The organism is Methylosinus sp. RM1 (assembly GCF_011378635.1).
Lineage (GTDB): Bacteria > Pseudomonadota > Alphaproteobacteria > Rhizobiales > Beijerinckiaceae > Methylosinus > Methylosinus sporium.
The window spans coordinates 1-109,282 of record NZ_WOVC01000012.1 but is presented as its reverse complement, the minus strand read 5'-3'; the positions used below and the strand labels follow the sequence as shown (position 1 = coordinate 109,282).

Annotated in this window: 109 protein-coding genes, 2 tRNA genes and 1 other RNA gene (1 of these 112 cut by a window edge); 55 read left to right on the top strand and 57 right to left on the bottom strand. The window is 66.0% G+C overall.

Annotated features, from left to right (window positions below):
- From rbfA to FMZ75_RS10860, 8 genes are all read right to left on the bottom strand, one after another.
- Nucleotides 1-294, bottom strand: partial view of a 30S ribosome-binding factor RbfA gene (rbfA, locus tag FMZ75_RS10895; protein ID WP_142864007.1) — the 5' portion only. Its footprint begins 135 nt before the window's first position; only the first 294 of its 429 coding nucleotides appear in the window; its start codon is at nucleotides 292-294; the stop codon falls past the left edge of the window.
- A gap of 16 nt (nucleotides 295-310) precedes the next feature.
- Entirely contained in the window at nucleotides 311-652 is a 342-nt protein-coding gene (locus FMZ75_RS10890; protein ID WP_166142762.1) for a hypothetical protein, read from the bottom strand.
- Nucleotides 649-1,065, bottom strand: coding sequence for a hypothetical protein (locus tag FMZ75_RS10885; RefSeq protein ID WP_166142760.1), 417 nt, complete (start codon nucleotides 1,063-1,065; stop codon nucleotides 649-651). The genes FMZ75_RS10890 and FMZ75_RS10885 overlap by 4 nt, the downstream gene beginning before the upstream one ends.
- A gap of 157 nt (nucleotides 1,066-1,222) precedes the next feature.
- A complete protein-coding gene (infB, locus tag FMZ75_RS10880; protein WP_166142758.1) occupies nucleotides 1,223-3,889 on the bottom strand; it encodes a translation initiation factor IF-2 in 2,667 nt (888 codons plus the stop codon).
- On the bottom strand, nucleotides 3,882-4,622 hold the full coding sequence (locus FMZ75_RS10875; RefSeq protein WP_370464698.1) for an RNA-binding protein: 741 nt from the start codon (nucleotides 4,620-4,622) through the stop codon (nucleotides 3,882-3,884). Before FMZ75_RS10875 ends, infB begins: the two co-directional genes overlap by 8 nt.
- Nucleotides 4,619-6,253, bottom strand: coding sequence for a transcription termination factor NusA (gene nusA, locus FMZ75_RS10870; protein ID WP_166142754.1), 1,635 nt, complete (start codon nucleotides 6,251-6,253; stop codon nucleotides 4,619-4,621). Before nusA ends, FMZ75_RS10875 begins: the two co-directional genes overlap by 4 nt.
- Before the next feature lie 24 nt (nucleotides 6,254-6,277).
- Nucleotides 6,278-7,057 (bottom strand): ribosome maturation factor RimP, encoded by a 780-nt coding sequence (gene rimP, locus FMZ75_RS10865; protein ID WP_166142752.1) that lies wholly within the window; start codon nucleotides 7,055-7,057, stop codon nucleotides 6,278-6,280.
- A gap of 223 nt (nucleotides 7,058-7,280) precedes the next feature.
- Nucleotides 7,281-8,189 carry a class I SAM-dependent methyltransferase gene (locus FMZ75_RS10860; protein ID WP_108917569.1) on the bottom strand — a complete coding sequence of 303 codons (909 nt, stop codon included), beginning with the start codon at nucleotides 8,187-8,189 and terminating at the stop codon, nucleotides 7,281-7,283.
- A gap of 294 nt (nucleotides 8,190-8,483) precedes the next feature.
- Between FMZ75_RS10860 and FMZ75_RS10855 the strand changes: the two genes are divergently transcribed.
- Complete coding sequence (locus FMZ75_RS10855) at nucleotides 8,484-9,806, top strand: DUF1835 domain-containing protein (RefSeq protein ID WP_108917570.1); 1,323 nt, start codon at nucleotides 8,484-8,486, stop codon at nucleotides 9,804-9,806.
- On the opposite strand, the gene mutT is transcribed toward FMZ75_RS10855, so the two are convergent.
- The 12 genes from mutT to FMZ75_RS10795 all read right to left on the bottom strand — a co-directional run bounded on the left by mutT (nucleotide 9,775) and on the right by FMZ75_RS10795 (nucleotide 21,589).
- Nucleotides 9,775-10,176: an 8-oxo-dGTP diphosphatase MutT gene (gene mutT / locus FMZ75_RS10850; protein ID WP_108917571.1), complete on the bottom strand. Its 402-nt coding sequence runs from the start codon at nucleotides 10,174-10,176 to the stop codon at nucleotides 9,775-9,777. The genes FMZ75_RS10855 and mutT overlap by 32 nt on opposite strands.
- 12 nt (nucleotides 10,177-10,188) lie before the next feature.
- On the bottom strand, nucleotides 10,189-10,701 hold the full coding sequence (locus tag FMZ75_RS10845) for a carboxypeptidase regulatory-like domain-containing protein (protein ID WP_142864015.1): 513 nt from the start codon (nucleotides 10,699-10,701) through the stop codon (nucleotides 10,189-10,191).
- A 77-nt stretch (nucleotides 10,702-10,778) separates the two neighbouring features.
- Nucleotides 10,779-11,201, bottom strand: a complete 423-nt coding sequence (locus FMZ75_RS10840; RefSeq protein ID WP_146188381.1) for a hypothetical protein — start codon at nucleotides 11,199-11,201, stop codon at nucleotides 10,779-10,781.
- 61 nt (nucleotides 11,202-11,262) lie between these two features.
- Complete coding sequence (locus tag FMZ75_RS10835; RefSeq protein WP_108917574.1) at nucleotides 11,263-11,958, bottom strand: HAD family phosphatase; 696 nt, start codon at nucleotides 11,956-11,958, stop codon at nucleotides 11,263-11,265.
- Between the two features lie 144 nt (nucleotides 11,959-12,102).
- Nucleotides 12,103-13,350: a bifunctional glutamate N-acetyltransferase/amino-acid acetyltransferase ArgJ gene (gene argJ, locus FMZ75_RS10830; protein WP_166142750.1), complete on the bottom strand. Its 1,248-nt coding sequence runs from the start codon at nucleotides 13,348-13,350 to the stop codon at nucleotides 12,103-12,105.
- 139 nt (nucleotides 13,351-13,489) lie between these two features.
- The gene (locus tag FMZ75_RS10825; RefSeq protein WP_166142748.1) at nucleotides 13,490-14,404 is read right to left on the bottom strand and encodes a peptidylprolyl isomerase; all 915 of its coding nucleotides are present in this window, start codon (nucleotides 14,402-14,404) and stop codon (nucleotides 13,490-13,492) included.
- A 292-nt stretch (nucleotides 14,405-14,696) separates the two neighbouring features.
- On the bottom strand, nucleotides 14,697-17,624 hold the full coding sequence (locus FMZ75_RS10820) for a bifunctional [glutamine synthetase] adenylyltransferase/[glutamine synthetase]-adenylyl-L-tyrosine phosphorylase (protein WP_166142746.1): 2,928 nt from the start codon (nucleotides 17,622-17,624) through the stop codon (nucleotides 14,697-14,699).
- A 289-nt stretch (nucleotides 17,625-17,913) separates the two neighbouring features.
- The gene (locus tag FMZ75_RS10815) at nucleotides 17,914-18,504 is read right to left on the bottom strand and encodes a 5-formyltetrahydrofolate cyclo-ligase (RefSeq protein ID WP_142864020.1); all 591 of its coding nucleotides are present in this window, start codon (nucleotides 18,502-18,504) and stop codon (nucleotides 17,914-17,916) included.
- Between the two features lie 30 nt (nucleotides 18,505-18,534).
- A non-coding RNA gene (ssrS, locus tag FMZ75_RS10810) (6S RNA) lies at nucleotides 18,535-18,690 on the bottom strand.
- A 93-nt stretch (nucleotides 18,691-18,783) separates the two neighbouring features.
- The gene (locus tag FMZ75_RS10805) at nucleotides 18,784-19,524 is read right to left on the bottom strand and encodes a class I SAM-dependent methyltransferase (RefSeq protein WP_166142744.1); all 741 of its coding nucleotides are present in this window, start codon (nucleotides 19,522-19,524) and stop codon (nucleotides 18,784-18,786) included.
- Nucleotides 19,524-20,744: a tRNA 2-thiouridine(34) synthase MnmA gene (gene mnmA, locus FMZ75_RS10800; protein ID WP_166142742.1), complete on the bottom strand. Its 1,221-nt coding sequence runs from the start codon at nucleotides 20,742-20,744 to the stop codon at nucleotides 19,524-19,526. Before mnmA ends, FMZ75_RS10805 begins: the two co-directional genes overlap by 1 nt.
- A 140-nt stretch (nucleotides 20,745-20,884) precedes the next feature.
- On the bottom strand, nucleotides 20,885-21,589 hold the full coding sequence (locus FMZ75_RS10795) for a GNAT family N-acetyltransferase (protein WP_166142740.1): 705 nt from the start codon (nucleotides 21,587-21,589) through the stop codon (nucleotides 20,885-20,887).
- A 174-nt stretch (nucleotides 21,590-21,763) separates the two neighbouring features.
- Between FMZ75_RS10795 and FMZ75_RS10790 the strand changes: the two genes are divergently transcribed.
- From FMZ75_RS10790 to FMZ75_RS10780, 3 genes are all read left to right on the top strand, one after another.
- Nucleotides 21,764-21,976, top strand: coding sequence for a hypothetical protein (locus FMZ75_RS10790; RefSeq protein ID WP_142864024.1), 213 nt, complete (start codon nucleotides 21,764-21,766; stop codon nucleotides 21,974-21,976).
- 92 nt (nucleotides 21,977-22,068) lie between these two features.
- Nucleotides 22,069-23,010, top strand: a complete 942-nt coding sequence (locus tag FMZ75_RS10785; RefSeq protein WP_108917582.1) for a ribose-phosphate pyrophosphokinase — start codon at nucleotides 22,069-22,071, stop codon at nucleotides 23,008-23,010.
- A 65-nt stretch (nucleotides 23,011-23,075) separates the two neighbouring features.
- Nucleotides 23,076-24,584 carry an acyl-CoA synthetase gene (locus tag FMZ75_RS10780; protein ID WP_166142738.1) on the top strand — a complete coding sequence of 503 codons (1,509 nt, stop codon included), beginning with the start codon at nucleotides 23,076-23,078 and terminating at the stop codon, nucleotides 24,582-24,584.
- A 3-nt stretch (nucleotides 24,585-24,587) separates the two neighbouring features.
- Here the strand turns inward: FMZ75_RS10780 and FMZ75_RS10775 are convergent, their stop codons facing one another.
- From FMZ75_RS10775 to hemN, 3 genes are all read right to left on the bottom strand, one after another.
- Nucleotides 24,588-25,082, bottom strand: coding sequence for a polymer-forming cytoskeletal protein (locus tag FMZ75_RS10775; protein ID WP_108917624.1), 495 nt, complete (start codon nucleotides 25,080-25,082; stop codon nucleotides 24,588-24,590).
- A gap of 43 nt (nucleotides 25,083-25,125) precedes the next feature.
- On the bottom strand, nucleotides 25,126-25,866 hold the full coding sequence (locus FMZ75_RS10770; protein ID WP_166142736.1) for an ATP-binding protein: 741 nt from the start codon (nucleotides 25,864-25,866) through the stop codon (nucleotides 25,126-25,128).
- A 278-nt stretch (nucleotides 25,867-26,144) separates the two neighbouring features.
- On the bottom strand, nucleotides 26,145-27,491 hold the full coding sequence (gene hemN, locus FMZ75_RS10765; protein ID WP_142864025.1) for an oxygen-independent coproporphyrinogen III oxidase: 1,347 nt from the start codon (nucleotides 27,489-27,491) through the stop codon (nucleotides 26,145-26,147).
- A gap of 204 nt (nucleotides 27,492-27,695) precedes the next feature.
- Here hemN and FMZ75_RS10760 point away from each other — a divergent pair, with 204 nt between their 5' ends.
- Nucleotides 27,696-28,088 (top strand): AprI/Inh family metalloprotease inhibitor, encoded by a 393-nt coding sequence (locus FMZ75_RS10760; RefSeq protein WP_108917586.1) that lies wholly within the window; start codon nucleotides 27,696-27,698, stop codon nucleotides 28,086-28,088.
- 145 nt (nucleotides 28,089-28,233) lie between these two features.
- Here the strand turns inward: FMZ75_RS10760 and FMZ75_RS10755 are convergent, their stop codons facing one another.
- The 3 genes from FMZ75_RS10755 to FMZ75_RS10745 form a co-directional block, all read right to left on the bottom strand.
- A complete protein-coding gene (locus FMZ75_RS10755) occupies nucleotides 28,234-28,638 on the bottom strand; it encodes a hypothetical protein (protein ID WP_142864026.1) in 405 nt (134 codons plus the stop codon).
- A gap of 137 nt (nucleotides 28,639-28,775) precedes the next feature.
- Complete coding sequence (locus tag FMZ75_RS10750; RefSeq protein ID WP_108917588.1) at nucleotides 28,776-29,507, bottom strand: arginyltransferase; 732 nt, start codon at nucleotides 29,505-29,507, stop codon at nucleotides 28,776-28,778.
- Nucleotides 29,508-29,627: 120 nt separating this feature from the next.
- Nucleotides 29,628-30,089, bottom strand: a complete 462-nt coding sequence (locus tag FMZ75_RS10745; protein ID WP_166142734.1) for an RDD family protein — start codon at nucleotides 30,087-30,089, stop codon at nucleotides 29,628-29,630.
- A 242-nt stretch (nucleotides 30,090-30,331) separates the two neighbouring features.
- Between FMZ75_RS10745 and FMZ75_RS10740 the strand changes: the two genes are divergently transcribed.
- Nucleotides 30,332-30,592 carry a DUF2312 domain-containing protein gene (locus FMZ75_RS10740; protein ID WP_166142781.1) on the top strand — a complete coding sequence of 87 codons (261 nt, stop codon included), beginning with the start codon at nucleotides 30,332-30,334 and terminating at the stop codon, nucleotides 30,590-30,592.
- A gap of 104 nt (nucleotides 30,593-30,696) precedes the next feature.
- Nucleotides 30,697-32,382, top strand: a complete 1,686-nt coding sequence (locus FMZ75_RS10735; RefSeq protein WP_166142732.1) for an outer membrane beta-barrel protein — start codon at nucleotides 30,697-30,699, stop codon at nucleotides 32,380-32,382.
- Here the strand turns inward: FMZ75_RS10735 and FMZ75_RS10730 are convergent.
- Entirely contained in the window at nucleotides 32,354-33,619 is a 1,266-nt protein-coding gene (locus FMZ75_RS10730) for an O-antigen ligase (protein WP_246728895.1), read from the bottom strand. The two genes, FMZ75_RS10735 and FMZ75_RS10730, sit on opposite strands and share 29 nt — an antisense overlap.
- Before the next feature lie 203 nt (nucleotides 33,620-33,822).
- On the opposite strand from FMZ75_RS10730, the gene mgtA reads away from it, so the two are divergent.
- Nucleotides 33,823-36,432 carry a magnesium-translocating P-type ATPase gene (mgtA, locus tag FMZ75_RS10725; protein ID WP_246728894.1) on the top strand — a complete coding sequence of 870 codons (2,610 nt, stop codon included), beginning with the start codon at nucleotides 33,823-33,825 and terminating at the stop codon, nucleotides 36,430-36,432.
- 262 nt (nucleotides 36,433-36,694) lie between these two features.
- Nucleotides 36,695-38,200 (top strand): AAA family ATPase, encoded by a 1,506-nt coding sequence (locus FMZ75_RS10720; protein WP_166142728.1) that lies wholly within the window; start codon nucleotides 36,695-36,697, stop codon nucleotides 38,198-38,200.
- Between the two features lie 10 nt (nucleotides 38,201-38,210).
- On the opposite strand, the gene FMZ75_RS10715 is transcribed toward FMZ75_RS10720, so the two are convergent.
- Genes FMZ75_RS10715 through FMZ75_RS10705 form a run of 3 tightly spaced genes read right to left on the bottom strand, consistent with a single transcriptional unit; the run spans nucleotide 38,211 to nucleotide 40,053 of the window.
- Nucleotides 38,211-38,591, bottom strand: a complete 381-nt coding sequence (locus FMZ75_RS10715) for an acyl carrier protein (RefSeq protein WP_166142726.1) — start codon at nucleotides 38,589-38,591, stop codon at nucleotides 38,211-38,213.
- A complete protein-coding gene (locus FMZ75_RS10710; protein WP_166142779.1) occupies nucleotides 38,588-39,571 on the bottom strand; it encodes a zinc-dependent alcohol dehydrogenase family protein in 984 nt (327 codons plus the stop codon). The genes FMZ75_RS10715 and FMZ75_RS10710 overlap by 4 nt, the downstream gene beginning before the upstream one ends.
- A 5-nt stretch (nucleotides 39,572-39,576) precedes the next feature.
- Nucleotides 39,577-40,053, bottom strand: a complete 477-nt coding sequence (locus FMZ75_RS10705; RefSeq protein ID WP_166142723.1) for a GNAT family N-acetyltransferase — start codon at nucleotides 40,051-40,053, stop codon at nucleotides 39,577-39,579.
- Between FMZ75_RS10705 and FMZ75_RS10700 the strand changes: the two genes are divergently transcribed.
- Nucleotides 40,052-41,029 (top strand): polysaccharide deacetylase, encoded by a 978-nt coding sequence (locus tag FMZ75_RS10700; protein WP_166142721.1) that lies wholly within the window; start codon nucleotides 40,052-40,054, stop codon nucleotides 41,027-41,029. The two genes, FMZ75_RS10705 and FMZ75_RS10700, sit on opposite strands and share 2 nt — an antisense overlap.
- A 16-nt stretch (nucleotides 41,030-41,045) precedes the next feature.
- Here the strand turns inward: FMZ75_RS10700 and FMZ75_RS10695 are convergent, their stop codons facing one another.
- Both FMZ75_RS10695 and FMZ75_RS10690 read right to left on the bottom strand, forming a co-directional pair.
- Nucleotides 41,046-41,345: a type II toxin-antitoxin system RelE/ParE family toxin gene (locus FMZ75_RS10695; protein ID WP_166142719.1), complete on the bottom strand. Its 300-nt coding sequence runs from the start codon at nucleotides 41,343-41,345 to the stop codon at nucleotides 41,046-41,048.
- Between the two features lie 6 nt (nucleotides 41,346-41,351).
- Nucleotides 41,352-41,612 (bottom strand): type II toxin-antitoxin system ParD family antitoxin, encoded by a 261-nt coding sequence (locus FMZ75_RS10690; protein WP_166142717.1) that lies wholly within the window; start codon nucleotides 41,610-41,612, stop codon nucleotides 41,352-41,354.
- A gap of 296 nt (nucleotides 41,613-41,908) precedes the next feature.
- On the opposite strand from FMZ75_RS10690, the gene secA reads away from it, so the two are divergent.
- The 10 genes from secA to FMZ75_RS10640 all read left to right on the top strand — a co-directional run bounded on the left by secA (nucleotide 41,909) and on the right by FMZ75_RS10640 (nucleotide 54,784).
- Entirely contained in the window at nucleotides 41,909-44,734 is a 2,826-nt protein-coding gene (gene secA / locus FMZ75_RS10685; protein WP_166142715.1) for a preprotein translocase subunit SecA, read from the top strand.
- Between the two features lie 97 nt (nucleotides 44,735-44,831).
- Nucleotides 44,832-46,052: a 6-phosphofructokinase gene (locus FMZ75_RS10680; RefSeq protein ID WP_142864039.1), complete on the top strand. Its 1,221-nt coding sequence runs from the start codon at nucleotides 44,832-44,834 to the stop codon at nucleotides 46,050-46,052.
- 323 nt (nucleotides 46,053-46,375) lie between these two features.
- Entirely contained in the window at nucleotides 46,376-47,641 is a 1,266-nt protein-coding gene (gene clpX / locus FMZ75_RS10675; RefSeq protein ID WP_018266556.1) for an ATP-dependent Clp protease ATP-binding subunit ClpX, read from the top strand.
- 289 nt (nucleotides 47,642-47,930) lie between these two features.
- On the top strand, nucleotides 47,931-50,357 hold the full coding sequence (lon, locus tag FMZ75_RS10670) for an endopeptidase La (protein WP_166142713.1): 2,427 nt from the start codon (nucleotides 47,931-47,933) through the stop codon (nucleotides 50,355-50,357).
- Nucleotides 50,358-50,642: 285 nt separating this feature from the next.
- A complete protein-coding gene (locus tag FMZ75_RS10665) occupies nucleotides 50,643-50,927 on the top strand; it encodes an HU family DNA-binding protein (RefSeq protein ID WP_108917602.1) in 285 nt (94 codons plus the stop codon).
- A 186-nt stretch (nucleotides 50,928-51,113) separates the two neighbouring features.
- Nucleotides 51,114-51,189: transfer RNA gene (locus FMZ75_RS10660), tRNA-Val, on the top strand.
- A 116-nt stretch (nucleotides 51,190-51,305) separates the two neighbouring features.
- Nucleotides 51,306-51,962, top strand: coding sequence for a hypothetical protein (locus tag FMZ75_RS10655; protein WP_108917603.1), 657 nt, complete (start codon nucleotides 51,306-51,308; stop codon nucleotides 51,960-51,962).
- Nucleotides 51,963-52,023: 61 nt separating this feature from the next.
- Nucleotides 52,024-53,559, top strand: coding sequence for an acyl-CoA carboxylase subunit beta (locus tag FMZ75_RS10650; protein ID WP_108917604.1), 1,536 nt, complete (start codon nucleotides 52,024-52,026; stop codon nucleotides 53,557-53,559).
- Between the two features lie 473 nt (nucleotides 53,560-54,032).
- Nucleotides 54,033-54,383 carry a RidA family protein gene (locus FMZ75_RS10645; protein WP_024880932.1) on the top strand — a complete coding sequence of 117 codons (351 nt, stop codon included), beginning with the start codon at nucleotides 54,033-54,035 and terminating at the stop codon, nucleotides 54,381-54,383.
- Between the two features lie 107 nt (nucleotides 54,384-54,490).
- Nucleotides 54,491-54,784, top strand: a complete 294-nt coding sequence (locus tag FMZ75_RS10640; protein WP_166142711.1) for a hypothetical protein — start codon at nucleotides 54,491-54,493, stop codon at nucleotides 54,782-54,784.
- Nucleotides 54,785-54,822: 38 nt separating this feature from the next.
- Here the strand turns inward: FMZ75_RS10640 and FMZ75_RS10635 are convergent, their stop codons facing one another.
- Nucleotides 54,823-55,605, bottom strand: a complete 783-nt coding sequence (locus FMZ75_RS10635; RefSeq protein ID WP_166142709.1) for a molybdopterin-synthase adenylyltransferase MoeB — start codon at nucleotides 55,603-55,605, stop codon at nucleotides 54,823-54,825.
- A gap of 89 nt (nucleotides 55,606-55,694) precedes the next feature.
- Here FMZ75_RS10635 and FMZ75_RS10630 point away from each other — a divergent pair, with 89 nt between their 5' ends.
- A complete protein-coding gene (locus tag FMZ75_RS10630; RefSeq protein WP_166142707.1) occupies nucleotides 55,695-56,294 on the top strand; it encodes a nucleotidyltransferase family protein in 600 nt (199 codons plus the stop codon).
- A gap of 96 nt (nucleotides 56,295-56,390) precedes the next feature.
- On the top strand, nucleotides 56,391-57,275 hold the full coding sequence (locus tag FMZ75_RS10625; RefSeq protein ID WP_166142705.1) for an RES family NAD+ phosphorylase: 885 nt from the start codon (nucleotides 56,391-56,393) through the stop codon (nucleotides 57,273-57,275).
- On the opposite strand, the gene FMZ75_RS10620 is transcribed toward FMZ75_RS10625, so the two are convergent.
- Both FMZ75_RS10620 and FMZ75_RS10615 read right to left on the bottom strand, forming a co-directional pair.
- On the bottom strand, nucleotides 57,225-58,316 hold the full coding sequence (locus FMZ75_RS10620; protein WP_166142703.1) for a glycosyltransferase family 1 protein: 1,092 nt from the start codon (nucleotides 58,314-58,316) through the stop codon (nucleotides 57,225-57,227). The two genes, FMZ75_RS10625 and FMZ75_RS10620, sit on opposite strands and share 51 nt — an antisense overlap.
- The gene (locus FMZ75_RS10615) at nucleotides 58,316-59,161 is read right to left on the bottom strand and encodes a UDP-2,3-diacylglucosamine diphosphatase (protein ID WP_108917609.1); all 846 of its coding nucleotides are present in this window, start codon (nucleotides 59,159-59,161) and stop codon (nucleotides 58,316-58,318) included. Before FMZ75_RS10615 ends, FMZ75_RS10620 begins: the two co-directional genes overlap by 1 nt.
- A gap of 165 nt (nucleotides 59,162-59,326) precedes the next feature.
- Between FMZ75_RS10615 and FMZ75_RS10610 the strand changes: the two genes are divergently transcribed.
- Both FMZ75_RS10610 and FMZ75_RS10605 read left to right on the top strand, forming a co-directional pair.
- Nucleotides 59,327-59,944, top strand: coding sequence for a helix-turn-helix domain-containing protein (locus tag FMZ75_RS10610; protein WP_108917610.1), 618 nt, complete (start codon nucleotides 59,327-59,329; stop codon nucleotides 59,942-59,944).
- A gap of 4 nt (nucleotides 59,945-59,948) precedes the next feature.
- A complete protein-coding gene (locus FMZ75_RS10605; RefSeq protein WP_166142701.1) occupies nucleotides 59,949-61,199 on the top strand; it encodes an MFS transporter in 1,251 nt (416 codons plus the stop codon).
- A gap of 8 nt (nucleotides 61,200-61,207) precedes the next feature.
- On the opposite strand, the gene bfr is transcribed toward FMZ75_RS10605, so the two are convergent.
- A complete protein-coding gene (gene bfr, locus FMZ75_RS10600) occupies nucleotides 61,208-61,684 on the bottom strand; it encodes a bacterioferritin (protein WP_018264261.1) in 477 nt (158 codons plus the stop codon).
- A 36-nt stretch (nucleotides 61,685-61,720) separates the two neighbouring features.
- Nucleotides 61,721-61,957, bottom strand: a complete 237-nt coding sequence (locus FMZ75_RS10595) for a bacterioferritin-associated ferredoxin (RefSeq protein ID WP_108917613.1) — start codon at nucleotides 61,955-61,957, stop codon at nucleotides 61,721-61,723.
- Between the two features lie 301 nt (nucleotides 61,958-62,258).
- On the opposite strand from FMZ75_RS10595, the gene FMZ75_RS10590 reads away from it, so the two are divergent.
- Both FMZ75_RS10590 and FMZ75_RS10585 read left to right on the top strand, forming a co-directional pair.
- The gene (locus tag FMZ75_RS10590; protein ID WP_166142699.1) at nucleotides 62,259-63,143 is read left to right on the top strand and encodes an alpha/beta fold hydrolase; all 885 of its coding nucleotides are present in this window, start codon (nucleotides 62,259-62,261) and stop codon (nucleotides 63,141-63,143) included.
- Nucleotides 63,140-63,997, top strand: a complete 858-nt coding sequence (locus FMZ75_RS10585; RefSeq protein ID WP_166142697.1) for a patatin-like phospholipase family protein — start codon at nucleotides 63,140-63,142, stop codon at nucleotides 63,995-63,997. Before FMZ75_RS10590 ends, FMZ75_RS10585 begins: the two co-directional genes overlap by 4 nt.
- Here the strand turns inward: FMZ75_RS10585 and FMZ75_RS10580 are convergent.
- Nucleotides 63,982-64,422, bottom strand: coding sequence for a nucleoside deaminase (locus FMZ75_RS10580; protein ID WP_207783379.1), 441 nt, complete (start codon nucleotides 64,420-64,422; stop codon nucleotides 63,982-63,984). The genes FMZ75_RS10585 and FMZ75_RS10580 overlap by 16 nt on opposite strands.
- A 175-nt stretch (nucleotides 64,423-64,597) precedes the next feature.
- On the opposite strand from FMZ75_RS10580, the gene FMZ75_RS10575 reads away from it, so the two are divergent.
- Nucleotides 64,598-64,984 carry a type II toxin-antitoxin system RelE/ParE family toxin gene (locus FMZ75_RS10575; RefSeq protein WP_142864078.1) on the top strand — a complete coding sequence of 129 codons (387 nt, stop codon included), beginning with the start codon at nucleotides 64,598-64,600 and terminating at the stop codon, nucleotides 64,982-64,984.
- Nucleotides 64,962-65,309, top strand: a complete 348-nt coding sequence (locus FMZ75_RS10570) for a DNA-binding transcriptional regulator (protein ID WP_166142693.1) — start codon at nucleotides 64,962-64,964, stop codon at nucleotides 65,307-65,309. Before FMZ75_RS10575 ends, FMZ75_RS10570 begins: the two co-directional genes overlap by 23 nt.
- A gap of 12 nt (nucleotides 65,310-65,321) precedes the next feature.
- Here the strand turns inward: FMZ75_RS10570 and FMZ75_RS10565 are convergent, their stop codons facing one another.
- Nucleotides 65,322-66,623 (bottom strand): UDP-N-acetylglucosamine 1-carboxyvinyltransferase, encoded by a 1,302-nt coding sequence (locus tag FMZ75_RS10565; protein ID WP_018264256.1) that lies wholly within the window; start codon nucleotides 66,621-66,623, stop codon nucleotides 65,322-65,324.
- A 182-nt stretch (nucleotides 66,624-66,805) separates the two neighbouring features.
- Between FMZ75_RS10565 and FMZ75_RS10560 the strand changes: the two genes are divergently transcribed.
- Together FMZ75_RS10560 and rsmD are read left to right on the top strand one after the other, a co-directional pair.
- Nucleotides 66,806-69,010, top strand: coding sequence for a pseudouridine synthase (locus FMZ75_RS10560; protein WP_166142690.1), 2,205 nt, complete (start codon nucleotides 66,806-66,808; stop codon nucleotides 69,008-69,010).
- Nucleotides 69,011-69,013: 3 nt separating this feature from the next.
- Complete coding sequence (gene rsmD, locus FMZ75_RS10555; RefSeq protein WP_166142688.1) at nucleotides 69,014-69,595, top strand: 16S rRNA (guanine(966)-N(2))-methyltransferase RsmD; 582 nt, start codon at nucleotides 69,014-69,016, stop codon at nucleotides 69,593-69,595.
- Here the strand turns inward: rsmD and FMZ75_RS10550 are convergent.
- The 5 genes from FMZ75_RS10550 to FMZ75_RS10530 form a co-directional block, all read right to left on the bottom strand.
- Nucleotides 69,564-70,157, bottom strand: a complete 594-nt coding sequence (locus FMZ75_RS10550) for a DUF1134 domain-containing protein (RefSeq protein WP_246659962.1) — start codon at nucleotides 70,155-70,157, stop codon at nucleotides 69,564-69,566. The genes rsmD and FMZ75_RS10550 overlap by 32 nt on opposite strands.
- Nucleotides 70,158-70,275: 118 nt before the next feature.
- Nucleotides 70,276-71,118: a 3'(2'),5'-bisphosphate nucleotidase CysQ gene (gene cysQ / locus FMZ75_RS10545; RefSeq protein ID WP_142864051.1), complete on the bottom strand. Its 843-nt coding sequence runs from the start codon at nucleotides 71,116-71,118 to the stop codon at nucleotides 70,276-70,278.
- On the bottom strand, nucleotides 71,105-71,392 hold the full coding sequence (locus tag FMZ75_RS10540) for an acylphosphatase (RefSeq protein WP_166142686.1): 288 nt from the start codon (nucleotides 71,390-71,392) through the stop codon (nucleotides 71,105-71,107). Before FMZ75_RS10540 ends, cysQ begins: the two co-directional genes overlap by 14 nt.
- Nucleotides 71,389-72,255: a pantoate--beta-alanine ligase gene (gene panC / locus FMZ75_RS10535; protein ID WP_166142684.1), complete on the bottom strand. Its 867-nt coding sequence runs from the start codon at nucleotides 72,253-72,255 to the stop codon at nucleotides 71,389-71,391. The genes FMZ75_RS10540 and panC overlap by 4 nt, the downstream gene beginning before the upstream one ends.
- On the bottom strand, nucleotides 72,252-72,701 hold the full coding sequence (locus FMZ75_RS10530) for a gamma-glutamylcyclotransferase family protein (RefSeq protein WP_166142682.1): 450 nt from the start codon (nucleotides 72,699-72,701) through the stop codon (nucleotides 72,252-72,254). Before FMZ75_RS10530 ends, panC begins: the two co-directional genes overlap by 4 nt.
- 383 nt (nucleotides 72,702-73,084) lie before the next feature.
- Here FMZ75_RS10530 and FMZ75_RS10525 point away from each other — a divergent pair.
- Nucleotides 73,085-73,174 (top strand) — tRNA-Ser (locus tag FMZ75_RS10525).
- A gap of 84 nt (nucleotides 73,175-73,258) precedes the next feature.
- Here the strand turns inward: FMZ75_RS10525 and FMZ75_RS10520 are convergent.
- Together FMZ75_RS10520 and FMZ75_RS10515 are read right to left on the bottom strand one after the other, a co-directional pair.
- Nucleotides 73,259-73,948: a hypothetical protein gene (locus FMZ75_RS10520; protein ID WP_157516583.1), complete on the bottom strand. Its 690-nt coding sequence runs from the start codon at nucleotides 73,946-73,948 to the stop codon at nucleotides 73,259-73,261.
- The gene (locus FMZ75_RS10515) at nucleotides 73,945-74,886 is read right to left on the bottom strand and encodes a GlxA family transcriptional regulator (RefSeq protein WP_370464701.1); all 942 of its coding nucleotides are present in this window, start codon (nucleotides 74,884-74,886) and stop codon (nucleotides 73,945-73,947) included. Before FMZ75_RS10515 ends, FMZ75_RS10520 begins: the two co-directional genes overlap by 4 nt.
- Before the next feature lie 99 nt (nucleotides 74,887-74,985).
- On the opposite strand from FMZ75_RS10515, the gene FMZ75_RS10510 reads away from it, so the two are divergent.
- From FMZ75_RS10510 to FMZ75_RS10495, 4 genes are all read left to right on the top strand, one after another.
- Nucleotides 74,986-75,654, top strand: coding sequence for a DJ-1/PfpI family protein (locus FMZ75_RS10510; protein ID WP_166142678.1), 669 nt, complete (start codon nucleotides 74,986-74,988; stop codon nucleotides 75,652-75,654).
- A gap of 72 nt (nucleotides 75,655-75,726) precedes the next feature.
- Nucleotides 75,727-76,347 carry a 2OG-Fe(II) oxygenase gene (locus FMZ75_RS10505; RefSeq protein WP_166142676.1) on the top strand — a complete coding sequence of 207 codons (621 nt, stop codon included), beginning with the start codon at nucleotides 75,727-75,729 and terminating at the stop codon, nucleotides 76,345-76,347.
- 266 nt (nucleotides 76,348-76,613) lie between these two features.
- Complete coding sequence (gene parE, locus FMZ75_RS10500) at nucleotides 76,614-78,629, top strand: DNA topoisomerase IV subunit B (RefSeq protein WP_166142674.1); 2,016 nt, start codon at nucleotides 76,614-76,616, stop codon at nucleotides 78,627-78,629.
- A gap of 156 nt (nucleotides 78,630-78,785) precedes the next feature.
- A complete protein-coding gene (locus FMZ75_RS10495; RefSeq protein WP_166142672.1) occupies nucleotides 78,786-79,829 on the top strand; it encodes a sensor histidine kinase in 1,044 nt (347 codons plus the stop codon).
- Nucleotides 79,830-80,023: 194 nt separating this feature from the next.
- Here the strand turns inward: FMZ75_RS10495 and dapE are convergent, their stop codons facing one another.
- Together dapE and FMZ75_RS10485 are read right to left on the bottom strand one after the other, a co-directional pair.
- Entirely contained in the window at nucleotides 80,024-81,181 is a 1,158-nt protein-coding gene (dapE, locus tag FMZ75_RS10490) for a succinyl-diaminopimelate desuccinylase (protein WP_166142670.1), read from the bottom strand.
- A gap of 55 nt (nucleotides 81,182-81,236) precedes the next feature.
- Nucleotides 81,237-82,139, bottom strand: coding sequence for a methyltransferase domain-containing protein (locus tag FMZ75_RS10485; protein ID WP_166142668.1), 903 nt, complete (start codon nucleotides 82,137-82,139; stop codon nucleotides 81,237-81,239).
- A 148-nt stretch (nucleotides 82,140-82,287) separates the two neighbouring features.
- On the opposite strand from FMZ75_RS10485, the gene FMZ75_RS10480 reads away from it, so the two are divergent.
- A complete protein-coding gene (locus FMZ75_RS10480) occupies nucleotides 82,288-82,533 on the top strand; it encodes a hypothetical protein (RefSeq protein ID WP_018266465.1) in 246 nt (81 codons plus the stop codon).
- Between the two features lie 70 nt (nucleotides 82,534-82,603).
- Here the strand turns inward: FMZ75_RS10480 and FMZ75_RS10475 are convergent, their stop codons facing one another.
- Entirely contained in the window at nucleotides 82,604-83,239 is a 636-nt protein-coding gene (locus FMZ75_RS10475) for an HdeD family acid-resistance protein (RefSeq protein WP_108918252.1), read from the bottom strand.
- A 308-nt stretch (nucleotides 83,240-83,547) separates the two neighbouring features.
- On the opposite strand from FMZ75_RS10475, the gene FMZ75_RS10470 reads away from it, so the two are divergent.
- The gene (locus FMZ75_RS10470) at nucleotides 83,548-83,733 is read left to right on the top strand and encodes a hypothetical protein (RefSeq protein ID WP_166142666.1); all 186 of its coding nucleotides are present in this window, start codon (nucleotides 83,548-83,550) and stop codon (nucleotides 83,731-83,733) included.
- Here FMZ75_RS10470 and FMZ75_RS10465 read toward each other — a convergent pair.
- On the bottom strand, nucleotides 83,718-84,044 hold the full coding sequence (locus FMZ75_RS10465; RefSeq protein ID WP_108918276.1) for a hypothetical protein: 327 nt from the start codon (nucleotides 84,042-84,044) through the stop codon (nucleotides 83,718-83,720). The two genes, FMZ75_RS10470 and FMZ75_RS10465, sit on opposite strands and share 16 nt — an antisense overlap.
- A gap of 136 nt (nucleotides 84,045-84,180) precedes the next feature.
- Between FMZ75_RS10465 and FMZ75_RS10460 the strand changes: the two genes are divergently transcribed.
- Both FMZ75_RS10460 and thiD read left to right on the top strand, forming a co-directional pair.
- Nucleotides 84,181-85,194: a WD40 repeat domain-containing protein gene (locus FMZ75_RS10460; protein ID WP_166142664.1), complete on the top strand. Its 1,014-nt coding sequence runs from the start codon at nucleotides 84,181-84,183 to the stop codon at nucleotides 85,192-85,194.
- Between the two features lie 21 nt (nucleotides 85,195-85,215).
- Nucleotides 85,216-86,025: a bifunctional hydroxymethylpyrimidine kinase/phosphomethylpyrimidine kinase gene (thiD, locus tag FMZ75_RS10455; protein ID WP_166142662.1), complete on the top strand. Its 810-nt coding sequence runs from the start codon at nucleotides 85,216-85,218 to the stop codon at nucleotides 86,023-86,025.
- Between the two features lie 2 nt (nucleotides 86,026-86,027).
- Here the strand turns inward: thiD and FMZ75_RS10450 are convergent, their stop codons facing one another.
- Nucleotides 86,028-86,462, bottom strand: a complete 435-nt coding sequence (locus tag FMZ75_RS10450; protein WP_108918256.1) for an Rrf2 family transcriptional regulator — start codon at nucleotides 86,460-86,462, stop codon at nucleotides 86,028-86,030.
- 422 nt (nucleotides 86,463-86,884) lie between these two features.
- Here FMZ75_RS10450 and FMZ75_RS10445 point away from each other — a divergent pair, with 422 nt between their 5' ends.
- Entirely contained in the window at nucleotides 86,885-87,979 is a 1,095-nt protein-coding gene (locus FMZ75_RS10445; RefSeq protein WP_166142660.1) for a histidine phosphatase family protein, read from the top strand.
- A 77-nt stretch (nucleotides 87,980-88,056) separates the two neighbouring features.
- On the opposite strand, the gene FMZ75_RS10440 is transcribed toward FMZ75_RS10445, so the two are convergent.
- Nucleotides 88,057-88,671, bottom strand: a complete 615-nt coding sequence (locus FMZ75_RS10440) for a glutathione S-transferase family protein (RefSeq protein WP_142864079.1) — start codon at nucleotides 88,669-88,671, stop codon at nucleotides 88,057-88,059.
- Nucleotides 88,672-88,821: 150 nt separating this feature from the next.
- Between FMZ75_RS10440 and FMZ75_RS10435 the strand changes: the two genes are divergently transcribed.
- Nucleotides 88,822-89,676 carry a GyrI-like domain-containing protein gene (locus FMZ75_RS10435; protein WP_108918259.1) on the top strand — a complete coding sequence of 285 codons (855 nt, stop codon included), beginning with the start codon at nucleotides 88,822-88,824 and terminating at the stop codon, nucleotides 89,674-89,676.
- Nucleotides 89,677-89,689: 13 nt separating this feature from the next.
- Here the strand turns inward: FMZ75_RS10435 and FMZ75_RS10430 are convergent, their stop codons facing one another.
- The 3 genes from FMZ75_RS10430 to FMZ75_RS10420 are packed head-to-tail and all read right to left on the bottom strand — an operon-like array spanning nucleotide 89,690 to nucleotide 94,712.
- Nucleotides 89,690-90,157 carry a GNAT family N-acetyltransferase gene (locus tag FMZ75_RS10430; RefSeq protein ID WP_108918260.1) on the bottom strand — a complete coding sequence of 156 codons (468 nt, stop codon included), beginning with the start codon at nucleotides 90,155-90,157 and terminating at the stop codon, nucleotides 89,690-89,692.
- A 21-nt stretch (nucleotides 90,158-90,178) separates the two neighbouring features.
- The gene (locus tag FMZ75_RS10425; RefSeq protein ID WP_166142658.1) at nucleotides 90,179-91,228 is read right to left on the bottom strand and encodes an NADP(H)-dependent aldo-keto reductase; all 1,050 of its coding nucleotides are present in this window, start codon (nucleotides 91,226-91,228) and stop codon (nucleotides 90,179-90,181) included.
- Between the two features lie 19 nt (nucleotides 91,229-91,247).
- A complete protein-coding gene (locus tag FMZ75_RS10420; protein ID WP_166142656.1) occupies nucleotides 91,248-94,712 on the bottom strand; it encodes an acyl-[ACP]--phospholipid O-acyltransferase in 3,465 nt (1,154 codons plus the stop codon).
- A gap of 296 nt (nucleotides 94,713-95,008) precedes the next feature.
- On the opposite strand from FMZ75_RS10420, the gene FMZ75_RS10415 reads away from it, so the two are divergent.
- From FMZ75_RS10415 to FMZ75_RS10375, 9 genes are all read left to right on the top strand, one after another.
- Nucleotides 95,009-95,662 (top strand): TetR/AcrR family transcriptional regulator, encoded by a 654-nt coding sequence (locus FMZ75_RS10415; protein ID WP_185966564.1) that lies wholly within the window; start codon nucleotides 95,009-95,011, stop codon nucleotides 95,660-95,662.
- A gap of 85 nt (nucleotides 95,663-95,747) precedes the next feature.
- Nucleotides 95,748-96,488 carry a sulfite exporter TauE/SafE family protein gene (locus FMZ75_RS10410; protein ID WP_142864081.1) on the top strand — a complete coding sequence of 247 codons (741 nt, stop codon included), beginning with the start codon at nucleotides 95,748-95,750 and terminating at the stop codon, nucleotides 96,486-96,488.
- A gap of 105 nt (nucleotides 96,489-96,593) precedes the next feature.
- Nucleotides 96,594-97,265 carry a hypothetical protein gene (locus tag FMZ75_RS10405; protein ID WP_246659961.1) on the top strand — a complete coding sequence of 224 codons (672 nt, stop codon included), beginning with the start codon at nucleotides 96,594-96,596 and terminating at the stop codon, nucleotides 97,263-97,265.
- A 76-nt stretch (nucleotides 97,266-97,341) separates the two neighbouring features.
- Nucleotides 97,342-97,716 carry a hypothetical protein gene (locus tag FMZ75_RS10400; RefSeq protein ID WP_142864074.1) on the top strand — a complete coding sequence of 125 codons (375 nt, stop codon included), beginning with the start codon at nucleotides 97,342-97,344 and terminating at the stop codon, nucleotides 97,714-97,716.
- Nucleotides 97,717-97,829: 113 nt separating this feature from the next.
- On the top strand, nucleotides 97,830-99,524 hold the full coding sequence (locus FMZ75_RS10395) for a BON domain-containing protein (RefSeq protein ID WP_166142654.1): 1,695 nt from the start codon (nucleotides 97,830-97,832) through the stop codon (nucleotides 99,522-99,524).
- A 27-nt stretch (nucleotides 99,525-99,551) separates the two neighbouring features.
- Entirely contained in the window at nucleotides 99,552-100,352 is an 801-nt protein-coding gene (locus FMZ75_RS10390) for a hypothetical protein (RefSeq protein ID WP_166142652.1), read from the top strand.
- On the top strand, nucleotides 100,349-101,134 hold the full coding sequence (locus FMZ75_RS10385; protein ID WP_166142650.1) for a pentapeptide repeat-containing protein: 786 nt from the start codon (nucleotides 100,349-100,351) through the stop codon (nucleotides 101,132-101,134). Before FMZ75_RS10390 ends, FMZ75_RS10385 begins: the two co-directional genes overlap by 4 nt.
- A gap of 86 nt (nucleotides 101,135-101,220) precedes the next feature.
- Entirely contained in the window at nucleotides 101,221-102,147 is a 927-nt protein-coding gene (locus tag FMZ75_RS10380; protein ID WP_166142648.1) for an ROK family protein, read from the top strand.
- A 50-nt stretch (nucleotides 102,148-102,197) separates the two neighbouring features.
- The gene (locus FMZ75_RS10375; RefSeq protein ID WP_166142646.1) at nucleotides 102,198-102,566 is read left to right on the top strand and encodes a VOC family protein; all 369 of its coding nucleotides are present in this window, start codon (nucleotides 102,198-102,200) and stop codon (nucleotides 102,564-102,566) included.
- 13 nt (nucleotides 102,567-102,579) lie between these two features.
- On the opposite strand, the gene FMZ75_RS10370 is transcribed toward FMZ75_RS10375, so the two are convergent.
- Together FMZ75_RS10370 and FMZ75_RS10365 are read right to left on the bottom strand one after the other, a co-directional pair.
- Nucleotides 102,580-102,879 (bottom strand): DUF1640 domain-containing protein, encoded by a 300-nt coding sequence (locus FMZ75_RS10370; RefSeq protein WP_142864747.1) that lies wholly within the window; start codon nucleotides 102,877-102,879, stop codon nucleotides 102,580-102,582.
- Nucleotides 102,880-102,952: 73 nt separating this feature from the next.
- Nucleotides 102,953-104,803: a M3 family oligoendopeptidase gene (locus tag FMZ75_RS10365; protein WP_166142644.1), complete on the bottom strand. Its 1,851-nt coding sequence runs from the start codon at nucleotides 104,801-104,803 to the stop codon at nucleotides 102,953-102,955.
- A gap of 285 nt (nucleotides 104,804-105,088) precedes the next feature.
- Here FMZ75_RS10365 and FMZ75_RS10360 point away from each other — a divergent pair, with 285 nt between their 5' ends.
- The 5 genes from FMZ75_RS10360 to FMZ75_RS10340 form a co-directional block, all read left to right on the top strand.
- Nucleotides 105,089-106,573, top strand: a complete 1,485-nt coding sequence (locus FMZ75_RS10360) for a sigma-54 dependent transcriptional regulator (protein WP_166142642.1) — start codon at nucleotides 105,089-105,091, stop codon at nucleotides 106,571-106,573.
- 127 nt (nucleotides 106,574-106,700) lie between these two features.
- Nucleotides 106,701-107,183, top strand: coding sequence for a glutathione peroxidase (locus FMZ75_RS10355; RefSeq protein ID WP_108918271.1), 483 nt, complete (start codon nucleotides 106,701-106,703; stop codon nucleotides 107,181-107,183).
- Nucleotides 107,184-107,362: 179 nt separating this feature from the next.
- Complete coding sequence (locus FMZ75_RS10350; protein WP_142864750.1) at nucleotides 107,363-107,854, top strand: glutathione peroxidase; 492 nt, start codon at nucleotides 107,363-107,365, stop codon at nucleotides 107,852-107,854.
- Complete coding sequence (locus FMZ75_RS10345) at nucleotides 107,851-108,141, top strand: hypothetical protein (RefSeq protein WP_142864751.1); 291 nt, start codon at nucleotides 107,851-107,853, stop codon at nucleotides 108,139-108,141. The genes FMZ75_RS10350 and FMZ75_RS10345 overlap by 4 nt, the downstream gene beginning before the upstream one ends.
- 220 nt (nucleotides 108,142-108,361) lie before the next feature.
- On the top strand, nucleotides 108,362-109,282 hold a 921-nt coding region (locus FMZ75_RS10340), incomplete at its 3' end, for an ATP-dependent metallopeptidase FtsH/Yme1/Tma family protein (RefSeq protein WP_166142640.1).

The following is a 109,282-nucleotide window of genomic DNA, read 5'->3' as shown; positions in this document are numbered from 1 at the left end:
GAATTTGAGATTGACGCTATGGGCGATCTCGCCGCGCAGATATTTTTTATGGCGGTCGAAAGCGCGCAGCACCTCCGGCTCGTCCTTGCCGCCGAGCGGCATGACATAGACGGTGGCGAGCTTCAAATCCGGGCTCATCGTCACGCGCGAGACGGTGACGACATGCTGCTCGAGCACGGGATCATTGATCTCCCCGCGCGAGAGCAGCTGGGCGATCTGATGGCGGACGAGCTCGGCGACGCGCAACATGCGCTGCGACGGCTCCGCCCCATGGGCGTGATGGGCTCTGGACATTTGGCTCTTGGGGTGGCTATTCGATTTCGCGCTGCGACCCACGGATCATGGAGAGCAGCCGTTCGAACGCGCGAATTTCGGCCTTTTCCACACGCGCGTCGATCTTGTCCTCGATCGCTCCGGCGACGAACTCGGAAACGCCTTCCAGCTTTCCCGCGATCCGATCCACTTGGCGTTGAAGCTCATGCAAATCTTTGCGAAGCTCTTTGTTCTCGGCCTTCAGAGACGCCACCGACCGTTCCAGGTCGAGGATGTTTTTTCCAAACTCTAGAAAGCGCCCCCAAGACAATTTCCATCCGCCCGATTCGGGCTCTGTCGGCGGCGGAGGCGGGTGTTGCAGGTCGCTTTCTCCGGTCATTGCGATAGTCCGAGCCGACTATCGAAGATTCTGTCGATTCGTGCGAGCGTGCGGTCGATTTCCTGCCGGCGTATCTCGAAATCGATACGATCGCGACGTGTGTCTTCGACGATATCTCGCATCATCTCGGCGCTGCGCTCCAACGACGCCAGAGCCGCGCCCATTGCGAGGCTCGGGTCGTCGGACGGCGTATCGCCGAAAAAGGCCTGCGCTGAAAAGGCGGATTCGCCACCCACCCTATCCAACGGCGCATCTTTGTCATCCCCCTCGACCTTTCTTGCGCGAGAGAGCGATTCCAATTCTCTCAAGAAACTCTCGCCACCTTCCGCGGAAAGGAGCTTCGCCAAGATGGCGTCGGTTTGCAGCCTCGGGCCATTCGCGATCGAACCATCGTCATGCTCGTAAAACGCCAAAGCGCTTCTGGCCTGCCAACGACGAAGCTCCTGTAGAAGCTCGACCAAATCCGAGGCGGCGCGAGGGAGAGCCGCGATCAGCTCTATGACCCCTTCGGCTTTGAACGGAAATGATTGGCTCATCATTCGCTCCTTACGAGGCTAGCCGCATTCGATCTCACAGCGTCCGCTTGATCTCCTCGACGCGATAGCACTCGATGACGTCGCCGGCGCGCATGTCCTGATAATTCTCGAAAGCCATGCCGCACTCCTGTCCGGCCTGCACTTCCTTGACCTCGTCCTTGAAGCGCTTGAGCGTCGATAGCTTGCCCTCGTGGACGACGACATTGTCGCGGATGAGACGCACATTGGCGCCGCGCTCCACCGAGCCGTCGGTCACGCGGCAGCCCGCCACCTTGCCGACCTTGGAAATGTCGAACACTTCGAGAATCTGCGCATTGCCCAGCATGGTCTCGCGCAGCGTCGGCGCGAGGAGGCCGGACATCGCCGCTTTCACATCATCGACGAGATTGTAGATGATGTTATAGTAGCGGATTTCAATGCCGCCGCGCTCAGAGGCCTCGCGCGCTTCCTTATGGGCGCGCACGTTGAAGCCGATGACGACGGCGTTGGACGCTTCGGCGAGCGCTATGTCGGACTCGGAGATGCCGCCGACGCCCGCATGAACGACGCGCGCGCCCACCTCGTCGGTGCCGAGCTTGTCGAGCGCTGCGACGATCGCCTCCACAGAGCCCTGCACATCGCCCTTGATGACGAGCGGGAACTCCTTGCGGCCGGCGGTCTTCAACTGGCTCATCATATCGGTGAGCGAGGTGCGGGCGCCGCCGCCGCGCGCGGCCAGCTTGTCGCGACGCTGACGCTCGCGATATTCGGTGATCTCTCGCGCGCGGGCTTCCGTCTCCACCACGGCGACGCGGTCGCCGGCTTCCGGCGTCCCGGAGAAGCCGAGGATCTCGACCGGGAAGGACGGGCCGGCGGTCTGCACCACGACGCCCTTGTCGTCGAGCAGCGCGCGCACGCGGCCCCATTGCGAGCCGGCGACGATGATGTCGCCGACCTCTAGCGTGCCGCGCTGCACCAGCACGGTGGCGACCGGACCGCGACCCTTGTCGAGCCGCGCCTCGATCACCGTGCCCTCGGCCGAGCGCTCGGGATTGGCCTTGAGGTCGAGCACTTCCGACTGCAGGGTGATGGCGTCGAGCAGCTTGTCGAGATTGAGCTTCTCCTTGGCGGAGACCTCCACCTCGAGCGTGTCGCCGCCGAAGGTCTCCGTCTGCACCTCGTGCTGCAGCAGCTCGGTGCGCACGCGCTCGGGCTTGGCGTCGGGCTTGTCGATCTTGTTGATCGCGACGATGATCGGAACCTCCGCCGCCTTGGCGTGATGGATCGCCTCGATCGTCTGCGGCATCACGCCGTCATCCGCCGCCACCACCAGGATCACAATGTCCGTGACCTTGGCGCCGCGGGCGCGCATGGCGGTGAAGGCCGCGTGGCCGGGGGTGTCGATGAAGGTGATCGGCGCGCCGTTCGGCGCCCGCACCTGATAGGCGCCGATATGCTGCGTGATGCCGCCCGCTTCGCCGGCCACCACATTGGCGTGGCGGATCGCGTCGAGCAGCGAGGTCTTGCCGTGGTCGACATGGCCCATGATGGTGACGACCGGCGGACGCTGCTCGAGCTCGCTGTCGGCGTCGGGCGAGTCGAACAGGCCTTCCTCGACATCCGATTCGGCGACGCGCTTGACCGTATGGCCGAGCTCCTCGGCGACGAGCTGCGCCGTGTCGGCGTCGATCACATCGGTGATCTTGTGCAGCGCGCCCTGCTTCATCAGCAGGCGAATCACATCGACGCCGCGCTCCGACATGCGGTTGGCGAGCTCCTGAATGGTGATCGTCTCCGGGAGGATGACCTCGCGGGCGATCTTCTCCTTCTGCTCGGCCTGGCCGAAGGATTTCAGGCGCTGTGTGCGGCGGCGGAAGGCGGCGACCGAACGCGTGCGCTCTTCTTCCTCGGACGTCGCGGTGGAGACGGTGAGGCGGCCGCGGTCCTTCTGCGCGCCGCCGCGCGAGGGCGTCGGGCGGGGCGGCGGCGGCGCCTTGACGGCGATGACGCCGACGGGACGGCGGACGACGCGCTTCTCGGCGTCTTCCGTGGTCGCGGCCGGGCGTGGCGCTTCGCCGCCGGCGGTCGGGGCCGGGCGCGGTTGCGCCGGGCGAGCGGCGGCGGGCGTCGCTGCGTGCGGCTCGGGCGCGCCGCCTCCGGCGAGGCGACGGCGCGCCTCTTCCTCGGAGCGGCGTTTCGACTCGGCGTCGCGGGCGAGGCGTTCCTCCTCCTCGCGCTTGCGGGCTTCGGCGGCGGCGCGCTCCTCGCGCTCGCGGGTCTCGCGCTCGGCGCGCGCCTTGGCTTCCACCTCGGCGCGGCGACGGTCTTCCTCTTCGCGGGTGCGGGCGTCGACCAGAGCGCGGGCGCGGGCCTCGCGCTCTTCGTCGGTCAGCGCGCGCAGCACCATGCCGGCGCCGCGCTTGGGCGCAGGCTGCGGGCGCGGCGTCTCGGCGCGCGGCGGCGGAGGGGGCGGCGCGGCGGCGGCGGGCGCCGCAGGCGCGGGGGGAGCCGGCGTCGGAGGCGGAGCCGCCGGCTTGGTCTCGACATGGCCCGGGGCGCGACGCTTCACCTTCTCGACCACGACCACCTTGGAGCGGCCGTGGGAGAAGCTCTGGCGCACCATTCCGCCATGCTCGGTCGGACGCTGCTTCAAATGCAACGTCTTCGACGGCGTGACGGTCAGCGTCTTGTCGCCGCTGTTCTCGGTCTCGGTCTCACTCATCCAGTTTCCGATCCTCGGGCTGCGCCTGTTCGGTTGCGTCTTTCAGCGGGCCGAGCTCGTCGGTCCGCTCGCTGTCGTGGTTCTGCGCGTCGCCGGATGCGCTCCCGCCTCTATAGGCGGCGAGGCGGCGGCAGCGCGCCAAAAAGGCTTGCGTCGGTCCGCCCGGCGCGAGGGCTGCATGTATCACATTTGTGCGGCCCAAAGCCAAATCCAATTGAAGAGAATCGAACAGAGAGATCGTCTCTGTGACCCTCTCGCCGCATCCGCGCGCCGTGGCCGCGCGCCGCGCCGCCTGGGCGAGCTTGCGCCGTCCATCCGCGGAGCCATCGCGCGCCTCCAGCACAGCGGCGACGGCGCCTTTCTCCAGCGCCTCGCACACCTTGCCGAAGCCGGCGACCACCGCGCCCGCCTTATTGGCCATCGCCAGCGATTGCACGCAATCGGCCTCCAGCAGCCGATCGACATCCTCGGGAAGCGATGACGACGCCGAGACCTCGGCCTTCAATTGGCGCGCGAAGGCGCGCTTCTTCAACGCTTCGGCCACGACATCGGCGCGCGCCGTAACCCAGGCGCCGCGGCCGGGCAGGCGCGACCTTATGTCCGGCGTGAGAACGCCGTCCGGCGCGCGCACGAAACGGATCATCCCCTCCGGCGCGTCGCGCCGGCGGGTGACGATGCAGGTCCGTTCGCTCGCCTCGGCTTCTCTCATTCGCTCGCCGTCTCGTTTCGTCACTGCGCCTCGGTCTGCTGCGCCTCTGCCTGCTGCGCGTCTGTCGGCTCAGCGGCCTCGGCCTCCTCGGCTTCCGCCTCGGGCTCCGGGGCCTCGATCCAGCCGGCGCGCACGCGCGCATCCATGATCAGCGCCTCCGCCTCCTCGCGGGAAAGGTCGATCCCGTCGAGGAAGCCGGTCTGCTTGACCGTCTCGCCATCCTTCTTCTCGGTCCAGCCGACGAGATCGTCCGGCACGCAGCCGGCGAGATCCTCGATCGACTTCACGTCATTCTCGCCGAGCTTGACCAGCATCGCCGTGGTGACGCCGTCGAGCTCCTTCAGCTCGTCGAGCACGCCGAGCTCGAGGCGACGCGCCTCGTTCTCCGCCTCGACTCTCTCGAGATAATTGCGGGCGCGATTTTGAATCTCGGCCGCCGTGTCCTCGTCGAAGCCCTCGATCGTCGCCAGCTCGCCGAGATCGACGAAGGCCAGCTCCTCGACCGATTGGAAGCCTTCCGAAGCGAGCAGCCGGCCGACCACCTCGTCGACGTCGATCGCGTTCATGAACACTTTGGTGCGCTCGACGAACTCGCGCTGGCGGCGCTCGGATTCCTCGGCCTCGGTCAGAATGTCGATGTCCCAGCCGGTGAGCTGCGAGGCGAGGCGCACATTTTGGCCGCGGCGGCCGATGGCCAGCGACAGCTGATCGTCCGGCACCACCACCTCGATGCGCGCGGAATCCTCGTCGAGAACGACCTTCACCACCTCGGCCGGCTGCAGCGCATTGACGATGAAGGTCGCCGCGTCCGCCGACCAGGGAATGATGTCGATGCGCTCGCCCTGCAATTCGCCGACCACGGCCTGCACGCGCGAGCCGCGCATACCGACGCAGGCGCCGACCGGATCGATGGAGGAATCGCGCGAAATGACGGCAATCTTGGCGCGCGAGCCCGGATCGCGCGCCACCGATTTCACCTCGATCACGCCGTCGTAGATCTCCGGCACTTCCTGGCGGAACAGCTTGGCCATGAATTGCGGATGCGTGCGCGACAGGAAAATCTGCGGTCCGCGCTGCTCGCGGCGCACGTCATAGACATAGGCGCGCACGCGATCACCGGGACGGAAGGTCTCGCGCGGGATCATCTCGTCGCGGCGGATGATCGCCTCGCCGCGGCCGAGATCGACGATCACATTGCCATATTCGACGCGCTTCACCACGCCGTTGACGATCTCGCCGATGCGGTCCTTGAACTCTTCGTATTGGCGGTCGCGCTCGGCCTCGCGCACCTTCTGCACGATGATCTGCTTGGCCGATTGCGCGGCGATGCGGCCGAAATCGAAAGGCGGCAGCGTCTCGGAAATCCAGTCGCCGACCTGCGCCGCCGGATTGCGCTTGCGCGCGTCCTCGATGGAAATCTGCGTCGCGTCATTATCGATGAGATCGACGACCAGCAGCAGACGCGAGAAGCGCACCTCGCCGCTCTTCGGATTGATCTCGGCGCGGACCTCGGTCTCCTGCCCATAGCGCGAGCGCGCGGCCTTTTGCAGCGCGTCCTCCATGGAGGCGATGACGATCGAACGGTCGATCGATTTCTCGCGCGCGACCGCATCGGCGATCTGCAGGATTTCCAACCTGTTGGCGCTGACGGCCATATCTTGCTCCCAAAAACGTCGGCCCTACGCGTCGCCGCGACGGCCGGGTCCGCTGCCTTTTTTCTTGAATCCCGTCTGCACGCCGGCCGGAACCAGCGGCTTGGCCTTATCGGCGCGCGCCGCGGCGAAACGGCCGGGCCCGCGACGAGGCCGCGCATCCTCTTGCGGCGCTTCCTCCTCGCTCGGGCCGTCGTCCTCGAGCTGCGCCTTGCCGGCGCGTAGCGCCTCGCGGATCAGCGCGTCGGTCAGCATCAGCTTGGCCTCGTCGAGATCGCGCAGCGGCATTCGCACGGTTTTTTCTTCGTCCGGCGGGGCGTCGTCGCGCTCCAGCGTCACCACGGCGTCGCGGCCGTCTCCCTCGACGGAGACAATATTGCCCCGAAAGCGCTTGCGGCCAGAGGCGAGCGCCTGCGTCAGCTCGATCTTCGCCTCATGGCCGATCGCGCGACGAAAATCCGAGACTCGCACCAAGGGGCGATCTATGCCGGGCGAGGACAGCTCCAGCCGATAGGCGTCCGAGATGACGTCCTCGACGTCCAGCTCCGGCGAGAGCGCCTGGCTCGCGGCCTCGCAATCGTCGATGGTCATGGTTCCGTCGGGCCGCTCGGCCATGATCTGCAGAACCATGCCGTTCTGCGAGAGAATGCGCGCACGCACGAGACGAAAGCCGAGCTGCGCCAGCACGGGCTCGGCGATATGGGCAATGCGCGCCGCGACTCCCGTCTCGCCGCAGAGGCGCGGCTCGTCGATGAGGGAGGGCGCCTCCACGGCGCCGGCGGCGGGCGTTTCTGCCAAGCGGCTCATCCTATCTTGCGAGAATTTCCGGCCGGTGCAAACAAAAAAGAGCGGGTCCCGGCCGGGCCCCACTCTCAAGCAGCGACCATCCGAGAATGATCGTTATGAGATAGAACGGAACGGCTTATACACCTGCTGCGGGATGGAGGCAAGGAAAAGACGGGCCGCCGGGCCGCGCCGCAGTTTTCGCGAGATCGCGTGCGCTTTTTCAACGCGCGCGATCTTTTCGCCGTCACGCCCTCGGACGTCTGCCCGCGACCACATAGAGCAAAACGCCGCCCGCGGCGCTCCAGCCTCGCTCGTCGCCTGCCGCCGCCCCATCCACGAAGTCGCGCCATGCGGAGTCGAAGAACTCTTCTGAGCCGCCGCTGGCGAGGACATTGGTGCGCATTTCGTTCCGATCATAGGGACCGACGCCTTCGGCGCGCCAGCGCTCCCAGGCCTGCGCATTGGCGATCTCGCCCGGGCTGGAATGGGGTGGGATGCTCGGATGGGTCTTGTCCGAGAGCCAGACGCGCACATCCTGCAAGCCGAGCCCGGCGAACAGGCCGGGGAGCCGCTCTCCGACGAACTCCTCGCCTTTGCCGAGGCGGGCGCGGCCGAGCGCTTGCCGCCAAGCCAGCTCCGATAGCCGCAGCAGCCGCTCGACGGCCTCTTCGCCCATCTGCCCGCTGAAGGGAAGGCGCGCGACGAGATTATTCGGCTCCGCGCAGAGCACCAGTCCGCCGGGCTCGACGATTCGGATCATTTCCGCGAGAGCCGCTGCGGGATCTCGCAGATGCAGAAGCAGCGTCTGGCACGTCGCCAGATCGAATGATCTGTCGGCGAAGGGCAGGCGATTCGCATCGCAGGCGATCGCCTCCATTCGCGTATCGGCGATGGCGCGCATACGATCGACATAGCCGACGAGGTGGCGCGGCTCACGATCGACGCCGACGATTTGGGCCTCGGCCGCGAGACGCGGATAGAGCAGGGCGCTCCAGTGACCGACGCCGCATCCTATGTCGGCGGCGCGCTCGACAGCGCGCAGATCGAGGCGACGCGCGAGTAGATCGAGAAAGTCGGCGTTCCACAAATAATCGCGCTCCGCGCCGAAATATTCGGCGGAGTGCGGACGGGTCTTATCATTTTCGGCAGACATGTGAATCCCCGTGGCAAAATGCGCCCGCGAGCGAGCGTTTCATGTGCTTTCGAATGGGGATGGATCTCACATGCGCTTTATGTAGCACGCCGCGCCAAGCGGGTCGAGGATAGGCGTTTTCCGTGCGTCCGTTCCTTGACCTGCTCGTGGCGATTTGTTTGACTGCCGGCACGGCTCGATCGGAGCCCCCGTGTCCGCGGAAAGGGCTGCGCCCGCGCTCGCTTTCGAGAGTGGCGCACGAAAATACGCCCTTTCCTGTCTGATCAGCGGACGCAGACACGAGGAGGGGGTTCCATGTCCCGTGATCCACGGGCCGCGAGCGCGGCCGCCGTCCGTCTCGCTTCGCCTTTTCGTTTGAATCTCGAGCAACAGGGCAAGCGCGCCAAAGAGCTGCTGAAGAGCCTGCGCGCCGGGGACGACGAAGCGCTCTCCCGATTTCGCCGTCATCATCCGAGGTCCGCGGACGCGCCGGAGCGGCTGAGCGAGGCGCAGCTCGTCGTCGCGCGCGAGCTCGGATTGCCGAGCTGGCCGAAGCTCAAAGCGCACATAGCGGCGATGGAACGCAGCTGGCGCGGCATAGTGCGTGGCGAGGCCGCGCCGGATCGCGGCATGACGACGCTGCATCTGCGTTGCGGTCACGACATAGAGGCGAGCTTGCGCGACGCCGGGTTCATCGGCGATTTTCTCGAATATTCCGATCCGCTTTGTCAGGGTCCAGTGCTCGACCGGGCGGACTGGCTCGCAGAGCGCGCCGCTTTTCTCGCGGAGAGCTACGGCGCCGGCGTCGACCGGAGCGAAGCGCAAATCGCGGAAGAGCTCGCCGTCGCGGAGGCGCGCTTGCAGGCGGCCGCGTCTCGCTATGAGCGAGTCGTGCTCTGGCTGGAGCATGATCCCTATGATCAGCTCATTCTCGCCCGCTGTCTCGCGCAATTCGCAGAGACGCCTCCGCCGCGGCTCGAGCTGATCTCGCTCGAGCGTTACCCCGGCGCCACGCGCTTTCTCGGACTGGGGCAGTTGCCGCCAGAGGCGCTGCGCCTGCTCTGGGAGGAGCGCGCGCCCGTCGCCGAGGCGGCGCTGCTCGCCGGCCGCGAGGTCTGGTCCATGCTGCGCGCTCCCGACCCGCGCCCGCTCGCCGGAGTCGCCCGCGCGGGCGCCCCGGCGCTGCCGCAGCTCGCGCGCGCGGTCCGGCGCCATTGTCAGGAATTTCCTGGGACCGAAGACGGCCTGAGCCTGACGGAGCGTCTCATCCTCGAGCTTCTCGCGGAGCGTCCGCATAAAGCGGTCGATGCCTATTCGCGGCTGTTGATGGAGCGCGAGCCGCTCCCCTGGCTCACCGATTTGATGATTCATTCCATCGTCGAGGACATGAAGCGCGTCGCGGAGCCGGTCTTCACGGGCGCTTTCGATAGCGACGATCGCAGCTGGCCGAAGGAGCGGCTCACGATCACCCCGCTCGGGCGCGCCATTCTGGCGGGGGAGACGGATTGGATGTCGCTTCGTCCGCCGCCGCGCTGGCTCGGCGGCGTCTCCATCTCCGGCGACGCGCCTTGCTGGCGCTGGGACGAGGCCCGCTCGGAATTCGCGTTCAGCCAAGCAGCGCGACGAGCGGAGCGATGAGCGGCGCGTCGGCCGGCGGCATTTGCGCCGCATCGAGTTCGCTCGGCCGCATCCAGGCCAGCGCCTGGCCTTCGCGGGCGTGCGGCTCGCCGCGCCAGCGCCGGCAGAGATAGAGCGGCATCAAAAGATGAAACGCCTCATAGGCATGGCTGGCGAAGGTCAGCGGCGCGAGATCGGCGGTCGCCACCTCTATGCCCAGCTCTTCGGCCAGCTCGCGCACGAGCGCTTGCTCCGGCCGCTCGCCGGGGTCGAGCTTGCCGCCGGGGAACTCCCACAGGCCGGCGAGCTGCTTGCCTTGCGGACGCTGGGCGATCAGCACGCGGCCTTGCGGATCGACGAGCGCGGCGGCGACCACGAGAAGCAGAGACAAGGCGCGTTTCCCTCAATTGCCGGAGAGCACGACCTCGATCGGATCGGTCTCCTTGCCGGTGACGACGACTTCGTCGTACATCGCGCCGCCCTCGCTGAGCAAGCCGCCCTTGGGAACCCAGGTGAGCTGCGTCGCCACGAAATAGCGGCCCGGCGCGACCTTGTCGAAGGTGAAGCGGCCGGTCGCGCCCGCCTTGGTCGTGCGCGTATAGGCGGCGTATTCGGCCTCCTGCGTCGGCGTCGGCATGAAGAGGGCGGCGATGAACTTGCGCTTGCCGTAGAAATGCGAGAATCGCGCCTGCGCATAGGCGGTCGCGGGAATGAGCCGCACCACCTCGCCGGCGGCGTAGCGCACATTCATCTTGCCCTGCTGATCGCGCAGAAAGGCCTGGCCCTCTATCGTCGCCTTGCCCTCCTGCCTGATGAAGGCGGCCTCGGCGGGATCGAAGCGCATCTCGGGCGCGGCGCTGTTGCAGGCGGAAAGAGCGAGCGGCGCGAGCGCGACGCAGAGGGCGGCGGAACGCATGGGGAGAGGCCTCGATAGGGCGAAATTGCGCGGCCAATGTCGCCGCTCCGCCGGGCCGAGGCAAGGCTATAGCTGTTTTAAGGTTTCCGCTCGGGCGGCGACAGGAAGGCGGCGGCGCAGCTCGTCTCCTTGCGCCAGTCGACGACATTGGTGCGCTTGTCGTAGCAATCGCGCTTGGTGATCGCTTCCTCGCAATCGGCGCCGCCCATGAATTGATAGGTGACGCAGGCGCCGACGGCCGGCGGCGCGTTCTTGTCGTCCTTGGCGGCGGCCTCTTTCTTCTCGGCGCCTTTCTTTTTTCCCTCGTTCTTTTTTCCCGCCTTTTTTTTTCCGCCCTTCTTCTTGTCGGGCTTTTCGGCTCCGCTGTCGGCGCTCTTTTCCACGACGACGCCGGAGAGGGCGGCATATTCGCGCGCCTCCTCATAAGCGCCGGCGCAGGCGGCGAGGGGCAGAAAAAGCGCAACAAGAGAGACCGCAAAAAGCGGGCGGCGCGGCGTCATCTTCGTCTCCATCGGGCAGGGGGCGAATCGCTGCGGAGTCTAGAAATCGAGTCGACTTTCGTCAGCGCGCAATGGCGCCTAAGGGCTGCCGGTCGGCTTGCGCGCGCAGCAGCTCGAGCACGTCGCGCAGGCTGGCGACGACGGTGAGGCAGAGCGCGCGCTCCTCGGCGGAGGGCTGCAAAATGTCCGGCGTGAGAATCGTCATCGCGCCGGCGGCGGCGGCCGAGCGCAGGCCGGTCGGCGAATCCTCGAGCGCGAGGCAGCGCCGCGGCTCCTTGCCGAGCGCGCGCGCGGCGCGCAGATAGGATTCGGGATGCGGCTTGCCGCGGGCGACATCGTCGCGCGTCACCAGAATGGAGAAATGCGAGAGCAAGCCGCAGCGGCTCAGATGATGCTCCGCGGTCGGCCGTCGCGAGGAGGTGGCGATGGCGAGCGGAATATTCATCGCCGTGAGGTAGTCGACCAGTTCGCGCGCGCCCTCCTTCAGCGGCACGCCGGAGCGCGAGGCGCGGGCGACGAAGGCGCCGCAGGCCTCGATGCAGGCGTCGAGCGGGAAGTCGGCGCCGAAGCGCTCGATCATCATCGTCTCGCAATCCTGCATCGGCTTGCCGATCATGCGATGGCAGAACGCCTCGGTGATCTCGTGGCCGACGGCGCGTCCGGCCGCGATCCAGGCGTCGACATAGAGCCGCTCCGTATCGAGGAGCGTGCCGTCCATGTCGAAGAGGACCGCTTCTACAGCATGGGGGAAAACCATAAGTCCGCTTCCTCGCCGCCCGAGCCGAGGCGAGTAGAAGCCGATTCGCGACACGCTGCGATGACGAAGACATCACGAGCGTATGTCATGCGCGCGCTTCCTTCTCCCGCGGGCGGGAGAAGGAAGCGCTCACGAAGGAGAGGATCAGCTGCGATAGTCGCCGTTGATGGCGACATATTCCTTCGTCAGATCGCAGGTCCACACGCGCGCGGCGCCGGAGCCGATGCCGAGATCGACATGGATGGCGATCTCGTCGCGCTTCATGATCTGCGAGACTTCCGCCTCGTCGTAATCGGGATCGCGCAGGCCCTTGTGGGCGACGCGAATGTCGCCGAACCATATGGCCAGCTTGTCGCGATCCGCCGCCTCGCCGGATTTGCCGACCGCCATCACCACCCGGCCCCAATTGGCGTCCTCGCCGGCCACCGCCGTTTTCACCAGCGGCGAATTGGCGATGGAGAGGGCGATGCGCTTGGCGGCCTTGGGGCTCTCGGCGCCCATCACCGTCACCTCGACGAATTTGCGCGCGCCTTCGCCATCCTTCACCACCTGATGCGCGAGGTCGAGCAGAACTTCGTCCAGCGCGCGGCGGAAATCCTCGAGGCGGCGATCGCTCGCCTTCTCGATGTGAGGCGCGCCGCGCTCGGCCGCCGCGCCCGTGGCGAAGAGCAATAGCGTGTCCGATGTCGAAGTGTCGCTGTCGACGGTGATGGCGTTGAACGAATTCTGCACCGATTTCGACAAGAGGCTCTGCAGAACCTCGGCGTCGATCGGCGCGTCGGTGAAGACGAAGGAGAGCATGGTCGCCATGTCGGGCGCGATCATGCCCGCGCCCTTGGCGATTCCGGCGATGCGCACCTCGACGTCGCCGAGCTTGGCGACGCGGGTCGCGAGCTTGGGATAGGTGTCCGTGGTCATGATCGCCGAGGCGGCCTCGCGCCAGGCGTCGCCGCGCGTATCGGCGACGAGCTTGCCGAGCACGGGCTCGAATTTCGTCGCGTCCAGCGGCTCGCCGATGACGCCGGTGGAGGCGAGGAACACCTGCTTCTCGGGCACGCCCGCCGCCGCGGCGACGAGCTTGGCGGAAAGCTTCGCCGCCTCCTTGCCGGCCTTGCCGGTGAAGGCGTTGGCGTTGCCGGAATTGACGAGCAGCGCCCGCGCCTTGCCGCCCTCGAGCCGGGCGCGGCACCAGTCGACGGGAGCGGAGGGGCATTTGGAGCGCGTGAAGACGCCGGCGACCTGCGTCCCTTCGTCGAAAAGGGCGAGCATCGCGTCGGTGCGCCCGGCGTAGCGTATGCCGGCCTGCGCCACGGCGAAACGGACGCCTTCGATCGGCGGAATGTCCGGGTAGGTCTTGGGAGCGAGCGGCGAAACGGGTGCGGCCTTGGCCATGCGCGGTATGGGTCCTGAAAAAAGCGAGAGCGACAGGGGAGGGGTGAGCCGTGAGCAGGGCGTAGCGAGCGGGACGGGATGCGGCGGGCCGCGCTTCCCCACTCCCTGCTCCTACGCCCCACTCACTACCGCCTCATGACTATTTCTTCTTCTCGGCCGGCTTCTCGGCCGGCTTGGTCTCGGCGGGCTTCGCCTCGCCCGGCTTCGTCTCGCTCGGCTTGGCGTCGGGCGCCGGCGCTTCGGTGCGCTCGATCTTCGCGCCCTGGCGCAGCTCGACGATGAGGTCCGACTGCGCCTTCTGCGCCACATAGCGGGAGACCTGGTCGCGCACCTGATCCAGCGGCGGGAACACCTTCGGGCGCTTTTCGTCCAGCTTGATGATATGCCAGCCGAATTGCGTCTTCACCGGATCGGAGATCTGGCCTGGCTCCATCTTGAAGGCCGCGTCGCCGAATTCCGGCACCATGCGGTCCTTGGTGAACCAGCCGAGATCGCCGCCCTGCGCGCCCGTGTCCTTGGAGAGCTCCTTGGCGACCTTGCCGAAATCCTCGCCGGCCTTGACGCGCTTTTGCGCCGCCTTGGCCTCGTCCTCGGTGGTCACCAGAATGTGGTGAGCGTGGATCTCGGTCTCGGGCTTCTGATTCTTGGCGGCCTCGTCATAGGTCTTCTTGACGGCGGCCTCGGTGGTCGCGTCCTTGGCGACCTTGCCGAGCAGCGCCTCCATCAGCGCCTTGTCGCGTAAATAGGCGAGCTTCTTGGCGAAATCGGGCGTCTCGCCGAGCTTGTCGCGCTGCGCCTTCTGCACGACGAGCTGCTCGTCGATCAGGAAATCGAGAATGTAATTCTCCCGCGCCTTGCCCTCCAGCTGCCGCGGCAGGCCGGCGCCGAGATCGTCGAGCGCGATTTTCACGTCGTCGTCGGTGATGTCGACGCCATTGACCTTGGCGAGGACCTTGGCCTGCGCCGGGGCCGCGCCCATCGTCAGCAGAGCGAAGACGCCGATCGCGGCGAGGACGCCCCGGCTGCCGAGACGCGTGGTCTTGAGGTGAGGCATGATAGTCTCCAACAAAAGAGCGACAGGCGGGGGAGGCCTGTCGCGAACAGCGTTCCACTAGAGCAAGTCCAGGCAAAGGGGAACACGGAAATTAGGGCGCGGCGAGGGCCGGCGGCGACGTCTCGAAGGAATTGGTCGAGATTATATTGCAAGGGTCGAGGGTCGCGCAACGCCGCTCGCGCTCTGGTCGGGAGGTTCTTCCGGTTCCGGTCGGGAAATCTCCACGATCGAGCCGCCGCTTCGAGCCCAGGGACGTGACTCTCGTTTCGCCGCGGGCGCCGGCGCGGGGCTTTCACGCGCCGACGATGCGCGTGAAAATCTCTCGCGTCGCGCGCTGCGCCTCGGCGATCTGCGCTTCGAGACGGGCGATATCCACCGCCTCGCCGCCGCGCAGCAGCAGCTCGACGAGGCCGCGCGGCGCCTGCGCCGGATCGAAATCAGCGTCGATGGAAAGCCGCAGCAATTGCGTGAGGCTCTGATAGAGGCGGGCGGCTTCGATCAGCGTCGCCGCCTCATTCGCGTCCATCAGCCCGAGGCCGGCGAGACGCTCCAGCGCTGTCGACGTCATCGTCGAAAGACAGGCCGGATGCGCGCTCGCATGGCGGAGCTGCAAATATTGCGCGACGAACTCCACATCGATCAGCCCGCCCGGAGCCTGCTTCAAATCCCAAAGGCTCTTCGCCGGCTTGTCGCGCGCGAGGCGGCGGCGCATGTCGGCGACGTCATCGCGCGTTTTCGCTTCGTCGCGCGGGCGTGTCAGCGCGGCGCGGATCGCGGCTTCCACCGTCGCCGCGAAATCGCGCGCGCCGGCGACGATGCGCGCGCGCGTCAGCGCCATATGCTCCCATGTCCAGGCTTCATGCGCGTGATAATCCTCGAAGGCCGTCAGGCTCACCGCCAGCGGTCCCTTGCCGCCCGACGGCCGCAAGCGAAAATCGGCCTCGTAGAGCAGGCCCTGCGCCATCGGCGCGGAGAGCGCGGCGATGAGCCGCTGCGTGAGGCGCGCATAATAGGCCGCGGCGGCGAGCGGGCGCTCGCCATCCGACTCGGCGTGTGGGTCTGCGTCATAGAGCAGCATGAGATCGAGATCGGAAGCGGCGGTCATCTCGCGGCCGCCGAGCTTGCCGAGCGCGACGACGCATACGCGCCCCTCCATGCGCCCATGCGCGCGCGCGAATTCCGCTTCGACGCGCGGCAGCAGAGCGGCGATGACGCATTCGGCGAGCCGCGCATAGGCGAGGCCGGCCTCCGCCACAGAGAGCGCGCCGGTCAATATGCGCACGCCGATGAGGAATTTCTGCTCCTGTCCGAAGACGCGCGCCGCGTCGAGCGCTTCTTCATAGGAGCGCGTTTCGGCGAGGCTGCGAGCGAGCGCGGCGGCGAGCTCCGATTCATCGGGCAGATGTTCGAAAAAGGCCGGCTCCAGCACCGCGTCGAGCACGCGCGGGCGCCGCGCAATCGTCGCCGCGAGCTTGGGCGCGGCGCCTGTGATCGCCGTCAGCAGGCTCAACAAGCGCGGATTGGAGACGAGCACGGAAAACAATTGCACGCCGGCGGGAAGCCCGGCGAGCAATTTGTCGAATGCGAGAAAGGCCTGATCGGCGTTCTGCGTCACGGCGAGCGCTTCGAGCAGAGCCGGCGTCAGCTCGGTCAGGCGCTCGCGCGCCTTGGTGGAGCGCGTCGCCGCATAGCGGCCGAAATGCCAGCCGCGGATCGTTTCCGTCACTGTCTTGGGATGCGCGAAGCCGAGACGCGACAAGGTTTCGAGCGTGCCGGGATCGTCCTCGCCGCCGGTGAAGACGAGATTGCCGGTTTGCGAGGAGAGCTGCGGCGCGCTTTCGAAGAGATGCGAATAATGGCTCTGCACCGTCTCGAGATGCGCGACCAGCGCTCGCGTGAAATCCTCGAGCGTGGCGAAGCCGGCCATGCGCGCGATGCGCAGCGCCTCCTTCTCGTCGCGTGGCAGAATATGAGTCTGCTTGTCGGCGACCATTTGGATTCGGTGCTCGACATCGCGTAGAAAGAGATAGGCCTCGGCGAGATCGTCGCGCACGCGCGGCTCGATCCAGCCATTGGCGACGAGCGCGTCCAGCGTCTCCAATGTCGCGCGGCCGCGCAGAGCGGGATTGCGCCCGCCGGTGATGAGCTGCTGCGTCTGCGCGAAAAATTCGATCTCGCGAATGCCGCCGCGGCCGAGCTTGAGATCATGCCCCAGCGCGGCGATCTCGCCATGGCCTTTGAAAGCGTGAATCTGCCGCTTGATCGAATGCACGTCGGCGATGGCGGCGAAATCGAAATTTTTGCGCCAGACGAAGGGCGAGAGCTCTTTCAGAAACGCCTCGCCGGCGGGAATGTCGCCGGCCGCGGCGCGCGCCTTGATGAAGGCGGCGCGCTCCCAATTCTGGCCCATGCTTTCGTAGTAAGAGAAGGCGGCCTCGAGCGGTATGGCGATGGGCGTCGCGCCGGGGTCTGGACGCAGGCGCAGATCGACGCGGAACACATAGCCGTCGGGCGTGATCTCTGAGAGAATGCGCACGATTCGCTTCGTCATTTTGACGAAGAGATCGACATCCTCGCTCGGCTGCGCGACGCGCGCGCGGGCGCGATCGAAGAGAACGATGATGTCTATGTCGGAAGAGTAGTTGAGCTCATAGGCGCCTTCCTTGCCCATGGCGAGGAAGATCCAGCCGCAGCCGCGCTCCGGCATTCGCTGATCATAGAGCTCGAGCTTGCCGGCGGCGGCTGCCTCGCGCAGCGTGAAGGCGATGGAAGCGGCGAGCGCGGCGTCGGCGAGGCGCGTGAGCGCATCGGTCGCCTGCATCGTATCCCAGGCTTTGGAAAGATCGGCGAGCGCGATCAGCAGCGCGCCCTCCTGCTTGGCGCGGCGCAGAGCGCGCATCAGCTCCGCTTCGTCCGTGACGCCTTTGGCGGCGTTGCGCGTGGCCTCGACGAGCCGGGCGAGGCTGGCGTCGGGATCGTCCGTGAGCAGGCGCGCGAGCCGGGCAGGATCGCGCGCGGAAAGCTCGGTGAGAAAAGGCGAAGAGCCGAGGGCGCCCTCGAGCAGCGGCCGCGCATTTCCCTGCGCGGCGATGACGGCGCCGAGCGCGCCAGTGTCGCGCTCCAGCACGCGCCAGAGCGCCGCCTCGGCTTGCGCACGGTCGATCGGCTCGATGATGAGGAGGGCGCGGGAGAGCAGCGAGCGGGAATTCGTCTGCGTCATTTTTTATCTGTTGCCTGTGGGCAGCGCTTCCTTCTCCCGCCTGCGGGAGAAGGTGGCCCTCGCGTCAGCGAGGGTCGGATGAGGGTCCGAGCCGTGGCGATAGTCTCGAAATCCAACGCCACGCCCCATAGCTGTCGCCAACCGCCGCGCCCCTCATCCGATCCCGCCAAAGCCCGTCGCTCGCGACGGGCGTCCTCACGGACGCCCTATGGCGGGGCCACCTTCTCCCACGAGTGGGAGAAGGAGTCGCGCGGCGAGATTCGGCCGAACGCGGCGACGCGAACGCGCGTCACGAAAACGCGATCAGCTCTCGTTCGGTCAGCAGAAAATCCAGCTTCTGATCGTGCGGCTCGGTCGGCACGGAGTCGGTCTCCTGGCAGGCGTAGGCGACGCCGACGGCGACGATGCGCTTCTTGGCGCGCAGCTGCGAGAGCGTCGCGTCATAAATGCCGCCGCCATAGCCCAGCCGATAGCCCTTGCGGTCGAAGGCGGCGAGCGGCGAGAAGACGATGTCGGGATCGAAGGAGGGCCGGGTCTCGGCCGGCTCGGAGAGGCCGAAGGGGCCTTTCACCAAATCATCGCCGGGCGTGAAGCCGCGGAAGATCAGCGGGCGCTTGACCGCCGTCATCACCGGCAGGGCGGTGGCGATTTTCTCCGCCGCCAGAATCTCCAGCAGCGGGCGCGTGTTCAGCTCGCTGCGGATCGGCCAATAGACGGAGACCACCTCGCCGGTCTCGGCGCCGCGCGGCGCGAATCGGCGCACCAGCGCCAGAGCGCGCTCGGCGACGGCGATCGAGGCGGCGTGCGCCTCCTCATGGGAGACGAGGTCGCGGCGGGAGAGCGTCCGCCGGCGCAGTTCGGTCTTGGCGTCGACGGTCATTGGGGCGATTTATCGTCCGATGTGTAAAAGCGCGGGCCGCGTGAGCCGTGGGACATCGATCCCGGGAACCTACAACGTAGGTGGGCGCCGTAGTGACCGAGCCCACGGGCAAGGCCAGGGACAGCTCCCTTAGAGATCGATAAGGCCCCGGGGAATTAAAGTCCGTCACGCACCCCGCAGCGCCGCGAGAGCAATGTAATCCCACGCGGGCGGGAACGCCAGAGGCTGGCGCGAAGGTGAGTGGAATCGGGGCGCTTTCCTCGCCTTTGCCCGGTTCGATTAGGCGTGCTCGAACGGCCGACGATGCTCGTCATAGGGCCGGCGGGAATGCTCGCCCCAGCGGGCGAGGCGTTCGATGCGCGTCAGCGTGAACAGGCCGAAGGGCGGCAGCACGCGGCGCTCGGTGAGGCGCATGTCGGTGCGCTGGTCGATCCAGTCGCCGATGATCGACCACGGAAATTGCGGTCGCCAGCCGAGAGTGACGGAAAAGCTCTCGCCGATGAATTCCTCCAGCGCCGACATCGGCCAATCCGGCGAGCTGACATGATTGACCAGCACGATCTCGCCGCCCGGCCGCACCACGCGGGCGAGCTCGTCCAGCGTCTCCTCGGGATCGGGCACAACGGTCAACAGATAGGGCGCCACCACGCAGGCGAAGCTGGCGTCGCAGAAGGCGAGGCGGCTCGCGTCCATGCGGGCGAGGCCGGCGATGTTCTTCAGCCCCTCGCGGGCGACGCGGGCGGAGGCGCGTTGCAACATAGGCTCGGAGAGATCGACGCCGACGACCCGCGCTCTGTCGCGGAACATCGGCAGCTCGAGGCCGGTGCCGACCCCGACGTCCAATATGCGCCCATCGGCGCGCGAGGCGATCGTCGCCACGGCGCGCCGGCCGGGGCCGAGCATATGGGAGAAGACGAGATCATAGACGGGCGCCCAGCGGGCGTAGGCGGCCTCTATCGCCTGGCGATCGAGGCCGTGCTCGAAGAAATTGAAGCCGGAAACGCCACGCGCATCGCTCATCACGCACTCCGATCGAGCTCGAGCGCCGGCTCTGGCGCGGGGGGCTCCACTTCGGCGTGCGCGATGAAGCCGCCGCCGAGCACACGGCCGCGCGTGTCGTCGCGCTCATAGAAGACGCAAGCCTGGCCCGGCGAGACGCCGAACTCGCCGGTTTCGAACACGACCTCCGCCCCGCCGCCCGGCAGCGGCCGCAGCAGCGCCGGCGTCGGCGGACGGGTGGAGCGCACGCGCGCGGAAATCGGCAGGCCCTCGGCAGGCAGATCGGAAAGATCGCCCGCGCCGATCCAATTCACGTCGCGCAGGGCGACGCGGCGGGTCTCCAGCGCCTCGCGTGGGCCGACGACGACCTGCGCCTTGGCGGCGTCGAGCCGCACGACGAAGAGCGGCTCGGCCGCGCGGCCGGAGACGGCGGCGCCGAGGCCGAGGCCGCGCCTTTGGCCGATGGTGTAATGGATGACCCCGGCATGATGGCCGAGCACGCGCCCGTCGACATGGACGATGTCGCCGGGCACGGCGGCGCCGGGCGACAGGCGCTCGACGAGGTCGGTGTAATGGCCGCTGGGGACGAAGCATATGTCCTGGCTGTCCGGCTTCTCGGCGACGTCGAGATCGAAGCGGCGGGCCAGCTCGCGCACCTCGGATTTTGCGTATTCGCCGAGCGGAAAGCGCAGCATGTCGAGCTGCGCGCGCGTCGTGGCGAAGAGGAAATAGCTCTGGTCGCGGGAGGCGTCGAAGGCGCGATAGAGCGCCCGGCCGCCGAAGCCGTCCTCGCGCGAGGCGATGTAATGGCCGGTGGCGAGAGCGTCGGCGCCGAGATCCTTGGCGGTCTCGAAGAGATCGACGAATTTCACGAATTGATTGCAGGCGACGCAGGGAACCGGCGTCTCGCCGCTGGCGTAGCTCTGCGCGAAAGTGTCGATGACGGTCTCGCGGAAGCGGCTCTCATAGTCGAGCACGTAATGCGGAATGCCGAGCCGCGCCGCCACCAGGCGGGCGTCTTGAATATCCTGGCCGGCGCAGCAGGCGCCCTTGCGATGCGTGGCCTCGCCATGGTCGTAGAGCTGCAGCGTGACGCCGACGACGTCATAGCCTTCCTCGCGCAGCAGAGCGGCGACGACGCTGGAGTCGACGCCGCCGGACATGGCCACGACGACCCGCGTCTCGCCCGGCGGCTTGGGCAGATCGAGGCTGTTGAGAATTCTGGCGCCGGCCGTCGTCATCGTCTTTGGACCGTCCGAAGAGCGTTGCGCGAGAACCGCCGGCGGAAGCGTCAAATCCGCGCCAACGTCTCGCAATTTATTGTAAACCATCATCCGTTCGGCGAGGCAATCCGTCCGAGCCGGTCTCTGACGCGCCGCCGTCAGCCCCTATTTGCCGCGCGGGCCTGCCCGTTCAAGGCCGAGAGCGGCGTTTTCTGGCGGCCCGAGGCGTCGAAATTGCCGGGATCGAGAAAGGCCTCGAAGGCGGCCTTGCGCGCCGGCCATTCGCTGTCCAGCATCGAGAACCAGGCCGTGTCGCGATTGCGGCCCTTGACGATCATATGCTGGCGGAAGAGCCCCTCCGGCGAAAATCCGAGCCGCAGCGCCGCCGCCTTGGACTTCTCATTGGCGTTGTCGCATTTCCAGACATAGCGGCGGCAGCCGAGCGTCTCGAAGGCGTGGGCCGCGAAAAGATATTGGGCCTCCGTCGCCGCCGCGCTGCGCTGGAGAGCCGGAGAATAGAGCACGCCGCCCACTTCGACGGCGCGATTGGCCGGCTCTATGTTCAGATAGGCCTGGAAGCCGAGGGCGCGGCCGTTTTCATTGGCGAGCGCGGCGAAATAGACCATGGCGGCGGATTCCGCCATTTCGGCGAGGGCGGCGCGAAAGGCGGCGAGATCAGGAAACGGGCCGATGAAGAGATAGCGCCACAGCGCCTCGCGCTCTTGTCCATGCGTCGCCTCATAGAGATCCTCGGCATGTTCCGGAGCCAGCGGGACGAGCGTCGTCAGCCGGCCGGAGAGGCGCGTTCGCGTGGGAGCGACGAAGGGAGCCGAGAGCGGAGCGGGCGGCGGCAGTTGTGACATTTTTGTCTCAGGGGTCCGAAGAATTTGTCTCAGGGTCCGAACAAGGCGGCGGTCCTGCTTTTAACCCATCGCAGTGGCACGGAACATGCCCTAGCTTCGTCATCGAAGAGGCCGCGAAGGGGCGCCGGCGAGACAGCGGCGATCGAGGTTCGCGCTCTGCGGGGGAGAAAGCCGATGCTCTATTCCGTTGTGATCCTGGTCTGCTCGCTTTCGGTCTCGCCGAGCGAGTGCCGGCCCGAGACGGCGATCGACGTCGTTCAGGGCCCCAAAGTGCCGAGCCAGTCGCAGTGCGGCTTCCAAGGACAGGCGACCATCGCCCGCACGACGCTCGCGCCGCGCGAGGGTTTGGAATATCTGAAGATCGTCTGCCGGCGCGGCGAGGCGTGACGAGAGCGGGTGTCATATTCCTGCCGTATTGTCCGACGGCCGCATCGCTGCTAAGAGGCCGCCGTGTCACGTGTTGAGGGTCGAGGCGTTCTATGGCGGCGATGAAAATTCTCGCAGGCAACTCCAACCGCGCGCTCGCCGAGACGATCGCCGCCTATGTCGGCGTGCCTTTGTGTCGGGCGCAGGTGCGGCGCTTCGCCGATATGGAGGTGTTCGTCGAGATACAGGAGAATGTGCGCGGGCAGGACACTTTCGTCGTGCAGTCGACCTCGGCGCCGTCGAACGACCATCTGATGGAGCTGCTCATCATGATCGACGCGCTGCGCCGCGCGTCGGCGCGTCGCATCACTGCGGTCATTCCCTATTTCGGCTATGCGCGGCAGGACCGCAAAGGCACGTCGCGCACGCCGATCTCGGCCAAGCTCGTGGCCAATCTCATCACCCGCGCGGGCGCCGACCGCGTGCTGACCGTCGATCTCCACGCCGGGCAGATTCAGGGCTTCTTCGACATTCCGACCGACAATCTCTTCGCGGCGCCGGTCATGGTGGCGGACATAAAGTCGCACGCCAAGCTGCCCAATGCGATGGTGGTCTCGCCGGACACCGGCGGCGTGGTGCGCGCCCGGGCGCTCGCCAAGCGCATCGACGCGCCGCTCGCCATCGTCGACAAGCGCCGCGAGCGCGCCGGCGAATCGGAGGTGATGAACATCATCGGCGACGTCTCCGGGCGCAATTGCATTCTCGTGGACGATATCGTCGATTCGGGCGGCACTCTGTGCAACGCCGCCGAGGCGCTGCTGGCGCAGGGCGCGACCTCGGTCTCCGCCTATATCACCCATGGCGTGCTCTCGGGCGCGGCCGCCGAGCGCGTCGCCGCCTCCAAGCTGAAAGAGCTGGTGCTCACCGACACGATCGCGGCGACGCCCGCGGTGCAGGAGGCGCGCAATATTCGCTTCATTCCGATCGGCCCGCTGATCGGCGAGGCCATCGCCCGCACGGCGCGCGAAGAGAGCGTGTCGAGCCTCTTCGACTGACGGGGAGCGCTCCTTCCCCCGCGAGGCGGGAGAAGGAGCGCGCGCTCTCGAGAGCTTGTGAGCATATGATCGAGCCCGTTCCCGCACGTTTCAATCTCGCCCGCTATTGCATCGCCGATCACGCGCGCGTTCACCCGAACAAGACGGCGATCGTCATCGTCGGCGACCAGAGCGAGACGAGCTGGACTTACGGCGCGCTCGATCGCGACGTGCGCGCGCTCGCCGCGGGCTTTCGCGATCTCGGCCTTTCGCCCGGCGCGCGGGTGATGATCCGCATGGGAAACGAGGCCGGCGCGGTCCTCTCCTATTTCGGGGCAATTGCGGCGGGCTATGTCGCGCTGCTCGCCTCCTCGCAGCTCACTTTCGAGGAGGCGTCCTTCCTGCTCGAGGATTGCGGCGCTTCGGCGCTCGTGCTCGGCCGCGATTTCGAGAGCGAAAATCATTCGCGCGACGGCGTTTCGGTTCTGCGCGGCGAGGATCTCGCGCGGCTCGTCGCCGGCGCGCCGCTGGACGAATATGCCGATACGGCGGCCGACGATCCCGCCTATCTCGTCTATACGTCCGGCACGACGAGCCGGCCCAAGGGCGTTCTGCACGCGCATCGCGCCGCCTGGGCGCGGCGGCCCATGTATGCGTATTGGCAGGGGCTGACATCCGCCGATGTGATGTTGCACGCGGGCGCGATGAATTGGACCTACACGCTCGGCGTCGGCGTCGTCGATCCGCTCGCCAATGGCGCTTCCGCCGTGCTCTACAATGGCCGTCCCGATCCGCAAGTCTGGCCGCGCCTCATCGCGCGCCATCGCGCGACCATTTTCGCCGCCGTGCCCGGCGTCTATCGCCAGATTCTCAAATATGCGGCGCTCGAGACGCATGATCTCTCGAGCCTGCGGCATGGCCTGACCGCCGGCGCCGCTCTGTCGCCGAGCCTGCTCGAGGAATGGCGCGCGCGCGCCAAGACCGAGCTCTACGAGGCCTTCGGCATGAGCGAGATCTCGACCTTCATTTCCAGCGCGCCGAGCGTGCCGGCGCGGCCGGGCTCGCCGGGGCGCCCGCAGCCGGGACGCATCGTCGCGGCTCTGCCGCGCGACGGCGGAACCGAGCCGCTCGGCGTCGGCGAGACCGGCGTGCTCGCCGTGCGTCGCGACGAGCCGGGCTTGATGTTGCGCTATTGGAACCGGCCGGACGAAGAAAGAGAAGCCTTTCGCGGCGACTGGTTCGTCTCCGGCGATCTCGTCGAATTCGACGGCGACGGCTATATGTGGCACCACGGCCGCGCCGATGAGGTGATGAACGCGCTCGGCTATCGCGTCTCGCCGGCGGAAGTGGAGAAATGCCTGCTGGCGCATCCGCTCATCGCCGACGCCGCTGTCGCGGAGCGTCCGGGCCGCGACGATCAGACGATCATCAAAGCCTATGTGATCTTGCGCGATGGCGCGTCGCTGGGCGAGGAGGACATCCTCGCCCATTGCGCGGATCATCTCGCGGCCTATAAGCGGCCGCGACAGATCGTTTTTCTCGACGGGCTGCCGCGCAATCGCAATGGCAAGCTGATGCGCGCGGCTCTGCCTTGATCGTCAGGCCTTGCGGCGATCGCGCAGCGCGCGCGACGAAATGCTGGTGACGGGCGCAGCTTCCGCATCGGCCTCATTGGAAGAAACGAGCTCGGGCTTCTCGAAACGCTTGAAAGAGCCGGCCTTCTCGTCCTTCGGCCCCGCGGGCTTGCGTTCGGAGCGGATTTCCGTCGACTCCGCCGTGCCGAACAGCACGCCGCCCTTCTCGACCTCGATCTCGCCATAGATCCACTTGCCCTCGACACGGCCGGTGGAGCGCACGATCAGCAATTGCTTGATGGTGATGTCGGTGCCGATGCGGCCATAGATATCCGCGTCGGAAACGGAGATCATGCCATTGACGACGCCGGACGGGCCGACGATCAGCTGGCTGCAGGAAATCTCGCCATCGATGGCGCCGTCGACGACGATCGTGTCCTGCGCCTTCACCGAACCCGTCAGCGACACGCCTTCGCCGATATAAACGACATTCTTCTCTTCAGGGCGAAAGTCTTTCATCACGATGGTCTCCTTGGTTGCGCCGTTTGCCGGCTTCTTAAAATTAGATTTGCTCGGAGGGCGAAGCGACATAGCTGCGTAGCCCCGCGGCTTCGAAATTGGTCCATGAACGCTCGAGCCATGTGCGCACATAGCCGCGCAGCACGAAAGAGCGCGGCCGAGTTTCCGCGGCGCGCGCAGGCTCGTCGAACACGAAAGACGAGAACGGCAATCCGGTGAGCTCGACGGCCTCATAGGCGAGTGGATCGAGCCGCGGCACGATGATCTCGCGGCTGGCGTCGCTCTCGCCGAGATAACGCTCGGAGAAGCCGGCGTTCTCTCGAAAGAAATTGGAGGCGTTGACGCAGTTCTTGACGACGCGATATTCGCATTTGTTTTTATAGGGTCCGACCTCTTCGAGCTCGGACAGAGAGGCGACCGAGGCGCCGATGAGATGCAGCACCATCACGCGCGCTTCGCCGTGCTCCGCAGCGTCGAGCAGGCCGACATCCTCCATGAAACGCAGCGTGCGCATCAGCTGTCCGGCTTTTAAATCGACGATGGTGACGGCGGCGTGCCCGGTCAGGCTCTCGACCAGACGCGCCTGGTGGCGCACGTCGCGTATGTCGATGATCTGCGCGATGTCGGGATAGAAGCGTTTCAACGCGCCGGTCGGCGCCTGCGTGTCATAGGCGCGCACCGCGCGGTTCGACATCTGTAGAAAATCGATCAGGAGTCTCGTCACGGTCGTCTTGCCGACTCCGCCCTTGTCGGCTCCGACCAGAACGAGCGGCGATGCGAGCATTATCCTTATTCCTCGGAATGATGTGCACGACGCCGCTCGGCGAACGAACGCAAGCTGATGCGATGCTGCGCGACGAAAGCTGCGGGAGTCGCCTAGACGATAGTACTAGTACATAACGAGACAATTCGAGGTTGTGATCGCTTTGTCAATGCCGACGCACGGCCTGACGAAATTGAGCCGGGGATAAGAAACAAGCCAGTAATATCACTGTGGCGGCGACGAGTCGATCGCTTCGCTCGCCGCGCGTCGGCATTTCGCAAATGGTCGATCCGCGCGGCTCACACCGCGACGGAGTGTCGTGCGGCCTTGGCTTCGAGATAGGCGTCGAATGCGGCCGCGGCCAGACGCGCGAACGGACGGCCGCGTGGCGCGATGGTGAGACGGCGTCCGTCGAGCGCGACGAGGCCTTCGTCGAGCAGAGTCGAAAGACGCGGCACGGCGTCGTCGAACGCATCCTCGCGGAAATCATGCGCTGCGGCGATCGCGCCGAAATCGACTGAAAAATCACACATCAATCGCTCGATGACGGCGCCGCGCGCTCTGTCTTCCGCGCTGAAGGCGAGGCCGCGCGAAATGGGCAGGCGCTCCGCCTCGACGGAGCGGCGCCAGTTTCCCGTGTCGCCGATATTGCCGATATAGCCTTGCGGCAGACGGCCGATGGAGGAGACGCCGAGTCCGATGAGCGCATCCGCCTCATCGGTCGTGTAGCCTTGGAAATTGCGGCGCAGCCGGCCTTCGCGCGCGGCCTGCGCCATCGTGTCCTGCGGCCGCGCGAAATGATCGAGGCCGATCGCCTCGAAGCCTTCCGCCTCCAGCGTCGCACGCACGGCCTCCGCCTGGGCGAGGCGCTCATTGGCGCCGGCCAGCGCGGCCTGGTCGATCAGCTTTTGATGCACCGCGAACCAAGGCACATGGGCGTAGCCGAAAACGGCGAGGCGACTCGGCGCGAGGCCGGCGGCGAGCTTTGCGGTGCGGATCACATCGTCGACGCTCTGTTCCGGCAGACCGTACATGAGATCGAAATTGATCGCCTCGAGTCCCGCGGCGCGCAGAATGGCGACACAGCGCTCCACCACTTCATAAGGCTGCTCGCGGCCGGCGGCCTTCTGCACATGGGGATTGAAATCCTGCACGCCGAGCGAGACGCGATTGACGCCGGAGACGACCAGCGCGTCGGCGAGCGCGGCGTCGACGAGGCGCGGGTCGAGCTCGATCGCGTGCTCGACGTCGCGGGCGATGTCGAATTGCTCGCCGAGCACATGCGCGACCTCGCGAAAGCGCGAGGGGCCGAGCATACTCGGCGTGCCGCCGCCCCAATGGATCGCGCGCACATGGCGCGCCGGCGTCGAGGCGGCGACCAGCTCGATCTCGCGCAGCAGCGTCTCCTTATAGGAGGTGAGCGGCGCGTCCTGGCGCAGCGCCTTGGTGTGGCAGCCGCAATAGGTGCAGATCGCCGGGCAGAAGGGGACGTGCAGATAGAGCGACAGATCGGCCTGCGGCGAGAGCTCGGCGAGCCAGCGCGCGGCCTGATCCGGCCCGACATCCGCGGAAAAATGCGGGGCGGTGGGATAGCTCGTGTAACGCGGCGCCGAGCGTTCGGCGAGAGCGAGAGAGGCGCTGGTCATATTTGTCGGCTCCGATGGCGAGGGGCGTCGCGGGGCTCCTGGCGCTGTCATTTAGACCTTGCCGGCCGGCTTCGCAAAAGGCTCCTCGCATTCCGTCCCGCTCCGCGCGCCGGCGCGCCGAAATTTCTTCCGTCAGGCTTTGTCTTCGCGCAGGGTGAGCGCAATATCTTTTCACGATTCGCAGACGATTTCCCGGAGCCTTCCATGTCGAAATTTTCCGCAGCCCTCGCCCTGGCCGCGAGCCTCGGCCTCGCTGTCGCGGTCGGACTGCCGACCTTCGCGGCGCCAGCGCTCGCGGCGTCGCAGCCCGGCGCCGCCGGCCGCTACGCGATCCTGCGGGCCGGCGACAAGGACACGGGCTGCATGTTGACGCTCGACGACCGCGCGCGCGGGCCGGGCGGCTTCCGGGCGCAGCTGGCGCCGGCCTGCCGCGACCAGGGCGTGGTGATTTTCGATCCGGTGGGCTGGGCGCTGGAGCGGGGGCGTCTCTCGCTCACCGCCCGCAAGGGCCACAAGGCGCATTTCGAGCTGGAGGCCGATGGGCTCTGGCGCCGCGACTCCAAAGAAGGCAAGCCGCTGTCGCTGCGCCGTCTCTGACGAAAAAGGCCTCCCGGAGGGGAAGTCCGGGAGGCCTGTCCTCGCCGTCGCGCGAGAGGGGGCGGGGAGGCGGCGGCGGGCTTCGGCGCCCCTGGCTACCGGGCGCCGAACTCTTCGAAATCGATCAGTCGCGGAGACCTGTGCGTCAGTTGCAGACCTGCACGCGACGATAGGCGACGACATTGCCCCAATCGTCGAGGACGGGCTGATTGGCCGGATAGCAGCTCGCATAGCCGTAGCCGTAGCCGTAGTGGGGCTGCGAGGCGGCGGCCGCGACCGCTCCGACCGCCAGCGCGCCGAGCACGCCCGCCGCGACCGGGGCGCCCCAGCCATATCCACGATGGCCGCGCCAGCCATAGCCGGCATAGCCATAGCCCGGACGCGCCCAGCCGCCATGGCCCCAGCCGCCGTGATGACCCCATCCGCCGTGGCCCCATCCGCCGTGATGGCCCCAGCCGTCGGCGCGAGCCGGCGTGGCGGCGCCCACAGTCGTCGCGGCGATGACGCCCGCGACCGCGATTGCGGCGATTTTCGTGATATTCGCGCCCATGGACGCTCTCCTTCGCTCGATCGGCCGCGCCGAATGGCGGCCGGCAATTCCCGATGACGAAGGAAAAATTAACGTCCCGAAGCTGAACGGCGCATGGCCGCTTCGTTCATCTGGCCTTCAGGAAAGCGGGAGCCGCATCAGCCGATGCGTTTCCAGCCGTCCATGCCGAGCCGCTCCTGCGGCAGGAAGCGGGCCTTATAGGCCATTTTGCGGGAGCCATCGACCCAATAGCCGAGATAGAGATGCGGCAGGCCGGCGCGCCGCACCCGCTCCACATGGTCGAGAATCATGAAGGCGCCGAGCGAGCGCTCGTCCATCGTCGGATCGTAGAAGGAATAGACCATCGACAATCCATCGGCGAGATAATCGGTGAGGCAGCAGGCGACGAGCCGGTCCGGGCCGCCATTGTCGGCCGGCGTCCGATATTCGATCAGCCGCGTCTCCACATGGCTGTCCTCGACCATCATCTGATAGTCGATCATGCTCATATCGGCCATGCCGCCGTCATTGTGCCTCGCGCCGACATAGGCGCGGAACAGCGCATATTGCTCGGTCACGGCATGGGGGCGGCGCGCCTCGGCGAAGAGATCGGCGTTGCGCCGCGCCACCCGGCGCAAGCCCTTGGATTGCTGGAACTCCTCGACCTTCACGCGCACCGAGACGCAGGCCCGGCAGGTCTCGCAGGCCGGCCGGTAGGCGATGGTCTGCGAGCGGCGGAAGCCCGATTGCGTCAGAGTGTCGTTGAGCGCCGGCGCGCGGCGGCCGATCAAATGGGTAAACACCTTCCGCTCGTCGCGCCCCGGCAGATAGGGGCACGGCGCCGGCGAGGTGAGATAGAATTGCGGCGCGTCGCGGGGCTCTCTCGTCACGCTGGTCTGGTCCTGTCGCGAAATCCGATATACCGCAGGCTCCGACGCCTTCCAGCGCGGACAGACGCGGATATTAGAATCGACGTCCGCCGAGCGCCAAGAAGTTTTCGCTCGTCCGCCTCAATCGGCGCGCCGCAGCACGATCACATCGGCCAAAATGTCGTGCAGGCAACGCTTGTCCGGCGTGACGAAGGTGACGAGCAGCAGCGGCGGGAACAGCCAGCTGACATAAAAGAGCACGCCCTGGACGGCGGCGTTGAGAAAGGGCGTCGGCGCTCCATTGGCGAGGCGCACCTCGAGGTCCATGGCGCGCATTCCGGGAGTCGCCCGCCGCCAGCCGGAGACGGTGAGGCCATTGTAGAAGAAGGCGACGAGCGGAAACAGCGGCGGCAGCAGCAGGGCCGAGAGGCCGAAGCTGAGCACCAGCAGAGCGAGCCACAGCGCCGCCGAGAGCAGCGCCACGGCGAAGAAATCGAGGCAGACGGCGAAAACGCGCCGCGTGCGCACGCCGGCGAGCGCCTCCCGCGGCGGCAGGCCGGGCGCGACCGGATAGATGCGGCCGTCGCCGCCCGCTTCGTACATCTGCGTATCCTCTCCTCTCGAGCGATCCGCCGATGATGTCGGGGGCGCGCGGATGGGCGTCAAGCTCGAACGGGAGGAAAGCGGGGATTATTTCGCGGCGCGCTTGACGGCGCCGGCCGCGGCTTGGCATGGCTCGCCTTCGCCCTGGACGCGGGAGCCGCGGGTCCTGCGCCCGGGAGTCCGAAAGTCCTCGCAGCCTTCAGGAGAAGATCATGGCCAGCAACAGGGTCGCCGCCCGAGAGATGGAGGCCAGCGCCGGGATCGATCCGACCGGCGAGGTCAATGGCGGGCATTTGCGCTCCTTCATCGAGCGCATCGAGCGGCTCGAGGAGGAAAAGCGCGCCATCGCCGACGATATCAAGGACGTCTATGGCGAGGCCAAGAGCACCGGCTTCGACCCCAAGATCATGCGCAAAATCATTTCCCTGCGCCGTCAGGACAAGCATAAGCGCGCGGAAGAAGAAGAGATTCTCGAGCTCTATATGGCGGCCCTCGGCGAGTGAGCCGCCGGCCTGAGCCTTTGCCGGTAAGCCTTTGTTAACCATAACTCCTTAACGCTCGATTCCATCGCGCCTGCTTCGAACAGGGCGTCCGCGCGAGGGAAAGAGTGGCTTCCGCCAAGTCTCAGAGCCGCGTTGCGGCAACGACGCTGATCGCCTTGTCGCTGGCTGCGCCGGCGGCGCTGGCGCCTTTGCGTCCGGCCGAGGGGCAGACGCTCTCGCCCTCTTCGCTCGACATCGCCCCGCTGCGCGATCTTCCGGCCGTTCCGCCCATACCGGGGGCGGAGGCGGCGCCGCCTTACGTCTCGCAGCCCAATGTTTCGCAGCAGGAGCGGCGGGCGGCCCCGGAGATTTCTCCGGGCGCGCCCAATTATGGATTGCCGCGCGTGCGGGCGCGTCTGCCGAGGCCAAATCCGCCGCCGCCGCCCTTGAAGCCGCCACCGCTCTCTCCGGCGCATCCGCTGCCGCCGCTCGAGCCCTATAAGACCTCGTTCCAGGCCAAGGAGAAGATAAAGCGACAGGCCAAGCTGCGTATGCGCGGCTTCCGCGGCTCGCTGGACCTTCCCGCCGAGCGGCCGCCGCCGCCCAATGTCGCTCTGCCCGCACAAATTCCGGCGCGGCCCAAGCCCAGAATCGAGCCCAACCCTTATGCGCCGCTCGGCCTGGGGATCGGGGCGCTTCGGCTCTACCCCTATGCCGAGCCGAGCTATGGCTATGACACCAATCCCAATCGCGTGACCTCCGACGTCCAGGGCTCGAAATTCTTCCGAGTCGACGCCGGACTGCGGCTGCGCTCGGAATGGATGCGCGACGAGATTCAAGGAAATCTGCGCCTCGGCTATGTCGATTACGCCAGCGTCCAGAACGCCGATCGGCCGGACGGCGCCGGCGACGTCTTCTATCGCTGGGACGTCGCGCGCGACACGAAGGTGAAATTCGAAGGAAAGTTCACGCTCGACACGCAGCGGCCGGGCGCGCCCGGCCTCGTCACCAGCCTGCCCAATGTCGTGGTCGTCAATCGGCCGCTCATCGTGTCGCTGGGCGCGGCGGCGGGCGTGACGCAGAGCTTCGGTCGGCTCGACGCGACGCTGCGCGGCGTCTACGATCGCTGGATCTATCAGAACGCCTATTACAACGACGGCTCGGTGCTCAATCTGATGAGCACGAGCTACAACGCCTATGGACTCAATCCGCGCCTCGCCTATGAGCTCAATCCGTCGATGAAGCCCTATGTCGAGGCGATGATCGACAAGCGCGTCCACGACAGCTGGCTCGATCCTTACGGCTATGCGCGGGACAGCGCGGGCGTTTCCGGCCGCATCGGCAGCACCTTCAAGATCACCGATCTGGTGACGGGCGAGGCCTCCGGCGGCTATGCGCAGCGCGACTACGCCGATCCGCGCCTGCCGCGCCTGCGCGGGCCGATCATCGACGCCGCCATCATCTATACGGCGACGCCGCTCACCACTCTCACGCTGCGCACCGGAACGATGCTCTCGGAGACGACGCTGCAAGGCGCCGCGGGCGTGCTCTCGCGCAATGTCACCTTCGATGTGACCCATGCGATGTTCCGCAATTTCACCATCACCGCGACCGGCAGCTATCAGACCAATAATTATCAGGGCGCGGACACGTTCGAGCAGGTCGGCACGGCGGGCGTGAAGCTCGAATACAAGCTCACCCGCTCCATCGCCGTCAGGGGCAGCTATTTCTGGCAGCGTCTCGTCAGCTCGACGGCCAATTCCAATTTTACCGCCAATGTCATCATGGGCGGGCTTCGCTTCGAGCCGTAGCCGCGTTGCGCTCGGCCCATTTCACGCGGCCGACCTCGAGGCCCCAGACGGCGCCGAGATAGATGAAGAAATAGCGCCAATGGTCGATGTCGATCTGCAGCGCCTGCAAAAAGAACACGAACATCGCCGACCAGATGAGCTGCCCCTGCCGCAGATAGGGCGAGCGCGTCAGCGACAGGCGGAAGCCGATGAAAGTCGTCGTCAGCACGAGCCCCAGAAAGGCGAAGCCGCCGAGCCAGCCATTGGAGGCGAAGGCGTTGATGTAGCTATTGTGCGGCTCGAGCCCGAAGGTGAGGCGAAATCTGAGCGGCCCCATGCCGTTGGGACGCTCGACCAGCATGGGCAGCGAGCGCTTCTGATTGCCGAAGCGGCCCGTCGGTCCTTCGTCATAGTCCTGCGTCGCCGAAGCGCGCTTGAAGAAGAACTCGCGCACAGAGGGCTCGGTGAGCGCCGCGCCGACCCCCACCGCCACCACGCCGACGACGGCGAGCGCCATGAAGCCGATGCGCAGCCGCATCTTGCGCGAATCCGCCGTCGCCACCGACATGATCGTCATCAGCGCGATCGACACCACCGCCGCGCCCCAGGAGCCGCGCGAGAAAGAGGTGAACAGCGCCGCGCCCGAGAGCGCGAGGCCGGCGAGCGTCACCGGCCAATAGGCCCAGCGGCCGAGCAGCAGGCGCTGCACGAAATAGAGCACGCCCGGCACCATATAGGAGCCGAGAACATTCGGGTCCTTGAAGGGCGCCATGGCGCGGCCGTCGAGCGTCATCGTCAACGGATTGCCGAACAGGCCCGCCCAGGAGCCGACGGCGATGACGGCCGCGAGCATGCAGCTCGCCGCATAGCCGCTCATGCAGAGATCGAAGCGCCGCGACGTGTTCTCCGAGAAGAACAGCATATAGAAGACGCCGGTCGTCGAGATGAACAGCGTATGCGTCATGAACTCGACGGGATCGGGCTCGTTCCAATAGGGAATGAGCGAGATGTAGCCGCCGAGCGTCCATAGAACGAGCAGGGCGACGCCCGGCAGAACGGCGCGATGAATGCGCACGCCGCCCAGCACCCAGACGATGAGCGTCAGCAGGATGAGCCCGTCATAGGGCGAAGGCTCGATGAACACCACCGAGCCGGAAAAGGCGGTGATCCAGAACAGCGCATTGAGCAGCCGTGGATAGTTCAATGTCCAACGAGGCTGTGGCGCCGCCGCCGCGGCCTCGGTCATCGCTTGTCCCATATCGGAACGATCCAGGAGGTCGCGCGCCTTGGGGCGCGACGCGCGCGAGGTGAGGACGGCGCCTTGTGAATTTGCTAGCCTCGTCATGGTTAAGAAAGCGTGACCTGAACTTGATAGCGAAGCGACATCATGCGCCCTTGCCGGCCCGCGATGAAACAGCTTCGCTTCTTCCGCTCCCCGCCCGAATCGGGAATTTGCAAGAGATGAACCATCGATTTTCGGCGACGCGCCTCCTGCATGAGAAGCGGCTCGACGGCGCGCTGCTGCGCGCCGCGCAGGCCGAGGGCGAGGCGGTTCTCGCCTCCCTGCACAGCTCACGCGCGGGGCTCAGCGTGCGCGAGGCGGCGCATCGGCTGCGAAGCGTCGGGCTCAATCGCATCGCCCATGAGCGGCGCCCCAGCCTGCTGCGCGAGCTCGCCGGCAGGGCGAAAAATCCGCTCAACGCGCTGCTGCTCGCTCTCGCCGTCGCCTCTTATGCGCTCGGCGATCTGCGCGCTTCGGTCGTCATCGCCGCAATGGTGGTGCTGAGCGTCGGCCTCGCCTTCTTCCAGGAGCACCGCTCCAACGAGGCCGCCGCGCGCTTGCAGGCCATGGTGCGCACGCACGCCTCCGTGCGCCGGCCAGGCGCGCATACGGCGGATAATTTCGTCGAGGAGCCGATCGAGCGGCTGGCGCCGGGCGATATCGTTCGCCTCTCGGCCGGCGACATGATCCCCGCCGATCTGCGCCTGCTGGAGGCCAAGGACCTGTTCGTCAATCAATCGGCGCTGACCGGCGAATCCATGCCGGTGGAGAAATTCGCGCATGCCGCGCCGGCGAGCGACCCTTTCGCCGCGCAAAATCTCGCGCTGATGGGCGCGAATGTGGTCAGCGGCTATGCGACGGCTATCGTCATCGAGACGGGACGGCGCACATGCCTCGGCGCGCTCGCCGACAAAATGGCCGGCGCGCGCGTCGAGACGAGCTTCGACAAGGGGCTGACGCGCTTCACGCTGCTGATGGTCTTCTTCATGGCGGTGATGGCGCCTGCGGTGTTCGTCATCAATGGCGTCACCAAGGGCGACTGGCTGGAGGCGCTGCTCTTCGCCGTCTCCGTCGCCGTGGGCCTCACGCCCGAAATGCTGCCGATGATCGTGACGGTCAATCTCGCCAAAGGCGCGATCGCCATCGCCAGCAAGAAAGTGATCGTGAAGCGGCTCAACTCTATCCAGAATTTCGGCGCGATGGATGTGCTCTGCACCGACAAGACCGGCACGCTGACGCAGGACCGCATCATATTGAAGCGCCATCTCGACATATTCGGCGAGGAGTCGGACCGCGTTCTCGAATTCGCTTTCCTCAACAGCCATTTTCAATCGGGCTTGAAGAATTTGCTCGATCGCGCCGTGCTCGACCATCACGAATTGGCGACAGCGCTGCGACCCGATCATGAATTCGAGAAGATCGACGAAATTCCTTTCGATTTCGAGCGGCGCCGCCTCTCCGTCGTCGTGCGCCGCGACGACGGCCCGCATCTGCTCATTTGCAAAGGCGCTGTGGAGGAGCTCTTCGCCATTTCTGCGCGCTATGAGACGGAGAAAGATTGCGGCGCGCTCGATCCTTCGCATCTCGAGGCGGCGCAGCGCGAGACCGAGGAGCTGAACGCGGATGGTTTCCGCGTCGTCGCCGTCGCCTATAAGGAGCTGCCGCCGGAGCAGATGAGCTTTTCCGTCGCCGATGAGAGCGCGCTGACGCTGCTCGGCTATATCGCCTTTCTCGATCCGCCCAAGGAGAGCGCGGCGCCGGCCATAGCGGCGCTCGCCAAAGCCGGGGTCGCGGTGAAGATATTGACCGGCGACAATGACATTGTGACGCGCAAGATCTGCAAGGATGTGGGGCTAGAGGTCGGGCGCATCGCGCTCGGGTCGCAGATAGAGTCGATGAGCGAGGAGGATTTGTCGGCTCTCGCTTCGGAGACGAGCGTTTTCGCCAAGCTCTCGCCGCCGCAGAAAGCGCGTGTCATCGATGCGCTGCATCGCAAGGGCCATGTCGTCGGCTATCTCGGCGACGGCATCAATGACGGGCCGGCGCTGAAGGCGGCCGATGTCGGAATTTCGGTCGACACGGCCGTCGACGTCGCCAAGGAGACGGCCGATATCATCTTGCTCGAGAAGAGCCTCGCCGTGCTCGGCGACGGCGTGCTCGAGGGTCGCAAAGTGTTCGCCAACATCACCAAATATATCAAGATGGGCGCGAGCTCGAACTTCGGAAATATGTTCAGCGTGCTCGGCGCGAGCATGTTCCTGCCCTTTCTGCCGATGACGCCCATACAGGTGCTCACCAATAATCTTCTCTATGATTTTTCGCAGACGGCGATCCCTACCGACAATGTCGACGCCGAATATCTCGAGCGGCCGCGCCGCTGGGACATAGACAATATCGCAAAATTCGTGCTCTGCGTCGGGCCGATCAGCTCGATCTTCGATTATGCGACTTTCGCGCTGATGATCTACGGCTTCGGCGCCTTGGCCGATCCGGCTCTGTTCCAGAGCGGCTGGTTCGTCGAATCGCTGCTGACGCAGACGCTCATCATCCATATCATCCGCACGGCGCGGATTCCCTTCATCGAGAGCCGCGCGAGCAATGCGCTGCTGCTGACGACTCTCGTCGTCTGCCTCATCGGCGCGGCGCTGCCCTTTTCGCCCATCGCCGGCGTCGTCGGCTTCACGCCGCTGCCGTCGCTCTATTGGCCGGCGATTTTCTCGTTCCTGATCTGCTATTTGGTGCTGGCGCATTTGGTGAAGAGCTGGTTCGTGAAGAAATGGGGAATGTGATGGAGGCGGCAACTTCGTGTTCTATTCCTTCTCCCGCTTGCGGGAGAAGGTGGCCCGACGAAGTCGGGTCGGATGAGGGCTCGCTGCGAATGGGGGCGCGGACGACGAATGACTCGAATGCGATCGTGAGCCCTCATCCGACCCCGCCGATAGCCCGGCGCTTGCGACGGGCGTCCTTTCGGACGCCCTATGGCGGGGCCACCTTCTCCCACAAGTGGGAGAAGGGGCGCGCGTTCTGCAAGGATTTTGGAGGCGTCATCGCATGACATTCGGCGCGCAGGACGAGACCGTCCGCTTTCTCATGGCGCGGGGCGAAGACGCGCAGACGATCGTCACGCACATCTCGATCGTCGTGCTGACGAAGGAGCGTGTCTATAAGCTCAAGCGCGATGTCGTCTTTCCCTATCTCGATTTCCATACGCCGCAGATTCGCCTCGCAATGTGCGAGCGCGAATATGCGCTCAACCGCCGCACGGCGCCGCAGCTCTATCTCGCCGTGCGCCGCATCACCCGCGGGAACGATGGCGCTCTCTCATTCGACGGCGACGGCGCGCTCATCGACGCTGTCGTCGAGATGCGGCGCTTCGAGGAAGAAAATCTCCTCGATAATCTCGCCGTCGCCGGCCGTCTCTCTGCGCCGCTCGTCGAGCGTCTCGCCGAGCGCATCGCGCTGTTCCACGATGGCGCGGAAGTGATCGAAGGGCGCGGCGGCGCTTTGGTCATGGCCTCGCTGCTCGATCTCGGCGAGGCGAGCTCGCTCGCCAAATCGGCCGTCGTCTCGGCGCAGGAGCGCCGTGCGCTCGACGATGAGCTGCGCGCGGCGGCGCAGACGCATGGCGCGCTGCTCGATCGCAGGCGCGACGCCGGCAAGGTGCGGCGTTGTCATGGCGATCTCACGCTACGCAACATCTGCCTCGTCGACGGCGAGCCGACGCCATTCGATTGCATCGAATTCTCCGACGAGCTGGCGACGATCGATGTGCTCTACGACCTGGCTTTTCTGCTGATGGATCTGCGCCGGCGCGGGCTGGAGGCGCTCGCCGCTTTCGCGCTCAATCGCTATCTGGATCATCGCGACGAGGCGGAGGGGTTGCCGCTGCTGCCCTTCTTCATGGCGCTGCGCGCCGCGATCCGCGCCGATGTCGCTGCCGCGCGCGCGCTGGACGCGGACGCAGATCACGCCGCGCTGAATATGGAGACGCGCGATTATTTCGATCTCGCTCGCGCGCTGCTGTGGCCCGCGACGCCACGCATCGTCGCGATCGGCGGGCTCAGCGGCTCCGGCAAGTCCAGCGTCGCGGCGGCGCTGGCTCCGCTCGTCGGCGCGGCGCCCGGCGCGCGAACGCTCAACAGCGATCGATTGCGCAAGAAGCTGTTCGGCGTCGCGCCCACATCGCCGCTGCCGCAGGAGGCCTATACGGCGGCGGTCTCCGCTAAGGTCTATGAGGCGATGCAGAATGAGGCGTTGCGCGTCGCCTCTTTCGGCTGGTGCGTCATCGTCGACGCCGTTTATGCGCGCGAGAGCGAGCGTGATGCGCTCGAGGAGGCGGCGCGGCGCGCGGGCGTTCCTTTTGCTGGCTTTTGGCTAGAGGCGGATGGGCCGCTTCGCGTGTCCCGCGTCGGCGCGCGCAAGGGCGATGTATCGGATGCGACGCAGGAGATCGCCGCGCGGCAGCGCAATTATGATCTCGGCGAGATGCGATGGACGTGTGTCGATGCTTCCGAAGGGGTGGAGACGATCGCTCGCCGCATTGCGGCGCTGCTTTGAGCGGAAGGCCTCATCGTGGCGGCGTCCATTTTCCGGCCATCGCCCAGTCCGTGACGTCTCGAATGCGCACGCCGCCGGTTCGGTCCTGCAGCGCCTGGCCGAAAATGAGTCGCGTGAAAATCGATTTGAGCAGTCTGAGAAGCAATAGCGGCGGCTGCCACGGCCAGAAGCCTTCCGAGCCGAAGCGCTCGGGGAGATCGCTCCCGGAAAAATCAATCGGGTAGAGCTTCGTAATTTCGCGGAACAAGTCATCTGCGTCGTCTCCGGCGACGCCGAGATCGAACACGAGGTCGGTGTCGGGGCCGATATCCTCCTCGCGACAGCTGGTCTCTCGGCTCACAACGGCGATGATCCGACGTTGCGCCTCGGCTCTATTCCAAGGAGCGCTCATGGAATCAGCACCGCCGCGCCTTGCAGACGTCCGTCGCGCAAATCCGCGAGCGCTTCATTGGCCGCAGTCAGCGGATAGCGCGCGACATGCGTGTCGATTCCGACCTGCGGCGCGAGCGCCAGAAATTCGCGCGCGTCCTCGCGCGTGAGATTGGCGACCGAGACGAGCCGGCGCTCCTCCCACAGCAGAGCATAGGGAAATGAGGGAATGTCGCTCATGTGAATGCCGCCGCAGACGACGGTCCCACCCTTGCGCACAGCGGCGAGCGCGCGCGGAACCAGCGCGCCGACGGGCGCGAAGATGATCGCGGCGTCGAGCTTCTCCGGCGGCGCCTCGTCGGAGCCGCCGGCCCAGACGGCGCCGAGCGAGAGCGCGAAATCGCGCGCCGCGGCGTCGCCTGGCCGCACGAAGGCGAAGATGCGCCGTCCTCGCGCGATCGCGACTTGCGCGACGATATGCGCCGCGGCGCCGAAACCGTAAATGCCGATGTCGCGCGCGTCGCCCGCCATCTTCAGCGAGCGCCAGCCGATGAGCCCGGCGCAGAGCAGCGGCGCCAGAGCCGCCGCATCGCCATCGGACGGCAGCGGGAAGCAATAGGAAGCGTCGGCGACCGTATGCGTGGCGTAGCCGCCGTCGCGCGTGTAGCCGGTGAAGAGCGGATCGTCGCAGAGATTCTCGCGGCCGCTGGAGCAATAGGGGCAGCAGCCGCAAGTGTGGCCGAGCCAGGGGACGCCGACTCGCTCTCCAACTGCGAAATCCGTGACGCCGGCGCTGATCGCCGCCACGCGGCCGACGATCTCATGGCCGGGGACGATCGGCAGCTTCGGATGCTCGAGCTCGCCATCGACGACATGGAGATCGGTGCGGCAGACGCCGCAGGCCTCGACAGCGAGCAGCAATTCGCCGGGGCCGGGGCTGGGCAGGGGACGGCGCTCTGCTTCCAGCGGCGTTTTCGGCCGCCGCAGGACCATGGCGGTCATTTCCGTCATGCGTCGGCGATCCGCTTGGAGAAGAACATGCGGCTATGGCCGGGCGGGAAATCGGCGATCTCGCCGAAGCGCGTGAAGCCGAAGCGCTCATAGAGCGCCGCAGCGCGCGGATCGAAACTGTCGATATAGAGGCCGAGGCAGGCCCGCGTGCGGGCCTCTCCCTCCGCGCGGCGCAGCAGAGCGGTTCCGAGGCCCATGCCCCGACGCTCCGGCGCGACCCATAAATGCCTTATATAGAGCCAGCGCCAGTGGGAGACGCCGTTGAGCCCGCCGATCAGCGCGCCCTTCTCGTCATGGGCGATGGTGGAGAAGGGCGCCTCGTCGCGGGGGCGGAATCTCGCGGCGATCTCGCCGCCGAGCGCCGCCGCGACGGCCGGGCTCTCGCGCGCGAGATCGTGGAAGACGACGGCGAGCGTCTCCGCGGCCGGGGGTGTTTCGGCTAGCGCTTTGTCGGGAGGAGCTTTTTCGATCATGGACCATCTCCCGCAAAGGCGCGCCGCGGCTTTATTCTGGGCGCTCGCCGTTCTTCTCGCAATCGTCCCGTCGGCTCGGGGACGGGAGGCGGCGCGCCGTCTCGTGGATTATCGGCCTGTCTTTCTCGAATGCCATGGGCCGGCGGGCGAGAAGCGCCTCGCCATTCGCCGCATGAGGCTCGACGGCGAGACGGTCGCGCTGACGGTGGATCCGGCGACGCTGGAGACGAGTCTCGAGGCGGAGAGCGTCTGGCGCTGCCGGGAGACGACAGAGGCGGAGCAGAAGGACACGCGCTTTTTGCGCGCCTTGCGGCCGCGGCCGGGCGATCCAGACGAGCCGCGACTCGCCGCCGCAGGCCGCAGCCTGTCGATCAGCGCGGGGCTCGGCCATGGGGCGGGGGAGGGCTCTTTTCTCACCGGCGACCTCTGCCCGAGCCGGCGGCCGCTCGACCGCGACTTTCTGCGCCGCTTGGCCGAGCTCGCCCCCGGCGCGCCGGTCGCGCTGTCGGTGTCGGGGCTATGGATCGAGCGCCATGGGGCGGATTTCGACTGGCTGATGGCCGAGGCGGCGAGCGGGACGCTGCGAATCGACTGGGTCGGCCATTCCTACAGCCACCCTTATGTTCCCCGCCTCGCGGATGGGCAAAATTATCTGCTGCGGCGGGGCGTCGATCTCGACGCGGAGATTTTCCGGGTGGAGCGGATGCTGATCGAGCGCGGCGCGACTCCTTCCGTGTTTTTCCGCTTCCCCGGCCTCGTCGCCGATGCGCGGCTGATGGAGGAGCTGCGTCGCCGCCATCTGATCGCGCTCGGCGCGGACGCCTGGCTGGTGCTGTCGCCACCGCCGCGGGACGGCTCCATCGTGCTGGTGCATCCCAATGGCAATGAGCCGGCCGGGCTGCGGCTGTTCTCGAGACTATTGGAGCAGGGCCGGCTGCCGCAGCCGTTCCGGCGGATCGAGGAGGCGCCGGAGTGACGGATCAGCGATCCCGTCACCCTTCGGGAAACAAAAGCGGCTCATAATCCATGGCGCCGTGCAGCACATGGACCACCTCGACGGTCTCTAGCCCGATCCGGTAGAAGATCAGATAGTTGCCATGCACTCGGCGGCGGATTCCGGCGTGCTCGAAGCGTGGCGCGAGGGGAAATCGCTTCGGCATGTCGCCGAGGCCCTCGCATTTCTCCCGCAGCTCCCGCAGGAATGAGACAGCCCTATCGGGGCTTTCCTCGGCAATATGCTCGCCGATCCGCTCGATGTCGGCCTCCGCACGAGCGGTAATGACGACGATCATCGGCCGTCAGCTTCGACGCTCGGCCTTGGCCCTGAACTTGGCCTCCAGCCGGTCGAAGACTGCGCTCGCGGGCTCGACGCGCCCAGCCTCCGCATCGGCAATGCCGCGGGCGATCGCGAGGTCCAGCGCGGCGAGGCGGGCTTCGCGCTCCTGGATGAGGCGCACCCCTTCCCGCAGAACCTCGCTCTTTGAATTGTAGCGGCCGGACGCCACCAGCTCGGCGACGAACGTCTCCAGCTGGCTTCCCAAGTCCGCGCTGATGGCCATGACATCACCCTTCGAGACATCACCCTTGGACGTCGCAAGTCGGTTAGAGAAGTTATGTCATGCGCCGATAACTGTTATCAAGCGAATCCGACGCCGCCGAGCCGGCCTTCCCCTTACATTGACAAGGGTTCGGCGGCCTCTTATCTCTCGCCCGTCGTCGCGCCACAGCCGTGAGCGCGAGCGCGCGGCCGCGCCCGCCGACCTTTCGAAAAGAAATTGGCAAATCGAAAGGAACATGTGCGAAAAGGCGGCCTCCGCCGGCTCATCGCCGGAGGCTCATCTAGAAAGGTTTGCGCATGCTCGGCGCTCTCGCCAAGAAGATTTTCGGCTCGGCCAACGACCGCCGGCTCAAGACCTATCAGCCGAAGGTCAAGGCGATCAACGCTTTGGAGCCCGAGCTCGCTGCTTTGTCCGACGAGGCGCTGCGTGGGCGCACCGAAGAGTTCCGCGAACAGCTCGCGAACGGCGCGCGACTCGATGACCTGCTCGTCCCGGCCTTCGCCACCGTCCGCGAGGCGGCCAAGCGCGTGCTCGGCCAGAGGCATTTCGATGTGCAGCTGATCGGCGGCATGGTCCTGCACGAGGGCGCCATCGCCGAGATGCGCACCGGCGAGGGCAAGACGCTGGTGGCGACGCTCGCGGTTTATCTCAATGCTCTGGCCGGCCGCGGCGTTCATGTCGTCACCGTCAACGACTATCTCGCCCGCCGCGACGCCGAATGGATGGGCCGGGTCTATCGCTTCCTCGGCCTCAGCGTCGGCGTCATCGTCCATGATATTTCGGACGAGGAGCGCGCCGACGCCTACGCCAGCGACATCACCTATGGCACCAATAACGAGTTCGGCTTCGACTATCTGCGCGACAATATGAAATATGAGCTGGCGCAAATGGTGCAGCGCCCGCATGTCTACGCCATCGTCGACGAAGTGGATTCGATCCTCATCGACGAGGCGCGCACGCCGCTCATCATTTCCGGCCATTCCGACGACAAATCCGATCTCTACAACGCCATCGACAGACTGATCCCCAAGCTCGACAAGGAAGATTACGAGCTCGACGAGAAGCAGCGCACCGTCAATCTGACGGAGGCCGGCAATGAGCATATGGAGGAGCTGCTGGCCGAGGCCGGCGTGCTCGCCGACGGCGCGCTCTACGAGGCGCAGAACGTCACGCTCGTTCACCATGTCAATCAGGGCTTGCGCGCGCACAAGCTGTTCCAGCGCGACAAGGATTACATCGTCCGCAAGGGCGAGGTCGTCATCATCGACGAGTTCACCGGCCGCATGATGCCGGGCCGGCGCTATTCGGAAGGGCTGCATCAGGCGCTCGAGGCCAAGGAGCGGCAGACGGTCCAGCCGGAGAACGTCACCCTCGCCTCCATCACCTTCCAGAATTATTTCCGCCTCTATGAGAAGCTCGCCGGCATGACCGGCACGGCCTCGACGGAAGCCGACGAATTCGCCGAGATCTACAAGCTCGACGTGATCGAAATCCCGACCAACCGCCCGGTGCAGCGCATCGACGAGGACGACGAGGTCTATCGCACCGGCCGCGAGAAGCTCGACGCCATCGCGAGCGAGATCGAGGCGGCGAACGCCAAGATGCAGCCGCTGCTCGTCGGCACGACGTCGATCGAGAAGTCCGAGCAGCTCGCCGAATTCCTGCTCTCCAAGGGCTATAAGCAGATCGACTTCTCCGAGCCGACAAAGGCGCTCGCCAAGCTCTATGAGGCGGCGCGCAGCGGCCAGCCGTCGCGGCAGTTCGCCGTGCTCAACGCGCGCTTCCACGAGCAGGAAGCCTATATCGTCGCCGAGGCCGGCGTGCCGGGCGCGATCACCATCGCCACCAACATGGCCGGCCGCGGCACCGACATTCAGCTCGGCGGCAACATAGAAATGCGCGTCGCGCAGGAATGCGCCGGGCTCGAGGGCGCCGCCCGCGAGGCGAAGGAGGCCGAGATTCGCGCGGAGATCGCCGAATTCAAGGAGAAGGCGCTCGCCGCCGGCGGCCTCTACATCATCGGCACGGAGCGTCACGAGAGCCGCCGCATCGACAATCAGCTGCGCGGCCGCTCGGGCCGTCAGGGCGATCCCGGCCGCTCGAAATTCTTCCTGTCGCTGCAGGATGATCTCATGCGCATCTTCGGCTCCGAGCGCATGGAGTCGATGCTGGTGAAGCTCGGCCTGCAGGAGGGCGAGGCGATCGTCCATCCCTGGATCAACAAGGCGCTCGAAAAAGCGCAGCACAAGGTCGAGGCGCGCAACTTCGACATCCGCAAGAACATTCTCAAGTTCGACAATGTCATGAACGACCAGCGCAAGGTGATCTTCGAGCGCCGGCGCGAGATCATGGCGGAGGAGAGCGTCGCGGAGGCGGTGAACGAGATGCGCGAGGATGTCGTCGCCGAGCTCGTCGCCAAGCATATTCCGCATGACGCCTATGCCGAGGCCTGGGACGCCGAGGGCCTCGCCGAGGCGGCGCGCGCGCAGCTCAATCTCGATCTGCCGATCGAGGATTGGGCGAAGGAAGAAGGCATAGCCGACGAGGAGATCAAGGAGCGCCTGCTCGCCGCGGCGAACCAGTCCTACGCCGAGCGCGTCGAGCGCAACACCGAGCAGCTCTCGCGCATGATCGAGAAGCAGGTGGTGCTGCAGGCGCTCGATCATTTGTGGCGCGACCATCTCGTCGTGCTCGATCATCTCCGCCAGGTGATCGGCTGGCGCGGCATGGCGCAGCGCGATCCGCTCAACGAATACAAGTCCGAGGCGCTGGAGCTGTTCCGCAGCCTGATGACGCATTGGGACGAGACCGTCACTTCGCAGCTGATGCGGGTCGAGGTCTCCTTCGAGGCGCCGCCGGCTCTGGTCGAATTGCCGCCCATGGAATATGTCCATCCAGATCCGAACGCCGCCGGCGGCGGCGAGAGCGCGCTCGCCGAGCTCAACGCCCGGCTCGCGGCCGCCGATTTCTCGTCGTCGGCGATGGTCGGCGGCGCGGTGGCGGAGGCCGATGCCGTGCGCGATCCCGCCAATCCCGCGACATGGGGCAAGGTCGGCCGCAACGAGGCCTGCCCCTGCGGCTCGGGCAAGAAGTTCAAGCACTGCCACGGCGCATTGGTGTGAAGAGAGGCAGGGGGCAATAGGCAGTCGGCAGTCGGACGAACGACCGCTCCACCGCCGCCCGATCGCCCACTGCTATTGCCTTTCCATAGGAGCCCTCGTGTCGAAGATCGATTTCTCCAAGGTCCTCATCGCGCAAGGCGGCGGACCGACCGCCGTCATCAATCAGTCTCTCGTCGGCGCCGTGCTGGAGTCGCGCAAGTTCCGCACGGTCGAGCGCGTCTATGGCGCCTATCATGGCGTGCGCGGAATCGTGAATGAGGATTTCGTCGATCTGACGCAGGAGACGACGCATAATCTCGAGATGGTCGCCTGCACGCCCTCCTCGGCGCTGGGCTCGACGCGCGACAAGCCCGATCTCAAATATTGCCACGAGATCTTCGAGGTGCTGCGCGCGCATGAGATCGGCTGCTTCTTCTACATAGGCGGCAATGACAGCTCCGACACGGTGCGCATCGTCTCCGAGGAAGCCATCAAGGCCGATTATCCGCTGCGCGTCGTGCATATTCCGAAGACGATCGACAATGATCTGATGATCAATGATCACACGCCGGGCTTTCCCTCGGCGGCGCGCTGGGTGGCGCAGGCCTTCGCCGGAGCCAATCTCGACAATTGGGCGCTGCCCGGCGTCTATATCGCCGTGGTCATGGGCCGCCATGCGGGCTTTCTCACCGCGGCTTCCGCGCTCGGCAAGAAATTCCCCGATGACGGGCCGCATCTCATCTATGTTCCCGAGCGCGTCTTCGACACGGAGCGTTTCCTCGCCGACGTCAAAGCGACGATGGACAAATATGGGCGCTGCGTCGTGGCGGTCTCGGAGGGAATCTCCGATGAGAACCACACGCCGATCGCGGTCAAGCTCGCCGAGCAGGTGGAGAAGGACGCGCATGGCAATGTGCATCTGGGCGGCGGCGCTCTCGCCGATATGCTGACCGAGCTCGTCAAGACGAAGCTCGGCTTGAAGCGCGTGCGCGCCGACACTTTCGGCTATGTGCAGCGCAGCTTCGTCGGCTGCGTCTCCGATGTGGATCAGCGCGAGGCGCGCGAGGTCGGCGAGAAGGCGGTGCAGTTCGCGCTCTGGGGCGATCGCGACGGCTCCGTGACGATACACCGCACGGGATTCTACTCTGTGGATTATCGGCTCACGCCGCTCTTGGAGGTCGCCGGCAAGACCAAGGTGATGCCGGCCGAGTTTCTGACCGCGGATGGCACGGATGTCACTGACGCCTTCCGGCTTTATCTGCGTCCTCTGCTCGGCTCGGGAATGCCGGATGCGTACAGGCTCCGCTTGAATCCTGTCGCCAAAAAACTGAGAACGTAACGTCTCAAGACTGTCGCACCTTCGGCGACGCCCTGGGTCAAGAGCTTGATTTCCAGGGAATTTACTCTTTAGAAGGGGGAGGCGCCGAGAAAAAGCGCAGGCCCTCTTCCCAAGGCGCGATTCTTGCTTGATTTATATGCGGGCGTCGTGGTTGCATTGCGGGCCGGGACTTATAGACTGGCATCCGCGGTAGACGCCGGAGGCTGGGGGACGGGGGAGAGCGGCGGGCCAGAGCCTGTTTGCACCTTTTGTTAGGCCCTCGCTGATATCGAGTGAGGTTGGTTCGATTCGCCACAGCGGGCCGATCGGTCAGGAGACGAGACATGAGCAAGGTCGGCAGCAGCGATTCGAAGAACACGCTCTACTGCTCATTTTGTGGCAAGAGCCAGCATGAGGTGCGCAAGCTCATCGCCGGTCCGACGGTTTTCATCTGCGACGAATGCGTCGAGCTCTGCATGGACATCATCCGCGAGGAGAACAAGTCCATCGTCAAGCAGCGCGACGGCATTCCGACGCCGCGCGAGATCTGCAAGGTCCTCGACGATTATGTGATCGGCCAGGCGCAGGCCAAGCGAGTGCTCTCGGTCGCCGTGCACAATCACTACAAGCGTCTCAATCACGCCGCCAAGCATGGCGACGTCGAGCTGGCGAAATCTAATATTCTGCTGATCGGTCCGACCGGCGTCGGCAAGACGATGCTGGCGCAGACGCTGGCGCGCATCCTCGACGTGCCCTTCACAATGGCCGACGCGACGACGCTCACCGAGGCGGGCTATGTCGGCGAGGATGTCGAGAATATCATCCTCAAGCTGCTGCAGGCCTCCGACTACAATGTCGAGCGCGCGCAGCGCGGCATCGTCTATGTCGACGAGATCGACAAGATCTCGCGCAAATCCGACAATCCGTCGATCACGCGCGATGTGTCGGGCGAGGGCGTGCAGCAGGCGCTGCTGAAGATCATGGAAGGCACCATCGCCTCCGTGCCGCCGCAGGGCGGGCGCAAGCATCCGCAGCAGGAGTTCCTGCAGGTCGACACGACCAACATTCTCTTCATCTGCGGCGGCGCCTTCGCCGGCCTCGAGAAGATCATCTCCTCGCGCGGCCGCGGCACCTCCATCGGCTTCGGCGCCAATGTGCAGGCGCCGGACGAGCGCCGCACCGGCGACATCTTCCGCCATGTGCAGCCCGAGGATCTGCTGAAGTTCGGCCTCATCCCGGAATTCGTCGGCCGTCTGCCGGTGATCGCGACGCTCGAGGATCTCGACGAGGAGGCGCTGAAGCGCATCCTCACCGAGCCGAAGAATGCGCTGGTCAAGCAGTATCAGCGGCTGTTCGAGATGGAGAGCACCGAGCTCACCTTCCAGGACGAGGCGCTCTCTTCCGTCGCCCGCAAGGCGATCGAGCGTCACACCGGCGCGCGCGGCCTTCGCTCCATCATGGAAGGCATTCTGCTCGACACCATGTTCGAGCTGCCGGGCCTCGAGGGCGTCGAGCAGGTCGTCATCGGCCCCGAGGTCGTCGAAGGCAAGGCGCGTCCGCTCTACATTTACGCAGAGCGTAACGAGAAGAGCGGCGGCGCGAGCGCCTGACGCTTTTTTGGGCGGGAGAGCGCGATCTTTTTCGCAGTTCCCGCCCAACCTGCTACATGCGTCTGATTTTTCAGTATCTTGAATCGTTCTGCCGCTAGGCCCATTTGTTGCGTAATCGCCTTCGACGCCGTTCGTGCGTGAGCGGGTCTCTCGAGAAGGCGGATTTCCGCCGGATTGTCGGGCCTGGAACTTGCAAGCGTCCCTTTAACGTCAGAAGCGTCCCTTTGCGTCAGAGCGTCGCCTCGCCCCGCTTCCCCCGCGGGGAGCGAAACGGAACAGGAAAAAAGATATGACGAACGAAAAGCGCAATTCCATCGTTCCCGGCGCAATCGAGAGTTATCCGGTTCTGCCGCTGCGCGACATAGTGGTCTTTCCGCATATGATCGTTCCGCTCTTCGTCGCACGCGACAAGTCGATCCGCGCGCTGGAAGAGGTGACGAAGTCCGAGCGGCTCATTCTGCTCGCGACGCAGAAGAATGCGGGCGACGACGATCCGGCTCCCGACGCGATCTATTCCATCGGCACGCTCGCTTCCGTGCTTCAGCTGCTGAAGCTGCCCGACGGCACTGTCAAAGTGCTGGTGGAAGGCGTCGGCCGCGCCAAGGTGCGCAACTACACCCGCGTCGATGAATATCACGAGGCCGACGCCGAGGCGCTCGGCGACGAGATCGATCAGCCCGTCGAGGTGGAGGCGCTCGGCCGCTCCGTCATCGCCGAGTTCGACTCTTATGTGAAGCTCAACAAGAAGGTCTCGCCGGAGATCGCCGCTGCGGTCACGCAGATCGACGATTTCTCCAAGCTCGCCGACACGGTGGCCTCGCATCTCTCGGTGAAGATCGCCGAGAAGCAGGATGTGCTGGAGACGATCGCCGTCGCCAAGCGCCTGGAGAAATGCCTCGCGCTGATGGAGAGCGAGATCTCCGTGCTGCAGGTGGAGAAGCGCATCCGCACACGCGTCAAGCGCCAGATGGAGAAGACGCAGCGCGAGTATTATCTCAACGAGCAGATGAAGGCGATCCAGAAGGAGCTGGGCGACGAGGACGGCAAGGACGATCTCGCCGAGCTCGAGGAGCGCATCAAGAACACCAAGCTCTCCAAGGAGGCGCGCGACAAGGCCGTCGCCGAGTTCAAGAAGCTGCGTCAAATGTCGCCCATGTCCGCGGAAGCGACGGTGGTGCGCAATTATCTCGACTGGCTGCTGGCGCTGCCCTGGGGCAAGAAGTCCAAGATCAAGCGCGATCTCGAGGCGGCGCAGAGCGTGCTCGACGCCGATCACTTCGGCCTCGAGAAGGTCAAGGAGCGCATTCTCGAATATCTCGCCGTGCAGAGCCGCGCCAATAAGCTGACCGGCCCGATCCTGTGCCTCGTCGGTCCGCCCGGCGTCGGCAAGACCTCGCTCGGCAAGTCGATCGCCAAGGCCACGGGCCGCGAATTCGTGCGCATGTCGCTCGGCGGCGTGCGCGACGAGGCGGAGATTCGCGGCCATCGCCGCACCTATATCGGCTCCATGCCCGGCAAGATCATCCAGTCGATGCGCAAGGCGAAGACGTCCAACCCGCTCTTCCTGCTCGACGAGATCGACAAGATGGGCATGGACTTCCGCGGCGATCCGTCGTCCGCCCTGCTCGAAGTGCTCGATCCGGAGCAGAACGCGACTTTCGCGGATCACTATCTCGAGGTCGATTACGATCTGTCCAATGTCATGTTCGTGACGACGTCGAACACGTTGAACATCCCTGCGCCTCTGATGGACCGCATGGAGCTCATCCGCATCGCCGGCTATACGGAAGACGAGAAGGCCGAGATCGCGCGCAAGCATCTCATTCCGAATGCTGTGAAGAAGCACGGCCTCGCCGCCGACGAATGGTCGATCGACGATGAGGCGCTGCTGACGCTGGTGCGCCGCTACACGCGGGAAGCCGGCGTGCGCAATCTCGAGCGCGAGATCTCCAATCTCGCCCGCAAGGCGGTGAAGGAAATTCTGCTCTCCAAGGAGAAGGGCAAGAAGGTCTTTGTCACCAACGACAACATCACCGACTATCTCGGCGTGCATAAGTTCCGCTACGGCGAGGCGGAGCTCGAGGATCAGGTGGGCGTCGTCACCGGCCTCGCCGTCACCGGCGTCGGCGGCGAGCTGCTGACGATCGAGGGCGTGATGATGCCGGGCAAGGGCAAGATGACCGTCACCGGCAATCTGCAGGATGTGATGAAGGAGTCGATCTCCGCCGCCGCATCTTACGTGCGCTCCCGCGCCGTCGATTTCGGCATAGAGCCGCCGCTGTTCGATCGCCGCGACATCCATGTGCATGTGCCGGAAGGCGCGACGCCCAAGGACGGCCCCTCGGCCGGCACGGCGATGGCGACGACGATCGTCTCGATCCTCACCGGCATTCCGGTGCGCCGCGACATCGCCATGACCGGCGAGATCACGCTCCGCGGACGCGTGCTGCCGATCGGCGGGTTGAAGGAGAAGCTGCTGGCGGCGCTGCGCGGCGGCCTCAAGAAGGTGCTGATCCCGGAAGAGAACGCCAAGGATCTGGCCGATATTCCGGACTCGGTGAAGAATGGTCTCGAGGTCGTGCCGGTCTCGCGAATGGACGAGGTGCTCACTCATGCGCTCGTGCGTCAGCCGACGCCGATCGTCTGGGAGGAGCCCGCGGCTCAGATCGCCAAGACAGTCGTCGAGGACGACGCGGCCGGCGTGCGCGCCCACTGAAGGCTCCGGCCCCTTCGCCTGCGGCTTTGCCGCGGGGGAGGGGCCGCCCGGCCTCGCGCCAGTCCGCGCAACGCCCCGGTTTCCGCCCCTTTCCAGTGCATCTTGCCCTCAGGCGCCCGGAATTCCAAGGATTCCGGCGTCGCGCTTTCTTCTAACCCTTGCTTTTACTGAGATTCAAGCACATCACTCCACTGTGCCGGGTCCGAGCGATTCGACGCCGCTCGATTTTCGGCGCTCAGCCCATGTCGACGACCGGCTCCCGGCGGAAGCAGGAGGGATGAGACCATGGTCAATAAATTGGAACTGGTCGAGCATGTCGCCGAGGCGACCGAAACGTCGAAGGCCGCCGCCGCCGCCGCCCTCGATGCGGTGATCGACGGCATCACCCTGGCTCTCAAGAAGGGCGAAGAGGTGCGTCTCGTCGGTTTCGGCACTTTCTCGGTCAAAAAGCGCGCGGAGGGCAAGGGCCGTAATCCCGCGACCGGCGAAGAGATCACGATTCCCGCTTCCACGAGCGCCCGCTTCAAGCCCGGCGCCACGCTCAAAGCCGAGCTCAACAAGACCAAATAGCCGAAAGCGCAAATCGGCCGAGCAGGCAGGCCCCGCCGCCGCTCGCCCCTTTCGACTGGAATTCGGGCTCGCCGCCGGGGCGCGACCGTCGCCGGCGGCATTGTCGTCTCTCGCCTCGCGCGACGCGTCTTGCGCGGAGGGGGCGCCCTCCCCTAAAACATGCGGCGTCGATCCTGGTCGGCGCGCGGGCGGTTAGCTCAGTCGGTAGAGCGTCTCGTTTACACCGAGAGGGTCGGCGGTTCGAGCCCGTCACCGCCCACCATGCCGCGTTTTCGGGAGAGGCCCGCGCGAGCGGCAGAGCATTCGGCCGCCGGCGAAGGGCGGCGACAAAGGGCGGCGAATGGCCGCTTCGGGGATCGAGGACGCAGCGCCGACAGCATGAGCCGTAATTTCGTCCTTCTCCTCGTCTCGGCCGCGCTGAGCGCGGCGGCTTCGGCCAAGGCCGAGGAGATGTCCTTCCGTCTCGCGACGACGGCGAACGATCATTGCGCCGAGCATTGCCCGCGCGTCATCGTGGCGGAGGGCGAGATCGTCGAGGACACGGCCGACGCTTTCGTCGGCTTTCTGCGCGAGCAGGGGCGCGAGACCGAGCTGCGCAGCATCGTGCTGCTGGATTCGCCCGGCGGCCGCGTGGTCGCCTCCATGCAGCTCGGGCAGGCGCTGCGCCGGCTCGGCATGGCGGTGATCGTCGCGCGCGTCGAGCCGGAGAGCGGCGCGCTCGTTTCCGGGCGCTGCTATTCCGCTTGCGTCTATGCGCTGATGGGCGGCCGCAAGCGGGTGATTCCGCGCCAGAGCCGGGTCGGCGTGCATCGCATGTTCAATTATGTCGACGGCGTCGATCCGAGGAGCGGCGAGACGCTGCGCGAGCGCCGCTACGACGATGGCGGAATGCGCCGCACTCTGGCCCGCTACAGCGCCTCCATGGGCGTGAGCCAGGATCTGATCGCGCTGGCCGAGCGCACCTCGCCCGATCGCGTCCATCTTCTTTCCGCCGCCGAGATCGCCCGCTGGCGTCTCGGCTCGCCAAAGCTGTAAAAGAGCCGCCGAGCGGGGAACTCCTCGGCGCATCCACTCAACCGGCAGGATTGGTCGTTCCATGAAACATATCATCGATGGTCTCGAGCAGCGGCGCGATTCGGCGCGTCTCGGCGGCGGCGTCAAGCGCATCGACGCGCAACATGCGCGCGGCAAGCTCACGGCGCGCGAGCGCATCGATCTGCTGCTCGATCACGGCTCTTTCGAGGAGTTCGACATGTTCGTCGAGCACCGCTGCGCCGATTTCGGCATGGACAAGGGCGAGAAAATTTCCGGCGACGGCGTCGTCACCGGCTGGGGCACGGTCAATGGCCGCGCGGTCTTCGTCTTCGCCAAGGATTTCACCGTCTTCGGCGGCTCTCTCTCGGAGACCCACGCGCAGAAGATCACCAAGCTGCAGGATATGGCGCTGAAGAACAGGGCGCCGATCATCGGCCTGTTCGACGCCGGCGGCGCGCGCATTCAGGAGGGCGTCGCGGCGCTCGGGGGCTATGGCGAGGTGTTCCAGCGCAATGTGATGGCCTCGGGCGTCATTCCGCAGATTTCCGTCATCATGGGCCCCTGCGCCGGCGGCGACGTCTATTCGCCGGCCATGACCGACTTCATCTTCATGGTGCGCGACACGAGCTATATGTTCGTCACCGGCCCGGATGTGGTGAAGACCGTCACCAATGAAACGGTGACGGCCGAGGAGCTGGGCGGCGCCTCTGTGCACACCACCAAGAGCTCCATCGCCGACAAGGCCTATGACAATGACGTCGAGGCGCTGCTGCAGATGCGCAGGCTCATCGACTTCCTGCCCTCCTCCAATAAGGAGGAGCCGCCGGAATGGCCGAGCTTCGACGAGGCGGAGCGCCTGGACGCCTCGCTCGACACTCTGGTCCCCGACAATCCGAACAAGCCCTATGACATCAAAGAGCTGATCACGAAGATCGCCGATGAGGGCGATTTCTTCGAGATTCAGGAGACGCACGCCAAGAACATCGTCGTCGGCTTCGGCCGCATCGAGGGCCGCACGGTCGGCTTCGTCGCCAATCAGCCCATGGTGCTGGCCGGCGTGCTCGATATCGACGCTTCGAAGAAGGCGGCGCGCTTCGTGCGTTTCTGCGATTGTTTCAATATTCCGATCGTCACTTTCGTCGACGTTCCGGGCTTCTTGCCCGGCACGGCGCAGGAATATGGCGGCCTCATCAAGCATGGCGCCAAGCTGCTCTTCGCCTATGCCGAGGCCACTGTGCCGAAAGTGACGCTCATCACGCGCAAGGCCTTCGGCGGCGCCTATGACGTCATGGCCTCCAAGCATTTGCGCGGCGATGTGAACTACGCCTGGCCCTCGGCGCAGATCGCCGTCATGGGCGCAAAGGGCGCGGTCGAGATCATCTTCCGCGCCGATATCGGCGACGCCGAGAAGATCGCCCAGCGCACCAAGGAATATGAGGATCGCTTCCTGTCGCCCTTCGTCGCCGCCGAGCGCGGCTATATCGACGAGGTGATCATGCCGAGCGCCACGCGCAAGCGCATCGCCCGCGCGCTCGCCCTGCTGCGCCACAAAGAATTGGAAAATCCCTGGAAGAAGCACGACAATATCCCGCTCTGACCCATCCTTTCGGATAGGTCAGCGCGCCGGCTCCCCGGGTGGGCCGGCGCGCCTTTCCGCTCGAGCGGAGAACAGCCTGCCCCGAAGTCGGGCGCCCGCCGCACAATTTCATTCCAGCGGCGGGCTTTTTCAGATGACAAAGCATTCGGCCTGTCATAATGTCCCTTTCGCCGAGCTGGCTAAAAACATTTGAACGCAGAAAGCGTTCGACAATCGCTGGCTGAGGTCCAAGTCGGGGAGGACGCCGGAACTCTGCACGTCTCGCGAGACGCTCCATACTATTCTCGCGGATGGCGCCTATCGACGAGTCCGGTCAAAGGACGGGTACCAAAGAGTGGGGAGAGGCAAGGGCCGTCCCCGCTCTTTGTGTATGTAGAGGCGCGATAGAGCTTTTCATTCGATAGATAGCTACTGCCTATAAAGCGCGGCGCCCTCCGCCTGCGGCTCCACTCGCAACCTTCGGAGAAACGGAAATGTCCATCAAGCGGATCGGCGCCGGCGCGCGCATGAGCAAGGCCGTCGTGCATGGCGGCGTGATCTATACGGCGGGCCAGGTGGCCGAGGCGGCGAAGGGCGGCGCGGTCGCCGATCAGACGCGTGAGATTCTCGGCCTCATCGACACGATTCTGCAGGAGGCCGGCAGCGAGAAGGCGAAGATTCTCTCGGCGACCATCTATCTCGCCGACATCGCCACTTTCGCCGAGATGAACTCGGTTTGGGACGTCTGGGTCGACAAGAGCAATCCGCCGGCTCGCGCCACTGTCGAGGCGAAGCTCGTCACGCCCGATTACAAGGTCGAGATCGCCGTCATCGCGGCGCTGTGAGGCCGGTTGACGATTCTGGGCGCGTTTGTCGCGCTCGGCAGAAAATTTGGCTCCGGGCGGTCTATCGATACGCCCGGGGTAAACTTTGACGACATGCCGAGGAATAGATGAAAATTATAATAGGGGAGCCGATCCCATTTTTCTCGAATGGTGACGAGGACAGTTTCTTTTATTGGCTCAAATCCATCGACGCAGTGCAGGGTTTTGTCGGCTGTCCAAGTGGACTCGAAATTACATTGACGGATCCGGTCGATGAACACAGTTTACGCGAGTTGATCGGGCTGGCGACCCGCTACGGGCTGGATATGAAGTGGCTGCGACAATTTCGCAATGACGCCAACAAATTGTGGTTCGATGATGAAACCACTTACTGGCACAAATCCGTGTTTGGTTCGAACTGAGCGTTCGAGGCGCGTTGACCGAAAGGTCGAGATCGCCGTCATCGCGGCGCTGTGAGGCCGGTCAGCGGATTGTCCGGATCATAGGCGTAGCGCAGGGTCTCGAAGCGCATGGAGCGGGCGTCCATCAGCAGCAGGCGCCCGACCAGCCCCTCGCCGAAGCCGACGATCTCGCGGATGATTTCCAGCGCCATCATCGCGCCGACGATTCCGGTGAGCGCGCCGAGCACGCCGGCCTCCTCGCAGCTCGGCACGGCGCCCGGCGGCGGCGCGGCGGGGAAGAGACAGCGATAGGTCGGATTGGGCTTGCCCGCAGCGTCGCTCTCGAAGGGGCGCAGCGTCGTCAGCGAGGCGTCGAAGCCGCCGACCGCCGCCGTGACGAGCGGCTTTTTTTCGTAGAAGCACGCGTCCGAGACGAGATAGCGCGTCGAGAAGTTATCGGAGCCGTCGGCGACGATGTCGTAGTCCGCGATCAATGTTCGCGCATTATGCTCGGTGAGGCGCAGCGCATGGGGCTCGACATGCACATGCGGGTTGAGCCGATGGATGGCGTCCTTGGCGCTGTCGACCTTCAGCCGTCCGACCGCGGTGGTATGGTGGATCACCTGCCGCTGCAGATTGGACAGCGAGACCTCGTCGTCATCGACAATGCCCAGGACGCCGATGCCCGCCGCCGCGAGATATTGCAGCAGCGGCGCGCCGAGCCCGCCCGCGCCGACGACGAGCACGCGCGCCTTCTTCAGCCGCTGCTGGCCCGGCCCCCCGACCTCGCGCAGAACGATATGGCGGGCGTAGCGCTCGATTTCTTCGGCCGAGAGGCTCATGTCGTTTTTCCTGCGCCGAAGCTCACGCGGCGGCCGCGTTCGTCGTAATATTTAGCAGCTTCGCGGCGAGCGCGAAATCGGAGGAGAAGATGACGCGGCCTCCCCTAGACCCCCCGGCGCCAGAGGCGCAGGAGCGTCTCGCTACGGCGATCCAGAGCAATCCGCACAATGCCGTCATCCTGGAGCGTCTGCCGACCCTTCGGCTCGCCGACGTCTGGCTCGTCGCCGGCTGCCTGTTCCAGACGGTTTGGAATCTCGACTGCGGCCGGCCGGCGACGCAGGACATATTCGATTACGACATTTTCTATTTCGACGACGATCTCTCCTATGATGCGGAGGATCGCGTCATTCGCCGCGCTCGCGCGCTCTTCGCCGATCTTCCGATTCGCGTCGATTTGAAGAATCAGGCGCGCGTGCATCTTTGGTATGGCGAGCGCTTCGGTCCGGGCTATCCGCAGCTGCGCAGCAGCGCCGATGGCGTCGATCGTTTTCTCATCGAATGCACGCGTGTCGCCGCGCGCCGTGTGGACGGCGCGCTGGAGCTCTATGCGCCGGCGCGTCTCGACGATCTCTTCGCGGGCGTGCTGCGCCCCAATCCGCTCAATCTGCGGCCGGAGCTGTTCGCGGCGAAAGCCGCGAGCCTTCGCGCGCGCTGGCCCTTTCTCACCATCGCCGAAACAGACGCGTGATCCGCGCGGAAGCGTTTTCGCGCTTGCATAAAACGACGTCGCAGACTTTCCTTGAACAGGCGCTGATTCGGGCGCTTTGTCCCGCAAGGACCGTCTATGACTCTACCGGCCCCGCCCACCGGACTCTATCCCGAAGACTATGAGAGAATCGAAGCCGCGGTGATGGAGACCGTGCGCGGCCGCTGGTTCCTGCTCGAATATGCGCGCCGCCAGCGCGTCGAGGAGACCGAGCGGCTGGTGCTGGCGGTGGATCGGCTGGAGCGCGCCGCCGCGCGCGTGGAGGAGCAGGAGGCCGCTTCCGATTGGCGCCTGCCGCGCCGTCTTGTCGAGCGGGCGCAGGAATTCGCGCGCACGCTGCGCGCCAGCGGCGTCGAGGAGAAGCTCTGCGCGCAGGCCGATGCGCTGGTCGAGCAATTTTCCAAATTGCTCGATGCGCCTGCGGCGGAGCCGGAAGAAGCGCCGCGCGCGATCGTCGAGGCCGCGGCGATCGAGATCGTCGACGAGCCGCGTGAAATCCTCGAGGAGCGCGTCGAGTTCGAGACTTTGGCGGAGGCCGAGATCATCGAGCCCGAGCCGATCGACGCCCAGCCGATCTCGGTCGAATCCTTCGAGGCGGAAGCAGTCGTCGGCGAGTCGATCGAGATCGAGGCCGTCGTTTTCGAGCCGGAGCCTGTCGCCTTCGAGCCCGAGGTCGTGCAGATCGAGGAGCCGCCGCAGGCGATAGAGATCGCCGAATCTGCCGCCTTCGCCGAGCTGGCGTCCAATCAGATCGTGTTCGAGGAATTGGTCGCTCGCGCGATTCGGCCGGAGGAGACCGCGCCGCTCGAGCTCGATGCGCCCAAATTCGGTTCGTCCGAGATCAGCCTTTCGAAACTCGCTCCGCCGAAGGCCGAGCCGGCGGGACCGGTCGATCCGCGCCTCGTCGCGCTGTCACGGCTCGATCATCTCTCCCTGCACGAAAAGCTTCGGCTGTTTGGCTGACGAGGCCTTGCCGGCGGCCGCCTGAGCCGCCGCCTCGACGCCGTTCTGATGCGCGAGCGCGACATTGCCGAGAAACTGCTGCGCGCTCGCCTCCCAGGTGAAGGTCAGCGCATGGGCGCGTGCAATGGCCCGCGGAATCTCCGTCGCCGCGAGGCAGGCCGCCTGCAAATCTTCGCTGAGAACGCCGGCGCCGCTCGCGCCGACGACATCGAGCGGCCCCGCCACCGGAAAGGCGGCGACCGGCAGGCCGCAGGCCATGGCCTCCAGCAGCACCATTCCGAAAGTGTCGGTGCGGCTCGGAAAAACGAACACGTCCGAGCTCGCGTAGAGCGTGGCCAGCTCGGCGCTGGTCTGCACGCCGAGGAAACGCGCTTGCGGATAGGCCGCCTCGAGCGCGGCGCGCGCCGGTCCGTCGCCGGCCAGAAGCTTCGTGCCGGGGAGATCGAGCGCGAGAAAGGCCTCGATATTCTTCTCCACCGCGAGCCGGCCGGCATAGAGATAGATCGGCCGCGGCAAGCCGAGGTCGACGGCCTTCTCCGGATGAAAGAGCTGATGGTCGACGCCGCGCGACCAGCGCATCAGCCGGCGGAATCCCCGCGCGGAAAGCTCCTGCGCCAGCGTCTGCGTCGAGACCATCGTCCCCGCGCCGCTATTGTGAAAGCGGCGCAGCAGCGCATAGGTCACGCCGACAGGAAAGCGCGTGCGGGCGTGAATATATTCGGGAAAGCGCGTGTGATAGCTCGTGGTGAAGCGCCGGCCCTGGCGCAGGCAGCAGGCGCGCGTCGCCAGCCCCACGGGCCCTTCCGTGGCGATGTGGACGTGATCATAGCCCTGGGCCAGCCGTTTCGCCGCCGCCCCGGCCGTGGCGAAGGCGAGCTGAATTTCCGGATAGGTCGGCATTGGGATGGAGGAGAAGTCCTGCGGGGTCAGGAAATCGATCGATGCGCCGAGCGCGCTCGCCGCGCTCGCCATCGCCTCCAGGGAACGCACGACGCCGTTGACTTGCGGACGCCAGGCGTCCGTCGCGATCAATATCCGCATCAGGCGGCGGCCCTCGCCTGCGGCAGGGCCGGCGGCTGCTGGGCGGCTGCGGCCTCGGCGGCCGCCTGCTCCTTGGCGGTCTTGCGCCAATAGAGAATCTCGAAGCGGCCGTCCGGATGCTCGGCGATCGCGGTGCAGCTCTCGACGAAATCGCCGGTGTTCACATAGAGCATTCCCTCTATGTGGCGGATCGTCGCGTGATGGATATGACCGCAGACGACGCCGTCGACGCCGCGCCGCGCCGCTTCCGCCGCCAGAGTCTGCTCGAAATCGCCGATGAAGTTCACGGCGTTCTTCACCTTCAGCTTGGCCCAGGCGGAGAAGGACCAATAATCGACGCCGAACAGGCGGCGCACACGATTGGCCCAGGTGTTGGCGAAGAGCGCGGCCTCATAGGCCCAGTCGCCGAGAAAGGCGAGCCAGCGCGCGTGACGCACGACGATGTCGAACTGATCGCCGTGGATGACGAGCATTTTCTTGCCGTCGGCGGTCTCGTGAATGTCGGTGTCCGCGACCTCGACGCCGCCGAACTCCATGCCCGTATAGTCGCGGGCGAATTCGTCGTGATTGCCGGGCACATAGACGACGCGCGCGCCTTTGCGCGCCTTGCGCAGCAGCTTCTGCACGACGTCATTGTGCGCCTGCGGCCAATACCAGCCGCCCTTCAGCCGCCAGCCATCGACGATATCGCCGACGAGATAGATGGTGTCGGCGTCGTGATGCTTCAGAAAGTCGAGCAGAAGCTCGGCTTGAAGCCCTCGCGTGCCGAGATGGAGATCCGACAGGAACAATGTCCTGAAGCGCTTGGCGCTCTGCGAATCGGCCAATGAATCGTTTGCGGTCATTTCGACGCGCTCGCCTCTTTTTGTGCCGCAGCGTCTCCTTCCCACCAGATTCTTGTTGCGTAACGATGACACCGGCCGAGGCGCGAATGGCGAAGGCGAATTTCCCGTTCGATATTTCGAACGAATTCGAGTACTAGCCGAGCGGATCGACGAGGAGCGGATGTCATGGGTGTGGAAGGCCGCGAGAAGCAGAAGATTCTGGAGGCGGGAGCTCTGGCTTTGTCCGGCCAGCTCGGCGCGACTGTCCAGCGTCTGCGCAAGGCCTATAATCTGTCGCTGTCGGAACTCTCCCAGCAATCCGGCGTCGCCAAATCGATCATCAGCCAGATCGAGCGCAACGAGACCAATCCGACGCTCGCGACCATCTGGCGCCTCGCCCAGGCTCTCGATGTCTCCATCGAGCGTGTGCTGCAGACCACGGAGGACGAGCCTTTCCTCGAGAAGACGAGCCGAGCCGACACGCCGATTCTCGTCTCCGACGACGGCAAGTGCCGGCTCGCCATAATCGGTTGGATCAAGACCGTAGAATGGCTGCAATTCTATGAATTCTCCGCCGATCCGGGGGGAGTTCTCGAATCCGAGGCGCATCAGCGCGGCTCGGTCGAGAGCCTGTCCTTGCGCGAGGGCGAGCTCGAGGTGGAGGTCGCCGGCGCCAAGGAGATCGTGCGGGCGGGCGAGACGCTGCGCTACCGCTGCGACCGCCCGCATGTGATCCGCAATCTCGGGCCGAGCGCCGCTCAAGCGACGATGGTCTGCATTCTCAAAGCCGCCGCTATGGAGTGAGCGATTGACGAATTTCGAAAGAACGGACGCGGCCGATCGTCTGGCCGAGTCCAAATTGTCTCTGCTGCAGGCGTCCATCTACGCGATCGTCGGCGTGCAATTGCCCTTTTTCGCCATTTGGCTGTCGTCGCGCGGGCTCGACGCGCTGGAGATCGCCGCTCTGATGGCCGTGCAGCCGGTCATTCGCATCGTCTCCATGCTGGTCGCTTCGCATCGCGCCGACCGCATCGGCGACCATGGCGCGCTTCTCGTCGGCTGCGTCGCGGCCATGGCGGCGGCCTTCGCCATGATGGGCCTGTCCACGGGCTTTGTCCCGCTGCTCGTCGCGGCGGCGATGGTCGCGCTGGCGCAGGGGCCGCTGGGGCCGCTCGCCGATGGCGTCACCTTCGGCGAGGCGCGCCGCCGGCGCGATCTCGGCCTGCCGCAGCTGCATTATTCCTGGGTGCGAGGCTGGGGCTCCGTCGCCATCCTCGTTTTTCTCATTCTGAGCGGTCCCGTGGCCGGCAGCCTGCCGGTCGAGGATATCATCTGGCTGCTGACCGGCGTCGCCGTTCTGGCCTGCGCCGCCAGCCTCGTCTCGCTCATCGGCCTCGCGCGGCCGGCCGTCATCGCCGGTCGCCGCAGAGCCGCGCCGATGGAGCGCGTCGAGATCGTCGCATTGGTCATCGCCGCCGCGACCCTCGTCCAGAGCTCGCACGCCATGGTCAACACTTTCGGCGCCTTGCATTGGAAGGCGATGGGGCACGACGACACTTTCATCGCTTTCGCCTGGGTGGCGGCGCTGGCGACCGAGGTCGTGGTGTTTCTGATGGCGGGCCGCTGGTTCGGCGGCGAGCGGAACGCGGCCTATTTTCTCGTCGCGGGAGGCATAGGCGCGGTCGTGCGCTGGATGCTGATGGCCGCCGACCTGCCCCCGACCGGCATTTTTCTCGCCCAGGCGCTGCATGGCGCCTCATGCGCGGCGGTGCAGATCGGTCCGGCCTATCTGCTCGCCGAGCTCGGCGGCAAGGAACGGCTCGCCCAATCGCAGGCGTGGCTCGCGGCGGCGATCGCCGGCGGAACCAGCCTGCTCACATTCTCGTCGGGCCCGCTCTATTCCGCGGCCGGCGAGCACGGCTATCTGGCGATGGCCGCGGTCGCTTTTGTCGGCCTTCTGCTCGCGGCCGCGGTCGTTCAGATCACTTCGGGTCATCGTGCGAAGGCCGAGCCGCTGGAGACTCGCGCCGACGCCGAGCCGGAGCGCAGCGGCGCCTGAGCCCTCTCTTACGAGAGGTCGCCCATGTGCTTTTGCGAGTAGAGCTGCACGCCGAGCTGCTTGATCAGCTCGAGCTGCGTCTCCAGGAAGTCGATATGACGCTCCTCGCTCTCGACGACCTCTTCGAACAGCAGCTTGCTGACGCGATCGTTGATCGACAGCGCATAGGCCGCAGCCTCGAGATAGAGCGCGCGGGCGTCGACTTCCGTGGCGAGGTCGAGGCGGATGATCTCCTCGACCGACTGGCCGATGCGCAGAGGATCGAGGCTCTGCATGTTCGGAAAGCCCTCGAGGAAGAGGATGCGATGCACGAATTTATCGGCGTGCTCCATCTCCTCGATGGATTCGTGACGCCACTTCTTGCCGAGCTCCTTGAAGCCCCAATTGTCGAGAATGCGATAATGCAGCCAATATTGATTGATCGCTGTCAGCTCGGCGCGGACGCCGCGGTTCAGATATTCGATGAGCTTCGCGTCACCGCGCATGTTGTTTCCCCTTCCGCCCGGCCAGAGCGGACCGGGTCAAGCAGCCAATTCGTCGGCGCGACAATTATCGCATTCGCCGGCTCCGCTGCAATGATCGGACGGAACCGCCGCATGTTGGTCGACGATCGCGCTGATGTTGCGCGCGCATCGGCCGCAGCGCGGCTCGCACCCCATATGCCGGAAAATCGCGCCGACGCTCGGCCGATCCGATCTTCCCCCGAGAGCTTCGCGGACTTGTCCGTCCGAAAGCACATTGCAAGAGCAGACGATCATCTCCGCACCTAGTTTGGAAAGGTTGTAAACTAGCTGTGATTTCAGTAGCTTATCGTACCGTTCCGGTTCTGGCTAGAGGCCTTTGTCGGCTTTCCGACAGCGGTCTCGGGGATCACGGAGACTTCGCAAATCGCGCGCCACGGCCATTCGGCCGCGCCAGATTATTTGTTGTGGATAAAAGACGCGGCAAGGCCTGGGGCGCGCTCGCGCCCGGCTCTTTTGAAAATCTTTCGCGTCAAGAAAGGCTTCAGACGAATCTTCGCGCCGAATCTTCGCGCCTCGAACGGAAGGGCAGGATCCGATGTCAGATCTCGCAGACCTTTTTCCCGGCTTCGCCTCGCATTGGATCGACGCGCCCGCCGGCTCCATTTTCGTCCGCTCCGCCGGATCGGGGCCGCCGCTGCTGCTGCTGCACGGCTTCGGCGAGACTCATGTCGCCTTTGCGAAGCTCGCGCCGCGGCTCGCCGAGCGCTTCTTCGTCGTCGCCATGGATTTGCGCGGCTATGGCTGGTCCTCCGCGCCGGCGAGCGAGAAGGGCGAGGCCTATACGAAGCGCGCGCAGGGCGAGGACGTCATCGCTGTGATGGAGAAGCTCGGCCATGTGCGCTTCTCGCTCGTCGGCCATGATCGCGGCGCGCGCGTCGGCTTCCGCCTGGCGCTCGACCATCCGGGACGGCTGGAGAAGCTCGCTCTGCTCGACATAGCCCCGCTCGAGGAATCGCTCGGCGACGCCGGTCTTCTGCGCGTCGGTCGCGCGCGTCTGCTGTCGCAGCCGGCGCCAAAGCCCGAGCAATTGATCGGCCTCGATCCGAAAGGCTTTCTCGCCGATACGCTGGCGAGCGGAACCAAGAGTGGAACGCTCGACGTTTTCGATCCGCGCGCGCTCGCCCATTATCGCGCGGCTTTCGACGAACCCTCGCGCATTCACGCCTTTTGCGAGGATTTTCGCGCCGGCGCGGGCGTGGACCGCGAGCTCGACCTCGCCGATCGCGCCTCCGGCGAGAAGATCGTCGTCCCCACTCTGGCGCTATGGGGCGCAGCGAGCTTTTCCGGCCAGGGCGAGGCGTTGCTCGCGCAATGGCGCGAATGGGCGGAGGATCTTCGCGGCGTCGAGATCGACAGCGGCCATTATCTCGCCGAGGAGGCGCCGGAGGCGACGCTCGCCGCGCTCGAAGCGTTTCTGTGAGCGGTATCGGCTTCAGCGTCGCTGTTGCGCTCGGCGGCGGCGGCGCGCGCGGCCTCGCGCACATCGCCGTGCTGGAGACGCTGGACGAATTGGGAGTGCGCCCCTGCGCCATCGCCGGCGCGTCGATCGGCGCGATCATCGGCGCCGCTTACGCCGCGGGCTTTTCCGGCGCGGAGCTGCGCGCCCATGCGGAGGCGACATTCCGCAATCGCGTTCGCCTCGCGCGCCGGCTGCTGCGCTCGCGGGCGCGTCGGCGGGGGCGCACCTTCTCCGATCTCGCGCATCCGGCGCTCATCGATGCGGAGCGTTTTCTCGATTCCTTCTGGCCGCAGGGAATGCCGCAGACTTTCGAGGAGCTGCAAATTCCCTTCATCGCCGTGGCGACGGATTTTCGCCTGCGCCGCGCGGCCGCCATTTCCTCCGGCCCGCTGCGCCCGGCCGTCGGCGGCTCCATGGCGATTCCAGGTCTCGTGCGGCCGGTCGCCTATGGCGACAGCTATCTGATCGACGGCGGCCTCGTCGATCCGCTGCCTTACGATCACCTCGCCGGCCGCGCCGATATCGTGCTCGCCGTCGACGTCTCCGGCGCCGCGAGCGGGCGTCCGCGCAATCGGCCGCCCTCGCCGATCGAGACGATCGTCGTCGCCAGCCAGATCATGATGAACGCGATCAGCGAGCGCATGATCGAGGAGAGCCCGCCCGACGTTCTGATCTCGCCCGCGGTCAATCAATATCTCGCGCTCGATCTCTTCAAGGCCAAGCGCATCTTCGAGGCGGGCGACGCCTGCCGCGCGCAGGTGATCGAAGGATTGCAGAGCGCCGCCGCGCGGCTTTCGCTTCAGCGCCGCGCCTGAAAAAAGGCGCGCAGCAATTCGGCCGCCTCGCTCTCGCGCAAGCCGCCATAGACCTCCGGCGCATGATGGCAGGTCTTCAGCGAGAAGAAGCGCGCCCCATGATCGACGCCGCCGCCTTTCGGATCTTCCGCGGAGTAATAGAGCCGCCGAATGCGCGCGAAGGAGATCGCCGCCGCGCACATGGCGCAGGGCTCGAGCGTGACATAGAGATCGCAATCGACGAGCCGCTCGCTCCCGAGCGCCGCGCAGGCGGCGCGTATGGCGAGCATCTCCGCATGAGCCGTGGGGTCCTTGTCGCGCAAGGTGCGATTGCCCACGACCGCGATGATCTCGCCATTGCGCGCTATAGCCGCGCCGACGGGCACCTCATTGGCGGCGAAGGCTTCGCGCGCGGCGTCGAAGGCGGCGGTGAGGGGGTCGGTCATTCGCCCTGTTCGCTTCGTCTCGCGCCAAATGGGCGCCATAGGGCTCTCGTCGGCCGAGCGGGCCGAATATCGAGCACGGCCCGACGCGAATCAAGCGGTTGAATTGCCGCCCGCCCGATCGGCTGCTTGAATTTATAGTTCAAAGAGCTATAGTTTGTAGAACTATGGGGCCGTGGTGCGCGTCTTCAAAATCAGATGGTTTGCGCGGTTCGCCCGCAGCGAGCGGATCGACGACGAGAGCTTGAGCGACGCGATCGGGCGCGCCGCGCGCGGCCTCATCGACGCTGATTTGGGCGGCGGCCTCATCAAGCAGCGCGTCGCCAGACGGGGCCGAGGACGTTCCGGCGGCTATCGCATGATCATCGCCTTTCGCGTCGAGGAGCGCGCTGTTTTTCTTTACGGCTTCGCCAAGAACGAAAGGGAAAATATCGAGCCGGACGAATTGGAGGATTTGCGCCTCGTGGCGCGCGGATGGCTCGAAGCGACATCGGAACGCATCGAGGCGGCTCTCGAGGATGGAGCAATTCAGGAGGTGCGACATGACAAAGAAAGCGACGCCTAGCGAGGCTACGAGCCGTTTGCGTGAGGCCATTCTCGAAACCGCGGGAGACATGCGCCGCCTCGGAATCATGGACGAGGCGAGTCATGCGAAGATCACATTGCGTCAGCTGGACAAGGACCGCGCGCCTGCGCCCGCGCCGTTCACGGGCGAGGAAATCCGCGATCTCCGCGAGAAGGCGCGGTTGAGCCAAGCGGTCTTCGCCCGCTATCTCAACCTTACGGTGGGCTATGTCTCTCAGCTCGAGCGCGGCGCAAAACGGCCGAGCGGCCCCGCGCTCGTTCTGCTCGACCTCATCCGCCGCAAGGGCATAGAAGCGATCTTCTAGACCGGCGTCCCCTCAATCCCCGCCGGTCCATTCCACCTCCGCGCCGAGCATTCGCAAATTCTCGACGAAGCGCGGATGCGCGCGCTTGATCGGCGTCGCGTTGTGGATCATCGAGCGCCCTTCGATGCTCGCCGCCAGCATCAGCAGAGCGATGGCGACGCGGATGATATAGGGGCTCTCCACCTGCGCGGGGACCAGCGGCTTGCCGCCGAAGGCGATCAGCCGATGCGGGTCCGACAGAAACACATGCGCGCCGAATTTGGAGAGCTCGCCGGTCCAGCCCAGCGCGCCGTCATAGACCTTGTTCCAGAACATCACGCTGCCCTCGGCCTTGACGCCGAGCGCGATGAAGATGGGCAAAAGATCGACCGGCAGATAGGGCCAGGGCGCCGCCTCCACCTTTTGCAGCACATTGCGGGTGAAGGGCTCGGCCACTTTCAGCGGGCCATTGGCCTTGGTCTTGGACCAGCCGTCCTCATGGACGACATGCACGCCGAATTTCGCGAAAGTGCGGTCGATCAGCGGAAATTGATCGGGCGCGGAATTCTTCACCTCGACGCCGCCGCCGGTGATCGCGCCCAGAGCCAGAAAGGTCGCGACCTCGTGGAAGTCTTCCGTGAGATGGAACTCGCCGCCGGAGAGCGAATCGACCCCGTCTATGGTGAGCTGCGAGGTGCCGATGCCGGAGATGCGCGCGCCGAGCGTCTCCATGAAGGCGCAGAACTCCTGCACATGCGGCTCGGAGGCGGCGTTGTTGAGCTTGGACTGGCCGCTCGCCAGCGCCGCGCACAGCACGAAATTCTCCGTGGTGGTGACGGAGGCGTAGTCGAGCCAATGCCGCGTCGCGCGCAGTGGGCCGTCGGAGCGGATGACGAGCGAATCGTCGCTGCGCTCGATCGTCGCGCCGAAGGATTTCAGCACCTCAATATGCGGGTCGATCTCGCGCGCGCCGAGCGTGCAGCCCTTCACATCGTCCTCTATGCGGGCGACGCCGAAGCGCGCCAGCAGCGGCGGGGCCAGCATGATGGAGGAGCGCATCTCCGCCGGCAGGCGATGAATGGACGGATCGAAGCGCGTGTCCTCATGGCGCAGCTCGAGCAGGCCGGTCGCAAAATCCATCCGCACGTCGCTGCCGAGCGTGCGGAACAATTCGAGGATTTTCTTGACGTCGGTGATCTCCGGCACGCCATGGATGCGCAGCGGCTCTCTGGTCAGCAGCGTGGCGCAGAGAATGGGCAGCACGGCGTTCTTATTCGCGGAAGGGATGATCCTGCCGCTGAGCGGACGTCCGCCATGCACGATCAGATGAGCCATACCGCCTCCAGACGTCTGTTGCTTCTATGCGCCGAAATAGGGGACCGCGGCCGGCTTTCGCGGGGCAGCGGGGGACTCCCTACGTGGATTCGAGGCCATAACTCGGATTCATGGCGAATGACGAGTGAAAAAGCGGCCGTCGCGCCTTTCTCTTTGGCCCCGCGACCTGCTATCAGGGCGCGATGACCGACAAAAAGCCAGAAAGACCCGCCCGCCGTAAGGACGGCGGCGACCAGCTGCCGCGTCGCCGCGCCCCGGCCAAGAAACCGGCCTCGGCCGAGCCCGCCGCCGCCAGCGCCTTCGAGGGCGAGCGCATCGCCAAGGTCATGGCGCGCGCCGGCGCGTGCTCGCGCCGCGACGCCGAGATCTGGGTCACGGAAGGGCGCGTCTCCGTCAATGGCCGCGTGCTGGACAGCCCCGCCTTCAATGTGCAGGAGGGCGACCGCATAGAGGTGGACGGCCAGCCGCTCGCCGAGCGTGAGCCGACGCGCTTGTTTCTGTTCCACAAGCCGGCCGGCCTCGTCACCAGCGCCAAGGACCCGGAAGGGCGCGAGACCGTCTTCGGCTTCCTCGAGGAGCGCTTTCCTGATTTGCCGCGCCTCGTCAGTGTCGGGCGGCTCGACATCAATACGGAAGGCCTGCTGCTGCTGACCAATGACGGCGGTCTCGCGCGCACGCTCGAGCTTCCGGCGACGGGCTGGACGCGCCGCTATCGCGTGCGCGCCCATGGCGAGATCGACCAGGCGCGATTGGACGAATTGAAGAAGGGCGTCACCGTCGACGATGTCGATTACGCGCCGATCGACGCCAAGCTCGATCGCGTGCAGGGCGCCAATGTCTGGATCAGCATGGCGCTGCGCGAGGGCAAGAATCGCGAGATCAAGCGCGTGCTCGAGCATTTGGGACTCGACGTCAATCGGCTGATCCGCATCTCCTTCGGCCCCTTCCAGCTCGGCGAGCTGGAGGAGGGCGTCGTCGAGGAGGTGCGGCTGAAGACGTTGCGCGAGCAGCTCGGCAAGGGCTTGGCCGAGCTGGCCGGCGTCGATTTTTCGTCGTCGCGCCGCGACTCGGACGAGCCGCCGCATGTCGCCGCCGAAGAGGCGCGCCAGCGCGCCAAGACGCGCACGCGCAAGCATGTCACGACCCTGCGCGCCGAGCGCGAGGAGACGCGCGGCAAAGGCCCGCGCGCCCGCATAGAGCGCGCCGCCACCAGCGACCGCAAGGGGCGCGCCGTGCCGGTGGAGAAGATCGTGCCCGTGCGCCGCGCCGAGGAGCCGGCGACGACGCGCAACGCCCGCCGCTTCCGCGCCGAGAGGGCCGAGGGCGAGGAGAGACCCGCGCGCGTCGCCGGAGAGCGCAAGGAGCGTTTCGAGCGGGGCGAGCGCGCCCCTCGGCGCGAGGGCGAAGGACGTCCGCCGCGTCGCGAGGGCGGTGCTGCGCGTCCGCGCGCCGGCGAACGGACCGAGCGTTTCGATCGCGGCGAGCGTCGCGGCTCGAGCTTCGGCGCCGGCGACGGGCCGCGCCGTGAACGCGCGCCGCGTCGCGAGGGCGAGGGTCGCCCGCTCCGGCGTGAAGGAATGCCGGCGCGCGCCGCATCGGGCGAGCGGACGGAGCGTTTCGATCGCGGTGAGCGTCGCGGCTCGAGCTTCGGCGCCGGCGATGGGCCGCGCCGCGAGCGGGCGCCGCGTCGTGAGGGCGAGGGTCGTCCGCCCCGGCGTGAAGGAATGCCGGCGCGCGCCGCATTGGGCGAGCGGACGGAGCGTTTCGATCGCGGTGAGCGTCGCGGCTCGAGCTTCGGCGCTGGCGATGGGCCGCGCCGCGAGCGGGCGCCGCGTCGTGAGGGCGAGGGGCGTCCGCCGCGTCGGGATGGCGCGGAGCAGCGTCCGCGCGCCGAACGCACGGAGCGTTTCGACCGCGGCGAGCGTCGCGGGTCGAGCTTCGGCGCTAGCGATGGGCCGCGCCGCGAGCGCGCGCCGCGTCGTGAGGGCGAGGAGCGTCCGCCGCGTCGCGAGGGAGCGGCCGCCCGTGCGCCCTCTGGCGAGCGTTTCGAGCGTGGCGAGCGCAAGAGCTTCGGCGCCGGCAAGACGTCCGGCTCCGGCAAGAGCTTCGGCGAACGCAAGAGCTTCGGCGCGGGCAAGAGCTTCGCAGGCAATGGCGCCGGTAAGCGTTTCGACTCCGGCGACGCGCCGCGGGGCGAGCGCGCGCCGCGCAAGGCGGGTGAGGGCCGCTCGCCGCGTCGTGACGGGGATGCGCGTCCGCCGTCGGGCGAGCGTCGCGGTCCGCCGCGGAGCGGCGCGGGCAAAGGGCCGGGCAGAGGCGGGCCGGCTGGCAAAGGTCCTGGCAAGGGGCCGCGCAAGCCCGGCGCCGCGCCGCGCAAGCCGCGCTAGCCCATGCGCATCGTCGCCGGCAGCTTTCGCGGCCGCGTGCTGAAGACGCCGCAATCGCAGGCGATCCGTCCCACTTCGGATCGCCTGCGCGAATCCGTTTTCGACATTCTCGCCCATGCCTATGACGATCCGGTTCCGGGCGCGCGCGTCGTCGATCTCTTCGCCGGCACGGGCGCGCTCGGCCTCGAGGCCTTGTCGCGCGGCGCTGCGAAAATCCTCTTCATCGACGATGGCGCGGAGGCGCGCGCGCTGCTGCGCGCCAATGTCGAGGCGCTGGGCGCGGGCGGCGTGACGCGCGTTTTTCGGCGTGACGCGACCAAGCTCGGCCTCGCGCCGCCGGGCGAACTGTTCACTCTGGCTTTTCTCGATCCTCCCTATGGGCGCGATCTTGCGACGCGCGCGCTGCGCTCGCTGATCGACGGCGGCTGGCTCGCCGAGGGCGCGCTGATCGTCATCGAAGAGGCGGTGGATGCGTCCCTCGCTCTGCCCGAGGGAATCATCGAGCAAGAGCGCCGCCGCTACGGCGACACGCAGATCGTCATCGCGCGATGCGTCAGAATGGATTCCACGTCGCTTCCGGCGTGAATTTCAAATAGCCGAGATTGAGGCCGAGGCGCGCGCCGACGCCCGCCCGGATCGGGGCGATGACGACGCCGTCCGCCGTGAGCTCGGTGAAGCCCAATCCGCCGACCAGATAGGCGGAGCCGGCGACGCCGCCGAAGCGGGTGAAGATCGCATCGACGGAAGGCAGATTATAGACGAGCATCATGGTGCGGTCGCCATTGGCGCCGGCGTCGAAGCCGAGCGACGGACCTTGCCAATAGACGCGCCGCTGGCCGGCGTTGCGCGTGTACATCACGCCCTCGCCATAGCGCAGGCCGCCGACGAAGGCGCCCGAGCCTTCCTGTCCCAGCACATAGGCGTTGGGGCGGCCCCAGCGCCGCGCCATCTGCTCGACGCCCTGCGCGAGATCGCGCGCTATCGAGCCGAAGAAGCGATGGCCGTTGCGCACCACCTCGTCGCCGGACATGGGCTCGGGTCTGGGTTCCGGCCGCTCGCCATAGGCGCGCGCGGGCGTGAGCGGCGACAGAGCGGCTGCCGCGGCGAGCGCGAGCATCTCTCTGCGAGTCGAATGAGCGGCGCGCATCACGAAAACCCCCGTTGCGGCGAATGCGAATCAGTCCGCTGAAGTTTGGATGCGATCGTGTCGCGCCTGTGGCGCCTCGGCGGCTCTTCTTCGCGAGACGAAGAATCTCCCCGCGGCCTTAACAAAGTCTTGCAGCGGCGGGATCGCCGAATGCGATGAAAGGCCCGTTGCGATAGGAGGCCTCCGCCTTGCCATAGGCGAGCGGCCTGCCGGAAGGATCGACGACGCCGCCGCCGGCAGCCCGCAGCACGGCGTCGCCTGCCGCCGTATCCCATTCCATCGTCGGGCCGAAGCGTGGATAGAGATCGGCTGCGCCCTCCGCCAGAAGGCAGAATTTGATCGAGGAGCCGACATCGCGCGTCGCGGCGACGCGATGCGTCGCGAGAAAGGCCTTCGTCTCTGCGTCGAGATGCGAGCGGCTGACCAGCGCCATCGGCCCTTCCACGGGGAGCGCGCGCACGCGCAACGGGCGCCAGGCCGCGCGCTCCGGCGCCGGCCGGCCGGGCTGAGCGTCGGCGGCGAAGGCGCGCGCGCCGGCGAACCATAATCGCCCGCGCGCCGGGGCGAAGACCGCGCCGGCGCGCGGCGTCCTCGCGACGACGAGGCCGATATTGATCGTGAACTCGCCGCTGCGCGCCAGAAACTCGCGCGTGCCGTCGAGCGGATCGACGAGCAGGAAAGTCTCGGCGCGGGCGAATTGCGCGCCCGCGGCGGCGGCCTCTTCCGCGACGATGGGAACGCCCGGCAGCAACTCGGCGAGACGCTGCGCGAGAAAAGCTTCGATTCGCTCGTCCGCCTCGCAGACCGGGCTGGCGTCCTTCTTCGCGCGCGCCTCTATCGCCGGCGCGGCGAGAACCTCCATGGCGATAGCGCCGGCGCACGTCGTCAGATCGGCGAAGGCGGCCGCGAGCGCATCGAAATCCGCGTCTTTCTCGAGCCGCACGCCGTCAAAACTCCACATCGCCGCGTCGCTCGACGAGAGCGGCCTCGCTCGTCTCTTCCGCGCGCAGATCGTCGACGCGTCCCGCAGGCGGTCCGCGCCGCGCCGCCTCCACCAGCGCTCGCAGCGCGCCCTGCGGCCCGGCGGCGACGATCTCCACCGCGCCATCGTTGCAATTGCGCGCCCAGCCGGCGAGCGCGAGCCGTCCGGCCTCCCGCGCCACAAAGGCGCGAAAGCCGACGCCCTGCACGCGGCCGCGCACGATGATGCGGAAAACGCGTCGCGCCTCGCTCATTGCGCGGACTCGACGGCGATATTGTCGATGAGCCGCGTCGCGCCGAGCTTGGCGGCGCCGAGCAGGCGGATCGGCCCGTCATGCCGGCGGGCGACGCGCGCCAGAGTCTCGGCGTGGCGCGCCTCGAGATAATCGATGAGGAATCCCTCGGCGGCGACTTGCTCGCGCGCCTCGCCCATCACATGGCCGATCGGCTCGCCATCGGCGATGCGCCGCGCGGCCTCGGTCAATGCGCGATGCAGCACAGGGGCGATGCGCCGCTCCTCGGCCGTAAGATAGATGTTGCGCGAGGACATTGCGAGCCCGTCCGCCTCCCGCAAAGTGGGCGCGCCGACGATCTCCGCGCGCAGGTCGAGATCGCGCGCCAGGCGCTTTATCACCAGCAATTGCTGATAATCCTTCTCGCCGAAGACGGCGACGTCGCAATCGGCCTGATTGAGCAGCTTGGCGACGACGAGCGCGACGCCGGCGAAATGCGTCGGCCGGAAATGATCCTCGAGATCGGCGACCGCCGGCCCGCCCACCGCGACCGTGGTGGAAAAGCCCGGCGGATACATCTCCTCCACCGCCGGCGCATAGCAGAGATCGGCCGCAACGCTCGCGAGCTTCTCGACATCGGCCGCGAGCGTGCGCGGATAGCGGTCAAAATCCTCGCCTGCGGAAAATTGCGTGGGATTGACGAAGACCGAGGCCATCACGCGATCGGCGCGCCGGCGCGCCTCCTCCACCAGAGCGAGATGGCCCTTGTGCAGCGCGCCCATTGTGGGGACGAAGCCGACGCGCTCGCCGCGCGCGCGCCATTGCGCGACACGCTCGCGCAGCTCGGCCAGCGTATGGACGGTGGGAACGGGAAAAGCGCTCATCTTCGGCTCATCCTCTGCTGCGCATTGGGCGCATGGCTCTCCAGAAAGGCGATATAGGCGCTCGGCAGGCCGAGCGCGCGCGCCGAGGCGACGATATTCTCGACATAGCCCGGCGCCGCCGGCCCCTCGCGCGTCGCGGTTCCGATATAGACGAGCGCTCGCGCCGAGCCCACCGGCGCGCGCAGCACCGGCTGCACGACCTTGCGGTAGAGCCGGCGGCCGATCTCCTCGTAACGGTCGAGCGCCGGCACATCCGCCACGGCGAGGTCATAGAGCAGGCCATGGACCTGCGCCCGCGCATCTGGCGCGACAGTGGCGTAGCCAGTCTCCAGAATGGCAAAACGATAGCGCGCCAGCCGGCCGAGGCCGAGCGGCCGCGAATGGGGACAGCGGACGGCCATTGCGGCGACGTCCATATTGGCGCCATAGGCGAAATAGAGAGGCATGTGGTCTTTCCGTGCGGCGGGCGGACCTTAGCGCATAGCGCCGCCGCGAGCGAGGCGCCGGCGCGCCCCTCGCCGAAAAGAAAAAGAGCCCGGCCTGCGCCGGGCTCCCAACCGAGAGCGGCCCCTGGGAATTAACCGCCCTCATCGACTATTCTCAGCGTTGGATGCAGTTTTAGAAATGCGTCGAATCGACGCGAGGGCGAGAAGGGAAGACGGAATGGACGAGTTCGAAGGCGGCTTTCTGCGCAACACGGCGATCGGCCTCGTCCTGGCTCTGGCGGCGGCGATCGTCTATGTCTGGTTCCGCTAGACGCGCGGCCGGTTGACGCGCGGTCATAGAGAAGCGATAGGCTTCGCCGCGAGTCCGGTCCGGCTCCGGGTTCGGAAGGGTGGCCGAGTGGTTTAAGGCAGCGGTCTTGAAAACCGCCGTGGGGGAAACTTCACCGTGGGTTCGAATCCCACCCCTTCCGCCAGTTCGATGCCTCGCTGCAGGGTGCGCGAATGGAAGCTGTTCGTTCGAGTCCGAGCGTCGGCGCATTTTTCCGGGTCGCCATCGTTCAGGACGGCGGTAGCGAGTTCTGGAACCAATTTGCTCTTGCCTCAGAGACCTTTGACGTCAGGTAAGCGATTCCTAAATTCGCACATACGACGGGACTGACGTTCTGGATCGGTTTTCCAAAGTGCATGTTCGGCGGTAGATAAATGATGCCACGATCTTTAACCGCTATTAGCCGCACTTCACCGGGGGTAAAGCCAATACGGAGTTGGCTAAGCGTTTCCCTATCTCCAATTATTCTCATGCCATCATGGCCAGATCGTATTTCAAGACGTTTGATATGCAGAGGTTTTCCTGGTTCGCTGTTAAGCGTCACGTTTCCTGGTTCCTGACTGGTAATCCTTTCAATTCCATGTTCCGCTGCGTTTCTGGCGTGCAGAAGGTATCTCAATAGCTCATCTGAACTACGCTCGTTTGATATTCTGTCAAACCAGCCTTTGGCGCTTCCAAGCTCGGTCGCCTTTTTTAAGCGTGTGTACACGCCATTCTGCGCTATCAGAAATTCTTCCCAGAGCAAAGCAAGTTGATCTAAAGTTTTGGCTGCTTCCATATCCCTGAGCTTTCTATTAGCATGATTTAATTTCTCGATTGCCGCAGAAAATGCCTTTTCATCCATTCGAACGATCCCAAGGTCATCAAGGTCAGTGCGCGGAAATATATCAGCCGCCCCAAACGTGTGGAACAAAATCATGCCCGGCTCCGCCCCCCACGCCGAAACGCCTGCGGCGGCTGCCCATAAACGCGCAGAAACGCGCGTCGCATTCGTTCTGGATCGTGAAAGCCGCTGTCGCGCGCGATTTGCTCGATCGCGTCGGCGCCGCTCTCCAGCGCGCTCTTCGCTCGGTCGAGCCGCAGGCGCTCGATTGCCTTGGCGGGCGTCGCGCCGGTCGCGCGGGAGAAAGCGCGCGCGAAATTGCGTGGGCTCATCCCGGCCTGCGCGGCCAGCTCCTCCACGGTGAGGCGTTGGCGGAGACGCTCGCTCGCCCAGCGCAGCAGCGTCGCGAATTTGTCCGGCTTTCTCTCCAATTCCAGCAGCGCGGAAAATTGCGATTGCCCGCCGGGGCGCCGATGATAGACGACGAGCTGCTGCGCCACGGCGCGCGCGACATCCTCGCCGAGATCGTCGTCGATCATCGCCAGCGCGAGATCGATCCCCGCGGTGATTCCGGCGGAGCTCCAGATCGGCCCGTCGCGCACGAAGATCAAATCCGGCTCCAGCCGAACCTTCGGAAAGCGCCTTTGAAAATCGCCGCTGCGGCTCCAATGCGTCGTCGCTCTGCGGCCGTCGAGCAGCCCGGCCGCCGCCAACACATAGGCGCCCGAGCACACGCTCGCCACGCGTCGCGCGCGCGTCGCTGCGCGGGCGACGAAAGCCAGCGTCTTTCTGTCCGTGGCGGCGCCGCGCGTGCCGAGGCCTCCGGCGATCAGCAGCGTGTCGCAACGTCGCGCGGCGGCGAAGCCTCCGGCCGCGATGGCGACGCCGGAAGAGGAGCGCACCAGGCCCGGAGCGGCGGCGATCGTCCGTAGCGCATAGGCGCCGGGGACGATGCGCGCGGCGATCTCGAATGCGGCGATCGGACCAGCGGCGTCGAGAATCTGAAAATCCTCGAAGATCAGCAGAGCGATGATCCGCGCGCTCATGGCTTTATCTGAAAAAGTGGGAAAACCGTCATTTGAGACAGAGCCTAGCGGCGCTACTCTGCCTTCGTCAACAAGGGGAGGCTCGCAATGTCGGACCAAAGCTTTCGCATCGTCTTCGCGATTTTTCCGCGTCTCACCCAGCTCGATTTCACCGGGCCTTTCGAGGTGCTGTCGCGACTGCCCGGCGCGGAGGTCGTCGTCGCCTCGCGCGAGGGCGGGGCCGTCGCTTCCGACACGGGGCTCGAATTCGGCTCGACGCGCGCGCTCGCCAGCGTGGAGCGCTGCGATCTCTTGTGCGTTCCCGGCGGTCCCGGCGTCGAGGCGGCGTCGGTCGATCGCGAATATTTGGAGCAGATCGCGCGGCTCGCGGAAGGCGCGCGCTATGTGACCTCGGTTTGCAACGGCTCGCTGCTGCTCGGCGCCGCCGGCCTGCTGCGCGGCAAGCGCGCCGCCTGCCATTGGGCCTGGCGCGATCTTCTGCCATTGTTCGGCGCCATTCCAGACGCCGCGCGCGTCGTGCGCGACGGCCGCATCGTCACCGGCGGCGGCGTGACGGCGGGCATTGATTTCGCTTTGACGCTCGCAGCCGATATCGCCGGCGAGCAATTCGCGCGCGCGATCCAATTGTCCATCGAATATGCGCCGGCGCCGCCGTTCGACAGCGGGCGCCCGGAGACGGCGGGCGAAGCGCTGGTCGAATTCGTGTCGCCGCGTTTCGCCGAGCGAAAGGCGCGCTTTGCGGCCTTGCATGGCTGAGCGCGGCGCGGCTTTTGCGGTGCGGCTTTCTGTGATCTATCGAGCGCTTCTGTCGCCGCAATGGATGCGCCTATGACCGCCGCCGCCACGCCTGCGCATGTCGTCATCGACGGCTTTCTCGGCGCGGCGCGCGCAGGCGAGCTGATGCAATTCGCGCTGGCGCATGAGAGCGAATTTTCGCAATCGCGTTTCTACACGGCCGAGCGCGCGGCGCGCGTCGATACGTCGGTGCGTGATTCTTCGCATCTTCTCGAGCTCGGCCCGCTGCGCGCGGCTTTCGCCGCGTCTGTCGATGTGGTCCTCGCGCGTCTGACGCACGAGCTGAATGTTTGTCTGCTCTCGGAAACGAAAAAAGAGATCGAGATGGTGCGCTATGGCGACGGCGGCTTTTTCAAGCGCCACGCCGATGCGCCGCCGCGACCGGACGGACACGACAGCGTGCGGGTTCTCACGCTCGTCTATTATTTTCACGCGCTGCCACAGCGCTTCGAAGGCGGCGCGCTGCGGCTCTCTTCGCCGGATGGCTTTGCGGACATAGCGCCGGTCTATGATCGTCTCGTCGCTTTTGCCTCGGCCGCGTTTCACGAGGTGCGTCCGACGCGCTGCGCGAGCGCCTTTGCCGATGGGAGATTTTCGATCAATTGCTGGGTGAGGCGGGCGCGCGAAGGGCAGTCCCCCTCGCCATCATGCTGAGGAGGTCGCGAAGCGACCGTCTCGAAGCACGAGGGCGAACTCCAGAAGGCGGCGCTGACGGTTTCCTCGTCCTTCGAGACGGCGGCTGCGCCGCCTCCTCAGGATGAGGAAACCTCAACCCGATTTTTCTCGAGGTCCGGCGCAGCTTTCTTTCTTGGTCGGCTTGGAACAGGCAGAGCGCGAGATAGGCGGACTATTAAAAGAAGTTCCTTGTATGTTCTCATACCCCCTCGCGCTCCCCCTCGCGAATCGCTAAAATCCCTTCCATGGCCAAATCCGATGATCTCTTCGGCGGCGCCCCGCGCAAGCCGGCCGCCGCTCCCGCCGCGAAAGCGCCCAAGGCGCCGGCGGAATATGACGCCGCCTCCATCGAGGTGCTCGAGGGGCTGGAGCCGGTCCGGCGGCGGCCGGGCATGTATATCGGCGGCAAGGACGAGGCCGCCATGCATCACCTCTTCGCGGAGGTGCTGGACAATGCGATGGACGAGGCCGTCGCCGGCCACGCCAGCTTCATAGAGGTCACGCTCGAGCCGGAGGGCTGGCTCACCGTCGTGGACAATGGCCGCGGTTTTCCGATCGATCGACACCCCCGGTTTCCGGACAAGACCGGGCTCGAAGTCGCTATGACCATGCTGCACGCCGGCGGCAAATTCGACTCGGGGGCCTATCAAACCTCCGGCGGCCTGCACGGCGTCGGCGTGTCCGTGGTCAACGCCCTGTCGGAGAGGGTCGAGGTCGAGGTGGCCAGAGAGCAGCAGCTCTATCGTCAGGTCTTCTCGCGCGGCCTCGTCGCCAGCAAGTTCGAAAAGCTCGGCCGCATCGCCAATCGCCGCGGCACCAAGGTGCGCTTCAAGCCGGACGCGGACATCTTCGGCCCGGCGACGCATTGGCGGCCGGCGCGGCTGTTCCGCATGTCGCGCTCCAAGGCCTATCTCTTCGGCGGCGTCGAGATTCGCTGGCGCTGCGCTCCGGCGCTGATCGAGCCGGGCTCGGATGTGCCGGCCGAGGCGGTGCTGCGTTTCCCCGGCGGCTTGCGCGACTATCTCGCGCGCGAGACCGAGGGCAAGGAGCTGGTCGCCGATCAGCCCTTCGTCGGCAAGGTGCAGCGCGAGGGCGGCCATGGCTCGCTCGAATGGGCCATTGCCTGGTTCGCCAATGAGGATGGTTTTTCCCATTCCTATTGCAACACGATTCCGACGCCGGACGGCGGCACGCATGAGGCGGGCTTTCGTCTCGCTCTGCTGCGCGGCTTGAAGGATCACGCCGAGCGTATCGGCCAGGCCAAGCGCGCCGCCAATGTGACGGCCGAGGACCTCATGGGCCAATCGGCGGCGATGATCTCCGTCTTCATTCGCGAGCCGGAGTTTCAGGGGCAGAACAAGACGCGGCTGATGAATGTCGAGGCCTCACGCCTCGTCGAAGGCGCGGTGCGCGACGCTTTCGATCATTGGCTCGCCGGCGCGCCGTCGCAGGCGACCAAGCTGCTCGATTTCGCGGTTGAGCGCTCCGAGGAGCGGCTTCGCCGACGCGCCGAGAAGGAGCAGGCGCGTAAATCCCCGACGCGCAAATTGCGCCTGCCGGGCAAGCTCGCCGATTGCACCAATACATCGTCGCAAGGCTCGGAGATTTTCATCGTCGAGGGCGATTCCGCCGGCGGCTCCGCCAAGGCCGCGCGCGATCGCGCCAGCCAGGCCGTGCTGCCTCTGCGCGGCAAGATTCTCAATGTCGCCTCGGCGGGACGCGAGAAGCTCGCCGCCAATCAGCAGCTCGCCGATCTGGTGCAGGCGCTCGGCTGCGGAATCGGCTCGCATTATCGCGACGAGGATTTGCGCTACGACAAGATCATCGTGATGACCGACGCCGATGTCGACGGCGCGCATATCGCTTCGCTGCTCATCACTTTCTTCTTTCGGCAAATGCCCAAGCTCATCGACGGCGGCCATCTCTATCTCGCCGTGCCGCCGCTGTATAAGCTCACGCAAGGCGCCAAGACCGTCTATGCGCGCGACGACGCGCATCGCGACGAGCTGGTGAAGAAAGTGCTGACCGGCAAGGGCAAGATCGAGACGAGCCGCTTCAAAGGCCTCGGCGAGATGATGCCGGCTCAGCTCAAGGAAACGACGATGGACGCCAGGAAGCGCACACTGCTCAAGGTCGTGATCGCCGGCGAGGAGCGTGAGGAGACCGCCGATTGCGTCGAGCGGCTGATGGGCGCTAGGCCCGAGGCGCGCTTCGCCTTCATTCAGGAGCGCGCCGCTTTCGCCACGGAATTGGATGTTTGACGGGAACCGTGGATCGGACCACGGCGTTTCCTCTCTCGCATATCGGGGCGCGATCGATGAGTCGCGCGATTTTGAAATGATTTTCTCGCCCGCCGACGGCCGTTGGGCTATGGTTCGCGCCACTCGAAGCGGGCGGCGGGCGTCGAGGGACCGATCTTGACGGACATCGACAGCAAGAGCGAGGCGTCCGCGCCGCAGCGGGCGGATGATCGCGACGCCGCGCTGGCGCTCGAGCGAATGCGCATGGCGCTGGATGCGAGCCTCACCGGAATTTGGGATTGGGATCTCGTCACCGGCGAGGTGCATCTCGACGAGCGGGTGCGCGCGCTCTGGGCTTTGCCGGAAGGCGCGCCCGGAAGCTTCGAGATTTTCCGCAATGCGATGCACAAGGACGACAAGGCGCAGACGCGCGAGGCGGCGCCCGCCGCGCTCGATCCGGGCCAGCTCGGCGATTACGAGGCGGAGTATCGCATCATCGGCCAGACCGATGGCGTCGAGCGCTGGATCGCAGTGCGCGGCCGCACCTTTTTCGAGGGCGGACGCGCCGCGCGCATCATCGGCACGGCGCGCGACATCACCGATCGCAAGCGGCGCGAGGATCATGTCCATGTGCTGCTGCGCGAGCTGGTGCATCGCTCCAAAAATCTTCTCGCCGTGGTGCAGGCCATGGCGCGGCAGACGGCGGCGGGCGCGCCTTCGCTCGCCGATTTCCAGCGCAAATTCGCCGCGCGCCTGCAGGCGCTCTCCATGGCGCATGATCTTCTCGTCTCGCAGGATTGGCATGGCGCGTCGATGCCGGAGCTGGTGCGCGCGCAATTGTCCTATTGTCTCGACGCCGGCTGCGTCGAGGAGCAGACGCGCGCCGGCGGCCCCGATCTGATGCTGAAGCCGGAGGCGGCGCAGAATATCGGCCTCGCGCTGCACGAGCTCGCCGTGAATGCGCTGACGCATGGCGCGCTGTCACAGCCGGAGGGGCGCATCGAATTGCATTGGCGCATCGACGATGCGCGTTTTGTGGTGGAGTGGCGCGAGTTCGGCGGCCCGCCGGCGGCGCCGGAGCAGATGCGCGAGGGCTTCGGCCATAAGGTGATCAAGCGCCTCGTCGCGCAGGCGCTGGGCGGCGAGGCGACGATCGGCTTTCCGCCCGACGGCTTCGAATGGACGCTCGCCGTGCCGGCCGCGCAAGCGCTGGCGGAATGAGGGTTCTGCCATCGAACGGCGCTTCCTTCTCCCACTTGTGGGAGAAGGTGGCCCGACGAAGTCGGGTCGGATGAGGGTCGCTGCGGTTCTCGGCGATCTAAATTCCAAATAATATCGAGGCGGGGTGAGCCCTCATCCGACCCTCGCTGACGCGAGGGCCACCTTCTCCCGCGTGCGGGAGAAGGGAGCGCGCTTCAGCGCGCGAAATACGTCTCGATGATGCGCTTGTAGATCGCGGTCAGCCCGTCGACATCCTCGAGCCGCGCGTGCTCGTCCACCGCATGGATCGACTCGTTGAGGAGGCCGAACTCCAGCACCGGACAATCGCGCGTGATGAAGCGCGCGTCCGACGTGCCGCCGCTGGTCGAAAGGCCCGGACGGCGCCCCGTCACCTGCTCGATCGCGCCGGCGACCAGCGCGCTGAAATCGCCCGGCGCGGTGAGGAAGGGCAGCGAATTGCAGGGCAGGAACTCCACCTCCACTTTTGCGCCCGCCGCGGCCGTCTCGATTACGCGGCGGATTTCCGCCTGCAACGTCTCCAGCGTCCACACATTGTTGAAGCGAATGTTGAAGCGCGCGCGCGCTTCGCCGGGAATGACATTGGCGGCCTGATTGCCGATGTCGATCGACGTCACCTCGAGATTGGAGCGGTCGAAATGCTCCGTCCCTTCGTCGAAGACGTGAGTCGACAGAGCGGTGACGATGCGCGCCACGGCGGGCGTGGGATTTTCGGCGCGATGCGGATGGGCGGAATGGCCCTGCTTGCCGCGCACCACGAGACGCCCGTTGAGCGAGCCGCGCCGGCCGATCTTGATCGTGTCGCCGAGCTCTTCGACATTGGTCGGCTCGCCGACGATGCAATGGTCGAAGATCTCGCCATTGGCTTTCGCCCAATCGAGCATCTTCACCGTGCCATTGACGGCGGGGCCTTCCTCATCGCCGGTGATGAGGAAGGAAATGGCGCCATTGGGAGCGCCATGCTCCTTCACATAGTCGATGGCGGCGGCGGCGAAGGCGGCGATGCCGCCCTTCATATCGGAGGCGCCGCGGCCGAAAATCTTGCCGTCGGCGATCTCGCCGGAGAAGGGGTCGAAGCGCCAGCGCTCGGGATTGCCGCTCGGCACCACATCCGTATGGCCGGCGAAGACGAGATGCGGCCGGCCCTCGCCGATCTTGGCGAAGAGATTGTCGATGTCCGGCGTGCCTTCCTCTTTGAAGACGAGCCGATGCGTGGCGAAGCCGGCCTCCTTCAAGCGCTGCTCGAGCACACCGAGCGCGCCGGCGTCGGCCGGGGTGACGGAGGGGCAGCGAAGGAGATCGCGGGTGATGGAAAGGGCGGGGGAAAGAGTCATGAGGGGAAGTTAGGAAAAGCGGCGAGCCTCCGCAATAGGCGGGGCGCGCCGTGTTTCACGCCGGCTTTCGGCCGGCGGCGCGCACGGCGATGAAGGATGGCTCCGTCATGTTCCAAAGATCGACATTGGCGGGGAAGACCATGTCGCCCGGCGGCAGAATGGCGCAGCGGCCCTCGTAATCGGACGCCTCGACGATCAGGCCGGCGTCCTCGAGCAGCAGACGCAACGCGTCGCGGCTGAAGCGGAAGAAATCATTCGGATGGCCGTGGATGGGGAAGCACTGATGCGTGCCGATCCAGAACAGGCCGCCCGGCGCCAGCACGCGGGCGATCTCCTTGGCCGCGATCCATGGTCGCTCCAAATGCTCGAACACGGCGTTGGCGAGGAAACAGTCGAAAGCGCCGGTCCATTGTGCGGGGAGCGCATGGAGATCGGCGACGACGTCCACATCCTGGCCCTCTCTTATGTCCATCTTGAGATAGTCCGCGTCGCGCACCCAGGGAAAATTGGGACGCGAATGCGTCGCGACGCCTAGCGTCGATTGCCGCGTGCCGGCCTCCAGCACGCGCGCGGGCCGGCGCTCGCGCAGCAGACGGTCGAAAGCCGCGGCGACATCCACTTCGGGCCGGTAGTCGAGTGGCGGCTTGATCTCCACCAGAAAATCGCGATCCGGCTCGCGTCCCTCGCGCGCGCCGATGCGGATGAAATGCAGCAGCGGATTCTCGCCGGAGGCGGCGACGTCGGGATAGCGCAGGAGATAGCCGGCGGTCGAAAAGGCCCAGCTCGGATCGCGCCCCTCCTGCGCGCCGAAGTCGAGATAATGGCGTGCGGGATCGAGGGCGGCGTCGCGGACGTCTGGATATCGGTAGAGATACCAGCCGGCGTTGAAGAAGCGGGACGTCTTGATCGACAACAGGTCGTAGGCGCGGCGAATGCCTCGAAAATGCGACTGCTTCATTTCCCAACGTGGATTTCGAACAGGAGCCGGGAACACTACAGGCGCGCGTCGGCGAATCAAGCTCTCGTCGATGTGGGCGTTCGGGCTGGCTGGCCTGAAACGTGCTTCCTCGCGCTCACGGAGACAAATGTCCGAAAGGGAACAGGAAATGTCCGAGGAGACCGGGGGCTATTTCATCGATTGGGACGGCAAGATGCGGCCCATCGGCCAGCCCGGCAAAGGGCTGCGCTGCGAGGTGGATCTGAAGGCCAAATATGTGATGGTCTTCAACAAATACGGCGGACTCGACCATGAGTCGACCTGGTACGCCGATGAGGCCGCCGTCGCCAAGGCGGGCCTCAAGGTCGTGCACGCCGATCTCGATTCGCCGATCAAGATTTCCTCGATCGACTGATTTCGCGAGCTTTCCGCGGGGGCGGGAAGGGGGCACGGGGCGCCTGTGGCTGCGGGCGCCCCGATTTTATTTACGCGCCTTGCGGATGCGCCAGCGGCGGATGCTCGACATGCCGGGCGTGCAGCCGGAAGGCCAGGATCAGCTCCACAATGCCGAGCGCGATCGCATAGATGCCGAGCCACCAACTCAGCACCACCGCGCCGATGACCGGCGTCAGCAGCAGAAACAGGCCGAATACGACGGCGAGCAGGCCGCCGAGCGCCAGCCACCAGCGGCCGTGATCCTCCTTCAGATCGAGCGCGGAGCCGAAGGTCAGCGCGCCGCCGACGACCTCGCCCGCGCCGAACACCGCGACGAAGATCAGCGCCGTGATGCCGGGCCAGAAGGCCGCGAAAGCGCCGGCGGCGATCTTCACCAATCCGGCGAGGAAGAGGAACAGCCAGGCCTCGCCCTGCCGCGCGGCGCGCACCGCGGCGACGATCGTGGCTATGCCGTCGACGGCAGCGAAAATCGCGAAGACCAGCACCAGCGACAGGATCGTCACGCCGGGCATGAACAGGGCGATGATCCCGAATAGGATCGCGGCGAGGCCACGCAGGGCGATAGCCCACCAATTATGGGCGAGAATGGCGTTTTTCGCCTCGAGCCTGTTCAAATCGAACGGGCCGCCGCGAAACGGGTCGCCGGATACATTGCTCGTGCTCATGCTTGGCTCCTCGGAAATCTCAAGGTGTCGCGAAGCGACGGCTCTCCGACGGGGGAGCCGCGCCCCGCCATCACATCGGTCCGTTTTGCATTTCGTCGAGGCCTCCGCCGGGCGCCGCTCGCGTCGCGAGCGTCGATGCGGGCGATTTTGGACGCATTAACTAGATTTCTACCGATTATTCCTAATATATCTCTGCATATATTTCTGTTTTTCTGCATGACGAGCGCATGAAAGCTCGTCAGTCTCGAGGAATAGTTCCATAGAAAAACTATATTCATTGCTCAGTGTTCCGACAGATGGCCTGGAGTTTGCGCGCATTCGCGCGGAAAATTCCGCTTCTCTATTTCATCTTGGCGACCAATGCGCTCGCGGTGATGTTCACCTTCGCGAAATTCGGCCATACTTGGCTCTCGCTCTATGCGCCGAGCGTTTTGCCGCTCTGCCCCTGCGCGGGATCTCCGGCGGCTTTCTCGTCGGATCAGCGTCCGCGCTGATCCCAGGAGCCGCCCATCGTCTTGACGAGGTGAATATAGTCGAAAAGGTCGCTCAGCATGAAATGGCGGTTCTCGATCGTCTTCATATGGGCGACCGTATGGGGATCGCCGTCGAGATAGCGCGAGGCGGTCGTTCGGAATTGCTCGGGCAGGCCTAGATTGAACGACGAGGGCTGCGTGAGCATTCGGCAGATCTGGTCGAAAAGCAGCCGAAACCTCTCATCCTCTGGGTCCATGTAGACGTCCCCGAAATCCTCCTTGTAGCGGCCGAAGAGAGAAAGATAGTCGGCGCTGTCGGGCTTTTGCTGCATTTTGCTCGTCCATCCCCATTCGAGACGCGAGCCGGCATGAAAGAACGGCGCCACCGCCGCGCAAATCCGCTATAGAGGGCGGGCCGGGCGGCGAGTCCCCCGACCCCAATCCCGTTCCCCCGAGGCGACTCCGATCGTGACCTTTGGCGCAGCTCCCTCCCTCACTTCCGCTTTCACGCCCTTCGACGCCGGCGCGGAGGTCGTCGCCGCTTCCTTTCTCGGCGAGGCGCCCGTGCTGGCGCTCGGCGACGGACGGCTCGCCATTGCGGGCGGCGCTGAGCTCCGCCACAGCGTGGCGCATCCCGACGGCGCCATATTGGTCGCGGCGAGCGACGGCGAGCGGCTGATCACCGGCGGCGACGACGGGCTCGTCATCGCGTCGGGCGTCGCCGGCGGCCGCGAGATCATCGCCGATGAAAAGGGCAAATGGATCGACGCCGTCGCCGCCCGCGGCGATGGGACGCTCGCCTGGACTGTCGGCCGCGAGTTGCGGGCGCGCACGCCCAAGGGCGAGGTCAAGACGCTGCCGCTGCCGTCGAGCTCGCGCGGAATCGCCTTCTTTCCGAAGGGTTATCGGCTCGCCATCGCTCATTACAACGGCGTCTCGCTGTGGTTTCCCAACGCCGGCGCGCCGGAGGTTCTGGAGTGGAAGGGCTCGCATATCGATGCGACGGTCTCGCCGGACGGCAAATTCGTGCTCACCACCATGCAGGAGAACATGCTGCACGGCTGGCGCGTCTCCGACGGCAAGAATATGCGCATGGCGGGCTATCCGGCGAAGACGCGTTCGCTCTCCTGGTCGCACGACGGCAAATGGCTGGCGACCTCGGGCGCCGACGCCTGCGTCGTCTGGCCGTTCCAATCCAAGGATGGGCCGATGGGCGAGTCGCCGCGCGAGTGCGGCGTGCGGCCGGAGGTGAAGGTGACACGCGTCGCTTTTCATCCGCGCGCGCTCGCCGTGGCGGTCGGCTATGAGGATGGAATGGTGATGCTGTGCCGCCTCACCGACGCCGCTGAATTGCTCGTGCGCGCCCCGGACCAGGGCGCGCCGGCGCGCATTTCGGCGCTCTGCTGGGACGCCAAGGGAACGCGGCTGCTCGTCGGCGCCGAGACCGGCGCGGCGGGCGTGTTGACGCTGCCGACAAAATAGGATTCGGAGCGGGAGGCGCTCATGGCCGCCCATATTCCCAAGCTTTTGTCGATCGCCGGCTCAGATCCGAGCGGCGGCGCCGGCGTGCAGGGCGATCTCAAGACGTTCTCGGCGCTGCGCTGCTACGGAATGGCCGCGATCACGGCGCTCACCGCGCAGAATACGAAAGGAGTGAGCCTCGTTCATCCGGTTCCGCCCGCGGTCGTCGCCGCGCAGATCGACGCGATCTTCGCCGATATAGAGGTGGATGCGATCAAGATCGGCATGTTGGCCGAGCCTGCGATCGCTCGGGCGGCGGCGGATTCCCTCGCCCGCGCCGGGGCGCGGCGCATCGTCTTCGATCCCGTGCTGGTCGCCACCAGCGGGGATTCCCTTTCTTCCACCGGCTCGATCGAGACGGCGATCGCGCGGCTCTTTCCGCTCGCGGCGCTCGTGACCCCCAATCTTCCCGAGGCGGCCGCCCTTCTGGGCGCGCCCGCGGCGTCCGCTCCGGGAGAAATGGTCGAGCAGGGTCGCGCGCTTCTCGCCCGCGGGGCGCGCGCCGTGCTGATGAAGGGCGGCCATCTTCCGGGCGAGCCGCTCGACATTCTCGTCGAGGGCGAGAGCGTGCAGGAATTCCACGGCGCGCGCGCGCCGACGCGAAATCTGCACGGCACGGGCTGCGCGCTCTCCGCCGCCATAGCCGCGCATTTGGCGCAGGGCGCTGAACTCGTCCCGGCGATCCGCGCCGCCAAGGATTTTTTGGCGCGGGCGCTCGGCGCCGCCGATACGCTCGCGCTCGGCGGCGGGCGCGGGCCTCCGCATGTGCTGCACGACCTCTGGAAGCGGTGACGTCAGCGCAGGATTTGCGCCGAACGGCCGCCCCTGCCGCGTAGCGAGGCGATGCTGGTGCGATCGAGGATCAGCGCCATGGCGTCGCGCACGTCGAGCATCAGATCGCGGATCGCGCAGGCGTCCTCGTCCGGGCAGTCGTTGCAGCGCTGATAGGCGGTGCGGCTGGCGCAGGCGATGGGCGCGAGCGGCCCGTCGAGAATGCGGATGATCTGGCCGACGGTGATCTTGTCGGCGGGACGGGCGAGGTGATAGCCGCCGCCCTTGCCCTTCTTGCTGTTGAGAATGCCGGCGTTGCGCAATTCCAGCAGGATCGCGTCGAGGAATTTGCGGGGAATATTGTTCTGCGCCGCCATATCGCCGGCGAGGCACTGCCCTTCGGCGCCGGCGAGATGGATCAACGCCTTGAGCCCGTATTTCGCTTTGTTGGACAGCATCGGTTCGCAATCTCTCCCATGCGCGCCGCATGGAGCGCGAGCCTCGCCTCGGTCAACTCGGCAAACTCCATCGGCTGTCTTGCCTTCGCCTCGCCGAGCGGGACGAGGGCGCGGCGGACGGCGCGACGCGAGCCCGCCGAGGCCCCGAGCCGACGATGCGAATAGAATAGATATATCGACAATCGCGCAAGAAGGAAAACGCCGAGGTGCGATCCCGCGCGTGGCGGAGAGAAATCGCCCGTCCGGCGAGCCGGGCATAAATTCAGTAGAATACTATGATGATGGCGCGTCTGCGGGCGCATCCGCGCCGGCGTGGGCGTGGCGCATGAAGCCGGCGGCGGCGTCCCTTTGTGCGGCGCACAGTCCCGCTGGACGGATCGACATTTCGTCGTTAGGACGTGCGGCTATCCCGGAGAATCTTCATGGCGCGCACGCGCATCTGTCTCGCCCGGCACGGCGAAACCAATTGGAATCTCGAGAGGCGTGTTCAAGGGCAGCTGAACATCCCCTTGAATGTCCGCGGAATGGCGCAGGCGGAGGCGCTGGCGCGCGAGCTCGGCTCGACGCATTTCGACCGCATCTACAGCAGCGATCTGAAACGCGCCATGCAGACCGTCACGCCGCTGGCGCGCCGGCTCGGCCTGCCCATAGAGACGAGCGTCGCGCTGCGCGAGAAGGACGACGGCGACTGGCACGGCATGACCTTCGACGATGTCGACCGCGCCTTTCCGAGCGAGCACGCCAAGCACCGCCAGCGACAGGCGGATTTTCTCATTCCGGGCGGCGAGACGCTCTCCGCTTTCGCCGCGCGCGTCGGCGATGAGCTGAGCGCCATAGCGGCGCGGCATCCGGGCGAGACGGTGCTCGTCGTCGCCCATGCCGGCGTGCTGGACATTGGCTATCGCCTCGCGACCGGTCTCGGTCTCTCCGAGAAGCGCGATCCGCCGGTGCTGCACGCCGCGCCCAATTGGTTCCTCTATGAGAACGGACGCTGGAAGCTCGAGCGCTGGGCGGAGGAGGGCGCGCGCGAGCGCGTCGTCATGCCCTATGACGGGCGCAAGCTGGAGCGCCGTCCGGCCGCGCGGCTGCTGCCTCTGGACGTGCAGAATCGCGTTCTTCTGTTCCGCTATTCGACACGCCTGTCGCCGGTGTTCGTGGCGCAGGGACATTCGCATTTCTGGGGCTCGATCGGCGGCGCCTTGGAGCCCGGCGAGACCTTCGACGCCGCCGCCCGCCGCGAGCTCGCGGAGGAGACCGGGCTCACCGGCGTCGAGATCGGCGACATCGTCTTCTCGCGCGAGTTTCCGATGCAGCTCGGCGAGGATTGGTTCCAGGCCGACGAGCGTTTCTACGCTATTCGCACGGGCGAGTTCACTCCCGACACCAGCGGCTTCACGGAGATAGAGCGCAGCGACGTGCTCGGCTGGAAATGGTGGAGCGCCGAGGAGATCGCCGCGGCGCAGGAGCTGGTGTTCCCCGAGGCGCTCGACTGGCTGCTGGGGAAGCTGCGGCGCTGATCCTCGCCGAAAGGCGCGCGGGTCCGATGGGCTTTGGACCGCGAGCCTTCAGCCTCGCATTCTGTCGGCGAGGGGCGTCAGTCGAAATCCGCGGCGATGAATTCCGGCAGCGCCTCCGCGCGTAGGGAAAAATTCGCGAGCGCCGGATAATCGGCGGGGTCGAGGCGATCGGCGAGCGCGAAGCGCGAGAAGCGCCAGGCGACGGCCGTCGTTATATCCGGCTGCAGCGGGCGCGCGCCGAAGAGAAAGCTCTCCTTGGCCTCGGCGACCTCTTTTTCCAGCAGGTGGTAGGCGGCCCGCAGCTGGCCGTCGACGCGCGCGATCCAGGCGTCGTGCCGCTTCTCCGGCGGGCGGAGCGATTCATAGACGAGCTGCACGGTCTTCTCATTCGCCGCCAGCGCCAGCCCGATGATTCGTTGCGCGCGCGAGAAATGCTCCGGCCGCTCTGGCGTGAGCCTCCGCTCGGCGGGGACGAGGCGCTCCAGATAATCGAGGATCAGAGTCGAATCGAGCAGAGCGACGCCCTCGTCGGTGACGAAGGTCGGCGCTTTGACGACCGGGTTGATCTGCGAAAAAGCATCGAAATCGCGAAACACCGACACGGGCTCATGGATGAAAGGCAGACCATAGGCTCGCAGCGATACGGCGACGCGTCTGACATAGGGCGAATCCAGCATTCCGATGAGACGCATGTTCAAAATCCTTCTCGCTCGTCCCGGCCCGAGACGCGATCATCGCGACAAATGCGTTAATTCGACGGCCGTATGGATTTTCGCCCATAGAATGAAAATCAGCAATCTCTGCAATGCGTGCGGCGCGCCGCTCGTTTATTCGTGAAATCCATGAAGCAGACCACACGCAATGATTATGCGCGGCGCATCGCGCGCGTCACCGAGGCGATTTTTCGCGATCCCGCGCGAGCGCGCTCGCTGGAGGATTGGGCGGCGCTCGCCAATTTTTCGCCCTTTCATTTTCATCGCATCTATCGCGCCATGCAGGGCGAAAGCCTCGCCGACACGATTCGCCGCGCCCGTCTCACCCTCGCCGCGCGCGCGCTGGCGATGAGCGCGCGCAGCGTCACCGATATCGCATTGGAGGCGGGCTATGAGAATGCGCAGAGCTTCGCGCGCGCCTTTCGCGGCTTTGTCGCCGTGAGCCCTACGCAATTTCGCGCGACGCATCGCGCCGCCGCCGATTTCACTCTGCCTTCCCCCGTCGTCGTCACGAGAAAGGACGCAGCCATGAATGTCGAGATCGTCGAGCTGGCGCCGATCCGCGCGCATCTTCTCGAGCACAAGGGGCCGGTGGCGTCGATACCGGAGACATGGGCGGGCCTGTGGCGCTGGCATATGCAGGCGGGGCTCGCCGGGCGAGCGCTCTATCCCATCGGCGTCTGCTATGGCGACCCGGAAGAAGATTGCGGCTTTCGCTATTGCGCCGGCCTGGCCTTTCCAGATGGCGTCGCCGCCTCGGGCGAGGTGACGATCGCCGATATCGTCGGCGGGCGCTACGCCTCCTATCGGCATGTCGGCCCCTACAGCGGGATCGGCGCGGCCTTTCAGAAGCTCTATGGCGAGTGGCTGCCGACGAGCGGTCATGAGCCGGACGATCGCCCCGCGCTCGAGATCTATCGCAACACGCCCTATGACGCGCCGCCCGAAGGGCTGATCACCGATCTGCTCATTCCGGTGAAGTGATCGGCGCGCCGAATCATTTCGTCATGCGAAAGCGCAATATGCGGCTCTCGCCGACATCGAAAAACTGAATGCGCTTGCCGCCGGCGCGTTCGGCGGTCTTCGGCCAGAAGGCGCGGGCGGCGGCGTTGTCGCGATGGAAGGACAGCTCCCACCAGCCGACGCGCGTGTGAAACGCCTGCATCGCCGCCGCGCCGCCGCAGCCGCCGCGGCGCAGATGCGGCAGCACGTAGAATTCCGCTATGGAAGCTTCGACCGGGTAGCCGGAGATGGAGATGGCGTTGACGAGGGTGAAGCCGGCGGCGGCGCCATCGGCTTCGATCACATAAGGAGAGCGACGCGGCTCGCGCCAGTAGGAATCGAGAAAAGGATAATTGTCGGGCTCGTCATAGCCCCAAGGGCCGAGCTCGATGAGATAGCGCCGCAGCAGAGCGGCGATCTCTCGCTTTTCCTCGAGCGGCGCCAGCCGCAGTCTCACATCCATGGCCCGCTTTCCTCTTGCGCCTCACGGCGCGGGATTGCTGTGCAGCTGATGAATCTCGTCGATGCGCGCTTCGATTTCCGGCGTGATCGTCACCTCGACCGAATCCAGATCCTCCTGCAATTGCGCCATCGTCGTCGCGCCGATGATGTTGGAGGTCACGAAGGGACGCGAGGTGACGAAGGCGAGGGCGAGCTTCGCCGGCGAGACGCCGATCTCCTTCGCCAGCGCGAGATAGGCGTCGATCGCCTGCGTGACGCCGGGCTTCTCATAGCGCTGGCCGCGCTCGAACAGCGTCGTGCGCGCGCCGGCGGGACGCGCGCCATTTTGATATTTGCCGGTGAGATAGCCCTGCGCCAGCGGCGAATAGGCGAGCAGGCCGACATGCTCGCGCGTCGCGAATTCGGCGAGGCCGATCTCGAAAGTGCGATTGATGAGGTTGTAGGCGTTCTGGATCGAGACGACGCGCGGCCCATGGCCCTTCTCCGCCGCGCTCAGAAAGCGCGCGACGCCCCAGCTCGTCTCATTGGAGAGCGCGATATGGCGAATCTTGCCCGCCTTCACCAGATCGGCGAGCGCCTCCAGCGTTTCCTCTATGGGAATTTCGTCGACCTTCGGCGGCGCGCGATAAATGGTCCCGCCGGCGCCGAACAGCGGCAGCGGGCGATCCGGCCAATGCAGCTGATAGAGATCGACATAATCCGTCTGCAGGCGCTTCAGCGATCCGTCGATCGCATATTCTATGTTCTTGCGATCGAGCCTGGTTCCCTCGGCGTCGGGACGCAGATAGGGGCTCTCGCTGCGGCCCGAGACTTTCGTCGCCAATATCACTTTGTCGCGGTTCTTTCGCGCCGCGAGCCAGGAGCCGATGATGCGCTCGGTCGAGCCCTGCGTCTCGGCGCGCGGCGGGATGGAATAGATTTCCGCCGTGTCGATGAAATTGACGCCGCGATCGAGCGCATAGTCGAGCTGCGCATGTCCCTCGGCCTCGGTGTTCTGCTGGCCCCATGTCATCGTGCCGAGCATGATCGCCGACACGCTGAGATCAGTGCGGCCCAATTTGCGATAGTCCATTGCGTTACGACCTCTCGTCTCAGGCGTTCTGCGCCGGCGCATCGCCGACGATGCGGCCGAGGCCGTTCGGAATGCGTGGGCTGGGCAGAACATAGCGGTTGCGGTCGCGCACCATTGTGGCGACGCCTGCGAAATCGAGCTTGCCGGAGCCGAGCAGCGGCAATTTGTCGACGATCATGAATTCCGCCGGAACCATGAGCTCCGACGCGCCTTTCGATTTGGCGAAGGCGAGGAACTCGGGACGCGTCGCGTCCTTTTGCTGCGTCACCAGCACGATGCGCTCGCCCTTGCGCGGATCGAGCTCGCGCGCCGCCGCCGACAGCGAGTTGGGCCACAGCTCCGCGGCGAGCGTCTCCACGGCGGCGAGCGAGATCATCTCGCCGCCGATCTTGGCGAAGCGCTTGGCGCGGCCCTGAATTTTAATATAGCCCTGCGCATCGACGGTGACGATGTCGCCCGTGTCGTGCCAGCCTTGCGCCGGCGGCGCGAGCACGCCAGGATTGTCCGCCAAAAGATAGCCGAGCATCACATTGGGGCCGCGCACGAAGAGACGGCCGCCCTCGGCGACGCCGGGAACAGTCTCGAGGCGCAGCTCCATGCCCGGCAGCAGACGGCCGACGCTGCCGAAGCGGTTGAACATGGGCGTGTTGAGCGCCAGCGCCGGCGCCGTTTCGGTGACGCCATAGCCCTCGAGAATGCGAATGCCGAATTTCTCGAGATAGACCTCGCGCGTTCCCTGCTTCACCGGCTCGGCGCCGGCGATGACATAGCGCAGCGAGCGGAAGTCGTAAGAATGCGCGACGCGCGCATAGCCGTTGAGGAATGTGTCGGTGCCGAGCAGCACTGTGGCGTTGGCGTTGTAGACCAGCTCCGGCACGATCTTATAGTGCAGCGGCGAGGGGTAGAAATAGACCGGCACGCCGGAGACGATCGGCAGGATGAAGCCGACATTGAGGCCGAAGCAATGGAACACCGGCAGCACGCTGAACAATTTGTCGGTGCGGCCGAAGTCGATGCGCGCGGCGGCCTGGGCGGCGTTGGCGAGCAGATTCTTGTGCGAGAGCACGACGCCCTTCGGCGCGCCTTCAGAGCCTGACGTGAAGAGAATGGCCGCCGGATCGTCGGGGCTGCGCTTCTCCAGCGGGCGCTTGTGGCGCAGCAAAGCGGAGAGCTTGTCGGCGCGCGTGATCTCGCCGCGCACATCCTCGAGATAGACGATGCGGAACTCCTTATCGAGCGCGGCGATCAGCGCGTCGAGCTTGCCCTTTTCCACAAAGGCGCGCGAGGTCAGCAGCGTCGTCGCCTGCGCGGATTTGAGTCCCGAGGCGATGTTCGCCGCGCCGGCGGTGAAATTCACCATGGCCGCGACGCGCCCGGCGCCGACGACGGCGAAGACAGTGACGCCGGCGGCGTTGGAGTTGGGCAGCATGACGCCGAGCGCCTCGCCCGTCTGCGAGATGCGTTGCAGCTTGCGGCCCAGCGCATGGGCGCCGATCATGATGCGCTTATAGGTGAGCGCGCCGGCGATCGGGTCCTCTATCGCGACGCGGCCGGCGCCGTGCTCGCGCGCCGCGTCGACGAGCGCCTGATGCAGCGTGCGGTCGATGGGGCTGGTGCGGAAGACGAGATCGGACATGATCTCATAGAGCGCCGCGCCGGAGGCGATGCGCCGCGCCTTGCCGCGCAATGCGGGATCGACCTCGAGCCGCGTCGGCTCCAGCACGGTGAGCGTGAATTTGGGAAAGAAGCGGCGGCGCGCCTGCTCGCGGGTCAAACGCGAGAACATCGTCGCTTCCGGTCCCTCGATGCGCACCGGCACGACCCAGGCGCCCGATTTTTCCGCGATGAGTCCGGCGCCGTCATAGACCTTCATCAGGCTGCCGGTGACGGTGAGGCGTCCCTCCGGGAAGATGACAAGAGGATCGCCGTTGCGAACCGCATTGACCAGAGTGCGCGTGCCGAGCGGGCGCGTCGGATCGAGCGGAATGGCGCGCACATAGCGCAGGAAGGGCCGCACCCACCATTTCGTCGCGATCGTCGAGTCGATGGCGAAGACGGGGTCGACCGGCAGCACGCAGAGGATCGCCGCGGCGTCGAGGAAGCTCACATGATTGAGCGCGATGATCGGATTCTTGCCCGCCCTGGCGAAATTGCCGAAGCCTTTCACCTCGAGCCGATAGAAAGCGCGGAAGATGATCGACAGGGCGTCACGAAAAGGGGAGACGACGACCGCTTTGTAGATCCATATCGCGGCCAGCGCCATGAGGACGCCCATGCCGAGGAAGAGATCCGGCACGGAGACGCCTTTGCTCTGCAGCAACGCGACGGCGAAAGCGCCGCCGGCCATGAAGGCGGCGTTGAGCACATTCACCGCGGCGATGATGCGCGAGCGCTCTTGCGCCGGCGCAAAGGCCTGCAGCGCGGCGAAGCTCGGCACGATCATCAGCCCGCCGGCGATGGCGAGACAAGCGAGATCGATGGTCACGCGCCAAGCGCCGGAGAGCTCGAAGAATTCGGCGATCTCGAGCGGCGTCGTCGCCTCCCGCGGCGCGAGCGTCGCGAGAGTCCAGCCGAGATCGAGCGAGGCGCCGGCGATGATCGCCGCGCCGATCGCCGCCGGCAGCAGCACGATGCGTCGCGCCAGCAGGAAGGAGGCGAGGCCCGAGCCGACCGCAATGGCGATGGCGAAGACGGCGAGGAACAGAGTGACGACCAGCTCCGAGCCATGCATCACATGCGTCACCAGCGGCGCCAGCAGCGACATTGCGATGACGCCGACGAGCCAGAACAGGCTCGTCACCACGCCGACGCGCCACAGCCGCTTGTCCTTCCACAATTCGCGCAGCAGCACGGCGGTGGAGCGCAGAATATTGGGATCGATGCGAAGATCGGGCGCGGCGCGCTCAGTCGAGGGAATGAGCCGCGCGGCGCCCCAGGCCGCGGCGGCCGCGGCCATCACGCCGATGGTGGTGATGAGCGGCTCGCCGCCGCCATGCATGGCGAGGCCGCCGGCGATGGTGCCGGTGAGAATGGCGAGGAAGGTCGCGCCTTCCACCAGCGCATTGCCGGCCGGCAGTTCCTCCTGGCGCAGATGATCGGGAAGAATGCCGTATTTCACCGGGCCGAACAGCGCGCCGAGCACGCCGAAGGAGAACAGCGCGGCGAAGAGCACGGGAACGGAAGAGAGCGCGAAGCCGGCGACGGCGATCAGGGCCGCGCCCATCTCGACGAATTTGAGGCGACGCGCGACCAGCGCCTTGTCGTATTTGTCGGCGATCTGTCCGCCGAGCGCCGAGAGCACGAAATAGGGCGCGATGAAAATGGCGCCGGCCAGCGTGACGAGCGACTCGCCCTCATGCCCGCCGATTTTGAACAGAATGAGCAGAACGAGCGCATTCTTCAGGAAATTGTCGTTGAAGGCGGCGAAGAACTGGCACCAGAACAAAGGCGCGAAACGTTTGGTGAGGAGCAGATGATCGGACATGGGCAAATTCCGTCGGCGCGCGGCGAGAACGCTCTGTTTCGCCGATTCTGTTTAAGGATGGGTTGGTCGGCAGGCGTTGCGCGCCCGCACATACTACGCTGCGGGCGCGGCCCGCGGCGATGAGATTCTGGGGCTCGGACGGCCCCTCCCGCCCCCTCTCCCGCAGAGCGGGGTCGGGGGCGGGGCGCGAGCGCGCTCGCTGTCATCGAAAAGGCGGCTTGAACATTCGCGGCCTCCTGTTATGAACATCGTTCAGGCGCGACCATAGCACGATCTGAACAGCGCTCAAGAGAAAAATGAACGACGTTCAAAAAACCGGATCCGACTCTGCGGAGCGCCCCGGCGCCAAGACCTCCGCGCGCCGCGCCGATCTGCGCGCGCGGCTGGTGGCGGCGGGCCGCGCGGCCATAGCCGAGGGTGGGTTGCAGAATTTGAAGGCGCGCGATCTCGCCGCCGCCGCGGGCTGCGCCGTGGGCGCGATCTACAATGTGTTCGACGATCTCGACGATCTGATCCTGCGCATCGGCGCGGATACGCTCGCGCGTCTGGAGCAAGGCCTCGCCGCGCCGCCCGGCCCGGCGCCCGAGCCGGCGGAAGAGCTGCTGCGCCTTGCGTGCGGCTATCTCTCCTTCGCCCGCGCCAATAAGGCGCTGTGGCGGGCGTTGTTCGAGCACCGGCTCGCCGGCGGCCGCGCCGCGCCGGCCTGGTATCTCGAGGATCAGAGCCGGCTCTTCGCCCTGGTCGAGGCGCCGCTGGCGCGTCTGCTGCCGGACGAGCCGGCGTCCTCGCGCGCTCTGCTCGCCCGCACTTTGTTTTCCGCCGTGCATGGGGTCGTCTCGCTCGGCCTCGAGGAGAAGCTCGCGCCTATGCCGGAGGCGATATTGGAGGCCGAACTCGAGCGGCTGGTGCGCGCTTTTGCGGCCGGACTGACCTTGCCGCCGCCGGGGTGAGGCGCGGGTAGAGCGAGCTATGGCTTGCCTTCCAGAGCCCGAGCTGAAATATCGGATTTGGGAAGCTCGAGAGGCGCCGCCGGCCATGCTGCTGATTCTGCTCTTTTTCGTCGCAATGTGGGCGGGCGCGCAAAATGCGCTGGCCGGCGGCGGCTCCTTTCTCACTCTGCCGACGCTCATGCTCACCGGCATGGACGCGCGCGCCGCCAATGTCACATCCTGCGTCGCTCTGTTTCCCGCGCAGATCGCCACCGGCTGGACGGGGCGCGATCTGTCGCGCGGCGCCGCGGGCCTGTCTCTGCGCACGCTGTTCATCATCAGCATCGTCGGCGGGGCGGTGGGCGCGGTCATATTGCTGCTGACGCCGCCCGCCTTCTTCGCCAGGCTGGTGCCCTGGCTGGTGCTGTTCGCGACCGCGGTGTTCGCCTATGGCAGCTTTCTGCGCAAACCCGGCGAGGCGAATGCGCATCTTTCGCCGAGGGGCGCCATGGCGTCGCAATTTCTCATCTCGGTCTATGGCGGCTATTTCGGCGGCGGCATCGGCTTTCTGATGGTGGCGGCGCTGACCATGGCCGGGCAGAATGTGCGCATCGCCGCGGCGACGAAAAATGTGCTCGCCGCCGTGATGAACGCCTCCGCCGTGGCCATTTTCCTGTTCTCGCCGGATCTGCATCTCGCCCAGGCGCTCGTCACCTCGCTCGGCGCGACGATCGGCGGCGTCGTCGGCGCGCGCCTGCTGCATCACATTCCCGACAAATGGCTGCGCATCGTCGTGATCGTCATCGGCGCGCTCTTGACCCTGGGCCTGTTCCTGCGCGCGCCATGAGGCGATTGTCGAGGCCTTTTGTCGGCGCGGGTGGACGGCGGGCGGGGCCTCCTTATGTAACCGCATCGGCGAAGCGCCGCGCATAGGCCGCGGCGCGGAAAGTCGATGGAGGCCGAACTGTCCGACAATCGCATTCGAAGCGCCGCCGTGGCGGCCGCGACCCCATCCGCCGGCGAGGATTACGACAAGCTCGGGCGCGACGCGCTCGTCTCGCTTTTGCGCAGCGTCATCGAGCAGCGCGACGACGTGCTCTCCAAATATGAGGCGATGGCGTTCCAGGTCGACGAATCGACGCATGAGATCGACGACGCCCAGCTCGAGGCGAAGCGCAATGCGCAAAAGGCCGAGGGCGACGCGCGCAAGGCGCAGGAGGCCGAAAAACGCGCCGCCGATCTGCAGCGCCTTCTCGATGACGAGCGCCGCGCCAAGGCGACGCTCGCGGGAGACTTCGCGCGCTATCGCGACAAGGTGACGAGCACGCCGGTGGACGAGCCCTGGAGCCAGCTCTGGCGCGCGATCTCGCAGATCGCGCGGGACGCCGTCGCCTGGGCGCGGGCCAAGATTCCGGCGGACAGCCAATTCCTGCCCTGGTTCGACAAGGGCGTCGATTTCATTGTGGCGACCGGCCGACTGCTGCGCGAATGGAGCCTCGCGCTCTATGATTGGGCGCGTCCGCGCACGCTCGAATTCTACGCATGGGGCAAGCCGCGCGCGATCGATCTGTGGAAAAGGCTGAAAACCGAGATCGAACGGCGAATGGGCCCGGCCAAATCGTAAAAATCCGCGGCCGATGGGCGCTCGCGAAGCGCGAACATGGCTGGAAATGCCCGAGCCAATGCGTTAGATTCGCGGCATGTACGCTCGCTGCGCGGTCATCGCGTCCCTCTTCCTCGCCGTCTTCGGACCCGCGTCCGAGGCGCAGGCGGCCGCCGCGCGCGGCTCCGTGCTCGCCTGTCGCGATCAAGCCGACATCAAGCGCGCCTTTCGTCCGGCCTCGGACAAGGCGGCCAAGGACGACCCCGCCTTTTTCCGCGGCAGGCTGCAGTCCGGCCACTGCGTGCAGCTGATGCGCGATCAAAAGGTTGACGTCGATCAGCGCGACGGGTCGCTGTGGTGCGTGCGTCCCTCCGGCGCGCTGGATTGCTTCTGGACGCTCGATCGGGCGATCGATCTCTACCCCGCGCCGCCGCCTCGGCCGGGCGAGCAGCCACCCAGAAAAAAAGGCTGAATCGGCCTCCTGCGGCGCGGCAACGCGCTTCCCTCGAGTTGGTCTGCGGCCGCTCGACTGGTAGAACTGTGCCCGTTACGTAATGATTCTCGCCCCAGGGAGCGACGGAAGCCATGATCCAGCCTAGGAAATGGTGGGTCGGCCTGCCCGTGCTGGCCATTTTGTTCACGATCGTCGCGACGTCCGACGTCGAGAAGATCGAAAAGGATCTGGGTGATCGCGTCCGCGCGGCGCTCGACAAATCCCCCGGCGCGATCGAAGGCGCGCGCGTCGCCGTGGACGGACGCGACGTGAGGCTGTCGGGCGTCGTCCTCTCGCCTGCCGCCGTCGCGCAGGCCGTCCGAACCGTCGAATTGCAGGAGGGCGTGCGCGCCGTCTCCGACGCCACGACGCCGCCGCCTTCGGCGCAGCCTTTCGCCTTCTCGCTCGAGCGCAAGGGCAAGACGCTCGCGCTCTCCGGCAATGCGCCGGTTCCGGGCGAGCGCGCGCCGGTTCGCGCCGCCGCCGCCGGCAAGGGGCTCGAGCTTTCCGATTCCTCGGTCTCGGCGCTGGGCGCGCCGAAAAATTACGCCGCCCTCGCCTCCTATTGCGTCGCGCTGCTCGATGCGATCGGCGACGGCAGAGTGTTGGTCAGCGACGCCGCCCTCGCGGTGACCGGCTCGGCCGCCAGCTTCGACGGCTATGACCGCGCCGCGGCCGCGCTGAGAGAGCCGCCGGAAGGCGTTTCGGTGAAGGCGGCGGAGATCGCGCCGCCGCGCGTCTCCCCCTTCGTCTGGAGCGCCGCCAAATCGGGAGAGGCGGTTTCGCTCTTCGGCTATGCGCCGAGCGAAAAGACGCGCGAGACTCTCGTCGCCGAGGCCGCCGGGCTCGGCGCGGCGAGCGATCAGACGCGCGTCGCCGGCGGCGCCCCCGGCGATTTCGCCGTGGCGGCGAGCGCCGCGCTGCGCGCGCTCGACCAGCTCGCGAGCGGCAAGGCTTCGATAAGCGATGGCGTCGTCTCCATCGAAGGCGCCGGCAAGACCAATATCGCCGCTCCGGCCGTGGAGGCGAGCCTGCGCTCCGCTTTGCCCAAGAGCTTTCGCCTCGGCGAAGTGTCGGTGGCCGCGGGGGCGATCTCGCCTTTCGTCTTCACCGCGCGCAAGCAGGAGGACAAGCTCTCGCTCGCCGGCTATGCGCCGGACGCCGCCGCCCGCGCCCGGATCGTCCAGCAGGCCGAGCGCGATTTCGGCGCGGTGGACGACGGACTCGCCATAGCCGACGGCGCGCCGAAGGGATTCGCCGAGGCGGCGAGCGCCGCTCTGCGCGCATTGTCGCGGCTCGACATCGGCGTCGCGGCGCTCTCCGACCGCAGTCTGGCGTTCGAGGGCGCGGCCTATAACGTCAAGGCGCAATTCGACATTCGCGCCCGGCTCTCCCGCGAGTTGCCGGAAGGCTATGAGAACGCCGCGCGGCTCGGCCTCGCGACGACGACAGACGAGATTCCGCCGACGCGGCTCTACGCCGCTCTGTCGGAGACCGCGGCCAAAGGACTCTCCTTCGGCGCGGACAATCGGATCGCGGAGACATCCTTGCCGGTGATCGACGCGCTCGCCTTCGTGCTGCTGCGCAGCCCGGGCGCTGCGGTCGATATCGTCGGGCGTTTTTCGGGCGCGGTCTCGCAGGCGGAGGACGAGGCCATCGGCCTGCGTCGCGCCGAAGCCGTGCGCAACTATCTGATCGAGGCGGGCGTCGAAGCGGCGCGACTCTCCGCCTCCGGCGCCGCCGCGGCCGATGGGAACGGCCGTCGCATCGAATTCTCGATCCGGTGATCCGGGGCTTTCGAGGGGAGAACGCCCATGCTCTATCTGCTCGCCGTCTCCACCGAGTGGCTCGCCGCCGCGCTCGCTCTGGGGCTCGTCGTCGGCTTCCTCACCACGACGAAGGTGAAAGGCGCGACATTCGACGGCCATGGCGTCGTCGTCGCTTCGGCCTTTGTTCTGGCCGCCGGTTTTTTCGTCGCCAATCTACAGACCATTCCGGGCCGCAACGGCCTGCTCTTGGAATTGGGCCTGCTGCTCGCGACGGCCTATCTGATCGGCCTGCCTTTCGGCGGCGGCGTGAGGCTGCTGTTCGGGACCGCCGCGCCCGAGGCGGGCGCCAAAAAGACAGCGCCTCAGGTCGCGCTTCGCGGAGCCGCCGAGCTGGTCGAGGACAAGACCTCTCCTTCTCCTTCTCCTTCTCCTTCTCCTTCTCCTTCTCCTTCTCTTGCTCCCGCTCCCGTCGCCGCTCCGCTCGCCGCCGCGCCCATCGTCGCGGCAAAGCCGGCCGCGCCTGCCGCCGCCGAGCCGCGTCGGCGCGTGGCCGCGCGCCCGGCGGAGAGCGAGAAAAAAGCGCCCGGCCAGCGGCCCGAAGGTCTCTCCGAGCCGCGCGGCGGCCGCGCCGACGATCTCACCAAGATCAAGGGGCTCGGGCCCAAGAGCGTCGAGAAGCTGCATGGACTCGGCGTCTATCATTTCGATCAGATCGCCGGCTGGTCCTCCGAGAATGTCGCCTGGATCGGCGCGACGCTGGCGGTTCCCGGCCGTCCCGAGCGCGGCCGCTGGGTGGCGCAGGCCAAGGAACTCGCCGCCGCGACGGAACGGGCGCAGGCCGAATGAGAGTCGCGCATCTTCTCGGAGCCTCGCTCCTGCTCTGCGTCGTTTCGGCGGAGGCGCCGGCGCAGGACATGCTGCGCAATGTCGATCTCGCCCAGCCCGCCTATTCGCAATCCGAGTTCACGCGCGCCGACATAGAGGCGCGACTCGCGGCGACGAAGCCGGGCGAGACGCTCGATCTCTCCATGCGCAGCCTCAACGGGCTCGATCTCTCCGGCCTCGATCTCTCCGGCGTCAATTTGCGCGCGGCGCGGCTGGTGAAGGCGCGGCTCGCCGGGGCCAGACTCGACGGCGCCATTCTCGATCAGGCATGGCTGCTCGAGGCCGATCTCTCCGGTGCCAGCCTGCGCGGCGCGCATGTCTTCGCGACGCAGCTGCAGCGCGCCCGCGCCGAGGGCGCGGATTTCTCCAAGAGCCGCCTCGCCGCCGATCTCACGGGCGCCGATCTGCGCGGCGCCTTGTTCCGCGGCGCGGACATGTCGGCGGATATGAAAAACCAGTCGATGGGGCTGATGCGCGCCGTTCTGCGCTCCGCCAAGCTCGACGGCGCGCATTTCGACGGCGCCGATCTCTCGCGCGCCGACATGCGCTATGCGCGGGCGCCGGGCGCGATCTTCGACAAGGCCTCGCTGAAGGATGTCGACGCCGCCGGCGCGGATTTCACCGGCGCGCGCTTCGAGGGAGTCTCGGCCGAGGGCCTGTCGCTCGATTCCGTGCGGATCGACCGAGGCGCGGCCGCGACGCTGAAAGGCGCGGTGGATTTGGATCGCGCCTATCTGCAATAGGGCATTTTCGGCGTTGGGAAACGCGTCGAAACCTCTAGGGGCGGGGGCTGCCCGATCGCGCCGCCGCCATAGATGAACGAAGGGCGATGATGAGAGAACCCTTCCGCATCGGCGTCGATCTCGGCGGCACCAAGACAGAGGCGATCGCCATGGGTCCCATGGGCGAGACGCTGGCGCGGGGGCGCGCGCCGACGCCCGCCCATGATTACGCCGCCGTTCTGGCGACCATCGGCGGCCTCGTGCTCGAGCTCGAACGCGAGATCGGTGGGCGCGGCAGCGTCGGCGTCGGCACGCCGGGCGTGATCTCGCCGCGCACCGGCCTCGTGAAGAACTCCAACACCACAGGGCTCAACGGCAAGCCGCTGGACAAGGATCTCGAGGCTCTGCTGGGGCGTCCCGTGCGGCTCGAGAACGACGCCAATTGCTTCGCCCTGTCTGAGGCGGTGGACGGCGCCGGGGCAGGCGCGCGCAGCGTTTTCGGCGTGATATTGGGAACGGGCGTCGGCGGCGGCATCGTCGTGGACGGCAAGGTTCTGCAGGGTGTCAACAAGGTGGCGGGCGAATGGGGCCATACGCCTCTGCCCTGGATGACGCCGGCCGAATTTCCGGGGCGCCTCTGCTATTGCGGCCATCATGGCTGCGTGGAGACCTTTCTCTCCGGCCCGGCGCTCGCCTTCGACTACAGCCAGCGCAGCGGCGCCGAGGCGAGCGGCGAGGAGATCGCCGCCCGCGCCGCGGCGGGCGAGGCGGCGGCGCGCCATGCACTGGAAGTCTATCGCGACCGCCTGTCGCGCGCGCTGGCGGCAATCGTCAATCTGCTCGATCCGGATGTCATCGTGCTCGGCGGCGGCGTGTCCAATATCGATTTTATCTATGAGGGCCTGCGCGATCTGGTCGAGAAGCAGGCGTTCTCGGATGCGATCGACACCCGCATATTGCGCAATGTGCACGGCGACTCGGGCGGCGTGCGCGGCGCGGCTTGGCTGTGGGGCGGGCCGGATCACGGGAGCTGATGCGCTTTTCCTGATATGATGAGCGACGTTCCGTTTCTAGGGAGCCGTTCATGTCGAATTTGCGAACGATCGAATTGAAGGCCTTCGTCCCGGCGAAGGATTACGAGCTTTCCAAGCGCTTCTATCGGGATTTGGGCTTCACGCTCGCCTCGGACGGCGACGGCGTCGCCTATTTTTATCACGAGAATGTGAGCTTCCTGCTGCAGAATTTCTACGTGAAGGAATTCGCCGAGAATCTAATGATGCATCTGCTCGTCGAGGATGTCGACGCCTGGAAGGCGAAGGTCGACGAGAGCGGGATCGCCGCGCGCTATGGCGTCGCGGTCTCGGAGGTGCAGCGCCAGCCTTGGCGCATGCGCGATTTCACATTGGTCGATCCTTCGGGGGTGCTGTGGCGGATAGGGCAGAATGTGGAGTGAGGGGGCTCGCCCTTCAGCGCGTGAATTTCATCGCGGCGAACAGGAAGCCGCCGAGGGCGAGTTGGGTCACAATCAGCCAGCGGAGAATATCGACCTTCAAATCGGCGGCCGTGGTCGCGATTTTTGTTTCGAGCTTCTGCTCCGAGGCCCGCAGCTCCATCTGAAGAGCCGCCAAATCGGCTTTGGTGGTGAACTCCTGGCTCGTCGCCTCGGCGAAAGCCTCCGCCGCGGCTTTCGCTTGAGCGTGCGAAAAGCCGCCGGACTCGAGTTTCTCGACGAATTTCAGCGTATCGAATGTGATAGCGGCGCTCATGAGCCTAAGATAGATCGAAGCGCGTCGGAAGAAAAGGCGCCGATCAGCCAGCAGTAGAGCTCCCGCAGGCGCGCTACCCCTCCATCGCCTCCAGCTCTGCGATGAGCCCCTCGATCATCTCGAGCCCTATTCCCCAAAAGGCGGGATCGCGCGCATCGAGGCCGAAGGGGGCGAGCAGCTCATTATAGGGCTTGGCGCCGCCCGCCTCGAGCAGGCCGAAATAGCGCTCGGCGAAACCCGTCTCCGCCTTTTGATAGACGCCATAGAGCGAGTTCACGAGACAATCGCCGAAGGCGTAGGCGTAGACATAGAAGGGCGAATGCACGAAATGCGGAATATAGGCCCAGAAGGATTCGTAGCCTTCGCCGAGCCGAATGGCCGGGCCGAGACTGTCGCTCTGCACGCTCATCCACAGCTCGCAGAGCTTGTCGGCGGTCAGCTCGCCATTCTTGCGCTCGGTGTGGACCTTGCGCTCGAAGGAATAGAAGGCGATCTGCCGTACGACAGTGTTGAGCATGTCCTCCACTTTGGCGGCGAGCAGCGCGCGCTTCTTCTCGATGTCGGTCGTTTGCGCCAATAGCGAGCGGAAGGTCAGCATCTCGCCGAAGACGGAGGCCGTCTCGGCCAGCGTCAGCGGCGTCGGCGCCATCAGAGCGCCTTGTCGCGACGCCAGCACCTGATGCACGCCATGGCCGAGCTCATGGGCCAGCGTCATCACATCGCGCGTCTTGCCTTGGAAATTGACCAGTACATAAGGATGCACGGAGGGCACGGTCGGATGCGCGAAGGCGCCCGGCGCCTTGCCCGGCCGCACCGGCGCGTCGATCCAACTCTTGTCGAAGAAGCGCGAGGCGATCTCCGCCATTTGCGGCGCGAAGCCGCTATAGGCGGTGAGAACGATGTCGCGCGCCTCGTCCCAGCTGTAATTATGCGAAGGCACGGAGGGCAGCGGCGCGTTGCGATCCCAATAATCCAGCGCCTCCTTGCCGAACCATTTGGCCTTGAGCTTGTAGTAGCGATGCGAGAGCCGCGGATGCGCGGCTGTGACGCTCGTGACCAGCGCGTCCACCACCTCCGGCTCGACTCTGTTGGAGAGATGGCGCGAGTCGGCGACGTCTTTGAAGCCGCGCCAACGATCGCCGATCTCCTTGTCCTTGGCGAGCGTGTTGGTGACGAGCGCGAAGGTGCGCAGATTGGCTTTCAGCGTCGCGCCGACGGCGAGCGCGGCTTCGCGCCGCACTTCCTCGCGCGTATCCTGCATGAGATTGAGCGCAGGCTCGATCGTCAGCTCCTTGCCGCCGATCGAAAAGCGCAGCGCGGCGATGGTCTCGTCGAAAAGTCGGTTCCAGGCGGCGCGGCCGGTGGCGGATTTCTCGTGGAAGAGACGCTCCAGCTCGTCGGAGAGCTCATAGGGCTTCTCCATCCGAATATCTTCGAGCCAGGGTTTCCAATGCGCGAGCGGCGCCGTCGCCGCGGCGGCGTCGAGAAGAGCGTCGTCGATACGGTTCAGCTCGAGCTGGAAGAACAGCAATTGCGTGGAGATTTCGGTGATCTTGTCCTGAATGTCGCCATAGAATTTGCCGCGCGCCGGATCGGTGGTGTCGCCGGCGTAGACCAATCCCGCATAGGACATGATTCGGCCCAACAGGTCCTGTAGCGCCTCATAGCGCCGCACGGCCTCGCCGAGCGTCTCGCTCGCCGCCGCGCCGCTCGCCATCTCGCTCAGGCGGCCGCGAAGCTCGGCTGCGAAGGCCGAGGCCTCCTTCTCCGCCGCCGCAATGTCGGCGGCCAGCGCCGGCGAATCGGGCGCGGCATAGAGATCGGCGAGATTCCATTCGGGGAGCGCGGGGCCGGGGCCGCCGGCCTCGGCCTCGGAGACGGCGTCGCGAAGAGGGGCTTGGACGCGGGCGTGAAGATGCGGCATGGTTCGAACCGGGAGTTGAGGATGACGGGCGCTTCGCCGAATATCGGGCACGGGACGGAAAAAATGCAAGTCGCAGGCCGCCGAGACGCTGGCCGCACAGGAGCTTTTCTCGTCCCCGGCGTTCGGATTCCTCCCAACGGCGAGGCTCACGTTAACGACGCCTTTACCCTGATCTCCGAGCATGGCCGGAAGGTGGCGTCGTCCACGTCCTCTATTGCACGCCGCGGATCCGCGCGATCCGCCCGAGCCCACGCCGCGCAGGCCTAAGAAATTTCAAGAGGATCAATGACTTCTACGATTCTGATCGCCGACGACGATCCGGTTCAGCGCCGTTTGCTCGAGGCTTCGGCGCGGCGCTTCGGTTATGAGGTGGAGACTGTCGATGGCGGCGAGCAGGCGCTGGCGCGGCTGACGCAGAATGGCGCGACGCCGGTCGATCTGCTGATTCTCGATCTCGTCATGCCCGATCTCGACGGCATGGGCGTGCTGACGCGCCTGCGCGACCTCAAGATCGACGTGCCCGTCATCGTGCAGACCGCCAATGGCTCCATAGAGACGGTGATCTCGGCGATGCGCGCCGGCGCGCATGATTTCGTCGTGAAGCCGGTCGGCGCCGAGCGCTTGCAGGTCTCCATCAAGAATGCGCTGTCGGCAGACGCCCTCGCCGGGGAGCTGCGCCGCGTCAATCGCCGCAGGGACGGCGCGCTGACTTTCCGCGATTTGGTCTCGCGCAGCGAGGAGATGGCGCGCGTCATTCGCCTCGGCGAGCGCGCCGCCCATTCCAATATTCCGGTGCTGATCGAGGGCGAGTCGGGCGTCGGCAAGGAGATCGTCGCGCGCGCCATTCAGGGCGGCTCGGATCGCCGCGGCAAGCCCTTCGTCACCGTCAATTGCGGGGCGCTGCCGGCCAATCTCGTCGAATCCATCCTCTTCGGCCATGAGAAGGGCGCCTTCACCGGCGCGACCGAGAAGCACTCGGGCAAATTCCTCGAGGCCAATGGCGGCACGCTCTTCCTGGACGAGATCGGCGAATTGCCGCTCGAGACGCAGGTGAAGCTGCTGCGCGCCTTGCAGGAGGGGGAGATCGACCCCGTCGGCGCCAAGCGCCCGGTGCGCGTCGACATTCGCCTCATTTCGGCGACGAATCAAAATCTGATCGAGCAGGTGAAGCGTGGCCAGTTCCGCGAGGATCTGTTCTACCGGCTCAATGTCTTCCCCATCACCATTCCGCCGCTGCGCGCGCGCCGCGACGATATCGGCGATCTGGCGCGCCGTTTCGCCATCCGCTTCGCTGCGGAGGAGAACAAGCGCCTGCGCGGCATATCGCATGAGGCGACGACGCTGCTGGCGAGCTATGATTGGCCGGGCAATGTCCGACAGCTCGAGAACGCGGTCTTCCGCGCCGTGGTGCTGGCCGATGGCGACGAGCTGACGGTCAATGAGTTCCCGCAGATCGCCGCCCATGTGGAGGGTTTCTCCGCCCGTGTGCCGCCGGTTCCGGCGCCGGCCGCGCCCGGAGCCGCGCCGGAGCGGGAGATCGTGCGCGTCGAGATTCGCGATCCCAATGTGATGGCGCTGCTCGGACCGCATGGCGACATGCGCCGTCTCGAGGAGCTCGAGGCCGAGGTCATCAAATTCGCCCTCGTCCATTATCGCGGCCAAATGTCCGAGATTGCGCGTCGTCTGGGCATAGGCCGCTCGACGCTCTACCGCAAAATGAAGGAGTACGGGCTCGGCGAGGAGATGGACGAGAATGTCGACGCCGCTTGATGAGGCGAAGGCGCCGCGAATTTAGGCGTTTGCCGGCTTGCCCAAAAAAGCGCGCGCGGCCATTCTGCGCGCCAGAACGCGCCGCGCGCTCTCGGGCGCCGCGCGAGGAACGGAGACCTTCTCAGTCATGTCCGAGCTCTATGATATCGAAGCGCGCACGATCGACGGCGAAACCGTCAAGATCGGCGACTACGCCGGCAAGGTGATCCTGATCGTCAATGTGGCGAGCAGATGCGGCTTCACGCTGCAATACAACGGCCTCGAGGCGATCTGGAACGAGAACCGCGACAAGGGTTTCGTCATTCTCGGCTTCCCCTGCAATCAGTTCAGCAATCAGGAGCCGGGAACGGACGAGGAGATCAAGACCTTCTGCTCCACCCGCTTCATCGTGACCTTCCCGCTGTTCAGCAAGATCGAGGTGAATGGCGACAATCAGCATCCGCTCTACAAGCTGCTGAAGGAGAAGGACCCGGGTCCGGCGGAAGACGTGAAGTGGAACTTCACCAAATTCCTCATCGACCGGAAGGGCAATGTGGTGAAGCGCTTCCAGGCGACCAACACGCCGCGCCAGATGGAGCCCGACATTCAGGCCCTGCTCGCCGAGGCGTGAGGAAAAAGCGTCCGTCCTAGCCCCCCGGTAGTGGGCAAAGCCGGCGGGCGCCGTGACGAAATCGCGACTCTGCGCCATATTGGTCGAGCAGCTCCGCCGATCCGCCGCCGAGGCGGCCGGATCGCAGAGAAGCTCGCGCGCCCCGATCGAGGCGACATCGTCGAGAGGTCGCCTCGACCATGAATCGCGTCTATGAATTCGAAGCGCGCCGCCTCGATGGCGAGAGCGTGAGCCTTTCCGATTGGGCGGGGAAGGTTCTGCTCATCGTCAATGTGGCCAGCAAATGCGGCTTCACCCCGCAATATGAGGGGCTCGAGGCGCTGTGGCGGGCCTATCGCGACCGCGGTTTCGCCGTGCTCGGCTTTCCCTGCGATCAATTCGGCCATCAGGAGCCCGGCGACGAAGCCGCCATCGGGGCCTTCTGCTCGACGCGCTATGACGTCACCTTTCCGCTCTTCGCCAAGATCGAGGTGAATGGCGGGAACGCCCATCCGCTCTATCGTTTTCTGAAATCGCAGGCGCCCGGCCTTTTGGGCACGCAGGCGATCAAATGGAATTTCACCAAATTTCTCGTCGATCGACAGGGCCGCGTCGAGAAGCGCTATGCGCCGACCGTCGAGCCGCAGGCGATCGCGGCGGATATAGAAAAACATCTTGCGGAGGCTCCGTGACAATCGCGATCGACATTGCGCGCCGCGACGGCGCGCCCAAATCCCTCTCCTTCGACGTCGTGCTGCGCGATGCGCGCAGCAAATCGCGCCATCGCGTGACCATGTCGCGCGAACTGGCCGAGCGCTTGGGCGGCGGCGTTTCCACCGCCGAGCAATGTCTCACCGCCGCCTTTCGCTTCCTGCTCGACCGCGAGCCGAAGGAGCAGATCCTCCCGCAATTCGACGTGAGCGTGATTTCGCTCTATTTTCCAGAATTCGAGCGTGAATTGCCGAAATATCTGGGGTGAGCGGGCTTGCGACTTTTTGTCTCGGGCGAGGCCGCGGGCTTTCCTCGCCGCGCCGCCGCACGGCCGAGCTAATGGTCTTTGCGCATGAGCGCCGCGCATGGCGCATGACTGCATTTAATTTGGCGACCGGCGGATGCTGGCGTAAGGTCATAAAAGCGACACGCGCCGTCGACGCGGGCAAGACGTCCCGCGGCGGCTGACGGTCCGTCGGAGGTCGTCGATGAAACTGAATTACAAGCCCTTCATGATATTCGCGATCGTCGCGCTGCTCGCCGTCGCCCTGGCCATGCTGTTCGATCAGCGCAACCAGCGCTCGGCCGGACGCGACATCAACTTCAGCGAATTGCTGGCGCAGATCGAGCTCGGCCGCGTACATGACGTGACCATCGCCGGCAATGAGATCAGTGGGCATTTCGCCGATAACCGCTCCTTCACCACCTATGCGCCCAATGATCCGACGCTGGTGCAGCGGCTGACCGCCAAAAATGTCGCCATCAGCGCGCGTCCCTCGAGCGAGGGCGGCGGCTGGTGGATGACGCTGTTCCTCAATGCGCTGCCGCTCATCGCCTTTCTCGGCGTGTGGATTTTTCTCGCCCGCCAGATGCAGGGCGGCGCCGGCGGTAGAGCGCTCGGCTTCGGCAAGTCCAAGGCCAAGCTGCTGACGGAAACGCAGGGCCGCGTGACCTTCGAGGATGTCGCCGGCGTCGACGAGGCCAAGGAAGACCTCCAGGAGATCGTCGAATTCCTGCGTGATCCGCAGAAATTCCAGCGTCTCGGCGGACGCATTCCGCGCGGCGTGCTGCTCGTCGGCCCGCCCGGCACCGGCAAGACGCTTCTCGCCCGCGCCATCGCCGGCGAAGCGAACGTCCCCTTCTTCACCATTTCGGGCTCGGACTTCGTCGAAATGTTCGTCGGCGTCGGCGCGAGCCGCGTGCGCGACATGTTCGAGCAGGCCAAGAAAAACGCGCCCTGCATCATCTTCGTCGACGAGATCGACGCTGTGGGTCGTCACCGCGGCGCCGGGCTCGGCGGCGGCAATGACGAGCGCGAGCAGACGCTGAACCAGCTGCTCGTCGAGATGGACGGCTTCGAGGCCAATGAGGGCATCATCCTCATCGCCGCCACCAACCGCCCCGACGTG

Excerpts from the sequence above, each read along its gene's own strand:
- FMZ75_RS10410 (WP_142864081.1), top strand. The coding sequence starts at position 95,748 with ATGCTGCTGATTCTGCTCTTTTTCGTCGCAATGTGGGCGGGCGCGCAA.
- FMZ75_RS10465 (WP_108918276.1), bottom strand. The coding sequence starts at position 84,044 with ATGCAGCAAAAGCCCGACAGCGCCGACTATCTTTCTCTCTTCGGCCGC.
- FMZ75_RS10770 (WP_166142736.1), bottom strand. The coding sequence starts at position 25,866 with ATGCTCGCATCGCCGCTCGTTCTGGTCGGAGCCGACAAGGGCGGAGTC.
- FMZ75_RS10450 (WP_108918256.1), bottom strand. The coding sequence starts at position 86,462 with ATGCTGTCCAACAAAGCGAAATACGGGCTCAAGGCGTTGATCCATCTC.
- FMZ75_RS10710 (WP_166142779.1), bottom strand. The coding sequence starts at position 39,571 with ATGACCGCCATGGTCCTGCGGCGGCCGAAAACGCCGCTGGAAGCAGAG.
- FMZ75_RS10705 (WP_166142723.1), bottom strand. The coding sequence starts at position 40,053 with ATGATCGAAAAAGCTCCTCCCGACAAAGCGCTAGCCGAAACACCCCCG.
- FMZ75_RS10775 (WP_108917624.1), bottom strand. The coding sequence starts at position 25,082 with ATGAAAGACTTTCGCCCTGAAGAGAAGAATGTCGTTTATATCGGCGAA.
- FMZ75_RS10570 (WP_166142693.1), top strand. The coding sequence starts at position 64,962 with ATGACAAAGAAAGCGACGCCTAGCGAGGCTACGAGCCGTTTGCGTGAG.
- FMZ75_RS10440 (WP_142864079.1), bottom strand. The coding sequence starts at position 88,671 with ATGCGTCTCATCGGAATGCTGGATTCGCCCTATGTCAGACGCGTCGCC.
- FMZ75_RS10845 (WP_142864015.1), bottom strand. The coding sequence starts at position 10,701 with ATGCGTTCCGCCGCCCTCTGCGTCGCGCTCGCGCCGCTCGCTCTTTCC.
- rsmD (WP_166142688.1), top strand. The coding sequence starts at position 69,014 with ATGCGCATCGTCGCCGGCAGCTTTCGCGGCCGCGTGCTGAAGACGCCG.
- mgtA (WP_246728894.1), top strand. The coding sequence starts at position 33,823 with ATGAACCATCGATTTTCGGCGACGCGCCTCCTGCATGAGAAGCGGCTC.
- FMZ75_RS10480 (WP_018266465.1), top strand. The coding sequence starts at position 82,288 with ATGTCCGAGGAGACCGGGGGCTATTTCATCGATTGGGACGGCAAGATG.
- lon (WP_166142713.1), top strand. The coding sequence starts at position 47,931 with ATGACGAACGAAAAGCGCAATTCCATCGTTCCCGGCGCAATCGAGAGT.
- FMZ75_RS10565 (WP_018264256.1), bottom strand. The coding sequence starts at position 66,623 with ATGGCTCATCTGATCGTGCATGGCGGACGTCCGCTCAGCGGCAGGATC.
- FMZ75_RS10390 (WP_166142652.1), top strand. The coding sequence starts at position 99,552 with ATGCTCTATCTGCTCGCCGTCTCCACCGAGTGGCTCGCCGCCGCGCTC.
- FMZ75_RS10860 (WP_108917569.1), bottom strand. The coding sequence starts at position 8,189 with ATGTCTGCCGAAAATGATAAGACCCGTCCGCACTCCGCCGAATATTTC.
- FMZ75_RS10550 (WP_246659962.1), bottom strand. The coding sequence starts at position 70,157 with ATGCGCGCCGCTCATTCGACTCGCAGAGAGATGCTCGCGCTCGCCGCG.
- FMZ75_RS10530 (WP_166142682.1), bottom strand. The coding sequence starts at position 72,701 with ATGCCTCTCTATTTCGCCTATGGCGCCAATATGGACGTCGCCGCAATG.
- FMZ75_RS10780 (WP_166142738.1), top strand. The coding sequence starts at position 23,076 with ATGATCGAGCCCGTTCCCGCACGTTTCAATCTCGCCCGCTATTGCATC.
- nusA (WP_166142754.1), bottom strand. The coding sequence starts at position 6,253 with ATGGCCGTCAGCGCCAACAGGTTGGAAATCCTGCAGATCGCCGATGCG.
- FMZ75_RS10365 (WP_166142644.1), bottom strand. The coding sequence starts at position 104,803 with ATGCCGCATCTTCACGCCCGCGTCCAAGCCCCTCTTCGCGACGCCGTC.
- FMZ75_RS10590 (WP_166142699.1), top strand. The coding sequence starts at position 62,259 with ATGTCAGATCTCGCAGACCTTTTTCCCGGCTTCGCCTCGCATTGGATC.
- FMZ75_RS10690 (WP_166142717.1), bottom strand. The coding sequence starts at position 41,612 with ATGGCCATCAGCGCGGACTTGGGAAGCCAGCTGGAGACGTTCGTCGCC.
- thiD (WP_166142662.1), top strand. The coding sequence starts at position 85,216 with ATGGCCGCCCATATTCCCAAGCTTTTGTCGATCGCCGGCTCAGATCCG.
- secA (WP_166142715.1), top strand. The coding sequence starts at position 41,909 with ATGCTCGGCGCTCTCGCCAAGAAGATTTTCGGCTCGGCCAACGACCGC.
- FMZ75_RS10635 (WP_166142709.1), bottom strand. The coding sequence starts at position 55,605 with ATGAGCCTCTCGGCCGAAGAAATCGAGCGCTACGCCCGCCATATCGTT.
- FMZ75_RS10665 (WP_108917602.1), top strand. The coding sequence starts at position 50,643 with ATGGTCAATAAATTGGAACTGGTCGAGCATGTCGCCGAGGCGACCGAA.
- infB (WP_166142758.1), bottom strand. The coding sequence starts at position 3,889 with ATGAGTGAGACCGAGACCGAGAACAGCGGCGACAAGACGCTGACCGTC.
- FMZ75_RS10695 (WP_166142719.1), bottom strand. The coding sequence starts at position 41,345 with ATGATCGTCGTCATTACCGCTCGTGCGGAGGCCGACATCGAGCGGATC.
- FMZ75_RS10510 (WP_166142678.1), top strand. The coding sequence starts at position 74,986 with ATGTCGGACCAAAGCTTTCGCATCGTCTTCGCGATTTTTCCGCGTCTC.
- FMZ75_RS10645 (WP_024880932.1), top strand. The coding sequence starts at position 54,033 with ATGTCCATCAAGCGGATCGGCGCCGGCGCGCGCATGAGCAAGGCCGTC.
- FMZ75_RS10370 (WP_142864747.1), bottom strand. The coding sequence starts at position 102,879 with ATGAGCGCCGCTATCACATTCGATACGCTGAAATTCGTCGAGAAACTC.
- FMZ75_RS10580 (WP_207783379.1), bottom strand. The coding sequence starts at position 64,422 with ATGACCGACCCCCTCACCGCCGCCTTCGACGCCGCGCGCGAAGCCTTC.
- FMZ75_RS10785 (WP_108917582.1), top strand. The coding sequence starts at position 22,069 with ATGGCGGCGATGAAAATTCTCGCAGGCAACTCCAACCGCGCGCTCGCC.
- clpX (WP_018266556.1), top strand. The coding sequence starts at position 46,376 with ATGAGCAAGGTCGGCAGCAGCGATTCGAAGAACACGCTCTACTGCTCA.
- cysQ (WP_142864051.1), bottom strand. The coding sequence starts at position 71,118 with ATGTGGAGTTTTGACGGCGTGCGGCTCGAGAAAGACGCGGATTTCGAT.
- FMZ75_RS10560 (WP_166142690.1), top strand. The coding sequence starts at position 66,806 with ATGACCGACAAAAAGCCAGAAAGACCCGCCCGCCGTAAGGACGGCGGC.
- FMZ75_RS10655 (WP_108917603.1), top strand. The coding sequence starts at position 51,306 with ATGAGCCGTAATTTCGTCCTTCTCCTCGTCTCGGCCGCGCTGAGCGCG.
- FMZ75_RS10730 (WP_246728895.1), bottom strand. The coding sequence starts at position 33,619 with ATGGGACAAGCGATGACCGAGGCCGCGGCGGCGGCGCCACAGCCTCGT.
- FMZ75_RS10715 (WP_166142726.1), bottom strand. The coding sequence starts at position 38,591 with ATGAGCGCTCCTTGGAATAGAGCCGAGGCGCAACGTCGGATCATCGCC.
- argJ (WP_166142750.1), bottom strand. The coding sequence starts at position 13,350 with ATGGCCAAGGCCGCACCCGTTTCGCCGCTCGCTCCCAAGACCTACCCG.
- FMZ75_RS10375 (WP_166142646.1), top strand. The coding sequence starts at position 102,198 with ATGTCGAATTTGCGAACGATCGAATTGAAGGCCTTCGTCCCGGCGAAG.
- FMZ75_RS10475 (WP_108918252.1), bottom strand. The coding sequence starts at position 83,239 with ATGAGCACGAGCAATGTATCCGGCGACCCGTTTCGCGGCGGCCCGTTC.
- FMZ75_RS10395 (WP_166142654.1), top strand. The coding sequence starts at position 97,830 with ATGATCCAGCCTAGGAAATGGTGGGTCGGCCTGCCCGTGCTGGCCATT.
- FMZ75_RS10505 (WP_166142676.1), top strand. The coding sequence starts at position 75,727 with ATGACCGCCGCCGCCACGCCTGCGCATGTCGTCATCGACGGCTTTCTC.
- FMZ75_RS10400 (WP_142864074.1), top strand. The coding sequence starts at position 97,342 with ATGTACGCTCGCTGCGCGGTCATCGCGTCCCTCTTCCTCGCCGTCTTC.
- FMZ75_RS10595 (WP_108917613.1), bottom strand. The coding sequence starts at position 61,957 with ATGATCGTCTGCTCTTGCAATGTGCTTTCGGACGGACAAGTCCGCGAA.
- FMZ75_RS10755 (WP_142864026.1), bottom strand. The coding sequence starts at position 28,638 with ATGGGCGCGAATATCACGAAAATCGCCGCAATCGCGGTCGCGGGCGTC.
- hemN (WP_142864025.1), bottom strand. The coding sequence starts at position 27,491 with ATGACCAGCGCCTCTCTCGCTCTCGCCGAACGCTCGGCGCCGCGTTAC.
- FMZ75_RS10380 (WP_166142648.1), top strand. The coding sequence starts at position 101,221 with ATGATGAGAGAACCCTTCCGCATCGGCGTCGATCTCGGCGGCACCAAG.
- FMZ75_RS10760 (WP_108917586.1), top strand. The coding sequence starts at position 27,696 with ATGTCGAAATTTTCCGCAGCCCTCGCCCTGGCCGCGAGCCTCGGCCTC.
- rimP (WP_166142752.1), bottom strand. The coding sequence starts at position 7,057 with ATGAGCCGCTTGGCAGAAACGCCCGCCGCCGGCGCCGTGGAGGCGCCC.
- panC (WP_166142684.1), bottom strand. The coding sequence starts at position 72,255 with ATGAGCGCTTTTCCCGTTCCCACCGTCCATACGCTGGCCGAGCTGCGC.
- FMZ75_RS10740 (WP_166142781.1), top strand. The coding sequence starts at position 30,332 with ATGGAGGCCAGCGCCGGGATCGATCCGACCGGCGAGGTCAATGGCGGG.
- dapE (WP_166142670.1), bottom strand. The coding sequence starts at position 81,181 with ATGACTCTTTCCCCCGCCCTTTCCATCACCCGCGATCTCCTTCGCTGC.
- FMZ75_RS10795 (WP_166142740.1), bottom strand. The coding sequence starts at position 21,589 with ATGTCACAACTGCCGCCGCCCGCTCCGCTCTCGGCTCCCTTCGTCGCT.
- FMZ75_RS10835 (WP_108917574.1), bottom strand. The coding sequence starts at position 11,958 with ATGGTTTTCCCCCATGCTGTAGAAGCGGTCCTCTTCGACATGGACGGC.
- FMZ75_RS10820 (WP_166142746.1), bottom strand. The coding sequence starts at position 17,624 with ATGACGCAGACGAATTCCCGCTCGCTGCTCTCCCGCGCCCTCCTCATC.
- FMZ75_RS10445 (WP_166142660.1), top strand. The coding sequence starts at position 86,885 with ATGGCGCGCACGCGCATCTGTCTCGCCCGGCACGGCGAAACCAATTGG.
- FMZ75_RS10650 (WP_108917604.1), top strand. The coding sequence starts at position 52,024 with ATGAAACATATCATCGATGGTCTCGAGCAGCGGCGCGATTCGGCGCGT.
- FMZ75_RS10815 (WP_142864020.1), bottom strand. The coding sequence starts at position 18,504 with ATGACCGTCGACGCCAAGACCGAACTGCGCCGGCGGACGCTCTCCCGC.
- FMZ75_RS10745 (WP_166142734.1), bottom strand. The coding sequence starts at position 30,089 with ATGTACGAAGCGGGCGGCGACGGCCGCATCTATCCGGTCGCGCCCGGC.
- FMZ75_RS10485 (WP_166142668.1), bottom strand. The coding sequence starts at position 82,139 with ATGAAGCAGTCGCATTTTCGAGGCATTCGCCGCGCCTACGACCTGTTG.
- FMZ75_RS10615 (WP_108917609.1), bottom strand. The coding sequence starts at position 59,161 with ATGACCGCAAACGATTCATTGGCCGATTCGCAGAGCGCCAAGCGCTTC.
- FMZ75_RS10405 (WP_246659961.1), top strand. The coding sequence starts at position 96,594 with ATGGAGGCCGAACTGTCCGACAATCGCATTCGAAGCGCCGCCGTGGCG.
- FMZ75_RS10890 (WP_166142762.1), bottom strand. The coding sequence starts at position 652 with ATGACCGGAGAAAGCGACCTGCAACACCCGCCTCCGCCGCCGACAGAG.
- FMZ75_RS10420 (WP_166142656.1), bottom strand. The coding sequence starts at position 94,712 with ATGTCCGATCATCTGCTCCTCACCAAACGTTTCGCGCCTTTGTTCTGG.
- parE (WP_166142674.1), top strand. The coding sequence starts at position 76,614 with ATGGCCAAATCCGATGATCTCTTCGGCGGCGCCCCGCGCAAGCCGGCC.
- FMZ75_RS10350 (WP_142864750.1), top strand. The coding sequence starts at position 107,363 with ATGAATCGCGTCTATGAATTCGAAGCGCGCCGCCTCGATGGCGAGAGC.
- FMZ75_RS10720 (WP_166142728.1), top strand. The coding sequence starts at position 36,695 with ATGACATTCGGCGCGCAGGACGAGACCGTCCGCTTTCTCATGGCGCGG.
- bfr (WP_018264261.1), bottom strand. The coding sequence starts at position 61,684 with ATGCGCGGTGACGCGAAGCTCATCGAATATCTGAACCGCGGCGTCCGC.
- FMZ75_RS10430 (WP_108918260.1), bottom strand. The coding sequence starts at position 90,157 with ATGGATGTGAGACTGCGGCTGGCGCCGCTCGAGGAAAAGCGAGAGATC.
- FMZ75_RS10540 (WP_166142686.1), bottom strand. The coding sequence starts at position 71,392 with ATGAGCGAGGCGCGACGCGTTTTCCGCATCATCGTGCGCGGCCGCGTG.
- FMZ75_RS10625 (WP_166142705.1), top strand. The coding sequence starts at position 56,391 with ATGACTCTACCGGCCCCGCCCACCGGACTCTATCCCGAAGACTATGAG.
- FMZ75_RS10640 (WP_166142711.1), top strand. The coding sequence starts at position 54,491 with ATGAAAATTATAATAGGGGAGCCGATCCCATTTTTCTCGAATGGTGAC.
- FMZ75_RS10855 (WP_108917570.1), top strand. The coding sequence starts at position 8,484 with ATGTCCCGTGATCCACGGGCCGCGAGCGCGGCCGCCGTCCGTCTCGCT.
- FMZ75_RS10520 (WP_157516583.1), bottom strand. The coding sequence starts at position 73,948 with ATGATTTTGTTCCACACGTTTGGGGCGGCTGATATATTTCCGCGCACT.
- FMZ75_RS10790 (WP_142864024.1), top strand. The coding sequence starts at position 21,764 with ATGCTCTATTCCGTTGTGATCCTGGTCTGCTCGCTTTCGGTCTCGCCG.
- FMZ75_RS10700 (WP_166142721.1), top strand. The coding sequence starts at position 40,052 with ATGGACCATCTCCCGCAAAGGCGCGCCGCGGCTTTATTCTGGGCGCTC.
- FMZ75_RS10415 (WP_185966564.1), top strand. The coding sequence starts at position 95,009 with ATGAACGACGTTCAAAAAACCGGATCCGACTCTGCGGAGCGCCCCGGC.
- FMZ75_RS10435 (WP_108918259.1), top strand. The coding sequence starts at position 88,822 with ATGAAGCAGACCACACGCAATGATTATGCGCGGCGCATCGCGCGCGTC.
- FMZ75_RS10620 (WP_166142703.1), bottom strand. The coding sequence starts at position 58,316 with ATGCGGATATTGATCGCGACGGACGCCTGGCGTCCGCAAGTCAACGGC.
- mnmA (WP_166142742.1), bottom strand. The coding sequence starts at position 20,744 with ATGACGACGGCCGGCGCCAGAATTCTCAACAGCCTCGATCTGCCCAAG.
- FMZ75_RS10385 (WP_166142650.1), top strand. The coding sequence starts at position 100,349 with ATGAGAGTCGCGCATCTTCTCGGAGCCTCGCTCCTGCTCTGCGTCGTT.
- FMZ75_RS10610 (WP_108917610.1), top strand. The coding sequence starts at position 59,327 with ATGGGTGTGGAAGGCCGCGAGAAGCAGAAGATTCTGGAGGCGGGAGCT.
- FMZ75_RS10425 (WP_166142658.1), bottom strand. The coding sequence starts at position 91,228 with ATGGACTATCGCAAATTGGGCCGCACTGATCTCAGCGTGTCGGCGATC.
- FMZ75_RS10355 (WP_108918271.1), top strand. The coding sequence starts at position 106,701 with ATGTCCGAGCTCTATGATATCGAAGCGCGCACGATCGACGGCGAAACC.
- FMZ75_RS10805 (WP_166142744.1), bottom strand. The coding sequence starts at position 19,524 with ATGAGCGATGCGCGTGGCGTTTCCGGCTTCAATTTCTTCGAGCACGGC.
- FMZ75_RS10825 (WP_166142748.1), bottom strand. The coding sequence starts at position 14,404 with ATGCCTCACCTCAAGACCACGCGTCTCGGCAGCCGGGGCGTCCTCGCC.
- FMZ75_RS10630 (WP_166142707.1), top strand. The coding sequence starts at position 55,695 with ATGACGCGGCCTCCCCTAGACCCCCCGGCGCCAGAGGCGCAGGAGCGT.
- FMZ75_RS10360 (WP_166142642.1), top strand. The coding sequence starts at position 105,089 with ATGACTTCTACGATTCTGATCGCCGACGACGATCCGGTTCAGCGCCGT.
- FMZ75_RS10840 (WP_146188381.1), bottom strand. The coding sequence starts at position 11,201 with ATGACGCCGCGCCGCCCGCTTTTTGCGGTCTCTCTTGTTGCGCTTTTT.